Here is a 110,150-nt window from a genome sequence, read left to right on the forward strand (position 1 = left end):
AATCGCAGCTGATTTCCGATAGTCAAGATCGTGCCCGGCTTGTCTGCCAAGCCGCCCGGATCGCCCGCTCTCCAGCACCTGATCCAGGGTCTTTCTACGCCTAATGCCATATTCAGACGAACGCTATTCGCTCACCATCTTCAATACGAGCTTGCCCCGGTTATGGCCGGCCCTCAACCGCTCGATGGCGGATTGAAGGTCGACAAGCTCTACCACTTCAACGGGAGGAATACGGATGCCGCGCTGCGTCAGAATCTCGACCAGTGGCAGTTTTTCAAGCCGGTCGGGCCAGTGAGCGAAGCAGATAACATGACGGAAACCGCGCGCTTCCGACTCACGAATCTGCGCAACTATATCGCTCCTGTCGAGCGTGGTGGTGATGCTGACGAGCGTCCCGCCAAGCTTTAGAGCTTCCAGTGCATCGGGCAAGGTATTCATGCGCACGGCGTCAAACACCACGTCAACCCCCTCGGGAGCCCATTCCCGGACTTGCGCGACGATGCCCTTTTCGGGATTGGTATAGTCGACGGCAAGATCGGCCCCCATCTCGATCATATACTCGCTATTGGCGGCTCTCCCGGTTGCGGCCACCGAAAGCCCAGCGAACTTGGCCAACTGGATAGCAAAGCTGCCGACGCCGCCAGAGCCACCATGCACCAGCACCTTCTGACCCGGTTTTGAATTGCCCAGATCGTCCGCAAACAACGCGATGTAGGAGGTCAGGAAGCAAATCGGAGTCGCGCCGGCCTCTATCAGCGACATATGGTCCGGAACGCGACAAGCCAGTTTGGCAGGGACGGCGATATATTCGGCGAAGGTCCCGGCGTCTCCAATCCGGCGCGTTCGCCCAAACATGACGCGGTCTCCTTCACGAAAACCGTCTACATGGCGCCCAAGGCCCACGATCACGCCCGCGGCCTCGAACCCCATGATGTTGACATTGTCATCGGGAATGAAATCAACCATCATTCCTTGGCTATACTGCCAGTCGGCGGCATTCATTCCAGCGTAATGAATTTTTACAAGCATCTCGTCGTCGGACACCGGCGGCTGCGCGATTTCGGTAACCCGTGGCGATTCGGACGTATTGACAAAATCAGCGGCAACTACCCGCACAGACATCACTCCCTTATAATTTATGGTTGCAAATTAGCCGGAGCGCACATCTACCTGATCAAACGGCCGCACCCGCCAAATGCCCTTCGCGTATTGCCGTTTGCAGGTACCGGGGAGAATTGGCATCGCCCACGAGGTGAAGATATTCGACTTGCCCGGCCAACTCGTCATACACGTCCCGATTGGGTCGATTGTGTGATACGACTACCACCGTATCCGCCGGAATCCTGGAACTGTCGGCCTCGGTGCCGAATAGATAGGCGGGGCCTACAACAACCTCCCCCTCTTCAATGGCGATCGCACGGGTACGGGTCATGTGACGGAACGGCTTGCCTTGCATTCTCTGCAAATAAGGTTCCACCATCAGCGTCAATCTCGCCAAGGGGGCTATCTCCGCACAGGGCGTGACATAGGTAACTTCAAGCCCCTGCCTGATCAGGAACTCCGCCGAGCCAAGGCCCTCGAAATGTCCGACATCGTCGATCACCACCGCGCTACGCCCAAGATCCGTCGGCGTGGCCATAAACAGGTCGGTAGACGAGATTACACCCTTGCGCTCCATATTCCGGATCGGTTCGCCACCGTGCGAGATCTGAATCCCGTTCATCCGCTCCATCGCCCCGGTCGCCATGATGACCGCGTCGGCCCCCACTTCAAGTACGCCGGAAGCATCAAGATATGTGCTCAGCCTGACATCGACACCCAGCCGATACACTTCTTCCTCAAGCCACGTCACGATGTCGATCAGCGTGTGCCGCGTTGGCACCTTCGCCGCCACTCTGATGGAGCCGCCAAGATCGGAACTGGCTTCGGCGAGAATGACCTTGTGCCCGCGTGTCGCGGCCACTCGCGCGGCCTCAAGCCCCGCGGGTCCCCCACCGACGACCAGAACGGTACGCGGTTCGGGCACAGGCTGCAGAAGATGATCCCCCCGCTCGAGTTCATGACCAGCGCCCGGGTTTACGGTACATTCGCTCGGCAGCCCTTCGAGCAGATTGGCCACGCAAGCCTGATTGCACGCAATGCAGGGGCGAACGCGCCCGACGTCGCCGGCGATGCTCTTTGACACAAGCATGGGATCGGCGATCATCGCGCGCACCAGACCGCCCATGTCAGCGTCGCCGGCGCGGATGACCTGATCGATTTCTTCTAACGTTCGAAAGCGCCCCGTGACGAGAGTCGGCAATTTCGTCGCACGGGTGACCGGAATGCTAGTGGGCATTTCATAGCCAGCCGGCTCATTCATCCCGCCGATCATCTTGTCATTACGGTTATAGTTGCCGACCGATACGTTTACATAATCGATCAGCTTCCTTTCTTCCAACATGCTCGTAATTCGTATTGTGTCTTCCAGTCCAATTCCACCTGGCGCAAGATCGGTGCCGACACGCACGCCCACGACGAAATTCGACGAAACCGCGTTGCGGACCGCCGTGAGCACCTCCAGAGTGAAGCGTGCGCGATTTTCGAAACTGCCACCATATTCATCGTCCCGGTCATTGGTAACCGGCGAAAGAAACTGGTGCGGAAGATATCCATGCGCACAATGGACATCCACGCCATCGAGGCCATATTCCTCCATCCGCCGCGCGCAATCGGCATAAGCGCCCACAATTTCATCGATCATGCCCTTGGTCATACTAACAGGAACAACGCGCTTTATGATGTTGGGAATATCTGAAGCGCCCCACGGCACGGAGCCGTCGAAGCCGGCATAATGGCCCCCATGCCAGAGCTGCTGAAAGACCCTCGTTCCGTGGGGTTTGATCCGCTCGACAAACTTGCGCATCGCGCCTTCGATCGCCGGATCATAAATATCCATGAACCCCATAGTAGATGGATGGACTGATCCGATCTCGTTGATGACCAGCCCCACGCCGCCAAGGGCACGCTGTTCATGATAAGCGATCACGGCATCGTTCATCGTTCCAAGACCAAGCCCCATGGCATGCGCCGGCCGGAATGTTCTGTTCTTGACCTCAAGGTTGCCGAGTTTGATCGGCGTAAAGACATGCGTGTAGCCCATAATCTACTCTGACTTTCCCGGTGCCTAATTTAATGATTGGGTTGCTTGTGATTACTGTGAGCAGACCGACGCCTCGAACAACCAGTGTTCAACTGGACACAAACCCGTCCAACAGGCTTGCTTCTTGAGCAACATAGAGTGCGCAAGGTACATTATTCAGACTGGCAGCGAAAATCCGACATTGACGTCCTTGCCCTCGGCAGCCGCACCGCTCTCCAACTAAAATGAACCGCCGTTGATGACGGGAAATCATATAAGGCACGATCATACCAATTGTGACGGTTGTTACAAGTCCTAAAGTCGCGCCAACCTGGAGCGCCGCCAGCCGCCTTACCAGACCCCGTCGATACACTGGTGGGCGGCGTCGCAAAGGCGGTGCGGTCACAGCCAGAGCGCTGGATGCCCCCTATGTGCAGTGTATCCGCTATCGACCACGGAAAGCAGCAGCGAACCGCGCGCCATTCATCCGGTTCTCCCAGACCCATCGGGCAGCCGATTCCGCAGATTTTGCAACGTCACGAGCAGCTTCGAATAGTACGCGCCTCGATCTGTTAACCACGCGCAGCGCGTGGTGCGATCAAAAAAGACGATAGTCGACAATCTGTTCAAGCTGTGAATACGGGCGAAGAGCCATGCCTGAGCAACGCGCAGCCGCTGTGCGGCTCGGATAAACGACCTTCTTGTGGCGATAGTCGCGAAATCGATCTCACGCAAAACTATGCCGAATTTCTTATCAATCCAAGCAAAATCCGTATTAGACTCGGCAGTCAGCGGATCCCAATCTGTCGGCGATTAGAAATGCCTGCAGGCAGACAAAAAATGGAGGGGATCGATGAGAAACGGTTTTGTGCTGGTCAGCGATCTCATTTTGCCACCTTCGCTTCGAAGAGCCTGCATCACCACAATCTCGCCCGCATAGGAAAATCATGACCACATCCATTTCTGAAACCGGTACGCTGTTGCGGCCGGACAAGGTTAACGTCGAGATCGGTGTGCCCGCAACGATGCGCGACGGGACGGTTCTGCGCGCCAATGTCTACACGCCGGAAGGCTCGGGCACCTGGCCCGTGCTTCTCTCCCGTTCGCCATACGGCAAGGATCTGCCTGGGGTCGTGGAGCTCTTGGATCCCGTTCAGACGGCGCGCCAGGGTTTCGTGGTCGTGATTCAGGACACGCGCGGCCGTTTCGTCTCGGAAGGCGAAACCGAGTCGTTCCGGTTCGAACGCGACGACGGCCATGATTCCGTTGAATGGGCGGCGAAACTGCCCGGATCGAACGGACGGGTGGGCATGTTCGGGGGGAGCTATGTCGGCAACACCCAGTGGATGGCCGCGCTTGCTCAACCACCCTCGCTGGGGGCGATTTCGCCCATGATCACCTGGCGCGATCCCATGGATGGCCTCTACGCAAGGGGCGGCGCCGTCGAGCTCGGTCTCGAGTTGGCCTGGACGCTGATGATGGGCCCAGACTATGTGCTGAGATTGCCGATCCCCATGGAGGAGCGTGCCGGCCGCATGGGCGCGATTCTGGCCGACTATGAGGCTCTTGCGACTGGCGGCTATTGGGATCTGCCGGTGCGCCGCGGCGCCATGCTTGAGCGCCACCAGCTGCCGGGCCTCGGCGCGATCCGCGCCCTCGACGATCCCGACAGCATCAACTGGTGCCAGGTGGCCGGAAACCATGAGCGGGTCACTGTCCCAAGCTTCCACACCGCCGGATGGTACGACATCTTCCTGCAAGGGACGCTCGACAACTTCGCCGCGATGACCAGCCTCGGGCGCGACGCGCGGCTGGTGGTCGGGCCGTGGTCGCATATGGAGTTTGGCGACAAGGTCGGCGATCTGAGCTTCGGCCTCGCCTCGCGCCGTCTCGGCGTGATGTCTCACCCTTATGGCGATCTCAATGCGTTCCAGCTCGCCTGGTTTCGGCAGCATCTCGAAACGGATGCCGATATCCAGCTCCCCGAGGCCAAAGTGCGCATCTTTGTGATGGGGCGCAATGCGTGGCGCGACGAAAACGAGTGGCCGCCTGCGCGCGCCAGGGTCCAGCGCCATTTCCTGCGCGCCGACGGTTCGTTGACGCAGGTCGCGCCGCTTTCCGACGAGGGCGCCACAGAGTTCGTCTATGATCCGTCCGATCCGGTGCCGACCATGGGCGGCCATCTCGTCATGGCGGGGGCTTTCCCGCCGGGGCCCAAGGAACAGGGATCGGTCGAGGCGCGGCAGGATGTCTGCGTCTTCACGTCCGCGCCGCTCGAACAGGAGCTCGAAGTCACCGGCCGCGTCCGGGTCGTGCTGAACTGCGTGAGTTCGGCGCCATCGACCGACTGGGTGGCGCGCCTCTGCGACGTGCATCCCAACGGCCAGTCGTTCAACCTGTGCGACGGCATCGTCCGGGTGCGCGAAGGGGCGGACGGTGCCGCTACCCATGAGATCGACCTGTGGTCGACCAGCAACCTGTTCCTGCCCGGGCACCGCATCCGAGTGCATGTCACCAGCAGCTCCTTCCCGCGGTGGGATCGCAACCTCAACACCGGCGATCAGGACAGCCCGCGCTACGAAGTGGCGCAACAGCGCATCCGGCATGACGCCGATCACCCTTCCTTCATCGAACTTCCCGTGATCGACTGAACCAGACCGGTTCCTCGAACTGGTTCGCGCGGGGTGCCAACCAACCGGGATCACCCGAATGACTCGAGAATCAGGATTGCAGCGCGTCGAAGAACTTCTTGCATTCTATGACGCTGAAGATGCGTGCGCTGATGGGCATCTGGCGGCTAGGCGCGGTGCATGTGCCGCTGTGCACCGCCGGCAGCGCGACCGATCTGATGAAGCAACGCGAGGACATATTACTCGCACCGATCAGGACCGAATAGAACCTAGATTTCCGGTCAAATTCACAAATCTATAACCGAACAACCAGGGAGAGGAGTTATCATGAAAAAAGTGGGACCAGTGGCAATCATGCTTGGCGGCCTGCTCGCTTCGGCGAGCTACGCACAGACCCCAGCCAGCGCGCCGCCTGCGACGTCAGCCCCGGAAGACGCCGCCGGCGGGGGCGCCGGCGAGATCGTCGTCACTGCCCAGCGCAGGTCGGAGAAATTGCAGGACATCCCGATTGCGGTGACGGCAGTGACAGCCGCGACCGTGCAGAAACTCGGCCTGGTCAAGGTCTCCGATATTGCGGCAGTGACGCCCGGCGCGAATTTTACCGTCAGCGCCGGCTTCTTTTCGCCCAATATTCGCGGACTTGGCGTGGCCTTCACGGCGGCAGGTCTCGAGTCTCCGGTGGCTATTTATGAAGACGGCGCGTATCTGACCAACACCGTAACCGCGAATGAACTCCTCGATAATTTCGACATCAGCAGTATCCAGATACTGCGCGGCCCGCAGGGTACGCTGTACGGCCGCAATGCGTCAGGCGGGGTGATCATCATCAACAGCGCCGATCCGACCTTCAAACTCGAGGGGCGGGTACGTGGGGAGGTCGGCAACCTCGATCATCAGCAGCTGAACGCAATGATCAACCTGCCGCTGGGCCAGGATCTTGCCCTGCGCGCCACCGGCAGCTTCAAACATAATGGTGGTTACATCCGCAACCTGACCACAGGCGATAAAAACGGCTGGGAAAAAAACCATAACGTAAGGGCGAAGCTGCGCTGGAATCCCGGTGTTGCCGACATCGTGCTTGGCGGCGAATATTACAACCTCCGCAATACCTTGACGCGGACGGCCAATTTAGGGCGCAACGACTTGACTTGCTTAGGCTGCCTCATAGCGCCGCCCGGCCTTATCAGCCCCTCGGTCGGTTTCTATGAGCAAGAAAGTCAATCGCTGGTTCCGGCTGTCCACACCAAATATTACGGTACCAACCTCAAGATGGATTTTGACCTCGGCAGCTTCCTGTTGACCAGCACGACGACATTCCGCCATTCGAAGACAGTCAACAACGGCGCCGATACTGATGCAACTCCACTGCCCCTGTTCGAATTCGTTGGAGCGGATATCGGGGGAGATACATTCTCGCAGGACGTTCAGATCGCTTCAAAGCTTGGCGGCCGGTTTGAATATCTGTTCGGTTTGAGCTATCTGCACGACAAGCGCCATTTCCTGGCGGCCTTTCTAAGCGGGGCGACCCCGACCGTGGCTACCGCGCCGGGCTTCTTCAACGAAGGGACTACAAACTCTTACGCGGCGTTCCTTGAGGGCTATTACAAAGTTACCGACGAACTGAAGATCACAGTTGGTGGACGCTATACCTATGACGAGCGCGGCATGCACACAGACGCGTTCGGGTTCTCCTTCGATGGGCGTACGACGCAGCGCGCATTCACGCCGCGTTTCGTGCTGTCCTGGGATAATGGGCCGACCAATCTCTACTATAGCTTCACCCGCGGCTTCAAGGCAGGCGGCTTCCCAGATGGACAGACTGGACCGCTTACAACGGTCAAGCCCGAAAAGGTCTCCAGTCACGAGGTCGGAATCAAGCAATCTATGCTGGACAACCGACTCCGCCTGAACGCGGCCGCATTCTATTTCAAAAACAAGGGCCTGCAAGCACAGACGATCCGTGACGTCACTCTGGGTGGTGCCATCACCTCTAATGCAGGCTTGGAAAATTACGGTGTTGAGGTTGAGACACAGATTGTTCCGGTGGATGGCCTAAACTTCGGGATTACCGGCGCCTGGCAACATCCACGGTACAAGCCGTTCGATGGCGTTGTAGGGCTCGTATGCTTTGATCCCACTGTGGTTCCGACGCTGGTTGCGTGTGATCCCAACTTGACGAACCTCACCGGCACGCCGCCGCCGCAGGCTCCGACATGGTCAGGATCGTTCAGCGCCAACTACGAATTCGCTGTCGGATCATGGTCCGCATCGCTTTCCGGTCTCGCGACGTACCGCTCCTCGATCAACTACCAACCAGGTGCGGGCGGTAATTTGAGGTACGATCGAAGCAACTCTCTGTTCCTTGCGAATGCATCGGGCTATGTGAGCCCCCCCGGCGAACACCTCCGCGTCGGCTTCTATGTAAACAACCTGTTCGACAAGAAATATGTCACGCGCCGGCAGACCCTCCTGCCTTTTGGTACAACCTATAATGCTGGCATGCCGCGTACATACGGCCTGCGCGTAGAGTATACGTTCTAATTCTAATGAACGCGCCTCGACCATAATCGGTCATAGAACCCTGTGGATGCCTGCCATTTTGGCATCCACAGGGGACGAGAATGAGCGATGATGTCATTCGTGAAGCGCCTGTTCGGCAGTTTCCGTATTGGCAGCGTGGTACGAATCCCTGTGCTGCATGCAGCAATGATCTGCAAATACCGGCGGTTGCAGTGAGAATGCTGAATGCCGATACACCCAGTTCAACGATCTGGAGCCCTAGACTATGCCCATCCGTATCGTCCTCGATCGCATTGGTGCACCCGAGGTGCTCCACGCGATTCCGGCCCTGCGGGAGCAGCCTGGAACAGGACAGGTCTGGCTCGAGCACGAGTCCATTGGCGTCAACTATCTCGATGTGACGCAACGGAACGGCGCGGTGCCGATCGATTTGCCAAGTGCGCTCGGGCTGGAGGCGACGGGCCGCGTCGCGGTGGTGGGAGACGGAGTAAGCGAGGTCGGCCCCGGGTTGACGGCGCATATCAGTGATGTCAGCGATTATCGCGAGCGCACCGCGGACCTGTTCGACGCGATTGCGCGCAGAGTGGTGACGCCATCAATTTGGAGGACTTATCCGCTCGCTGACGTCGCCGCGGCGCACCGTGCACTGGAGGACGGCAGTTCACACGGCGCCATCGTACTCGATCCGCAATGAAGCAATTCATCGACATCCTGCTCGAAGCGGGACGTGGCGCTATCGACGTGGCACTTTACACGCTGCTCCCAATCATGGTCGTCATGATGATCGCGATGCGAATGCTGGAGGCCAGCGGGCTTCTCGATCGACTGACGCGCCTCGCCAGCCCGCTACTGCGACCCTTCGGTCTGGGCGGGTTGGCCCTGCTTGCCATGCTCCAAATCAGTCTGGTGAGCTTCGTTGCGCCTATCGCCACATTGGCGTTGATGCAGGATCGCGGCGAGTCAGATCGGCGCATTGCCGGGACGTTCGCCGCGGTAATGGCGATGGCGCCTGCCAATGCCGTGTTCCCGCTCGCCGCGATGGGACTGAACTCGGAGCACGTCATGCTGCTCTCCGTGATGGGCGGCCTAGCTGCCGGCGCGGTCACCTATTGGGTGCTCGCTCGACATCTCTCAGACGCAGCGGAGGCAGAGACGGCGTTCGAGGAAGCTGCGCTGGACCGCCCCGGCGTTCTCAAAATCATCAACGTGAGCGGACGCGAGGCGATAGATATCGTGATCAACATCATCCCGATGCTGCTGCTGTCGCTCGCGATGGTCGCCACGCTCAGGCACCTGGGCGCCATCACTGCGCTCGCGGGTGTGGTCGGTCCAGATATGGACCAGTTTGGCATCGCCCCTTCGCTGATCCTTCCGGCGGTGACTAAGCTGTTGGCGGGCAGCACCGCGCTGGTCGGGGTTGTCCACCAGATGTACCAGGCAGGCCAGATCGATGCCGCTGCGATCAATTCTGGCGCGAACGCGCTCCTTCATCCGGTGGACCTGCCTGGTGTTGCGATCTATGCATCGGCGAGCACGAGGATGGGACGATGCGCGGTACCCGCTGTACTTGGCGGCGTGATCGGGATCGTCGTGCGATGCCTGGCAGCCGCGTTGCTGGCTTGATCATAGCCGTCACTCCGCAGGAATGTTGCTCAAGCCGTGCCGGGGGAGAACGGCTCGCCCATCCAGTCGGCAGACGCCGACCGCGGAGCGCAAGGGAACTCTGCGTTCAGCGCTGCTCGACTATGATCGTTATCTCAAGCTGGCTGAGCATGGGCGCGCATCCTCGTCTAGAGGCTCCGGCTCCGCGGTTCGGCTTTGAGATGATCAATCGCCATTGGCGGCGCTAGGGAGGCCGCGGGAGAGCGAGGTTACTGCTGAACGATGCGCTTCTTCGAACGCTGCTTCACCGAAGCCCACTTCGCGCTTCAGTTCTACGGGTGCGCTCCGGCGCGTTGTGGAATGAGGACGATCAGCAGCAGGATCGAGACCGCCAGTACCCCGGTCGCAAGTGGGCGACTGAAATCCAGGCCGCCCTTCGCAAGCGGCTTGTCGACAAAATCCCCCACAGTCGCGCCGAGGGGACGTGTAAGGATGAAAGCTGCCCAGAAAAGCACCACGCGTGACGTAGCGGTCCAGAAGTAGAGCGCTGCGAGAAATGCCAACGCGGAGCCGAAGACCAGGGCGCTGCCGGAGTAGCCGAGCGGGCCGTCGGCGATCCAGTCTCCCAAGGCGGTTCCGAGCGTCTGTGAAAAGGTGATCGTCACCCAATAGAAGGTCTCGGCTTTTCGACCGATGACCGTATCGACCGAAATCGTGCCCAAGCTGCGGTGCCATGCCGACAGTGACAGGAGCACGCATGCCAGCAGCAGCAGCGAACCGCCCGGATAACCGATGCCCAGTGAGCGAGTAGTGAAATCCGCCAGCGTCGTCCCTGCGGTGGTCGACGCGACGATCGTTGCCCAATAGAGCCAGGCGTTGAAGGTCCGCGCCCTGATCTGCGCCCAAACCAGGACAGCCAACAGCGCCCCGAATATGGCTGTGCCGATGAGATAGCCACTGACCCAGGACTGCGGCGCATCGGGGCTGGTCTCGCCGAGCCACGTCATGGTTACGCTGTCGCCGCCGGTTTCACCCAGCGTTGTCGCGAGAATCTTGATGATCCAGAATCCAAGGGTGACCGCAGGCACCTTGGTCAGGCTCGCCCTCATCTGGTCAGCAGTCATATTTTGCTCCTTCAAAAATCTACGCCCAGCGCAGCGAACGCATGAAATCCTGCCTTTCCGCCTGTGTCGGCGAACGTCGGCCCGCCCGATGCCAGCACGCGCAGTGGTGCTTTCAACTGGTAGATCGCGCCCAGTCCGATGCTTGTAGAAGCGCTACCGCCCGTTATGTCGGCACCCCGTTGGTCGGCCTCCATACCGATAAGCAGGCGGTCTCCGAAGCTGCGCGTGACGGCCACGCCGCCTGTCCAATAGTCCCGATTGCCGACGCCGGGATTGACCGCATAGCCGCCACCGCCAAATATCGCCCAGCGTCCCATGTTTTTCTGCGCCCAGATCGGCAGCAGGGCGGTTACTTTATGTGCGCTCATGCCATTGCTGCCTGTGGGCAGGGTCATGCCTGGAAAGGCAGCAATGGAGAGGCCATCCGACTCGTCATAAAAGAAGCGATATTTGGCCGACATCTCGACATCGCCGGCACCCCAGCTCCACCGGCCAGCATCATGGGTAAAGGCGGACGACAGACCCAGCGTCAGCTGCAGGTTGTGTGCAGCGCCATAGTTCAACTCGACGCCCGCCGCGCCTTCCAAGCTTGCGCCGCGCCCCTGCGCCTCGAGCAGCGGTGCATAGATTTCCCAATGCCCTGTCGCGGTTGGCTCCGGATCGTCGGTGAGGAAGGGTGGGCCCGCAAAGGCCTGATAAGGGAGCGACATGAACATCAATGACGCAGCGATGCGTGACGCATATGATCTTATATCCACGAATGATATGTATCAGGCCGTCAGCCGCGCCGATAGGCGATAGGGCGATGGCGTTTCACAGGCTGACAGCGCCTCAGAAGCTGGCAGCGAGAGCCAGGCCTCCACCGCCTGCGTCTCCCCAAGGGACGAGCCGCACCGAACCGCTCCTGGCAGAGGTGACCAGGAAACCGCTTCCAGCGCCAATCGCCGCGCCCGCCATGGCATCGTACCAGTGGTGCTTGCGCGCCTCCACCCGCGCCACGCCGACCAGCGTGGCCACCGCCAGCGCGGAAAGCCCCGCTTTCCAGCCATAGCGATTTTCCAGCGTCGCTGCGGCGGCAAAGGCCTCGGCCGTATGAGCCGACGGGAAGCTCTTGTGGTCGCTATGATCGGGCCGCTCTTCGTGAATGAGCTGCTTGAGTCCGTAAGCAACACCTCCACCAAGCAGCATGCTGCCTCCGGCCTGCACGTCGCCCGTCCAGTCACCCTGAACGGCCGGAACTCCCAGCGCCGTCGCCACCATAATATCGCGGCCTATGGTCGACACGTCCGTCCAGCCGCGGTGGCGAGCGGCTGCCGGAGAGGCCGCCAGCGCGGCCGAAATGCCGATCCCGAACAAAAATCCTGCGGAGTGGCGCATCCGCTCTCTCCCTGGCCATGCACGTTGACAACGCCCTGACGCCGCTGACGCTCCGTTCCCGTATTTTATGGCGCTCAGCTCATTTGCTTTCTGGATTCTTAGTGAACGGACGTTCCGCAAGTCTGGACATCATGATGCGGGTTCGACGATGCGGCGGCGTCAGAACCATCATGCGGGTGGGATTTCTCTTCAATCACGATCAGGTCCATCAGGTCGCGCACAGCTTGCCTATCGCGCTTGCGCTCGATGAGACGGGCGTCGATCTCGAGATCGTCATTGCCACCACCAACAAGCGTCTGACGGCGGAAGTCGTTCGCCTGGGTGGAAGTGCGATCGGACGATCCATCCGGCTCGTCGAGCTTGGCCTCAAGAGCCGGGCCGCGATCCGTGTGGCTCACGCTCTCGAAACGGTCGTGCCGGCGAGCAAATTGCTGGTGTACGGCGACAATCTCGACTTCTTCAGGTCGCTGGACGCGCTCGTCGTTGCCGAGAAGACCTCTCTGGTGCTCAAGACCCGCTATGGTCTCGATGGCCTGAAGATCATCCACACCCGCCACGGTGCCGGCGATCGCGCGATCGGGTTCGACAAGGCCAGCGCGCTGTTCGATCATGTGCTCGTCTCGGGCGATAAGATCCGCGAGCGGCTGATAAGCGAGACCGGACTGGCGGAGGATCGCATCACGGTGGTCGGCTATCCGAAGTTCGACCTGGTCGATCCGCGTCCCGCTGTGCATCCAATGTGCAATGATGGACGGCCGGTCGTGCTCTATAACCCCCATGTCTCGCCCCACTTGTCCTCCTGGTATCGCTGGGGCCGGCAGATCCTCGACTGGTTCGTCGAGCATGATGATTATCATCTGATCTTCGCGCCGCATGTGATGCTGTTCGAGCGGCCCTTCGTGCTGACGGTTGACCGGCTACGCATCAGCCGGCCAGGTCACATCGATGAGCGCTATCTGCGGGCGCCCAACATCCACATCGATCTCGGCAGCCGCCTCTCGACGACGATGACCTACACCAATCGCGCCGACATCTACCTGGGCGACGTGAGCAGCCAGGTCTACGAATTCCTCCTGCGTCCCCGCCCATGCCTTTTCCTCGATGCACAGGGGACCGGCCGTGAGGATGACCCCAACTTCACGCACTGGCGCGCAGGGCCGGTCGTAAGGGACCTCGCCCGTTTCGGCGAGACTCTGGAACGGGCGAGGGCGGAACATGCCGGGCGCTACCGGCCGATCCAGCAACAATTGTTCGACCATAGTTTCGATCTTACAGCCGAGCCTTCGTCGCACCGCGCGGCGCGAGCGGTCGCGGCGCTGCTCGGTCATCCGGCAGTGCCCCCCAGGACGACGCCCGACCAGCGCGCCTACGCCTGATGCGGATCGCCTATGTCATCAATTCCATGGAGGGCGGGGGCGCCGCGACGCCGCTGCGGTCCGTCGCGCAGGTACTGCAGTCGCGCGGCGCCGCGCTTCGGGTGATCGCGCTGACGCCGCGCGACCGGCTGGCGCTGCCCGCACTGCTGGAGACGGGGCTGGATGTGGTCGTCCGTCCGGGCGGTGAAGACGATCATCTTGCCGCCTTGCGCTGGCTCGACGCGCAGGTGCGCGACTGGGGCGCGACCCATGTGTGGACGTCGCTGACGAGAGCGACGCTGATGGGACAGATGGTGGGTCTGTGGCGGCACCTGCCGGTGATAAGCTGGCAGCATAATGCGCACCTCAAGCCGGCCAACGAGCGGTTGCTCCGGCTGATGCGGCGGCTGTCATCGCTGTGGATAGGCGACTCCGAGTGCGTGACCGAGCTGACGGCGAGGCGGTTGAAGGTTGCTCCGGACCGGTTGATGTGCTGGCCCATCTTCTCGGCCGATCCCGCCGCGCCACAGGCCCGACCCTGGCAACCCGGGCAGATGATCCGCCTTGGCAGCCTCGGCCGATTGCACCCCAACAAGGGCTATGACGTGCTGATAGCGGCCCTGGCTATTCTGAAGGCCGAGGGCTTCGCAGCACCAATGCCGTTCGAGATCGCCATAGCCGGCGAGGGCGCGCAGCGTGTGGCGCTCGAGGCGGCGATCACCGGTGAAGGGTTAGCGAACATCAGGCTTGCCGGCTTCACGCAGCGCCCCGCGCATTTTCTCGCTGGGCTGCATCTCTATCTCCAGCCATCGCGGGCGGAGGGCTTCTGCATCGCTGCGCACGAAGCGATGCAGGCCGGCGTCGGCGTCATCGCTTCGGCGGTCGGTGAAATGCAGTATAGCGTCGATAATCGCTGCGGCGCGCTGGTCCCGCCGGGCGATCCCGACGCGCTCGCCCGCGCATTGCGCAACATGCTGCTCTATCCCGACATGCTGGGCTCGCTGGGGGAGGCTGCGCGACGGCGGGTGCGCGATCGCTACAGCCGCGAAGCCTTCACTGCGCGGGGGCAGGAGATATTGCAGCGGATGAGCGCCCTTTAGCCTCGCCTGCGGAACATCCCTGTACCATGCGGTCGAACAGCTCGAGATACTGCGCCGACGCGCGGCCCAAGCGGTGACGATCGAGCAGCTGCGCCAGCGCCGCTTCGTCGGGCGGTGGCGTGTCGAGCATGGCGGTGATGGCTTCGGCCATGCTCGCGGGGTCCGCATCGACAATCCGGCCGAACGACGGATGCAGCATGATCTCGTCGATCGCCGGCGAGCAGCGCGTGGTGACGATTGGTCGCCGCGCGGCCAGCGCTTCGATCGCGACCGCCGGATAGCCTTCGAAATCGGAACTGATCAACAGCATGGTGGCGCGGGCGAGCGCCGGGCCGACGTCGGTAACGTGGCCTGCCAGTTCGACCCGGTTCGACAAGCCTGAAAGCTCGATCTCGCGCTGAAGTGCCGCACGCTGGTCGCCTTCGCCGAGGATGAGGAGCCGCGCGTTCCGATGGGGCGCGACGCTCGCGAACGCGCGGATCGCGAGCACGAAGTTCTTCTGCTTGACCAGCCGTCCGATGCACAGGATCAGCGGCCGCCCGTCCTCCGCCTCGGCGATGCCTGATGTGACCGGCGCATCATCCAATATGGGTTCGGCAATCATGTCGATCCAAGCTCCTTCGAGCATGCGCTTGGCCTCAGCATGCAGGCTCTCCGACATTGCGACAAATCCATCGACCGGTGCGGCCAGCCACCGCGCGGCCCGCTGGAACAGCCATTGCCGGAGACGCCCGCGATGGGCGCGCTGCAGCGGATTGCTGAGCTTGCAGATCATCGGCACGCGACCTTCGCCGAGCAGGCGGGCGAGCCGACTGGCGACGGCAAGGTGGAAATTGCCGGGTACGAAGATAAGATCGGCCTGCAGCGTGCGGACCTGCGGCGCAAAAGCGGAGCCCAGCCTCCACCGGGATAGTAGGCCGCGGCGGATCTCCGGCTTGACCGCCACTACGTGGATCGCGCGGTCGACCAGCGCGCGCACCTTGCCCTCGTGCGTGCCGCACAGGATCGTGACCCGCCGCCCCGCCTTTGCCCAGCGGCCGGCCATCCGAATCGCAACCCGTTCGGTTCCCCCCGTCGAGAAGTCATGCAGGATAATCAGGATATGATTGGCGCGGGCCGACGTTCCGATCATGCGGCGACGCGGCTGATACGGCGAAGGCCGGCATAGGCAGAAAATAATCGCTCGAAATGCTGGTCCATTGTGCCGATCCGGCCTGCCGCCAGCGCGGCCGCGCGGCGGAGTTCCGGCTGGTTGCGCGCGGCCAGGCGCAGAATCGCCCGCGCCGCATCGCGCATATCTCCGGGCAGGTAGGTCTCGGAAGTTTCGGGCGTGGCAAGATCTGAGGCACCGCCTTCCGACGGTACGATCAGCGGCAGGCCCGAGCAGGCGGCCTCTGCCGCGACGAGGCCATAGGTCTCGCACTCGCAGCCGTGGACCAAGGCATCGCCGCTGGCCATCACCCGCGCCAGCAGCGGGCGATCACGGATCGGCGCGAGCAGATGGATATGCGGGCTCGCCCCTGCGTGGCGCACCAACCTGTCGCGGTCGCGCCCTTCGCCGATCAGCACGAGCCCGATCTTGCGCTGCACCCCGACGCGCAGGCAGGCGTCGATCACCATCGGCCAGCGCTTCTCCGCGGCATGGCGGCCGATGCCGAGCAGCAGCAGCGCATCCTCGTCGAGATCGCAGCGCGCCAGCAGGTCCCGCCGGATCGCCGGATCGCGCAGCGACGGCGAGAACAGGCCCGGATCGGTTCCCATCGGGATCGTCTCCACCGAGGGAAGCCCTCCCAGCCGGAGCCGGCGCGACAGGCTGTCATTGGCGCTGACCACGATGTCGCACGCCGCAGCGGAGCGGCGCAGATGATTCCAGAACCACTGGAATTGTCGGTCGATGACGGTGCGCCGGGCGATCCCACCGAACCAGCGATAGGGATAGGCCGCCAGGGGATCGGCATGCATGATCAGCGCGCGGGGCGCAGCCCCCTCCCAGCTGGCGACGATGGATGCGGTTCGCCATGGCGACGACGCCTCCACCATGTCGGGCCGCTCGGCGTCGAGCAGCCGATGGACGCGATCGGGATCGGCGAAGTAGCGATAGCGACGGTCGAGCGGTAGTGCAGGCGAAGCAACATAGACGATCCGCCCCCCCCCAGTGCGATGCTCGACGCTGTCCGTGGCGCCGGGGGCGACGATCACGATCTCATGCCCCACCGCCGCTCCGGCACGCAGCTTCTGTTCGACATACGTCCGCACGCCGCCGCCTTCAGGCGTGTAGAAGGCGCAGACATCGACGATCTTCATGGGACCTCCACGGGCCGCATCGACAGGCCGTGCCAGTAGTTGAGGATGATGGTGAGCCGGGTGAGGCCCGGGCCGGCGACGGCGGCGGCGCTCGCCGCCCTCGGCTTCGACCAACCCAGCCGGGGATTGCCGGCGAAGCCGACCCCATCATGCGTCAGATCGAATTTGCGGCCTGCGTTGCGATTATGCAGGAGCATCAGCGCATAGCGTCCTGGATGCGGCGCCCTGATGCACATCTCCACGGCACCGGCCGCCGGAGGCGCGACGATGACGCGGGCGAATGTCTTGCCGGCGGCGAGCAGCTTGTTGTCGTCGGCGAAGAAGTCCGCATCGTTGTCGGGATAAAGCTCCAGGCGCAGTTCGCCGCTGCGATCCTTCAACCCCGCCACCATGACCTCGAAGGCGGGGCCGGGCTCGGGCGAGCGGCAGCGGCCTTCCTCGGTGCCCAGCGACGGAGTCGATGCGATCGCGGCCATCGCCGCCAATGTTGCCGCGATCATGAAGTTTTCGCGGTCTCGAGTAGGTCGGCGCCCGCCAGTGCCGCGCCCACGACCAAGTGGGTAGCGAGGACCAGCGCGGCGATCAGGGCGACCAGCGCGCCGATCCGGCTGTCGCCGCCCACAAGCAGGATCGTCGTGGCTGCAAACACAAGGTCCTTGCTGGGCACAAGTGGCAGCCGGGTGACCAGCAGTTGCAGGGCCCCGAGTACGACCAGGCTCGATATGCCGATGCCTGGCACGCCGAGATGCCACAGCAGGATCGACAACAACGTGGTCATGGCCAGGCGTCCGAGGTGCATCATCATTATGAAGCGCAGATCTCGCCCTGGCAGCGAAAATATCCTGCCCCTGAGCAGACCGATCGCCGCCGTGATCGCGAGTACCGCGGCAATCGAGCCGACAAGCTCGTTGCGGGACATCGGCAGGTTCAGGGTGCCCAAATAGGGCCAGGCGGTGACGATCATGACGAGCGTCGCGACATTGCCAGCGAGCGCCGATGTGACGCTGACATCCTTGATCGCACCGAACGGGGCCGAACTGAGCCCCGATCGCGCCCGGGCCCATCCATAAAAAGCGAGTTCACCGCTATAGCCCAGCAGCACCTCGTTGCTTACGAGCTTCCGAAGCAGGGCGGCGAAACCAGCCGCCGGCAGCTTCCACAGCCGTCTATAGATCAACCACTCGGACGCTGGCAGGGCGAGATAATAGGCGCCCAGAGCGCACCAGAAAGCCGGTGCTTTTGGAAGATCGTTGCGAAGTTGAGTCAGCCCGATCTTGTCGAGCTGGCTAGCTATCGCGGTTAGCAGCGCCAGCGAGATCGCCGCTGACAGCCATTTTTGCCAGCGGCGATCAGGAAGGCGAAGAGGTGGTAGGCGGGATGAAATTGCAACCGCTTCTGCAGACACCGTGAGGGATCTCCCATTCGCCCTGTCCAGCGATGGACGGCACCGGGTCGATGGACCCGCACCGCGGCCCTAGATTATTGTTGTGTCATCGGCGTTGCAGAAGATCGGCATATCGCCCCGCTATGCGGTTGCGCATCAACGCGACTAGCGTCGCGTCTATGCTGGCCAGGAGCGTGGGTATTGCGGCGTCGCCGGGATGGACCGCGACGCGGACGATTTCTGCGCCGGACAGCGCATGCCGCGCGAGTGCCGCGAACAGGCGCGAACTCGCGATGCGGCGCGGGCTGCGGCTGGCCCAGGTGACGACTGGCCCGCGCGCCAGCACCCGGCCGTCGAGCGGAGACCATATCCGCAGATGATCCTCCGCGATTGCGAAGCCCGCCTCGGCCAGCGCGCTGCGGGCACCGGTTCCATAAAGCCAGGCCGGCGCCACGAAGCCGGCCACCGGCGCGCCCAGGATGTCTTCGATCAACGTCTTGCCCGCGGTCATGCGGGCGAGCGCGGCGTCATGGCCGAGGCCGAGGAACTCCCCTTCGCGCGCGGTCATGTGGCGTGCCTTGAAGGCGGCAGCGCCCCGATGCGTGCTGTCGTCTCGGTGGAACCAGCCATGGAGGAAGATCTCGGCGCCATTCGCATGCCAGTCGCGCAGGCGCCGGTGGAAGGCTGTATTCTGCGCGATCGGCGCCTCGCCCCAATGGTCGGGCACGACAAGCAGGGCAAAACGGGGCCCGCCGAGCCTGTCGGAAAGCCGATCGAAGAGGCGATCGACCGCATCGGAAAAACGCGGGCCGACATCGTGGATCGATGCCAGCATGCGACGAGAGGTGGACGGCTCAGAAATGACCATCGATCGCGAACCTTATCGTACGAGGCCGCAGCGGCGTGATCTGGCGGCCCTCCATGACCCCGAACGGATTGCCCAGCGAGAAGCGATTGCCATTGGCATCGAGCAGGTTGGTCGCGTCGAGCGACATCCCAATCCTGTCGCTGCCGATGCGCGCGCCTAGCGACGTATCGGCATAGCCGCCCTGCACGATGTCGAGCCCGTTGCCGATACCCAAGCGCGAATGACCGAAATAGCGGTACGAGGCGTCTAGCGACAGAGCAATATCGCCGCTTAGCCGGGCCGTGTAGCTTAGCGCGGTGCGAGCGCCGAGCCGTGCGACATCCGGCAGCTCGGCATGTCGAGAGTCCGAGAAACCGGGGGCCGGAGTGGTCAGGTCACTGTCGTTGACGAAGAGACCGGCTTCGACGTTCAGCCCCTCCGCCAGCCGCCATCCCAGCTTGGCTTCGAAGCCGATCGTCCGGCCGTGGCCGACGTTCGCTGTATAAGGCAGGCCGCGTGAATCGACCAGGTCGGCCTGGATATTCTCCCAATGCGCGTAGATCAGGCCCAGCGCACCGCTGAACCGGTCGCTAGCGGGATCCCCCAGTCGCAAGCCAGCCTCGAAAGTGGCGATGCTGTCGCCCCTGAAACGCTGTGAGACTATCCCGGCTCCCGCTGCCGCGACCGAAAGGCCGCCGCCGCGATAGCCCTCCTGATAACGGGCATAGGCGGTCAGCCGGTTGCCCGGCCGCCAGGCAACCGAGAGCAGCGGCAGAATGCTCGTTTCGTCGCGATTGCGTTCGTCGCCGCTATTCCTGGGCAGATCGAGCAGTTCGCCGGCGAGGTGGCTGAAGGCGAAGCGTCCGCCGACGGTGATCTGGACGCGCGGCACAATGCCGAAGGTGGTTTCGCCATAGAGCGCGCCGCCAGTCAGGCTGTTATGGACGCCAGCGATCCGCATCGGCGCGCCGACCGGCCCGAGCGTGCGACTGAGCTTCTCTCCGTTGCTGATGAAGCTGGTGCCCAGCAGCCACCCCGTGCCATCGTCTGCGCGGTGGGACAGGCGGGTTTCGTTGGAGATGAGGGTGATCTTGTTCCTCTGGTCGAACGCGCTGGGCACCGACACCGGAAAACCGGTGGCATCGAACCGCTCCCGCACGTCATGACTGACGATGCCGGTAGCGGAGACGAACTGCAGCCCCGCCCCACGCCGCGACAGCGTCACATAGCCGAGCCGATAGTCGTTATCGAACGGTTGGGCGATCGCGCTCGAACGTTGGTAGGGCGGCAATCCGCGCTCGGCATATTGACCGTCGGCGCTGTAGATGTCCTGCACGAGCCCGCCGGCATCGACCGTCCAGCTGTCGCCGATCCTTGCGCGGAGAGCGACGCGGCCGCCCTTGGTCTGCGAACGGTTCACATCGCGCAGGCCGCGTCCGACATCGTCGATATAACCGCCTGCGATCGCCCGGTAGCCGACCAGGCGCAAGGCGACACGGTCTCCCAACAGCGGCAGGTTGACCATGCCGGAAAGCTCGCTGCCGGATCGACCATCCTGGGTCGCGAGATAGGCGGCGGTGGCACTGCCGCTCCACTGCCCCAGGTCCGGCGCGTTCGGCACCAGTCTGACGATGCCGCCCAGCGACCCCGCGCCGTAGAGCGTGCCCTGCGGCCCCTCGAGCACCTCGACCCGCGCCATGTCGTAGAGGCTCAGATTTGGATCCGGCGCGTTATAGTTGAGGCGTATGTCGTTGAGATATTGGCCGACGACAGCCTGGCTCGGGCCTGTGAAGCTGCTGTCTGCGATGCCCCGGATGATCAGCTTGTTGCGGCCCGGCCCCAAATTGGTCGACGACAGCGATGCGACGCCGTCGACCAGCGCCTCGGTGCCGCGCGCCGCTGCCCTGGCGAGCATGCCCTTGCCGGGGTCGAGGATCGAGACCGCTCCGGCATAATCGCCGATCCGCGTCTCGCGCTTGCTCGCTGTCACGACAATCTCGCCAGCCGCCAGGGACGGAGCGGGCTGCCTCACAGCATCCCGCTTGGGCTCGGCAGGCTTTACGGGGAGGGCGAAGAGCCGGAATGTGTTTGTATCGACCCGTTCGAAGCCGAGGCCGCTGCCCTGCAGGAGACGGCGCAGCGCGCGTTCGGGAGGCATATCGCCGCGAACCGCGGCGCCGCGCAGGCGATCGACCGGGCCGAGCGCCCCGATCGTCGTCCCCGACTGCGCGGCGAAGGCGACGATCGATTGCTGGAGCGGCCCCGCCGGGATGTCGAAGTGCGACCGCGCGGCTGCGAACGCCGTGGCCGGCGCCGCAACGATCAGGGCCATCGCGGTGAGTTCAGCGCCCCGCACGCTTCCGCAGCGCAAGGTGCCAGGCCTTGCCGTCCTGTGTCGCATCGACATCGAGCAGCGCCCCGATGCGCGCGAACAGACGCGGGTGATCGTCGTCCAACAGGATGACCCCGCTGAAACGCTCGCGCTCAAGCTCGGGCGCGACGGTAACCAGCGCGCCGACATTGCGCGAAAGATCCGCGGCGATCCGGGCCAAGGAAGCATTCTGATAGACCAGTCGATCCTTCCGCCAAGCGCCGACCGTCGACGGATCTACCTCTCCTATGACGGCGGCGCCCGTTGCGGAAACATTTATCATCCTGCCCGCGCCGAGCCGGATCGCATCGCCGTTCGGATCGAACAGCACAGCGCCTTCTGCAACGGCGGCTTCGGTGTCAGACCCGGTGCGTATGACGTTGAACACGGTGCCGACGTCGCGCAGCGTCACGTCTCCGGAATGGACCTCGAACGGCGCCGCCGGATCGTGGACGACCGTGAACGTCGCTTCGCCACGATCGAGCGAGGCGAAGCGGGTATCGCCCCGGCGCAAGCCGAGCCTGGATCCGCCGTTGAGTTCGATTTTGGTACCGTCATCGAGCATGACCAGCCGGCGCCGCCCGGCCCCGGTCTCGACCGCATAGGTCGCACCCACGGGGTTCAGCCTGGGATAGGAAACCAGGCCGCCGACCAGGATCGCGGCAGCGGCGGCCGTACCCGCGAACCAGCGCGGCCGCGCACGGGCAGGCGGCGGGAGGTTGTCGTTGGATGGAAGCTCGGGCGCTCGGTCAACGATCCAGGACTCCAGATCGTCGTCGGCCAGCGCGACCGCTTCATAGGCTGCGTTGTGCGCGGGATCGGCTTCCAGCCATAGGACGAAACCGTCCCAGTCGGCCCGCGCGGGGTCACGCTGGCGCAGGAACCAGCCGGCGGCTTCCTCCCGCATCTCCGCGTCACCCTGCGACATCATCAATCCCTTCGCTCGCATGACGCCGCCCCGGCGGCAAATCCGCACTCTCGCCCTCGCGCATTTGCACCAGCACGCGATAGGCTTTCTGAAGGTGCTTCTCGACCGCGCTCAGGCTGATGCCCATGGTTGCAGCGATATCGCGCTGCGCGACACCGTCGATCCGGTGGCTGCGAAAGATGGCGGCGGTCCGGTCGCCAAGCGCCTCCAGCATCTGGTCGACCAGCCGGAGCCGCTCGCGGGCGAGCAACACCCGCTCTGCCGAAGGCTGGTCCGATATGCCGGGCATTGCGCCGCCGGCTGCATCGCTCCACGCATCGTCGCGTCGAAGGCGGCGCTGCGCCTCACGGCGACGATCCAACATCAGATTGTCGGCCATGCGATAGAGATAAGCGAGGGGACTGGCGATAGGCCCGGACTGCGCAGCCGACGCCTTCAACCAGAGCTCCTGCAGCAGGTCCTCTGCGTCCGCGCCCGCGCCGCGCGCCGCCAGGAAGCGCATCAGAGCCGGCCGGCTGCCCAGAAATACGGCCTTCAGGCCGTTGTCACTCATCTAGCGTTGTCCCAGCTGGTGCTCGGCGGTGGCTTTTATGCGTCAGCGAGAGCCAGAGCAAACGGGATTCTCGCGAAAGATCTATCGTTTGATTCACAAGCGCTAGGCGGGGCTATGTTGCAGCCCGACTGTCTTCCTGCACGATGTCCATCAAGCGCGTTGGCACAGGGCCGCCGGTGGCCCAGTCCAGCAGTTCCACGACATGGACGACCGGCGAAGCGATCCGAGCGGCGATTTGCATCTCGCAGCCGACATTTCCCGTAGCGACGACATCGGGTGCCAGCGCCTGTAACCGGTCCGCTTTTCTTTCCCCCAACTGCCCAGCTAGATCCGGTTGAAGGATGTTGTAGGTTCCAGCCGAGCCGCAGCACAGATGAGCTTCAGCCGGTATGCTGACGTCGAAGCCCGCGCCGCGTAGCAGGCTAAGGGCATGTTCGCCTGCCCGCTGACCGTGTTGGATCGAACAGGCCGCGTGATAAGCGACCTTCAGCGGCTTGACGCCAACCGGTGGCGGCAAACCGGTTGAGCGGAGTATCTCGCTGATGTCCTTCCCCAGCGAGGACACGCGGGCGGCCTTGGCGGCATAGGCAGAATCGCCGCGCAACATGAATCCATAGTCTTTTATCGTCGTCCCGCAGCCGGATGCGGTCACCACGATCGCATCGAGCGGATTTTTCTCCAGTTCGCGGGTCCAGGCGTCAACATTCCGCCGCGCCGCTTCCTGCCCCTCAGCTTCACGCCCCATATGATGGACAAGGGCGCCACAGCATCCCTCTCCCGACGCGAAGACCACGTCGTAACCGGCGCGATTCAACAAGCGGACCGCCGCCGCCCGGATCTCGGGGCGCAGCACCGGCTCTGCACAGCCCTGCATCAAGGCGACGCGCCCGCGCCGGTTCAGCGCGGGAGCCGGAACGGCTGAGGCGGCTCCCGGCAGCCTCGCCGGGGCCATGGCCACCATCGCCGCAAGCGGCTTCAGCCGCGTAAACCGACGCATTGCCGGCAAGAACGGCCTCCCCAATCGTGCCAGCCTGATCGCCAGTCGGAATCGGCGAGGATGCGGAAGCACCGCGGCCAATAAAGCGCGATACAGGCGGTCCAGCAGCGGGCGGCGATATCGTGCCTCGATATAAGCGCGGGCATGATCGACGAGGTGCATGTAATTCACGCCGGAGGGGCATGTCGTCATGCAGGCGAGGCAGGACAGGCAGCGGTCGACATGCTTGACCACCTGCGGCGTCGGCACCGCCTCCGTCTCCAGCATGTTCTGGATCAGGTAAATTCGCCCGCGGGGGCTATCGAGTTCGTCGCCGAGCAGCACATAGGTCGGGCAAGTCGCCGTGCAGAAGCCGCAATGGACACATTTGCGGATCACCGCTTCGGCGACGGCAGTCGCCGGATCGGCAAGCTGTTCGGCGGTGAAGTCAGTGCGCATCGTAGCTGTCCAGAAAGCGGCCGGTCTCGAATATACCCGCCGGATCGAATGCTCGGCGAACCCGGGCTTCGAGCGCGGCAACGCCTGGCGTGCGAGGATGCTGCAGCGGCAGCGCGTTACGCATGGCGTCGGGCGCACGGATCAGCATGGCGTGACCGCCGGCCGCCTCCGCAACCTGCCGCACCAGACCCGGATCGCCGTCGAAGCCCAGCCACACGAGGCCGCCGGCCCAATCGAACAGCCAGTTGGCGCCGAGGGGCGCGAAGTGATCGACCAGTGCGGGACCACTTGATGGCGGTACATTGATCTTCCACAGCAGCGGCGCGTCGCGCAATGGGCGTACCTCGCGGATCGCCGTCCAACACACCGCCGCTTCCTCCTCTGGCAGCGCGAAGAGACGGCCATGATCGCGCAGCACATCCGGAAGCGCAGTGCAGCGCGCTTCAACCGAGGGAGCAAAGCCCTGCACACGGAACAACGTCAGCGCCGTGACGCCCGGGCCAACGGGCAAGTGGGCAGCCGCACCGATTTCGGCGGAGCTACCCATGGCGCAAGCCATTGCCCCCTGTGCGGCGCGATGATCCAGACCGGCGATGGCCATGGTCACGACGACGGGTGGCCGGGGCAGCACCTTCAGGGTTATTTCGGTGAGCGCCGCCAGGCGGCCCCAACTGCCGGCGACGAGCTTGGGGAGATCGTAGCCGGTGACATTCTTGACCACCTTGCCGCCGCCGACGAAGCGCTCGCCGCGCCCCGAAACCGCTGTGAAGCCGAGTAAATGATCGCGCGCTCCGCCGCCGGTCAGCCGCCCGGAACCGCCAACGCCCGCCGCGATGACGCCGCCGATGGTCGCCTGTCCGGATGGTCCGCCAAGCAGCGGGCCATGATCGAAGGGGTCGAAGGCAAGCATCTGGTTCTCGCTTTCCACCAGGCGCTCGACCTCGGCGAGCGGTGTCCCGGCGCCGACGGTCAGGACCAGTTCGGGGGGATCATAATCGACGATGCCGCTGAAACTGCGCATGTCGATGACGTCTGCATCGCGAGCCGCGCCAAGCGAGGACTTGCTACCTCCGCCGCGTAATTCAACCTTGCGCCCGCCCGCGGCCGCTTCGGAAAACAACCCGGCAAGTTCATCGATGGTCGTCGGCCGCAACATCAGAAGCGGGGCAGATCGGGGAAGGGCAGCTTCCCGCCATGGATGTGCATTCGGCCGACCTCGGCGCAGCGGTGAAGGGTGGGGAAGACCTTGCCGGGGTTGAGCAGCAGTTCGGGATCGAACGCACATTTGACGCGCTGCTGATGGTCGAGGTCGGTCTGGCTGAACATGATAGGCATCAGGTCGCGTTTCTCGACGCCCACGCCATGCTCACCCGTCAGCACCCCGCCCACTTCCACGCACAGGCGGAGAATGTCGTTGCCGAAGTTTTCAGCACGCTCCGTGTCGCCCGACTTGTGCGCGTCATAAAGGATCAGCGGGTGGAGATTGCCATCTCCGGCGTGGAAGACATTGGCCACGGCAAGGCCGTGATGCTCGGCCATGCTGGATATGCGGCGTAGCACCTCTGGCAGGTGACGGCGCGGGATGGTGCCGTCCATGCAGTAAAAATCGGGCGCGATGCGGCCGACGGCGGGAAAGGCCGCCTTGCGGCCAGCCCAGAAAGCCAGCCGCTCGTCATCATCGTGCGATACGCGCAGTGAGACCGCGCCATGCGCGGTGGCGATGCGGGCGACCTCATCAATGAGGTAATCGCATTCGGCAACGGGGCCGTCCAATTCGACGATCAGCAGGGCGTCGACGTCGAGGGGATAGCCAACCTGTACAAAGGCCTCGGCGGCATGGATGGCCGGGCGATCCATCATTTCCATGCCCGCCGGGATGATGCCCGCGGCTATGATATCGGCGACGCACTGCCCCGCGCTTTCCACCGTCGCGAACCCCACGAGCAGGGCGCGTGCGGTCTGCGGGCGGGGCAGGATCCGGACGGTCACTTCGGTGACGACGCCGAGCAGCCCTTCGGAACCCACCACGACGCCTAGTAGATCGAGCCCTGCCGGATCGAGATAGCGGCCGCCGAGCCGAAGCACCTCGCCCTCCATGGTGACCATTTCGACGGCGAGGACGTTGTTGGTGGTCAGTCCATATTTGAGGCAGTGCACGCCCCCGGAGTTCTCGGCTACATTGCCGCCGATCGTGCAGGCGATCTGGCTCGATGGATCGGGCGCATAGTAAAAGCCACTTGCCTCGACAGCACGGGTGATTGCCAGATTCGTGACACCCGGCTGGACGATGGCCAGCCGGTCTTCATAGCTGATGTCGATGATGCGGCTGAACTTCGACATGCCGAGCAGCACGGCATCGGCCAGCGGCAGCGCGCCGCCTGACAGCGACGTCCCCGCGCCGCGCGGCACGACCTTGACGCCATGAGCGTGGCACCAGCGCAGGATTGCCGAAACCTGCTCGACCGTCTCGGGAAGGACGACCACCATGGGTGGCTGACGATAGATGGACAGTCCGTCGCTTTCATAGGGACGAAGTTCCGCCGCGTCCTCGATCACGCCTTCGCCGGGCACAATCGCGCGAAGTGCGGCGATGATGTCGTCGCGCCGCGCAAGTGTTTCGGCATCCGGGACTGGCATTACGAGCGACACAGGGTGATATCCCGCGAAGGAGGAGCCACGCGCTAGCTGCGGCAAGGGCTGTCCGCCAGCCGACCAGAAGATTAGATGTTCACCGCGCCAACGTCCAGAACCATCCACGCGCGACAAAGGACCCAAGGCCGCACGCGGATGAAGCTGCGATCACGTCATCTGCGCCGGCGCGTAAAACGACAGCACTGAGCGCCGTTTCAGAATGTACGGCGAACTGGGGCGACTGCTAGCCACCCCAGCCGTCGATCAAGCTTCGGCCTTGCGCGCTCTCGGCTTGCGGGTTTTCGGCGCCGGTGCGGCGGCGGCGGCTGCAGCCGCTTTGCGTGCCGCTGCAGCTTTCGGGGCTGGAGCTGCCTTGGGCGAAGCTACAGGTTCCGGAGCAGGTGCCGCTTTTCGTTTCTGGCCCAGACCGATCTTGAGCGCCAGCTCCTTACGCTGATTTGCGTAATTCGGCGCCACCATCGGGTAATCGGCCGGAAGGTTCCACTTCGCCCGATACTCACCAGGCGTCATTTGATAATGCGTCATCAAATGGCGCTTGAGCATCTTGAGCTTCTTGCCGTCTTCCAGACAGACTATGTAGTCGGGCTTGATGGAAGCACGGATAGACACTGCCGGCTCTTGCTTCACTTCGGGTTCCGGAACCGGTGCACCCAGTCCAGACAAGGCGCCATGCACGCTCTTGATAAGCGTCGGCACATCGTTCGCTGCCACCGTGTTGGATGAAAGGTGGGCAGCCACGATCTCGGCGGTCAGTTCAAGCAGGTTATCGTCAGACATCAAAAAACTCCATTAGGAACGCCGCTCTATAATGCGGTGCAGGGAAAACACCAACTTCGACTTCACCTTTGCATCGAATAAAGCGAGCGCATCGCCTAGCCGATGAATTGCAGGCATTCTACGCGAAATTTCCTACAACAAACAACTATATCTCACCAGCCTTATTCGAATTTGCGCTCGATGCCAACCGGATTGAAATATCAGGTTCCTATCGCTGCATCTGCATCATCTGATCCATTGGCATCATACGATGGTTGAGATGGTCCATGATCCAGATCGACCCGCCAACCACCAGTACGACGATGAATACGCCGAAGGCCAGTGCCAAGCTGTTATTGGTGTGCTCTGGCCCGCTGGTAATGTGGAGGAAGAACACGAGATGGACACCGATCTGCGCCACAGCCAACGCGATAAGCGCCGCTGGGATCGCCGGTTCCCAGACAAGGTCATAAGCGGCCGTGGCGAAACTCGCCCCGGTCAACGCGAGGGCGAGAGCCAGTCCAGCCACATAGATTCCCAGACCATGTGTTTCGCCTGACCCGTCGAGACGCTCATCGCCTGGCGCGGCATCGTCGCGCCTGTCGTCGAAACCGGGCTCGCCGGGCTCTGTCACATGCCTGCTCCCAATAGATAGACGATCGTGAACAGCGCGACCCAGATGATGTCGAGCGCATGCCAGAATAGATTGAAGCACAGCAATCGCCGCATGATATGCGGCCGGAAACCTTTGACCCAGATCTGCGCCATCATCGTCAGCAACCACAGTCCGCCGAGAGTCACGTGCAGGCCGTGACAGCCAACCAGCGCGAAGAAGGCTGAGAGGAAGGCGCTGCGACCGGGGCCGGCCCCCTGCAAAACCATCCCGACAAACTCCATCACCTCGAGAGTGACGAAGGCGAGACCGAGCAACCCGGTAATGAGTAGCCACAATTGGACCTGAAGTTGATTCCGGCGCGTGGCGGCGACATAGCTCAGGCCGCAGGTGAAGCTGCTTGCCAGCAGGCAACCGGTCTGAATCGCCACGCGCTGAAGATCGAACAGATCGCGCCCGCTGGGTCCGCCGGCGGTCGATCCGGCGAGCACCGCATAGGCGGCGAAGAAGGCCGCGAACATGACGATGTCCGACAGCAGGAAGATCCAGAATCCATAGCCGACGATGACACGCTTGGGTGCCGGACCGCCCTCGCCATGACCGCGCGCGCCACGATCGCCATTACTGTGCCGGTCATGCCCGATGCGATATGGATCGCGTTGTGAGCTCGACGGCGGGATATCGGAGGGTGTCGTCGCGGCAGTGCTCATGCCGGCCGCCCCAACATCGCCAACCACTCCGCATTGCGGGCGGCGCGGCGGGCGCGGTCGACGCGCGCGACCTCCTCCACCGGCACCTCATATTCATCATGGTCGCGCCACGCAAAGACGACGAAGGTCGCATAGGCGCCGATGAAACCCAGCGCCACCATCCACCAGATATGCCAGATCAATGCGAAGCCCATGAAGCTGGCGAAGAAGGCGGTGACGAAGCCGGTAGGGCTGTTGCGCGGCATCTTGATCGGCTGATAGTCGGGCTCGTCCGGGAGGCGCTGCTGCGCGATCGCCGCCTGCTTGATGCCCCAATAGGCCTCCTCATTGTGCACATCGTATAGTATCGGGAAGTTGAAGCTCGGCGGCGGCGACGGCGTCGCCCATTCGAGGCTCCGTCCGTCCCAGGGATCGCCAGTGACGTCGCGCAGCCGATCGCGCATCCGGATGCTGACGACGAGTTGGACGATCTGCGACGCCGCACCGAGCGCGATGACGATCGTGCCCAGTCCGGCCATCATCACCCACTTGTCCCATGCGGGATTGTCGATGTGCTGCAGCCGGCGCGTCATCCCCTCGAGGCCTGCGGCATATAGCGGCATGAACGTAGCGAAGAAGCCGGTGATCGTCAGCCAGAACGCCGTCTTGCCCCAACCTTCATGAAGACGGAATCCGAACGCCTTGGGGAACCAATATTCATAGCCGGCAAAGGCGCCGAACAATACACCGCCGATGATGACATTGTGGAAATGAGCGACAAGAAACATCGAGTTGTGCAGCACGAAGTCAGCCGGTGGAACCGCAAGCAACACACCGGTCATCCCGCCGACGATAAAGGTGCCGACAAACCCAAGTGCCCACAGCATCGGCACCTGGAAGTGCACGCGCCCGCCATACATGGTGAACAGCCAGTTGTAGATCTTCACCCCGGTCCCGACCGCGATGATCGAGGTTGCGATCCCGAAGAAGCCGTTGACGTCGGCATCTGCGCCCATGGTGAAGAAATGATGCGCCCAGACGAAGAAGGAGACGATACAGATAAACATCGTCGCCATCACCATCGAGCGGTATCCGAACAGCGGCTTGCGAGAAAAGGTCGAGAATATCTCCGAGAAGATGCCGAATGCCGGCAGGATCAGAATATAGACTTCCGGATGGCCCCAGGCCCAGATCAGGTTCACGAACATCATCGGGTTGCCGCCCGCCTCGTTCGTGAAGAAGTGGAAGCCAGCATAGCGATCGAGCGTCAGCATCGCCAGCGTCGCGGTGAGGATGGGGAAGGCCGCCACGATCAGGAGGCTGGACGCCATGCTGGTCCAGCAGAACATCGGCATGCGCATGTAGGACATGCCGGGCGCACGCATCTTCAGGATGGTGGTAACGAGGTTTATGCCAGTAATGAGCGTGCCTAAGCCCGCTATCTGCAGCGCCCATAGATAATAATCGACTCCGACCCCGGGGGAATAGGCAAGCTCCGACAAGGGTGGATAGGGCAGCCAGCCGGTGCGGGCGAACTCGCCGATTATCAGGCTGACGTTGACCAGCAAGGCGCCGGAAGCGGTCAACCAGAAGCCTACTGAATTGAGCGTCGGGAAGGCAACGTCACGCACGCCCAGCTGGAGCGGCACGACATAGTTCATCAGCCCGATCATGAACGGCATCGCGCCGAAGAAGATCATGATCGTGCCGTGGGCCGAGAATATTTGGTTGTAATGTTCAGGCGGCAGGTAGCCGAGCGCCCCGTTCGTCGCCAGCGACTGTTGCGACCGCATCATGATCGCGTCGGCAAAGCCGCGCACCAGCATCACCAGCGCGAGCAGGATATACATCACCCCAATCCGCTTATGGTCGACGCTGGTGATCCACTCGCGCCACAGATAGGGCCACCATCCCCTTCGCCAGGCGTAGAACAGCACTCCGACAATGCCGCCGCCAATCACCGCGGAGGCCATCAGCGGGATGGGCTGGTCCAGCGGGATCGCCGACCAGTCGAGCTTGCCGAACCAGTTCATCCTACATCCTCGGGCGAGACATCATGGTGCATAGGGGTGCGCCCGATGCGAGGACCTGACGATGGCGGAATCTTCTGCGTGGCAATCGCATCGAACAGCCCCGGCGCGACAGCACGATAGGTAAAGGGCCGGCGCTCCACGCTGTGCCGCGCCAGCCCCTCATAACTGCGCGGGTCGAGCACCGGCCCCGACGATTTCGTGCGTGCTATCCAGTTGGCGAACTGATCGGGGGGTACGGCGCGGGTGACGAAGTGCATGTCCGAGAAGCCGTCGCCGCTATACTGGGTGGACATGCCATAATAGTTACCGGGACGGTCGGCCTGCAGGTGGAGCTGCGAAACCATGCCGTTCATCGTATAGATCATGCTGCCAAGCTGGGGCACGAAGAAAGCGTTCATCACGCCGGCCGAGGTGAGCGAGAAGTGCACCGGCACGCCGGCCGGCACGACAAGCTCGTTGACGCTGGCGACGCCCTGCGCCGGATAGATGAACAGCCATTTCCAATCGAGCGAGACGACCTGCACCTCGACTGGCCTGCCGCCGGCACGCAGCGGGCGATAGGGATCGAGCTGGTGACTGCCGACCCAGATCACGCCCGACAGGAACAGGACCACCAGAATGGGGATCGACCAGACGACGAGTTCGACGCGGCCCGAATAGGCCCAGTCGGGCAAATATCGCGCCTTCTTGTTGCCCGCCCTGAACCACCATGCGAAGCCAAGCGTGGCGATGATCGTCGGAACCACGATCGCCAGCATGATTGCGAGACTATTGAGCAGGATCGTCCGCTCGGCCGCGCCCACCGGCCCCTGCGGATCCATCACGCCGCCGCAGCCTGTAAGCGCGACCGGCGCCAGCATGGCGAGCATCCTCGCCCTGCTGCCGAGCGTCACGAATTGCCCCCTGGCCTCGAACTTGCGCGCCCGCACCTTCGCGCCAGCCAACCAATCGATGCGAAGCCGGTCAAGTGGGCCAGATCAGGATCAGTCAACCGGATGGAGGCTGTAATAGACCTCGGCAGCATATCCGGCTTCCCGTCCGACGGAGGCTGAAGCGAACATCGCCGCTGGCAGCAGGGTCGTTAACGTTGGATTAGCGATTCCGATCCAATCGAATATCTCCCGCAGAGTCGCAGGAGCGGTCGGCGCGCTACTGCTGCCGGCGATCTTCGTTGGAGGGAAGGAAGGCTTCTTACATAGATCGTGCTGGCTTCGCCGGGTGCTGTGATAGAAAATGGCTGAAGAACGAAAGAGGAGAGCTCCCATATGGTCGACACATCGGAAAACCGTCGCGTTCCTACCTGGGGCAAACTGCTTGTGACCGTCGTGACGATCGGATTTTTGGCGCTGCAGATGTGGGGCCTGCTCAATCCCGCCGGCATCATGTCGAGATATACGTTCATGGAAGGCTTCACCGAGTTCAACAAGATGATGTTGGCCGATCCGCTCCTCACCGCCGGACTGTTGGACCTGCTATTCCTCGAACTTGTCTTCCTCGTGATCCTGCTGAACGGCATTCCTCGCGGCCCAGCCTACCCGTTCATCTTCGCTGCATTTGTCCTGGCGATGATCGTCTATCCGGCCCTTGGAGGACTGGCTTTTCTGATCCTGTACTGGCGACGTTTGGGTCAGTTCCGGCCATGACACTCCGGCGGCATCACGACTGGTGTCCGAGCGCAATCACCATGGCGTGGCATCACCTCCAGCGCCCGGACGGGCCGGGCTCCTGATCCTGGCGACGCGCGTGGGTATAGTCGCCCCATTGCACTTCCTGCGTGTCGCCCCAGCCGGTTGCGCCGTCCAGCGTCCATTCGGTCAGGCAGAGCCAGGCGAACATGTTGGGCCATCCGGTCCATGGCAGCGTCGCAGTGATCCTGCCGGTGATGCGATAGTCCCGCCCCCAGCGATCGGTGAATGACACTTCGTGGCTCAACGGCCTCAACGTCACCGGATCGCGTCGGGTGATCTTCGATGCGTTGGTGAGGCGGGACATCTCGTCGCCGATGCACAGCCAGCCATCATGGATCATCTCGTCGCGCGCGGTGTCGAACAGGCCCTTCCAGTCGGGATCGCGATCCGGATCGTCGAATGCGGCCAGGTTCCAGGAAAGCTTCTGCTCGGCGAATATGCCGGTCATCCAGGTGAACGGCGGCCCAGGCACCAGCGCCTCCGTCCGCAGCTGGCCCCAGGATCGATCGCGCATGCCACAGCCGTCGATGGCGTAGCTTTTGCCGCGCAACGTGACCGTGCCCTTGTTGTAGGTGGCCTGATCGAAGTGATTCTCGCTGCCGCGCATCACCGGGGGAGAGAAGGCGGTGACGGTGAGATCGAGCGCGTTGCCGCGGGCTGGATCGTCATAGGTGACGCGGATCTTCTTGAACGGCTCGATGATCTCCACATGCAGGCCGTTGGCGAAGCGCATGTCGCTGCCGTCGCCGAGATTGGCCGCGGACGCGAACGCCGGCACATCGAGCAACTCCGCCGAGACCATCGATGGCTTATGGCCACGCGCCACTCCGATGCCTGCCGTCACCACGCCAAGGTTGGGGTGAACCCAGATGTGGATCTGTGAATAGATGCGCTCTTCGGGGATGTACCAAAGATAGGCCCAGGTCTCGGTAAGGGTGTCGCCCGGAGTCGTGGCTTCGGGATGCAGCAACTCGTCCTTGTCGCTCCAGCGGCCAAAGCGGTTCGCAAGATCGCTGCCGCGATCCCCCGTCCAGAGTTCCTCTTTCTGGCTCATTTGCCATCCTCTTCCTACAGAGAATCGGTAGCTTACGCACGAGTTTTCCGCAATCGCCGATGATCGTGAAATCCCCCATAGGCAATGCCGGGCGCACGGGCTGACTTCCCCTATCGATCCGCCATCCCTATCTTGGCTGGCAATGCCGCCCGATCACGCCTCCGCCAGTGTCGCCAATCCCGAGCACGGCTTTGCCACGCTGCGGCGCTTCCTGCCCTATCTATGGCCAAAGGGAGAACCGGCGCTGCGCGCGCGCGTACTGATCGCGATGGTGCTGGTGCTGGCGTCGAAGGCGGTCGTGCTGCTGATGCCGTTCGCCTACAAGGCGGCGATCGACCGCATGGCGCCAGGGCTCGAGCCGGGTGTCGAAATCGCTGTCGCGCTCGTCGTCGCCTATGCCGGCGCGCGTTTCGGCGGCGTGCTGTTCGACAATCTTCGCAACGCGATCTTCGAGCTGGTCGGCCAGGATGCGGCGCGGCGGCTGTCACTCGAAGTGTTCTGGCAGTTGCACCGCCTGTCGCTGCGCTTTCATCTCGAACGCCGCACTGGTGCCCTCACCAAGATCGTCGAGCGTGGCACCAAGAGCATCGACACGATGCTCTATTTCCTGCTGTTCAACATCGGCCCTACCCTGTTCGAGCTGACCGCCGTCTGCCTGATCTTCTTCGTGAAGTTCGGCGCGGGGCTGGTCAGCGCGACGGTGCTGGCGATTGCCGGCTATATCGTCTTCACCCGCAAGGTCACCGAATGGCGCTCGAAGATGCGCCGCGAGATGGTCGAGCACGACACCCGTGCCGCCGCGCGCGCGGTCGATGCGCTGCTCAACTACGAAACCGTCAAATATTTCAACGCCGAGAAGCGCGAAGCGGACAATTACGGCGTCGCCATCGCAGCCTATGCGAAAGCCGCGACCAAGAACGAAGGCTCGCTGGCAGCCCTCAACATCGGCCAGTCGCTCATCACCAACCTGATGATGGCAGGCGCGATGGGCTACAGCGTCTATGGCTGGAGCCGCGGCTGGTTCTCGCCGGGCGACGTCGTGTTCGTGAACACGATGCTGAGCCAGCTGTTCCGCCCGCTCGACATGCTCGGCATGGTCTATCGCGAGATCCGCCAGGGCCTGATCGACATGGAAGCCATCTTCCGGCTGATCGACACGCCCGCCGAAGTGGTCGACGCGCCCGACGCGGTGCCGCTGAAGATAACGGGCGGCACGGTTCGCTTCGAGGACGTCCACTTCGCCTATGATCCGGAGCGCGAGATCCTGAAGGGCATCGACCTGGCGATCCGTCCCGGCGGCACGCTGGCGGTGGTCGGCCCGTCGGGCGCGGGCAAATCGACGCTCGCGCGGATCCTCTACCGTTTCTACGACATCAGTAGCGGCCGGGTAACGATCGATGGCCAGGACATCGCGAAGGTGACGCAGGCCTCCCTCCGCCATGCGATCGGCATCGTTCCGCAGGACACGGTGCTGTTCAACGACACCATCGGCTACAATATCGGCTATGGCCGCGACGGCGCCAGCCAGGCGGAGATCGAGGAAGCCGCACGCGGCGCCGCGATCCACGACTTCATCCTGTCGCTGCCGCAGGGCTACAATACCCGCGTCGGCGAGCGCGGGCTCAAGCTGTCTGGCGGCGAGAAGCAGCGCGTGGCGATCGCCCGCACCCTGCTGAAGAACCCGCCGCTGCTGATCCTCGATGAGGCGACCAGCGCGCTCGACAGCCGCACCGAAGCCGACATCCAGACCACATTGCGCGGCGTCGAGCAGGGCCGCACCACGATCGTCATCGCGCATCGCCTGTCGACGGTTGCGCATGCCGACGAGATCCTGGTGCTCGAAGCCGGCCGCATCGTCGAACGCGGCGGCCATGCCGAACTTCTGGCGCGTGACGGGCTGTACGCAGAGATGTGGATGCGCCAGGCCAGCGAGGCCGAGGAGCGCGAGGCCGCATAGCCGCGCCGTTTCTGGTGAAGACGGAGATGGACCGTCCTAACCGGCTCAAGCGCTGCATTTGCCGGAATGACATCTGGAAGGGCGATCAATATTGACGACTCCGCCGGCCTGGCGCTCGACACGATCTGATCTTCGGCTAGAAGACCCCACATGCCCACACCCTTGGAAGCCCTTCAGCGAACCTTCGGCTATGCCCAGTTCCGGGGCCGGCAGCAGGACGTGATCGATCGCGTCATGGCCGGGCAGAACTCGCTCGCGGTGATGCCGACCGGAGCGGGTAAGTCGCTGACCTACCAGATCCCGGCGCTGTGCCGCGAAGGCACCGGGCTGGTCGTTTCGCCGCTGATCGCGCTGATGCACGATCAGGTGCGCTCGGCCGAGGCCGCCGGCATACGCGCCGCCGCGCTCACCTCGGCCGACGACAATCGCGACGAGACGATCGACCGGCTGCGCGCCGGCGAACTCGACCTGCTCTATGTCGCCCCCGAACGCGTTTCGAGCGACGGCTTCCGCCGGCTGATCGGCCAGGTCCCGCTCGCCCTGATCGCGATCGACGAAGCCCATTGCGTCTCCGAATGGGGGCATGATTTCCGCCCCGACTACCGCCTGCTGCGCGGCCTGCTCGACATGCGCCCCGATGTCCCGCGCCTCGCGCTGACCGCGACCGCCGACAGCCATACCCGTGACGACATCCTGGCGCAGCTCGGCATCGAGCACGACGGGCTGATCCTGGCCGGTTTCGACCGCGCCAACCTGCGCTACGGCATCACCCCGCGCGATGGCGTGGGCAGGCAGCTCGCCCAGCTGCTCGACGACAATCCCGGGCCCGGGATCATCTATGCCCCTACCCGCGACGCAACCGAGAAGCTCGCCGCTCAGCTCGGCGGCAGCGGCCGGCCGACCCGCGCCTATCATGCCGGGCTCGATGCGCGGATCCGGGCTGCGAACCAGAAGGCGTTCGTCTCGTCGGAAGACATGGTGATGGTCGCCACGGTCGCGTTCGGCATGGGCATCGACAAGCCCGACGTCCGCTTCGTCGCCCATGCCGGCCTGCCCAAGTCGATCGAAGCCTATTATCAGGAGACCGGCCGCGCCGGCCGCGATGGCGATCCGGCGGTGACCCAGCTGTTCTGGGGCGCCGAGGATTTCGCCCGCGCTCGGCGGCGGATCGAGACAGACGTCGAGGAGAACCGTCGTTCGGGCGAGCGCCAGCGCCTCAACGCGATGGCGATGCTGGTCGAGGCGCCAGGCTGCCGCCGCGCGATCCTGCTAAGGCATTTCGGCGAGAACCCGCCGCCCGCCTGCGGCAATTGCGACAATTGCCTCAGTCCGCCGACCGGGGTCGACGCGAGCGTCGTCGCGCAGAAGCTGCTCTCCGCTGCCTTTCGCACCGAGATGCGCTACGGCGTCACCCATCTCGCCGACGTTCTGGCCGGACGCGAGACCGACAAGATACTGGGCCTCGGCCATCACCGCCTGTCGGTATTCGGCATCGCCGACGAGGCCGAGCAGAAGCTGATCAAGCCGGTGGCGCGCGCCCTGCTCGCCCGCGACGCGCTGCGCGCCGACGACTATGGCGGGTTGTCCTTCGGCCCGGCGGCAAAGTCGATCCTCAAGGGCGACGAGCCGCTGCAGCTGGTCCTTCCGCCCGAGCGGCAGCGCCGCCGCAAGGCCCGCGACGGCAAGCCGGATTATCCGCACGATCCGCTGTTCGAGGTGCTGAGGAGCTTGCGCCGCGATCTCGCCAAGGCCCAGGGCGTGCCGCCCTATGTCGTCTTCACCGACGTCACCCTGCGCGAGATGGCGGCGGCGAAGCCCGATTCGCTGGCTGGCCTCGCCCGGGTTTCGGGCGTAGGGGCGAAGAAACTGGAAACCTATGGCGATGCGTTCCTTGCCGCCATTCGGGACTATCGAGGCTGAGGAGAGAACCCATGTTCCGCAAGATCGACGACAGCATATCGGTAGCGGCCCAGATCGGCCCCGACGATGTCGCCGAGGCTGCCGCGCAGGGCTTCACCATGATCATCAACAACCGGCCTGAGCAGGAAGAGCCGGGCCAGCCGAGCGGCGACAACATCCGTGAGGCCGCGCGCACGGCCGGGCTCGCCTATGTCGCCATCCCGATCACGCCGGGCGGCTTCGCACCGAGCCAGATCGCGGCGATGCGCGAAGCGCTCGCCAAGGCCGAGGGCCCGGTGCTCGCCTTCTGCCGCTCGGGCACGCGCTCCACCTTCTGCTGGGCGCTGGCCCGGGGCGCCGAGGGCGAGGATGCGGACAGGCTGGCGTCGAAGGCGGCCGAAGCCGGCTATGACATCTCCCCGATCAAGCCGCTGCTCGGCCGCCAGGCATGACGATCCCGTCGCCGGCGGTGGCTGACAGCCTTGAAAGTCGGCGGCGGTAGCGGCTACCCCGTCCCCATGAGCGATCACCCCGAACAGCAATATCTCGATGCCATGGCGCGCGCCTGGTATGGCGGCGACGAGCGCACCGACCGCACCGGCGTCGGCACCCGCGCACTGTTCGGCGTGACGATGCGGTTCGACCTGTCTGACGGCACCGTGCCGCTGATCACCACCAAGCGGATATTCTGGAAGAGCGCGATCAAGGAGCTGATCTGGTTCCTGTCGGGCGATACCAACATCCGCCCGCTGGTCGGCCAGAACGTCCATATCTGGACCGACTGGCCGCTCGACAAATATCGCCGCGAAACCGGCGAGGCGATCGACCGCGACGCCTTCGAGCGACGCATCATCGAGGAACCGGAGTTCGCGGCGCGATGGGGCGATCTCGGCCCGGTCTACGGCAAGCAATGGGTCGACTGGCCGCGCTACACGCCGGCCGGCGGCGGCCTGTTCAGGCGCGACGACAAGGGCGTCAACCAGATCGCCGAGCTGGTCGAAATGATCCGCACCAACCCCGCCTCGCGCCGGCTGATCTTCACCGGCTGGAACGTCCCCGAGCTGGCCGAAATGGCGCTGCCGCCCTGCCACATGACCTATCAATATCATGTCGCCAACGGCCGGCTGTCGGGCATCCTGTACCAGCGCTCGTGCGACCTTGGGCTCGGCTTCCCGTTCAACATCTTCGAAGCGGCGGTGCTGATCCGGATGCTGGCGCAGCAGACCGATCTAGAGCCGGGCGAGCTGGTGTGGATGGGCGCCGACACCCATGTCTATTCCAATCACGCCCATCTGGTCGAGGAACAACTCTCGCGCCAGCCGCGCACCTTCCCGAAGCTGCGCTTCACGCGCAAGCCGTCGAGCATGTTCGCCTACGCCCCCGAGGATTTCGAGATCGAGGGCTATGATCCGCACCCGCACATCAAGGCCGAGGTGGCGGTGTGACGTCTCCGAAGAAACCGGAGATCGTCTTCGTCCTGGCCCGCGCTCGCAATGGCGTGATCGGGCGCGAGGGCAGCCTACCCTGGCGCCTGCCCGCCGATCTCAGGCACTTCAAGGCGCTGACCGAGGGCGCGCCGATGCTGATGGGCCGCAAGACCTTCGAAAGCCTGCCCGGCCTGCTGCCCGGCCGCCGCCACATAGTCCTGACGCGCGATACCGAATGGCAAGCCGAAGGTGCGGAGGTCTTCCATGACGTGGCGGGAGCGATAGCGGCAGCAGGCAGCGATCGGCTGTCGGTCGTCGGCGGCGCCGAAATCTATGCGCTGCTGCTGCCCCATGCCGACCGGATCGAACTGACCGAGATCGACGCCGCGCCCGATGGCGACACCGTCGTGCCGGCATTCGATCCGGCCGCCTGGCGGGAGACCGCGCGCGAGGATCACCCCGCCGCCGATGGTCGCCCCGGCTATAGTTTCATCACTTTGCGCCGCCGCTGATTGCGCCGTCCCGCGCGACTACCTATAGGCGCGGCATGGAGCGGCTGACATGCGACCGCCCGGTTCCCGAGCATCTGCGTGGGGGCGTGGTGGCGCTGGGGAATTTCGACGGCTTCCACAGGGGGCATCAGGCGGTTGTCGGCGCGGCAATCGCCAACGGCCGTGCGACCGGCCGACCGGTGCTCGTCGCCAGCTTCGATCCACACCCCGTCCGCTATTTCCGGCCCGATACGCCGCCCTTCCGCCTGACCACGCTGGAGCAGCGCGCGGAGTTGTTCGCGAAGGCCGGCGCGGACGCGATGCTGGTGTTCACCTTCAACGCCGAGCTTGCCGGTGTTTCGGCCGCCGATTTCATCTCCGAGTGGCTGATCGGCCGCGCGGGCGCTGCCCATGTCGTGACCGGGCAGGACTTCACCTTCGGCAAGGCACGCTCCGGCGATGTCGCGCTGCTCGCCGAGCTTGGCCCGCCGCAGGGGCTTACGGCCGAGGCGATCGGCCCGGTTACGGATGAGCACGGACCGATCTCATCGAGCCGCATCCGCCAGGCGCTGGTGGAAGGCGATCCAGTCGAAGCGGCGCGGCTGCTCACCCGCCCCTATCGCATCCAGGGCCTCGTCCAGCATGGCGACAAGCTCGGCCGGACGATCGGCTATCCCACCGCCAACATCGCACTCGATCGTTACCTGCGTCCCAGATATGGCATTTACGCCGTGCGCGGCCTCCTGCCCGACGGGCGGGTGGTGAACGGGGCCGCCAATATCGGCATCCGCCCCACCTTCGATCCGCCAAAGGAGCTGCTCGAGGTCCACTTCTTCGATTTCGCCGAGAGCCTGTACGACCAGTGCATCGAGATCGAGCTGATCGCCTATCTCCGCCCCGAGGCGAAGTTCGACGGGTTGGAACCGCTGATGGCGCAGATGGACAAGGATTGCGTCGAGGCGAAGCGGATACTTGCCGCATACAGCCCGGTCGCGTAGGGCCTGCCCCCAAACTCCGTTCGTGTCGAGCGAAGTCGAGACACCCGTCCGAGCGACAGCGAGGAGCCTTCGCTTCGCTCAGGCGGCTCCCTCGACTTCGCTCGGGATAAGCGGCTCCGGTGGAACCAGATTTCAGAAATGACCGACGCAACCGACTACCGCGCCACCGTCTTCCTGCCGAAGACCGACTTTCCGATGAAGGCCGGCCTCGCCCAGAAGGAACCGGCGATCCTCGCGAAATGGGCGGCCGACGATCTGTACGGCAAGCTCCGCGCCGATCGCGCCGGCAAGCCGCGCTTCATCCTCCATGACGGCCCGCCCTACGCCAATGGCGACATCCATATGGGCCATGCGATGAACAAGGTGCTCAAGGACATCATCGTCCGCAGCCAGTCGCTGACCGGCAAGGATGCGCCCTATGTTCCGGGTTGGGACTGCCACGGCCTGCCGATCGAGTGGAAGGTCGAGGAAGCCTATCGCGCCAAGAAGCTCAACAAGGACGAGGTCGATCCCGTCCAGTTCCGCGCCGAATGCCGCGCCTATGCCACCAAATGGGTCGACGTCCAGCGCGAGCAGTTCAAGCGCCTCGGCGTCCAGGCCGACTGGGACGATCCCTATCTGACGATGAACTATGCGTCGGAAGCAGCGATCGTCGGCGAGCTGCTGAAGTTCGCCGAGAGCGGCCAGCTTTATCGCGGCGCCAAGCCGGTGATGTGGTCTCCGGTGGAGAAGACCGCACTGGCCGAGGCCGAAGTCGAATATGAGGACATCACCTCGACGCAGATCGACGTGGCATTCGAGATAGTCGAGAGCGCGATCCCCGAGCTGGTCGGCGCCTATGCGGTGATCTGGACGACGACGCCCTGGACGATCCCGGTGAACCAGGCTTTGGCTTACGGGCCAGAGGTTGAATATGTGCTGGTCGACGCACACCCTATCCGCATCCTGATTGCGAAGGAGCTAGCCCACACTGTACACGCGCGGCTGGCTAAATTTGGTGCCGTCGCACTGGATCAGATGGATCCATCCTTTCGGGCCGATGACCTGATCTGGTCAGGCAAAGGCTCCGACCTCGCCGGCACAATCGCCCGCCACCCGATGCACCATCTCGGCGGCTTCTTCGCCAAGCCGCGCCCGTTCCTCGCCGGTGACTTCGTCACCACCGACGCCGGCACCGGCCTCGTCCATATGGCGCCCGACCATGGCGAGGACGACTTCTTCCTGTGCAAGGCGCATGGCATCGACCCGGTGTTCGCGGTCGAGGGCGACGGCAAGTACCGCGCCGACTGGGCATGGATGGGCGGCCAGGGCTCGGTGATCGCACCGAAGCTCAACGCGCCCGAGGGGCCGATCTGCACCGACCTGCGCGAGGCCGGCGGCCTGCTCGCCGCCAGCGCCGACTTCAAGCACAGCTATCCGCACAGCTGGCGCTCCAAGGCCAAGGTGATCTTCCGCTGCACCCCGCAATGGTTCATCCCGATGGACCGCCCGATCGAGGACGACATCGCCCCGCGCTGCGCCGAGGAGGAGGCGATCCTCAAGGCGCAGGGCAATGGCGCGACGCTGCGCGGCGTCGCCCTCGACGCGATCGAGCACACCCGCTGGGTCCCCGAGAAAGCGCGCAACCGCATCCACGCGATGGTCGCCGGCCGTCCCGACTGGGTGATCAGCCGCCAGCGCGCCTGGGGCGTGCCGATCGCGCTCTATGTCGACGCGAAGACCGGCGATTATCTGCGCGATCCCGCCGTCAACGCCCGCATCGTCGCGGCGTTCGAGGCCGGCGGCGCCGACGCCTGGTTCACCGCCGATCACCAGACGCTGCTCGGCCCCGACTACAGCGCCGCCGACTATGAGCCGGTCAACGACATCCTCGATGTCTGGTTCGACTCCGGCTCGACCCACGCCTTTACCGTCGAGGCGCGCTACGGCGTCGGCACGCGCGCCGATCTCTATCTCGAAGGCTCGGATCAGCATCGCGGCTGGTTCCAGTCGTCGCTGCTCGAAAGCTGCGGCACCCGTGGCCGCGCGCCCTATGACGCGGTGCTGACCCACGGCTTCGCGCTCGACGGTCAGGGCCGCAAGATGTCGAAGAGCCAGGGCAATGTCGTCGACCCGCTCAAGATCATCAACGAGAGCGGCGCCGACATTCTCCGCCTGTGGGTCGCCTCGACCGACTATTTCGAGGATGTCCGCATCGGCAAGGAGATCCTCGCCGGCACCTCCGACGCCTATCGCAAGCTGCGCAACAGCTTCCGCTACCTGCTCGGCGCGCTCGATGGCTTCAGCGATGCCGAGAAGCTCCCGGTCGGCGAAATGCCCGAGCTGGAGCTCTATGTGCTCCACCTGCTCGCGAGCCTCGATGCCGAACTCAGGGACGCGACGGCCGCGTTCGAGCTGAACCGCTATGCCCGCGCGCTGGTCGATTTCGCGAACAACGACCTGTCCGCCTTCTTCTTCGATATCCGCAAGGACTCGCTCTATTGCGACGCCGCGGACGATATCAAGCGCCGCGCCTATCGCACCGTGCTCGACATCCTGTTCCACGCGCTGGTCCGCTATGCAGCGCCAATCCTCTGCTTCACCGCCGAGGAGGTGTGGACGACGCGATTCCCGGACGACGGATCGGTCCACCTGCTCACCTGGCCGGAGGTCGACGTCGGCTGGGCGAATGACGACCTGAGGATGCGCTGGGAATTGCTGCGCCGCTACCGGACGAAGCTGACCGGGCAGATCGAGCCGCTTCGCCGCGAGAAGATCATCGGGTCGAGCCTCGAGGTCGATGTGACCGCGATCAGCTACGCACCGGCAGAAGCCGCGCTGCTGCGCGCAGCCGACATCGCCGAGATCGGCATCGTCGCCAAGGTGGAAATCTGCGACGGGGATGCCGCCGCCGCCGACCTGGCGAACGGCGCTGATCCGATCGCCTTCGAAGTGCAGAAGACCGAATATGAGAAATGCGGCCGCTGCTGGCGGCACCTGCCCGAGGTAAAGAGCGAAGGCACGCTGTGCGGTCGCTGCGAGACGGTGGTGCATGGCTGAGTTCGCTCGCATCACCCACCGGCCCCTGGGCTTCGGCATAGCCGCTACGATCTTCATCGTCGATCAGTTGTCCAAATGGCTGATCATGGCGCCGCTCGCGCTGCCTGAGCGCGGGCTGGTGACGCTCACCAGCTTCTTCGATCTGCGCTGGGTGGAGAATTACGGCGTCTCGATGGGCTTCCTGATCGCCGCGTCGGACAAGGAGCGCTGGATCCTGGTGGCGATGACCGCGGCGATCGCGGCTGCCATCTGCCTGTGGATCTGGCGCGAAAAGGGGCGGCCCGACGTCGCGGCGCTCGGCCTTGTCCTCGGCGGCGCGGCGGGAAATATCACCGATCGGGCGCGGCTCGGCTATGTCGCCGACTTCCTCGATCTGCATATCGGGACCTGGCATCCCTTTTTGGTCTTCAATGTCGCGGACGCCGCGATTACCATTGGTGTATTGCTTCTGGTCGCGCGCGCCCTTCTGGTGCGCGAAACCAAGGCTCCTGCGGAGAATGTCGATGCGGTCTAAGTTGCTTCTCGGTTCGGCGCTCGTCGCCATGGCGCTGCTCGCCGGGTGCAGCAGCCGGGGCGATCGCCCGGGCGTAATGGCCGGCCGCACCAGCCTGGACGCCTTCGCCGTGTCCAAGCGCGCGCCGCTCACCATCCCGCCCGATTTCGTCCTGGTGCCGCCCAAGCCCGGCGCGCCGCGCCCGCAGGAAGCCGATTCGAGCCAGCAGGCCCTGTCGGCGATGTTCTCCGGCACGCAGCCGGCCAAGAGCCAGACCGAGAAGGATATCATCGGCCTGACCAGGACGGTGCCCGAGCCGGGTATCCGCTCCTCGGTCGGCGACACTCGCGACAACATGGTCGACAAGGGCCCCGCCACTCGCACCATCCTCGCTGCCGCCGCGACCAACGGCGCGAACGCCAGCGTCTCCCTCGGCAACTGAGGCAGGCGCACCCAAGATATTTGCGTCATCCCGGACTTGATCCGGGATCCCCCTTTTTCTTTTGTGGGCAGTTCACGTGCCGGACAAAGGCAGAGGGATCCCGGATAAAGTCCGGGATGACGATGTTCCGGGGTAAAGCGCTCTCTCCGGAGGGGCTAGCGTCATGCTTGACCTGATCCGCCGCCGCCTGCTCACCGCGCTTCCGACGCTGGCGGCGGTCGTGATCCTCTCCTTCCTGCTCATGCGCGTCGCACCCGGCGGGCCGTTCGACAGCGAGCGGCCGCTCGATCCGGAAACACGCGCCGCGCTGATTGCCAGCTACGGGCTCGACCGGCCGCTGCCGGAGCAGATCGGCCGCTATCTCTGGCGGCTGCTGCACGGCGATTTTGGCCCTTCGCTGGTCTATCGTGACTTCACCGTAACCGACCTCATCGCCCGCGGCCTGCCGATCTCGCTCACCCTGGGCGGCCTGGCGCTGCTGCTGGCGCTGCTGCTCGGGCTCGGCGCGGGCTTGAGCGCGGCGGCGAAAACAGGCGGCCATGTCGACCGGAGCCTGATGCTCGCGGCGACCCTGCTCACCGCCCTGCCGAGCTTCGTCACAGGGCCGCTGCTGGCGCTGCTGTTCGGGCTTTGGGCCGGCTGGCTTCCCGTCTCCGGCTGGGGCGACGGCGACGCGGCGCACCTGGTCCTGCCGGTGATCGCCCTTGCCCTGCCCGCTGCCGGCGCCATCGCGAAGCTGGCCCGCGCCGGGCTCGCCGAGGTGCTTGGCCAGGAGCATATCCGCATGGCGCGGGCACGCGGCCTGGGCCGAAAGCGCATCCTGATCGTCCATGCGTTGCGACCGGCGCTGGTCCCCGTCGCCTCCTATCTGGGGCCTGCCGCCGCGGGACTGCTGACCGGCGCTGTGGTGATCGAGACGGTCTTTGCGCTGCCGGGGCTCGGCCGCTATTTCGTACAGGGGGCGCTCAACCGCGACTATCCGCTCGTGCTGGGCGTCGTCACGCTCTACGCGGCGCTGATCATCCTGTTCAACCTGCTCGCAGACCTCGCTTATGGCTGGCTCGACCCGCGAGCGCGGCATTGAGGGTCGCGCTCGTCCTGATCGCGACGATTGCCATCGCCGCGGCGCTCGGCCCGCTGGCGCTAGATTGGCGATATGACATGATCGACTGGAATGCGGTGCGCGCCGCGCCGCTGGCCGCCGGCCACCCGATGGGCACCGACAGCGTGGGCCGCGACCTGCTCGCGCGCACCCTGGTCGGCACCCGCGTGACCCTTGGCGTGGCGGCGGCGGCGGCGCTGGTCTCGCTGCTGGTCGGGGTCGCCTGGGGTGCCATCGCAGGCTGGTGCGGCGGCAAGATCGACGAGGCGATGATGCGCGTGGTCGACGCGCTCTACGCGCTGCCGTTCATGTTCGTGGTGATCCTGCTGATGGTGGTGTTTGGCCGATCCATCCTGCTGGTGTTCCTCGGCATCGGCGCGGTCGAGTGGCTGACCATGGCGCGGGTGGTGCGGGGGCAGATGCTCGCGCTCAAGCAGCGCCCGTTCATCGCCGCGGCCGAGGCGGCCGGCGTGCCGCCCGCCGCGATCGTGCTCCACCACATGCTGCCTAACATCGCCGGGGTCGCCATCGCCTATCTGCTGCTGACCATACCGCAGGTGGTGATGATCGAGAGCTTCCTCAGCTTCCTCGGCCTGGGCGTGCAGGAGCCGATGACCTCCCTCGGCATCCTGATCAAGGACGGGGCGGACGACATGGACATCGCCCCTCACGCACTGCTGCTGCCCGGCATCGTCCTCGTCACGATCCTGCTGTGCCTGACCCGCATTGGCGAGAAACTGCGCGACCGGTTCACGCTATGAGCCTGCTCGTCGTCGAAGGCCTGCGCATCGCCATCGCCGGCCGGCCGATCGTGCACGATATCGCCTTCCGCATCGAAGCGGGCCGGTCGCTCGCGCTGGTCGGCGCATCGGGATCGGGCAAGAGCCAGACCTGCCTGGCGCCTTTCGGCCTCTCGCCCGCGCTGGTCGAGGGCTCGTTCCAGCTCGCGGGCGAGGAGATTGTCGGCGCCCGCGAGGAGCGGCTGCGGGCGATCCGCGGGCGTGATGTCGGCTTCGTGTTCCAGCAGCCGCTGACAGCGCTGACGCCGCACCTGACGATCGGTGCCCAGCTGCGCGAGGCATGGACCCAGGCGGGCGCACCCCGCCCTTCGCGCGCCGAGATGGCGGCGGCACTCGAACAGGTCGGCCTCGATCGGGCGGCCGAGCGGCTCGATCAATATCCGCACCGCCTGTCGGGCGGCCAGCGGCAGCGCGCGCTGATCGCGATGGCGATCGCCCATCGGCCGAAGCTGCTCGTCGCCGACGAGCCGACGACCGCGCTGGACGCGATGCTGCGGGCCGAGATCATGGCGCTGCTCGGGCGGCTATGTTCGGAACAGGGCATGGCATTGCTGCTGGTCAGCCATGATCTCGCTGCCGTCGCCGATCATGCCGATCAGGTGGCGGTGCTGCACGACGGGCGGATCGTCGAGACCGGCCCGGCGCCGATGCTGCTGCGGAACCCCACCAGCGACTATGCCCGTGCATTGATCGCGGCGAGCCCGCGGCTCGACGGCCCGGCGCCGCCGCTCGGGCCGACCGGCGCGCCGCTGGTCGAGGCGCGCGGCGTGACGGTGTCGTTCGCGCGGCCGGGCTGGCGACGGGGCCGGTTCCAGGCGGTGGCGGGCGCTGACCTGGCCATAGCAGAAGGCGAAGCGCTGGCGATCGTCGGCGGATCGGGATCGGGCAAGTCGACCCTGGCGCGGGCCATCGCTCGGCTTGGGCCGATCGACCGCGGCGACATCGCCTGGCGCGGCCAGCCGCTGCCGCCGCGCCGTGCGATGCGTTCCACCGATCGCGCCGGGCTCCAGCCGGTTTTCCAGGATCCGGTCGCCAGCCTCGATCCGCTATGGCGCGTCGCCGAGATCGTCGCCGAGCCGCTCCGCCGGCTTCGGCCGGAGCTGGACAAGGCTGCGGTGGCCGAGCGGGTCGCGGCCGTGCTTGGCGAGGTCGGCCTCGATCCCGCGCTGGCGGATCGCCGGCCCGGCGGCCTGTCCGGCGGCCAGGCGCAGCGCGTGGCGATTGCCCGCGCGCTGGGCCCCGATCCCGCCCTGCTGCTGCTCGACGAAGCCACTTCCGCGCTCGACGTGCTGGTGGCCGGCACGATCCTCGACCTGCTCGGCGAGCTTCAGCGCAGCCGCGGCCTGGCTATTCTGATGATCACACACGACTTGGCGGTCGCGCGGCGGCTGTGTCACCGGATCATTGTGATGGACGCGGGCAGGATCGCTGAAGAGGGTCCGACGCCGGACCTTATCGCGCGCCCGAGCCATCCCGTCACGCGCGAACTGATTGCGGCAAGCCGCTGAGTCCGCCTGATGGACGACCGAGCGCACCACATACGAAAAAGGGGCCGCGGAACCTCCGCGACCCCCTGATCTGCCGATCCCCAGGGATCAGAAAGCGTAGGTGGCCGCCCCTACGACGCCGCCCTTGACCTGGTTCCGGTTGTGCGAGCCATAGACGCCGAACCGGCTCTTGATGTCGGTGTCGACATAGGACACGGTGAACGTTGCGTTACGCCACGTGTAGCTGGCACCGACGTTCCAATCCATATAGTCCTTGAGGCCAAGCGTCAGATAGCTGCGGCCCTTGCTGTAGCCGACATGGCCGAGGAGGCTGAATCCCGTGTCCGGGATCGACCCGCTCACTTCGCCGTAGAGATACAGGTTGTCGTCCTTGGTGTGGCCCGCAGGATTGATCGGCGACAGGGTCGCCTTCTGCTTGAACGCATAAGCGAAGCCGCCCTTGGCGGTGACAGGACCGACGGTGGTCTTGATCGAGCCATAGGGCTCGAAGAAGTCGCTGTTCACGTGCGCGTCGGCATTGGCGTAGACATAATAGAGAACGCCGCCGTCCAGCGTGAAGCCCGAGATGGTCTTCGAGTAGCCGGCGATCAGATCGAGCTCCGCGTTGGCGCCCGGATAGACCGTGTCGGACGCGATCGACGACGACCAGAAGCTGGCGTAGAGGCCCGATTCATGGGTGATCGTGGCGCTCGCCTGCGCTGCCAAGCGCCGGTCGCTCTGCGAAATACCACGGAAACGATAGTCGCTGACGAGGGCAGCACTGCCGGTCAGCGTGAACTCTTTGACGTCGTCCTGCGCCAGGGCAGGTGCGGCGGAAGCGACCAAGGCAAGGGCCGAGAGACCGATCATGGATGCGCGCATAGGTATTCCCCTTAAATAAAACTTCGATCCGTTCCCCTGCTCGTCCGCGCCAGACTTCTTTGAACCCTGAAATGGGCCGAGCCGACTGCTGTACGAAGCGTAACGTTTGTGCAGCAGCATCTCGCATCGCACAACGCTTATCCGGCCAAAGGTGCCATCTTGGTCAATAGTGTTGCCATATCGCAACACCGGCATTTCCAATTTATGACGGCGCGTGACCGCAGATCCGGCGGGCTGGGGTTGACCGAATATTAAGCATTATCTGCTAGTCATTGCTGCCTATTTGGGCTTGTCGCTAGGTGGCCTCATATGTTCGAACGCCGTATCCCCACTGAGAACCCCGCCTCCGCGGCCGCCGAAGATATTCTCGCCCCCATTCATTCCGCGCTCGCGGTCCTCAATGGCTTCGCGGCTGCAAGGCGGCCTGATGATGCACCGCAATACGAGAATAGCGCTGGCTGTGCGACGACGCTCGCCGCACGTTACGCTGCCGCGAACACCATCACGCGCCGGCGGTTCGATGCTATCCTGCGCGAAGCGGAAACCACCAGCATGGCCGGTCTGGGGCTGATCCTAGGCCGTGCCGCGCATGCCGACGCAGCAACCGCCGCGGCCGCTCGTTTTTTAGGCAATTCGCTCGGATCAGCGGTTCGCCGGCTCGAAAAGCTGGTTTCCACACCGGCAAATTGACTCGCGGCCGGACGGTGCGTCGCGGACTCACCGGAAAAAACAACAGCCGGTCCGCTTCGTTCAGAAGCGCTTCATCCTCGCGCAGCGTCGAATCGCGCCAGCCCAAGCGCGAGGTCCGCGATAAGATCCGCGGGGTCCTCGAGGCCGATATGGAACCGCACGACCGGGCCTTCGGCTTCCCAACGGGTGGCGGTCCGCAGTCCGGCGGGATCGACCGGCAGCGCAAGGCTTTCATAGCCGCCCCAGGAGAACCCGATCCCGAACAACGCCAAGCCGTCGATCATCGCCGCCCGCGCCGCATCGTCCCCGCCGTCGAGCACGATGCTGAACAGCCCGGTAGCGCCGGAAAAGTCGCGCTGCCACAGATCATGGCCGGGACAGCCCGGCAAGGCGGGGTGCAGCACCCGCGCGACCTGCGGCTGCTGTCCCAGCCAGCAAGCAACCGCGAGTGCCCCATCCTGGTGCTGGCGCAGCCGGACGCCCAGCGTGCGAAGGCCCCGCCCAGCCAGATAAGCATCGTCGGGGCTGACGCACTGGCCCAGCGAAAGGCTGGCGCGGCGAAGCGCCTCGAAATGGTCCCGACCGGCGGTGGCCGATCCCATCATCACGTCCGAATGGCCGACGATATATTTGGTGCAGGCCAGGATGCTGATGTCGATGCCGTGCGCAATCGCCGGGAAGAACAGCGGCGTCGCCCATGTATTGTCGAGCACGGTCGTAACGCCGCGGGCGCGAGCAGCGGCGGTAATGGCCGGCACGTCCTGCACTTCGAAGGTGAGGCTACCCGGGCTTTCGAGGAAGATCGCCCGGGTCCGGTCGCCGATGAGGGCGGATATCCCGGCACCGATCATCGGATCATAATATCGCGTGGTTACGCCCATCCGCCTGAGCAGGCCGTTGCAGATCGCGCGGGTCGGCTCATAGGCGCTGTCCACCATCAGCAGATCGTCGCCCGGCGATAGCAGCGACAGCAGCACCGAAGTGACCGCAGCGACCCCGGACGGATAGAGCATCGTCCCTTCCGCACCGGGTTCCAGTTCGGTCAGTGCATCGGCCAGCGCCCACTGCGTCGGGGTACCGCGCCGGCCATAATAAAGGCCCTCGTTCGGCCTGCGAACCGCGGCGCGCAGATCGGCTACGCTGTCGAACAGGATCGTCGAGGCACGCCAGACCGGGGGATTGACGATCCCCCGGCCGGCGGATGACGCGTGGCGCCCGGCTGTCACCAGCCGGGTACCGGGCTTCAGGCTGCTGCGCTCGTCGTCTTGCACGCGGCACCGATCTCCTTTTCGGTATCCGGGCGCAAGCCCCACTCGCTCCACGACCCATCATAGAGCGCGATGTCCTCACGCCCGAGCAGCGCAGCGCCGAACAGCAGCACCGAGGCGGTGATGCCCGAACCGCACGTGGTCACCAGCGGCTTTGCAGGGTCCACGCCGGCGGCCTCGAAGGCGGCGCGAATCTCGTCCTTGCTCTTGAAGGTGCCGTCGGCATTGAGGAGTTGGTCGAAAGGGAGATTGCGCGATCCGGGGATATGGCCCGAAGCGAGACCGCGCGGGTCGGCTTCCTCACCGGTGAAGCGCGCCGCCGAACGGGCGTCGACAACCTCCTCGGCGCCGCTCGCGACATTGGCCTTCATCTGGTCGAGATCGCGCACCGCGGCCGGATCGCGCCACACCGTGAAGTGGCGATGGCGCAGCTTGACCTTGCCCTGTTCCAGCGGACGGCCCTCAGCGACCCATTTATGCAGGCCGCCATCGAGGATCGCCACCTGGTTCGCGCCGAACATGCGGAACATATACCAGGCACGCGCCGCCGTACGGTGCGGGCTGTTGTCGTAAAGGACGATGCGGCTGCCGTCGCCGAGCCCGAGCGACTGCATCCGGCTCGCGAACTTCTCTGCAGGGGGCAGCATGCCGGGCAAGGCCGAATTGTCGTCCTTGAGATTGCCGAGATCGAGGAAGATCGCGCCGGGGATGTGGCCAGCCTCATATTCTGCCAGCGGATCGCGCGCGGGATCGAGCGCGAAATAGGTCGCATCGACGACGCGCAGATCGTTGGCGCCGAGTTCGCCCTCGAGCCACTCCGTCGAAACCAGCATTTCCATCATTACCTCCTGTAAAGGGCACATTGCATCATCCTGCCACAGCGGCAGCGAATCAATACCTGGGGAGGTGAGATTTAGTTATACCGCCTACGGATATTGGGCAAGTATATTCCATATCGTGTGGTAGTATTGTAATTTTCATACACGTTGGCGCAACGCGCGCATGTCGTCTAAGAGCGCATCATGTCCACCATCCACCTCGGCAAGACCAGCAGCCTGCCCGCCTCTCCGGAACTGGCGGTGCTCGACTATGTTCCCAACCCGCGCGCCGCCGCGCTGTACCTGATACGCTTCGCCGCGCCCGAGTTCACATCGCTGTGTCCAGTGACGGGCCAGCCGGATTTTGCGCATCTCGTGATCGACTATGCGCCGGGCGAGACCATCGTCGAATCGAAATCGCTCAAGCTGTTCCTCGGCGCCTTTCGCAACCATGCCGCTTTCCATGAGGATTGCACGGTGGGTATCGGCGAGCGGCTGTTCGCGGAGATGCAGCCCAAGTGGCTCCGCATCGGCGGCTATTGGTATCCACGCGGCGGCATCCCGATCGACGTCTTCTGGCAATCGGGCGCACCGCCCGAGGGGCTATGGGTGCCCGATCAGGGCGTGCCTGGCTATCGCGGCCGAGGCTAGGTGACCGCGGGCGCTACCGGCTCGCCCGGACACGGCATCGGCTTTGGCGAGGCGCTGCGCGTCTGGGCCCGGATCGCGCTCCTCAGCTTCGGCGGCCCGGCCGGCCAGATCGCGGTGATGCACCGCATCCTCGTCGACGAGAAGAAGTGGATCGGCGAGGGGCGTTTCCTCCACGCCCTCAACTTCTGCATGATGCTGCCGGGCCCGGAGGCGCAGCAGCTCGCCATCTATATAGGCTGGCTGCTCCACCGCATCAAAGGCGGCCTGGCGGCGGGCATATTGTTCGTGCTGCCCGGCATGGTCGCGATCATGGCGCTGTCCTGGCTCTATGTGCTCGCGGTCGCCGCGCCGCCGGTCGCGGCGCTGTTGTTCGGGATCAAGGCCGCGGTGGTCGCGATCGTCTTCCAGGCGGTGGCGCGGATCGGCCGGCGGTCGCTCGGCAGCCGCGCCGCCATAGCGATGGCGCTGTTCGCCTTTCTCGCCCTTTTCCTGTTCCACCTGCCCTTCCCGCTGGTGATCCTTGCGGCCGGGCTGGCCGGCTGGGTGTCGGGATGGCAGCACCTGACCCTCTTCGCCGGTGGGCCAGGCCATTCCGGCGCGGCCGGGTCGCTCAGCGATGCCGACAGCGCACTGGGCACGGAAATGCCCGATCATGCCCGCCAGAGCTTCGGCCGGCTGGCAGGGGTTGCGGCGATCCTCCTTGGCGCTTGGCTGGTGCCGGTTGCGCTGCTGCTGCTCTATGCGCCCGCGGACAGCGCCCTCGCGCCGATCGCGACCTTCTTCTCCAGGATGGCGATGCTCACCTTCGGCGGTGCCTATGCCGTGCTCGCCTGGGTGGGTCAGGCGGCGGTCGAGCAGTATCGCTGGATAACGCCGGGCGAGATGCTGGACGGGTTGGGACTTGCGGAAAGCACGCCCGGCCCGCTGATCATCGTCACCCAATATGTAGGCTTTCTCGCCGCCTATCGCCATCCCGGCGGGCTCGATCCGCTACTGGCGGGCACGCTCGGTGGCCTGCTCACCACCTGGGTGACGTTCGTGCCTTGCTTCCTGTGGATATTCCTCGGCGCGCCCTTCGTAGAGCGGCTCCGCGGCAACCGCGCGCTTGCATCGGCGCTCGCGGCGATCGGCGCGGCGGTTGTTGGCGTGATCCTCAATCTCGCCTGCTGGTTCGCGCTGCATTATTGGTTCGGGACTGTCGGGGAGCTGCGCGTCGGCCCGTTGCATCTGGCGCGGCCCGAGCTTGCGACGGTCGATTGGGCAGCAATGGCGCTGTCGGGTGCGGCGCTCGTCGCGATGCTGCGGCTTCGGGCGGGCGTGTTCGGACTACTCGGCGGCTCCGCGCTGGCCGGGCTGGCGATGCGGTATGCGCTCTGATCCCTCCGGCTGGCAGGGGCACTGGCGATCACCGCACCCCGATGAACGCGCGCGCACGTCGGCGCGAGCTTGTGCAAATCCTCCGGCAGCACATACCGGAGCGCTCTGCCGAACTCACATCAGCTTGATCTCGCGCAGGCGCTGCAGCAGGAACTCGTTCGCCGTGATCGGGTCCGGAAACTGGTCCGGCCGGTCCGGCGTGATCGTCTGCGGCAACGTCTCGATCAGGTAATCTGGCCGGAAATGCAGGAAGAACGGCATCGAATAGCGTGCGACGCCGCGGCGTTCGGGCGGTGGGTTCATCACCCGATGGCGGGTCGAGGGTAGTCGCCCGTTGGTCAGCCGCTGGAGCATGTCGCCGATATTCACCACCAGCTCCCCCGGCGCGATGTTCACCGCCAGCCAGCGGCCATCCCTGTCGAGCAGCTGCAGCCCGCCCTCCTCTGCGCCGAGCAACAGCGTAATCGCATTGATGTCCTCATGCGCGCCCGCGCGGATGCTTGGGGAGTCAGCCCCGATCGGCGGATAGTGGAGCAGGCGCAGCACCGAATTACCGTCCTTGACCTTGTCGTCGAAGAAGTCGGGCACGAGGCCGAGGTACCGCGCGATCGCGGAGAGTATCCGCAGGCCCGTCTGATCGAACGCCCCGAACAGCTCGAGATAGGCATCCCGGAACGCCTCCAGCTCATTCGGCCATATATTGGCCGGCATGTCTTCCTCGAAGCGATGGCCGGGCGGCAACTCGCGGCCGATATGCCAGAACTCCTTCAGATCGGGATGGGTGGCGTCCTTGGCCGTCTCCACCTTGAACGGCGTATAACCCCGCGCGCCGCCCTGCCCTGGAATATGGTAGCTGCGCTTCACTTCCTCCGGCAGCGCGAAGAACAACCTGCCGGTCTCCTCGGCACGGGCGATCAGATCGGCGGGGATGCCGTGATCGGCGACGACGGCGAAACCGAACCGCTCGAAAGAACTGCCGATCGCCTGGGCGAAAGCAGCGGGATCGGTGTCCAAGGTCGTCAGGGATAGGCCGGGGATAGCGGTCGGTTCTGCTGCATCGGTCATCGCTGGGTTATAATTGCCCTGGCAAGCCAGCGGAAGCGACCTTCTTTGGCCGGAACGACGAACGAGTTTGCTGCGAGTCATCCACAGTTTTCTCGGCCAGCCCCTTGAACCGTGCCGCCGATCCGCCAAGACGGCAGCGTGACCGCACGAATCGACATCGGCACCAGCAGCCCCGGACAATCGGTATTTTTCGACGTCGAGGAGCTGCTCGCCACCCGCTTGCTCGTCCAAGGCAATTCCGGGTCGGGAAAGTCGCATCTTCTGCGCCGGCTGCTCGAGGAATCGGCCGATGTCGTCCAGCAGGTGGTTATCGACCCGGAGGGCGACTTCGTGACCCTCGCGGATCGTTTCGGCCATGTTGCGATCCAGGCCGGGGACCATAGCGAGGCGGAGATCGCCCGCCTCGCCGCCCGCATCCGCGAGCACCGCGTGTCGGTGGTGCTGGCGCTCGATGAACTGGAGATCGAAGCGCAGATGCGCTGCGCCGCGATCTTCCTGGCGGCGCTGTTCGATGCGCCGCGCGACCATTGGTATCCCGCGCTGGTGGTGGTCGACGAGGCGCAGCTGTTTGCGCCGGCCGTCGCTGGCGAAGTGTCGGACGAAGCTCGCCGCGCCTCGCTGGGAGCGATGACGAACCTGATGTGCCGAGGACGCAAGCGGGGGCTTGCCGGGGTGATAGCCACCCAAAGGCTTGCAAAGCTCGCCAAGAACGTCGCCGCCGAAGCGTCCAACTTCATGATGGGACGGACCTTCCTGGACATCGACATGGCCCGCGCCGCGGACCTGCTGGGCATGGAGCGCCGCCAGGCCGAGCAGATCCGCGATCTGCCGCGCGGGCAGTTCCTGGCCCTTGGCCCGGCCGTGTCGCGCCGCCCCGTTGCGGTGACAGTGGGCGCGGTCGCCACTTCGGCGCGCAGCGGCAGTCCCAAGCTGGTGCCGCTCCCGACCACCGCCGGCGACCGCCAGGAGTTGCAAGGCCTGCTGTTCGCGCCGGGCGAGGATCGGCCCACCGCGCCGCCCGCACCCCGGGCACCCCCGCCAACCAGCGACGATCTGCTCCGCGCGATCAGCCGCGCCGGGCCGACGCTGACACCGACCGCGGCGCCAGTGAACACTCCAGCCCTGGCCGACGAAGAACGCGACGCGGTAATCGACCTGGTGCTGCGCGAGATCGTCGATGATCCGGACGCGACCTACCGCGCGCCCGTCATCCTGTTCCAGGACTTCGGCGTGCGCTGCCGAATGCATAGGCTCGCCGACAGCGGGCTCGATCTTGCCGGCTTCCGCCGTCGGCTGGCGATGGCGCGCGCGGGCCTGTTCGGTGAACTGGATGAGGGCTGGCTCGACGCCATGGCGCTCGGCGCGTCATTGCCGGACGATATGCTCGCGCCCTTCCTGCTGGTCGCCCGCGCTGCCCGCGACGCGCTCGAAGCGCCAGGCGACGCGGCGCTCGCGCAGGTCTATGGCACCCATTCTCAAGGACGGGTCCGCCGGCTGATCGCCTATATGGAAGAGCAGGGCATCTTCGTGCTGCGCACCGACCTGTCGGGTAAGCGCTCGATCACGATCCCTCGACTGGCCTGGACGACGGCAGCGGCACTGCCCGAGGCGGCGGAATAGGTTTCTCGCCGCGCGTCAGCTGCCGGCGGACGCCACCTCGGCCTGCCTCGCGCCGGCCGACCCGGTGAAGGATCGGTCGATCACCATGGTCCGGTGCTCGCCATGTCGAACGGATCGGGCCGCGGTTACCCGCGTCTGGCTGGCGTGGCCCATGCTCACCTCCAGCTGTGCGCCGGAAGCCCCTGTCGCGGCTTCGTCCGCCTGCGGGTCGAAATCGATCGGCAGACCCTGAGCGTAGGCGCTCGTTGGTGCCGCCAGCATGCTGGCCAGTATCAGGAGCCTCTTCATCTTCGCCGTCCCTGTCGCGTACCCTTTCGTCGGGTGCGTAACGAACAATGCGTGTCCAGCTGTTGCCCGGATTCTAACGAAGTGGGTTAATCGGTACGGTAAGGATAACTGCGCTGTAGGCATCAATCCGCCGAATAGGTGACGACCTCGATCTTGTTTCCATCGGGATCGCGCAGGAACGCCCCATAATAATGCGCGTCATATTGGGAACGCGGGCCCGGAGCACCTGCATCGCTGCCGCCATGGGCCAACCGACCGTGTGGAAGCGATCGACCATGGCGCGATCGTCGGCTGCAAAGGCGATATGGATGCCGTTGCCGGGAGCGGAGGCCTGACCATCGGTCGGCGTTTCGACGCTGAGCAGGATCGCACCGACGCCGTAATCGAGGCTGGACCCACAATCGGCGAGCAGGCGAAGGCCGATCACCGGCAGCACCGGATCATAGAAGATTCGTGCCGGCGAATGTCGTTCGAACCAACCGAGACATGGTGGATCAAGGGATGTTTCCGCGGCGGCTCATCGACGGCCTCCTGCATCCTCCGGCGGCGTCACCGTGGCCCCGGACTTCGTCGCTGCATCGTCCGGTCGGCCGGGAACGGCGCTGTCGCCCGGCCTCGAGGCCTTGTCCGGGCTGACGCGAACTTCCCCCGGCGCGGGCGGCGTCGGGACGAACCCGCCGGCCCACTCGATCTCACCGCTATCGGGCGCGTTGCTGCGGTCGGCTCCATCTCCCGGCGTCGCTGGCGGCTTCCGATCCTTCATGGGACTCTCCTCTGCCACAGGACGAATCACCGCCGCGACGGTTCCTGTGCTTCGTCGCTTTTGAGGAACCGGCGCGGCGGCCGCCGGTTCGAACCGTGGGAGACAGTCGATGGAAGATCAGCCCCCAAACCTCGGCGACCACCCGGAAGCCGACAGGCTCCAGAACCAGAGTGCGCGCCCCGGCGCGCAGGCGAAGGGAGGCATCGCATCGCAGCCCGGTGATCCGACCAATCCCCGCGCAGCGGCGCAGCGTGCAAAAGGGCGCAATTTTCGCGCGAAGGCCGCTGGCTCCGGCAACGACAAGGGCACCGACATGGGCCGGGACGGCAACGGTTGATCGAGGCAGCGGTGGCGCCGACCAGGAAGGAGTGATGGTCGCTCGAAAGCGGTACTACCAAATCGCCCGGCCCCTTGAGCCGGCCCGCGGAATTGTACCGGGGTGGCAAGCGAAGCAGACTATATGGCGGGGCGGGGTGAGCACCGACGAACTGGCGAACGCCAGTGGGACATGCATGTGTCCGAACGCCGCGACCGCGGCGATCACCTCCGACGCGAAGTCCGGTGCTGCGAGGCCGGCCAGCAAGACAAAGTCGTTTACTGGGACCTGACTGGCCCCGCCGACGCGCTTCCCTCACCGCTCGAGAGGCATGACCTCGGCGTAATCGCCTGCCTGTTCCAGGCAATGCGAGAGGCGGCGGACATCCACGTCCATGGGCCGGTCTCGGCAGACCTGCTCGATCGCGTCGTCGAGTTCATCCAAATATGGAGCCTTTGGCGGCCGGACCTGTACGCGCCGATCCGGGTCACCTCCGCGGAAGAGGTCAGCGGTCCGCGGGGAGCGCCGAACCGGCGGAACTCGGCGGTCTGTGCCTTCTCCGGCGGGGTCGATGCAACGTACACGGTCTGGAACCATCATTCCGGACTGGCGGGGCGCACAGCGCGCCGGATCCGGACGGCGGTGCTGATCCAGGGGTTCGACATCCCGCTGACCCATGATGAAGCTTTCGGCATCGTGTCGCGCGCCTCGGAGCAGGTCCTGGCTGACATCAACGTTCCGCTCACCCTGCTACGGACCAATTGGCGCCAGGCCACCCAGGCCGACTGGGAGATGGAGTTCGGCCTGGGGCTGGTAAGCTGCCTTGCCCAATGGGATGGCGATGTCGACAATCTCCTGGTCGGTTCGTGCGAGGATTATGGCCGACTGGTTGTCCCCTGGGGCTCCCACCCGCTGCCGACCCGCCTGCTCGCCGGGGAGGACAGCCGGATCGGCTATGATGGCGGCCATCTCACCAGGACCGGCAAGATCAAGGCCATCTCCGACTGGGAGGTGGGTTTCAACAGTCTCCGCGTGTGCTGGCAGGGCGACATCACCGGCAAGAATTGCGGGGTTTGCGAGAAGTGCGTGCGTACGAAGATGAACGCGATCGCAGCCGCGGTACCGGTACCGGCCTCGCTAGGACGCAAACCGACCTTCATGGAGGTCGCCTCGAAGGGGCCGTTCAACGACGTCCAGCGCAGTTTCATGATCGAGATTCTCGACGAGGCCGCTCGAAACGAGGTCGATGATCCGCTGTTGAAGGCGGTACGTGTCGCAATCCGCCGCAGCGATGTCGCCAACCTGGCCAAGAGAGCCCTGGGCGAGCGTGGAAGGACTTTGGTGAAGGGCCTGCTGAAATCAAAGCGAGCCGTCGCCTGACGCGCGACCACCGGCACTGACCGACGGCCTGCACGCATCTCGCGTGATCCCGATTTCCCTAAGGAAACTGGAGCGGGCGAAGGGATTCGAACCCTCGACCCCAACCTTGGCAAGGTTGTGCTCTACCCCTGAGCTACGCCCGCTCTGGCGCCGTCCGCAGGGCCTGCCTGCGGTCGAGGCGCGGCTATTAGCGTGGGGGTGTTTCCTCTGCAAGCCTGATTCGCATAAAATATCGAGGACTTGGCATCGGGCGCCAGCCTCCCACATAAGGGGCATACCAAAGGCCTGCAGGAGAATCATTGGTGGCGACGTTGGGGATGAGCGCGGCGGAACGGGAAGCGATCGAAGCGTTCAAGCGGGACGTGGTCGAACCGTCGATGACGTCGCTGGTAATCCTCGATTTCTGGGCCGAATGGTGCGGGCCGTGCAAGGCGCTGAGCCCCATGCTCGACAAGGTGGCGCAGGACTATGCCGACAAGGGCGTGATCCTCGTCAAGGTCAATGTCGACGAGCAGAAGATGATCGCGGCGCAATTTCGCGTCCAGTCGATTCCAACCGTCTATGCGCTGTTCCAGGGGCAGCTGGTCGCCGACCTGACGCCTGCGCGCAGCGAAAGCCAGCTCACCCAGATGCTCGACCAGATCCTGCGCCAGCTGCCGGTGCAGGGCGCCGCGGGCAAGCTCCACGAGGACATCGCCCCGCTGATCGCGATGGGCGAGGAGGTACTCGAGGCCGGCGACATCGAACGGGCGCTATCGGTCTTCGGCCAGCTGATCGAAATGGCGCCCGAGGATTCCGACGTGATCTCGGGCCTGGCTCGCACGATGGTCAAGGCCGGCGAACTCGACGAGGCCGATGCGCTGCTCGCGACGGTGCCGGCCGACAAGGCAAAGGACGCGCCGATCGCCCGCGCCCAGGCGGCAGTCGCGCTGGCTCGCGAGGCACAGCCGGTCGATGACCTTGAACCGCTCCGCGCGCGAGTTGCCGCCAATCCCGATGACCACGAGGCTCGGTTCGAACTGGCGGGCGGACTGATGGCGGCAAACGACCGCGACGGGGCCGCCGATCACCTCCTGGAGATTATCGCCCGCGATCGCGACTGGAACGAGGGTGCCGCACGCGCCCGACTGCTCAAACTGCTGGAGGTGGTTGGCCTCGAGGATGGATGGGTGCGCGATCAGCGCCGCCGCCTCTCGGCTATCCTGTTTACCTGATCATGGCGCATGCGGTAGGGCAGCGCCTGTCGATCTTTCCGCTCGCCGGCGCCTTGCTGTTTCCACGCAGCCAGCTGCCGCTGCATATCTTCGAGCCGCGCTATCGTGCGCTGGTGTCGGATGCGCTGGCACGGGACCGGCGCATCTCGATGATCCAGCCGCGCGGCCCCGGTGAGCCCTCACCCTTGTTCGATGTCGGCTGCATCGGTCATATCCGCGAGGTCGAACGTCTCGACGATGGCCGGTTCAACATCGTGCTCGATGGGATAGGCCGCTTTCGCGTGCTGCGCGAACTCGATGTCTCGACGCCGTTTCGGCAAGTGGAGGCCGACCTTTCGGGTTTCGCCGATGCCGAGGCCCCCGATGCGCTGCCCAGCATCGTCCGCGCCGAGATCGAGCGAGAGGCGCGGCGTTTCGCCGACAGCCGCGGGGTCGCGGTCGACTGGACCGCTGTCAGCCGGCTCGACGACGAGACGCTGGTGAACGCCATCGCCGCCATCGCGCCCTTCGACGCGGCGGCCAAGCAGGCGCTGCTCGAATCGCCAACCCTCGCGGACCGTGCCGACCTGCTCGCCCAGTTCCTCGGCTTCTTCCGCCGCGGCGACGACGAACCCGCGACGCTGCAATGACCCTCGACCCGGAGCTGCTGGCCGTACTGGTGTGTCCCGTGACCCGCACGCGGTTGCGCTACGACGAGATGGCGGGTGAGCTGGTGTCCGAAGCCGCGGGACTGGCCTTCCCGATACGCGACGGCGTGCCGGTGATGTTGGTCGAAGAGGCGCGGCAGCTTCAGTCGTCATCCCGGACGTGATCCGGGATCCCGCTGTCTTTCGCGTGGCGGGTAAATGGCTGAACGAAGTAAGAGAAAAGCGAGATCCCGGATCAAGTCCGGGATGACGAACCTATTCAAATCGCCAGTCCCTGCAGCAACCTCGGCAACGCGCCGGTCTCGCCGCGCGCTTCGGACATGAACCGTCCCTTCAATGGCCCCAGGCGCTGCACCGCGCCCAGGCCGATCCGCCGCACCGTCCTTGCGGTGCGTCCGGGGATGCCGAACAGACGGGTCAGGCCATCGGTCGAGGCTGCGACCATGAAACTGTCGAGGCTGCGCCAGCGCTGGTAGCGTGCGAGCAGTTGTGCGTCGCCCGGATCTAGGCCGAGGCGCATACCCTCCACCAGCACCTCGGTGAGGGCCGCGACATCGCGATAGCCGAGATTGACCCCCTGGCCGGCGATCGGGTGGATTCCGTGCGCGGCGTCTCCGACGAGCGCGAGGCGGGTGTCGGTGATACGCGCGGCATGGTGGAAGCCTAGCGGATAGGAACTGCGCGGCGAGATCATCCGCACCTGGCCCAATATGCCGCCCATATGCTTCTCGGCCTCGGCCTGGTAGGCGCGGTCGGGCAGGCCTAGCATCGCTGGCGCCTTTTTCTTATCGACCGTCCACACCAGCGCGGAGCGATGCTCGCCCTCCTGCCCGTCGATCAGTGGCAGGATCGCGAACGGCCCGGCTGGGTAGAATATCTCATGCGCCACGCCACCATGCGGTTTTTCGTGGGCGATCGAAGCGATCATCGCGACATGCTCGTAGCTCCAGCGCGCGACGCTGATCCCGGCCGCTTCCCTGCTGGGCGACTGGCGGCCCTCCGCACCTATCAGCAGCGAGCCGCTGAGCATCCGCCCATCCGCGAGCGTCACGCGCACCCCGTCGAGATCGCGCTGGACGTCGACCGGCCGCGACGGCCGCAACAATGTCAGGCCCTCAGCCGCCCGCGCAGCGCTGTCGAGCGCGCGCCGCAGGTCGCGATTCTCGAACATATGGCCCAGCGCGCCGTCATCAGCCGATGGCTCGAACATCAGCGCTTCGGGGCTCAGCCCGTCCTGCACCTTGATCGCCTGGATCGGGCAGCCCTTGCCCTCCAGCAATGCGCCCACGCCGATCGCCTGAAGCATCCGCCACGGCGCGCTGGCCACGGCCGAGGCGCGGCCGTCGAACCCGGCGTCCAGCATCCGGTCGGGGTCGGCTGGGTCGATGACCGCCGCGCTGATCTGGTGGCGAGCAAGCGCGATACCGAGCGTCAGCCCGACCAGCCCGCCGCCGAGGATGATGATGTCATGACGTTGCATGGGGCGATCTTAGGGCGTCCACCGGGGCGGCGCCACTGTCCTCGTCAGCCGAGGACGGGACGAGCCGATGTCCCGCTCGCTTGACCGCGACTCCGCGCTATGGGATTCTGCGGCTCAGCGGAGTTTCCACGGGCGCGTCGCCCGAACAGCCGGGCAGACACGGACATGGCAAGTCGTAGCATCACCATTGCCGGCGAGGGCGGCGAACCGGGCGGCTGGCGCGAATCGCTGGCCGGCCTGGGCAGGCGGGCCGGCGCGATTCTTGCCGCGATCGCGCTGCTCGGCACGACGATCGCGCTCGGCTTCGTGCTGGCCAGCTATCATGTCACCGATCCGGCGTGGAACACCGCTGCCGGTGGCCCAGCCCAGAATATCTTCGGTGCGCCGGGCGCCTGGGTCGCCGATGTCGCGCTCAGCATCTTCGGCCCCGGGGTGGTGATCGTCCTGCCGCTCGGGCTGGTCTGGGGATTGCGGTTGTGGCGCGGTCATCCGGTCGGCCGTTGGGGACGCTCGCTGACGATCGCGCTGTTCGCGGTGCTGTTGTTCGGGATCGGCCTGGCCCTGTTTCGCGGCGGCTCTGTCGCCGGCCTGCCCGCCGGCTTCGGCGGCAGCCTCGGGCTCGGCGGCGCGGCGCTGATCACGATGGGACTGGACCAGCTTGCGGATCCGATGCTCGCCAATGGCATCCGGCTCGGCTCGGCGGCGCTGTTCGCCATCCTGGGGCTGTCGCTCTGGGCGTGGGGTCTCGGCCTGCTCAGCGACGAACGCGACTGGCTGTTCCGGCGCGGCGCCTATGCGCGCCGCCCCGCCGAACCTTTCGACATGGCCGACGACGAGGACGAGAGCGATTTCGAGACGATCGACCGCGTGCCCGTCCCGGCGCGCCCGCCCCGTTACGCCCCGGTCGACGAGAGCGCCGACGCCGCGCCGCCGCCGGTGATCGCCGACCGCAAGAAGGCGGCGGCGCCGTCGGCCAAGGCGGTCGCGCGCGAACGGCAGAACAGCCTGCCGCTCGGCGACACCTATAAGCTGCCCAGCCTCGGCCTGCTCGCAGCCCCAGCGCCCTCGGGCAACAAGGTGATCGACAAGGCCGCGCTCGAGCGCAATGCGCGGCTGCTGGAAACGGTGCTCGACGATTTCAACGTGAAGGGCCGGATCGTCGAGATCCGCCCCGGCCCGGTCGTCACCATGTACGAGCTCGAGCCGGCCGCCGGCATCAAGGCAAGCCGAGTGATCGCCCTCGCGGACGATATCGCGCGCAACATGTCGGCGATGTCGGCGCGCATCGCGGTGATCCCGGGCCGTACCGTGATCGGCATCGAACTGCCCAACGCTAAGCGCGAATCGGTTTCGCTGTCCGAGCTCATCGCCAGCGACGCGTTCGAGGACATCACCGGGCTCGGCCTCGTCCTCGGCAAGAATATTGGCGGCGATCCGGTCATCGCCGATCTCGCGCCGATGCCCCACCTTCTGGTCGCCGGCACCACCGGCTCGGGCAAATCGGTGGGCTTGAACTCGATGATCCTGTCGCTGCTCTACCGGATGACGCCCGACCAGTGCCGGATGATCATGATCGATCCCAAGATGCTCGAACTCAGCATCTACGACGATATCCCCCACCTGCTCTCGCCGGTCGTCACCGATCCGCCCAAGGCCGTCCGCGCGCTCAAATGGGCGGTCGAGCAGATGGAGGACCGTTACCGGATGATGTCCTCGATCGGCGTGCGCGGCCTTGCCAGCTTCAACGAAAAGGTGCGCGCCGCCAAGACCAAGGGCCAGCCGCTCGGACGGCGCGTCCAGACCGGCTATGACGCCGACACGGGCCAACCGATCTATGAGGAGGAAAAGCTCGAATTCGAGCCCCTGCCGCAGATCGTGGTGATCGTCGACGAGCTTGCCGACCTGATGATGACCGCCGGCAAGGAGGTCGAGTTCCTGATCCAGCGGCTCGCGCAGAAGGCTCGCGCGGCCGGCATCCACCTGATCATGGCGACTCAGCGGCCGTCGGTCGACGTCATCACCGGCGTCATCAAGGCGAACCTGCCCACCCGGATCAGCTTCCAGGTGACCAGCAAGATCGACAGCCGCACCATCCTCGGCGAGCAGGGCGCCGAACAGCTGCTCGGCAAGGGCGACATGCTCTACATGCCAGGCGGCAAGCAGATCATCCGTGTCCATGGCCCCTTCGTCTCCGACGACGAGGTCCGCGCGGTCGCCGATCACTGGCGCAGCCAAGGCACGCCCGATTATATCAATGCGGTTACCGAGGAGCCCGAGGACGGGGGCTTCGCGATGGAGGGCGGGCCTTCTGGCCCAGATGATCCCGAGACCCAGACTTATCGCCGCGCCATCCAGCTGGTAGTCGAGAACCGCAAGGCGTCGACGAGCTGGCTGCAACGCCAACTGCGCGTGGGCTATAATTCGGCAGCGCGGCTGATCGAGCGGCTCGAAAAGGACGGCATCGTATCGACGCCCGATCATGTCGGCCGCCGCGAGGTCATGATCGAGGTCGCCGACCTCGGGCGCTTCCTGAGTTAGCTAAACAGGGTTCGGCGGCCCTGCGCGCGGGGCTCGCTTCGCAGTTCCGGCTTGGCATGTTATCTACCTGTAGGCGGCGGCGACTACCTCGACCCGTTGGCACGTGACAGGAGAGACACCATGCACGCAAAGTTCCTGACCCTTTCGTTGCCCGTCGCCTTGGCATTGGCGGCGGCGGCCGGACCGGCGATTGCCAAAGCGGATAAGGAGCACCAACGCGGGGTGAAGCTTTCCGCAACGCTGAGCGGCGCCAACGAGGTCAATGCGCAAGGCGCGCCCAACCAGGGCGATCCCGACGGTACCGGCAGCTTCTCTGGCCGGCTCGTGCCTGGACAAGGCCAGCTCTGTTATACGCTGACGTGGTCCGGCATCGATGCGCCGACCATGGCGCATATCCATAGCGGAGCAGCTGGAGCAAACGGCCCCGTATTCATCGGTTTTACTGAGCTTGCCACAGGTGAGCACTGCATCGCCGTGGATGAGCAAAAGGCGACCGCGCTGGTCGCGAAGTCGCAAGACTTCTACGTCAACATCCACAACCCAGCGTTTCCGGGCGGGGCCGTGCGGGGGCAATTGGTGAAGAATTGACGCGGCCTCGGCAGACCTGATTCACCCGGGCTAGACCTTGATGGTTTCAGGCTGATTCAGCCTGAAAGCTGGATCAAGGTCGTAACTATTTGAATAGAGCCTGATTCACATCATCGGCGGAAGCGCATAGCGCTTCCACCTCAGATGATCAGGCTCTAACCACTGCCTTATTTCCGCTCGGGCGCGTCGAGAGGATCGTGCCGATCGACGCGACGACAACGAGAGTGACCGCAAGCCACTGCAGCCCGGTCAGCCGCTCGCCCAGCAGGACTGCGCCCGTGATCGCGCCGACCGCCGGCTCCACGCTGAGCAGCACCCCGAAGCTGTTCGACGGAATCTGCTTCAGCGCAACCATCTCGAGCGAATAGGGTATCGCGCTCGATAGAATGGCGGTGACGAGGCCGAGCAAAATTAGGCCCGGCGCTAGCAGCGCGCTTCCCGCCTGGTAGACGCCGACTGGCACCACCAGCAGCGCGGCTGTCGCCATGCCGAGGGCGACCGACTGGCCACCGTGGAGGTGGCCGGTCTGTTTGCCGAAGACGATATAGAGCCCCCAGAACACTCCTGCCGCCAACGCGAAGAGGATGCCCACAGGATCGAGCGCATCGTCCGCCGCGCGGATCGGGAGGAGGAGCAGCAGCCCCGCCATCGCCAGCCCGACCATCGCGAAATGGGCAGGCCGGCGGGAGGTCAGCAGCGCTACCGTCAGCGGCCCGAGAAACTCGATGGCGATTGCCAGGCCAAGCGGGATCGTTCGCAAGGCCATGTAGAAACACAGGTTCATGCTGCCCATCGCCGCGCCGTATCTTACAGTGGCCATCAGGTCGGCGCGGGTCAGCCCCGCCTGCCAGGGCCGCCAGATCAGCAACAGAACCAGCGCCGAGAATCCGACCCGATAGGCACTCGTCGCCTCTGCACCGATCAGCGGGAAGAGCTGCTTGGCGAAGGACGTGCCGATGCAGAAGGCCAAGATCGACCCCAGCAGCGACAGATAGGGTAGCGCGGGATAGAGGCCCGCGAGTCTGGGCGAGGTGATGCTGGACATGAAGAGTGGATAGCCGAAACGCCCTGACGGAGTTCGCCTATTCCTGCTACTACGTGCTGGAAACAGGCAAACGGGCCATCTCTATGACTGAATCCGTCGACCTCGACTCCTTCGACCGGCGAATCCTCGACATCGTCAGGCGAAACACCCTGGAACCTGCGCGCGTGATCGCCGGGCAGGTCGGGCTGTCGGAGAGTGCGGTGCTGCGCCGCTTGCGCAGGCTGCGCTCTACGGGGGTTATCATTGCCGACGTGGCGCTGGTCGACAGGACCCGACTGACGCCGGCCATTACCATCCATGTACTCGTCGAGTTGATCCACAGCGGGTTGAAGGCGGAGCGCGTATTCGCTGCGACTCTCGAGCAGCGGCCCGAGGTCATCGGCGCGTGGAATGTCACCGGCCGAACCGATTTCCTGCTGATCGTGTCGGTCCCGTCGATCGAAGCCTATCAACGCTTCGCCGACGACGTGCTTGCCTCCGACGATAACGTCCGCGCGTTCGAGACGCTGGTCAGCCTGCGCGAGATCGTCCGCTTCGATCCCCTTCGCGCCGGCGAAGCTGCCTGAAGCGCTCGAACCGACTACACGATCACCGCGTTGCCGGGTCGCGCGGTTCCACGGTGCTGTTGTCGGGCGCTGCACCCGGCGTCGAACTGATCGGCGTCCGGTCGATCGGCTCGACGCTGCTGGCGTTGTCAGCGCGCTTGGACTCGCTGCTGTTCGGCCCGGCCATGTCCTGGCGCATGTTGCACCCCGCCAGCGCCAATGCCAACAGCATCAGGCCCGCCGTCCGGCTCCCAATCACGAATCCGCCTCGGTGTCTTCATCCGCAGCCAGTGCATCCTCCTCATCGCTGTCGAGCTGGCGGTCGATCTCTTCGGCGATCAGGTCCATCTGGTCATAGCTCGCGACGATCTCGACGGTGTTGCCGTCGTCGGTGTTGAGATGGATCAGATAATCCTCGTCGCGCCTGGTGATTTCAAAGCCGGTGAGCTGTGCCATGTCGTTTTCCTTTCAGTCCTGAAGCATGGTGAGGGCAGGTTCACGATGCAGCGCTTCGCGGATCTCCCGGGCGCCGGGCGTGCCCTGATCGAGTGCCGCCTGCAGGTTGCGTGCATATTTCTCGATGCGCTTGGGCGGCAGCAGCGGTTCGTTAGGATCGACCACCGCCTCGATCAGCGCGGCGCCCGGATGGGCTAGCGCGGCTTCGACCACCGCGGGCACATCGCCGGCCGCCTCGACGTGCCAGCCCTTGATGCCGCACGCCTCCGCGACCCCAACGAAATCTATCGGCGTGAGATCGCATTCATATTCCTGGTTGCCGAGGAACATCATCTGTTCCCATTTGATCTGGCCGAGCGTGCCGTTCTTGATAACCACGATCTTGATCGGCAGCCGGTAACGCGTGATCGTCGCAAGTTCGCCCATCAGCATCGACAGCCCGCCGTCGCCGATGAACGCCACCACCTGCCGCCCAGGGAAGGCCAGCGCCGCGGCGATCGCATAGGGTAGCCCGCACGCCATCGATGCTGATAGTCCTGAACCGCCGAACAGCTGCCTGTCCTTTGCGACGACATAGCGTGCCATCAGCCCGGTATTGTGCCCCGAATCCCAGACGATCGCAGCATCGTCGTCGAGCCGGTCGCCCACTTCGCGAACGATGCGCCCCGGCGGCATCGGCGTGGCGTCGCGGCCCGCAGTCGAGCGCAGCAGATCGCGCCATGCTGCGGCGCCCTGCTGCGCCTGTTCCAGGAAGCTTCGATCATCCTTGCGGGTCAGACGCGCGTTGAGGGCAGCAAGGCTTTTCCGCGCGTCGCCGACCAGGCCTACCTCGGCGGGAAAGCGCAACCCGATACGCGTCGGATCATGATCGATCTGCACGCCGCGCGCCTGACCGGGCTTCGGATAATATTCGATATAGGGAAAGGTCGATCCGACGATCAGCAGCGCATCGCACTGCTCGATCGCCTCCTGGCTGGGACGCGTGCCGAGCAGGCCGATGCCGCCGGTAGTCAGCGGATGATCGTCGGGCAGCAGCCCCTTGCCGAGCAGCGCCTTGACGATCGGCGCGCCGAGCCGATCGGCCGCCTCAATCAGTTCCGGCACGGCGCCGAGCGCGCCTTGTCCAGCGAGGATGACGACGCGCTGCGCCCCGTTGAGCAGCTCGGCGGCGCGATCGAGTTCGGCTTCGGGGGCGATGACCATGCCGGCCGCCGGATTCTGCGAAACATGATGCGCAACATTGCGATCGGACGGCTCGTCGGCCTGCTCTTCCTCCTCCTGCACGTCGATCGGAACGCTCAGATGCGCGACGCCGCGACGCCCGAGAGCGTGGCGGCAGGCCAGGCTGACCGCATTTTCGACATGGCGCGCGCCCATTAGCCGTGCCGAATAGGCGGCAACATCCATGAAGACCTTGCTATGATCGATATCCTGCTGGGTGAAGCTGTCGGTCAGATCATGATAAGGGGCGCCGGTGATGGCGATGACCGGGGCCCGATCGAGCTTCGCATCGTAGAGCCCGTTGAGAAGATGCACGCCGCCGGGGCCGGTCGTGGCGAGGCAGCAGCCAAGCCGGCCGGTGAATTTGGCATGGGCCGCAGCGGCGAATGCGGCCGATTCCTCGTGGCGAACCTGAATGAACCGGATCTGTCCGGCACGGGTGCGGATCGCTTCCATGATGCCGTTGATGCCATCGCCGGGCATGCCGAAGATGGTATCGACGCCAAAGCTCGCCAGGCTGTCGATCAGGATTTCCGCACCGTTGCGTGCCATCGGGCTTCCTCTCCTTGCGGGGCCCTCGTTAACGGCCGAGGTGCTGCAGGGTTCACCCGCAGAGGCGAAACAATCCCGAAAAAGGTCAAAGGCTTAAACTGGATTAGCAGCAGCACGGCGAATGCTGCCGCTGTGTCGCCGAACCGATCCCGCGTGCGGAGCCCGCAATGCATGCCGATCGTTATTTGCGCTCAAAGGCCATCTGGAGCGACCATGGGACAAACCATCATCGGACGGTTCGAGACGCGGCGCGGCGCCGAACTGGCGATCGAGCATCTCGTCCAGGATCTCGGCGTGGAACGCACCGACATCTTCATCGAAGCGCCGGGCAGCGAGAATAGCGCAGGCACTGCCCCGGCCGGCGCCGATGTCGAGAGCGGCCATCCCAGCCATGAAAAGAGGGGCGAGCCCGCGCTGGGCGGAGAAATCGTCGTTTCGGTCGAGCTCGAAGATGAGCTGGCCGCCAAAGCCCGCGCTTATCTGGACGATGCCGGCGCGACATCGGTCGAGACGCGATAACGTCAGCGCAAAGCCGGCTTCAATCCGTGCCGGCGCGTTCGATGCGTGTTCGCGTCATGCGCCCCACCCACCGCCCATTGCTCGGTAAAGAGTAACGCTGGCGACGAGCCGATCGGTTTCGTTCTGGACCAGCGCCAGTTCGGCGGCGAGCAGTCCGCGCTGGGCATCGAGTTCGGTCAGATAATCGGCATAGCCGGCGCGATAGCGGTTTCTCGCATGGCGCAACACCTCCGCCAGGGCATCGCGCTGCGCCCGCACGTGCAGTTGTTCCGCGTTCAGACGGTCGAGCGTCGACAGCGCGTTCTCGACTTCCTGAAACGCCGTCAGTGCAGCGCCGCGATAAGCGAACGCCGCCTGATCGCGCTGCGCGGTTGCGGCATCGGCGGCGGCGCGGGCGCGGCCTGCATCGAAGAGCGGGGCGAGCACCGATCCCCCCAGCGTGAAGAGCTCGGCCGGATTGGCCAGCGCGCTCGCGACGAGCAGGCTGCCCGAACCGCTCAGCTGGACATTGGGCAGATAGGCCTTGCGCTGCGACGCCAGGTTACGATCGCTCGCAGCAAGCAGAAATTCCGCCTGGGCGATGTCAGGCCGCCGGCGCAGCAGATCGGAGGGGAGTCCGGCCGGTACGGCAGGGACTGCAAGGCGCGCCAGATCGACGCCGCGCTCGATCGCGCGCGGATTGTCGCCGAGCAACACGCTCAGCGCATTCTCCTGCGCCGCGATGGCGCGCTGGACCTGCGGTACGATCTGGGCGGTGGCTTCATATTCCGACTGCGCCTGGGTCAGCTCGAGATCCGAAGTATAGCCGGCTTGGGCTCGCGAGCGGGCGAGGCGGAGCGCTTCCGCACGCGCAGCGAGCGTATCGCGCGCCACCTGGAGCCGGGCGTCGAGACCGCGCAGCGTGATATAGCCGCTGGCAGTGGCCGCGGCGACCGACAGCGTGACGGCATCGCGTGCCGCCATGCTCGCCAGATATCGCTCGCGCGCCGCACCGCGCAAATCGGAAAGCCGCCCGAACAGATCGAGCTGCCAGGCGGCCTGCACCTCCGGCTCGATCGACGAGCCGGTGGAGGAAGTACCGAAGGCCGAAAGGCTCCGGCTGACACCGCCCGTTGCGCCCGCACTTATCGTCGGGAACAGGAGTGCCCGCGCCTGGCGCTCGGTGGCTGCGGCCTCACGCACCCGGGCCGCGGCGATCGCGACATCGTTGTTGCTGGCCAGCGCGCGCTCGATCAGCCGCGTCATCACCGGATCGCCATAGCCGCGCCACCATTCCGCACCGATCGGCTCGGTCGTCGAAACCGGCGTGCGCCAGCCCGACACCGGCTGGACCGCAGCCTGCGGGGGTACCGGCGGCTCCGCGATCATGCAGCCCGTCAGCGCGCAAAAGACTGCTCCGGCGACAAGAACCCTCATCTGTCGCTCGTATCGATCCGCGTTTCGACCGACATGCCCGGCCGCAACCGAGCCGCGAGCGACTGGTCCGGGTCGACGGCGATGCGGACGGAGATGCGCTGCGCGACCTTTACGAAGTTGCCAGTGGTATTGTCGGGCTTGAGCACCGCGAATTCCGAACCGGTCGCAGGGGCCAGGCTCTCGACATGGCCCGTCAGCTTTTTGCCGCCGAGTGCGTCGACGGTGAAGCTGGCGGGTTGGCCCGGCCGCATGTCGGCGGTCTGCGCTTCCTTGTAATTGGCGGTGATCCACAGCTGCCGCGGCACCACGAACAGCAACTGCGTGCCGGCCGTGACATATTGGCCGAGTCGGACGCCGACCTCTCCGACCTGGCCGTCCGCCGGCGCCCGGATGATAGTGTTGGCGAGATCGATCCGCACGAGCCGCAGCGCCGCCTGCGCGCCTTCGACAGCAGCCTGAAGCGCGCCGCGGTTCACGCGAACCGATACCACGTCCTCGCGCGCGATAACGTTCGAGGCCTGGGCCTGGCGGACCGCGGCCTGTGCGGCGAGCAGCGCGGCACGGGTCTGGTCGCGCTCGCGCAGCGAAATCGAGCCCTGTCCCACGAGTTCGTCGACCCGGCGCATATCGGCCTCGGCGCGCGCCAACTGGGCGCGGGCGCTCTCGACCGCAGCGGATTGCGAACCCACCGCGGCTTCGCGCGCGCGGCGCGTCTGTGTGGAGTTGGCGAGGGCGGCGAGCTGGCTGCTGAGATTGGCCTGCGCCTGATCGACCCGCTGGCGATAAATCCGATCGTCTATGCGGACGAGGACCTGCCCGGCCTTGACGTGCTGGAAGTCTTGCACCGGCACGGCAACCACATAGCCGCTGACCTGCGGACTGATCAGCGTCGTGCGCCCGCGGACATAGGCATTGTCAGTCGACTGGATGGCCGACGAGAAAGGCGGCAGACCCCAGGCATAGAGGATAGTCGCCACGCCCAGCAGGACGATCACGGCGATGATGATCGTGGCGCGACGGCTGTTGGGTGGCGGCGCCCAGCCGGTCGGAGCCTGTGGAGGCGGGGCGGTGGTCGGCTCGTCCGGTGTCTCGATCGGATCCTCGATCCGCTCACCGTCACGCGCGCGACTGGCGTCATCCATCATCATTGCCCCCGCATCTTTGCCAGCGCCTGAAGCGGTTCGGCCATCGGATTGACCCCGCTGATATACATCTTCAGCTGCCGCGTCCCGATCCAGAGCAGGGCGAGCAAGGCGAGGCAGCCGACCATCATGAAGATATCATTGAATGCCAGGATATTAGCCTCCCGCGTTACCTGCTGCGACAGCAGCGCCGCCCCTTCGGCCGACCTCAGCGACGGGTCGCCGAGCACCTTGCCATAGGCGCCGCCTAGCGTCTGGATCCGCGCGGCGACCTGCGGATCGGTCAGTGTGAGCGATTGGACGATCGCATGCGAATGGAATTTCTCCCGCATCGTCTGGAAGGTACCCAGAAAGGCGCCACCCGCCAGCCCGCCAAGCGATTGGGTGATGCTGAACAGCGCCGAAAAGCTGACGATATGGTTCGGCCCCTTCGACAAGGCGCGCAACATCCCGATCAGCAGTGTCGGCCCCATGAAAAATACGGCGGCGAAGGCGATCAGCGCCTGGCTCACATACATATCGGCAGGCCTGGTCAGATTGCTTGCATCGGCATCCATGAACGCGCCGACGGCGATCAGCGCCACCGACCAGAATAATGGCCGGCCCAGATTTTGCGGGTTGATCGTCATCGCACTCAGGATCACGCCGGCGACCGTCGCGACCGACATGACCACCGAAAGTCCGATCAGTTGATCGTTGTTGAGACCGACGGCGGTCAGCAATCCCAATGCGCCATAGCTCTGTTCGGCAAGCAGAACCCGCACCGATATGGCAACGATGGCGAAGCGGAGGATATCACGGCTCGCCATCCAGCGCGTGTTCAGGAGCGGATTGGCGCGGTTATGTTCGATGACCACCGCCGCCGCCAGCAACAGCAGCGCACCGCAGGTCGCATATCCAAGCCACGGCGCCTCGGTCCACCACAGGATGCGGCCCTGCCCCAGCACGGCGCAGAGCAGCGCAACGCCCGGCGCGTACAGGGCGAAGGTCACGAAATCGAGCTTCTCGAATGCCTTCATCTTTTCGCTGGGTGGGAGCCGCAGCAGGAAGATCAGGCCGAGGCTGATCAGCGCCATGCCCAGTTCGAACACGTAAAGCATGGTCCATTGGCCACGCTCGAGCAGATCGGAGGAGAAGAGCCTCGCGAGCGGCGTCGCCAGCTGCGGAATACCTATGCCCAGCGCGATACCCTTGAGCCGCCATGGCGCCGGCATTGCCTGCATCACGTAAAGCAGCGCGAGCGTCGACAGCGCCGAGGCGGCGATACCGCTCATTGCGCGAACCGCCAGCGCGGTTTCGTAGCGATGGACGAACAGATGCGCAGCGGTCAGCAGTACATAGGCCGGCAAGAAGAGGCGGGCGAAAGTGACGAGCCCGAACTGCTGCCGGAACTTCACCAGCAACAGGCTCATCGAAACGTTGGTCATGAGATAGGCCGTCGTCAACCAGGCCGCCTGATCGCTATACAGACCGAGCGAGCCCTGAATGTTGGCGATATTGGCACTTACCAGCGCATTGCCGAAGCCGCCGGTCAGGCCAACGACCACGCCAATGCCGAAATAGGCCAGGCGCCGCCCGAACGGATGGTCCGGCGTCGCCGGCGATCCCGGCAACATCGGCCGTTCATGCGGCTGGAAAACATAGGCGGTCGCGGATTGGAGTGTCATATGAACATTCGCTGCATCTGGCCCAGAACCGCGCGCGAGCGGTTTCGATCCTTGCCAGTCCGTAACAGATTTTCGTGGAGGTGGGTCCGCTTCTTCACTGGGAGCATGCGCCTAGGGAAGAGTGATGCTGAAAGGAAGTCGGGATGGCATCCGAACAGATCTCGACAATATAGGTTAATAATACACTTAAGTATTTTCGAGATAATTAAGCATTTCTGAAACTAAAGTTGCCGCATGGCGTTTCGCCCCCTCAGTAAAACGGAGGCCGGCCATGCGTTATCATATAGCTGCGACCATGGTGCTTGGCCTAGCAACCATGAGCCCCGCGCAGACTCCGACGACAGCTGCGTCGGGCTATATTGCCGCCGCTGGCGCCAGCGACCTTTACGAGAAGATGTCTAGCCAGCTGGTGCTGCAGGATACCTCCAGCGAGGATGTGCGCAAGTTCGCGAACATGATGATCACCGATCATTCAACCACCACGCAGCAACTGACCAGCGCGGCCCAGTCGGCGGGGATGGCTGTGCCGCCCCCCGAACTCATGCCGAAACAGCAGGCGATGATCGACGCGTTGGAGAAGGCATCCGGCGGCGCGCGCGAGAAGCTCTATGTGAAGCAGCAGTTGAAGGCGCATCAGGAAGCACTGGCGCTGCACAGCACATATGCGAAGTCCGGCGACACGCCGGCCCTCAAGACGGCCGCCGCGGGCACCGTGCCGATTATCGAACAGCATCTTACGATGGTTAAAAACCTCAAGTTGGAGAAATAGCATGGCGAAGCTTCACACGACGGCGGCGATCGTCGCCCTGCTCGCACTCGGCGCCTGCAATAGAGGAGATCAGGCCACCAGCAACACGCAAGGCAGCGATACGACCAGCGACAACATGATGGTGCCGCCGGCCGACGATGCCACCGTGATGTCGAACGATACGACGGCAATGCCCGGCGACGAGGGCGGCAACATGTCAGGTGGGAACATGACGGGCGGCAACATGTCGGGCGGCAACATGTCCGGAAGCAACACGTCCACGGGCACGACGCCATCGGGCGGCTGATATGCGAAGTGCACCTCTCCTCGGACTGCTCGTGCTCGCCGCCTGCGGCAACGACGCCAACGACAATGTAGCGGCTCGGCTCGATAACGCGGCGGCGCAGAGCGATCCCGCCGCCGCGGCCGTGTTGAGCAACGCGGCGGACGACCTACGTGCGAACGACTCTGCCGACCCTGCGGCCGAAGCGCAGAACGCACTCCAGGCCGCGGGAAATGCGCAGGCCCGTCCGCCCTCGCAATAGCTGTGCACGAGTCGGCGTTCTGCCTTATCCCGTCCCGCAACCGGGCGGATCGCTGGCAGGAAAGGATTCGTCCGAGGCTTGGTCGACATGGTCCCAGTCCTTCGGCTTGTCGCGCATCGCGTCAGGGCCGGCCGAGCGGACGTCATCCGGCTTCCCGTTGCATTCGCCATCTGCAAAGGCGACGCCAGAGGCGGGACCACTATTGGGGCGCCCCCTGGATTCGACGCGCGCCCGCTCGAGTTCCGCGCCCGGGTCCGAGCCGCGGTTTGAATCGGGATCGGCCGGAGGCAAGCCCGGCCGCATATCCTGGTCGACTCCATCGATATCCGAATTCGGTGTTCCTTCGCCGGGCTTTGCCATGGCCATCTCCTCTGGCCGCTATTCTAGGCCGGCGCCTCTTCGCCGCCTTTACCTATGTCGACCGGGCTCGACCGCCCGTGAGGCGGCGGCGATAAAGCGAACGCAGTTCTATGACAGGTGAATGCCTGCACCATCACGTTGATCAAGTTGGACTTTCGGTAGGACGGAGACGGTCATGGCGAAGAAAAGCTCGGTGAACAAGAATGAGCGGCGGAAGAAGATGGTTGCGAAGTTCGCAGGCAAATATGCACGGCTCAAGGCAATCGCCGACGACGAGAGCCTCGAAGAAACCGAGCGGCTGATCGCGCGCCTCAAGATGGCCGAGATACCGCGCAACGCCAACCCGACCAGGGTCCGCAACCGTTGTGCGCTGACCGGCCGGCCCCGCGCCTATTACCGCAAGTTCGGCCTCGCACGGGTGATGCTGCGCGACCTGGCAGTGCGCGGTCAGCTGCCGGGCGTCACCAAGTCGAGTTGGTAGCGGCCCCATGGCGGTGCGGATCTATCGCAAGGTCGAGAATCCGATGCAATGGGGCCGGCGTAACGGCAAGGGCTGGCTGCTCGAGTATGACGTGCCTTATGCCTGCCGGGCCGATCCCCTCACCGGCTGGCAGGGATCGGGCGATACGCGCGGCCAGATCCAGCTGAGCTTCCCGACGCTCGAGGCAGCGATCGCCTATGCCGAACGCGAGGGCCTCGACTATCATGTCGTCCACAGCGGCAATCGCAAGCTCAAGATCCAGAGCTACGCCGACAATTTCACGATGCCGCGGCAGCACTAGGCCAAGTCATGCGGCCGATCTTGCCGCCTGGGAGACGGGCGCCGCGTCGGCGTAGATCCGGTCCATCAGTCGGGCAACGTCGGCAAGCCGGTCGGCCTCGGCATCATAGCGTGGCAGGGCAAGCTTGCGCAGCCAGTGGAAAGCTGCCCGCCCGCCCCAGTCGTCGGGCGGACTGCTCAATCGCTCGGCGGACGTGCCGCGGAAGCGCTCCGCGGTAAAATCGAGAAACGAGCCCCCGACGTTGCGCATGGCCGCCCCGCCGGCGGTGCCGAAGAACTCCGCGCCGATCACCGCGTCCCGCCCGGCGGGCAGGTGCCACGAACAGGCGATACGAATAACCGCCCCTTGCTCCAGCACGATCTCGGCCAGAGCATAGTCCTCGACCACGCGCGTGCGGTCCGCGATCGGCATGCCTGCGTGCATGAGGTGGCCCGACACGCTGCGCACTGGCGGATAGCGCAAGGTCCACAGCGCAAGATCGATGAGGTGGACGCCAAGATCCATCAGGCAGCCCCCGCCCGACAGCACCGGAGCGTAGAACCATGGCTTGTCCGGTCCATAGGCGTTGTGGAAGGTCAGATCGGCCGCGAAGACCTGGCCGAGTTCGCCCGCGTCGATCAGCCGGCGGATCGCCTGCATGCCCTCGGTGAAGCGATAGGAAAGATCGACACCGAGGCAGCGATCGGCCCGTCGCGCGGCGGCGAGCACCGCTTCGACCTCGCGCGCATCGCGACCGAGCGGCTTCTGGCAGAACACGGACAGGCCGCGATCGAGCGCCTGGATCGCCTGCTCGGCATGGAGCGCGCTGGGCGTGGCGATGACGAGGCCGTCGATCCGCTCGTCGAGCAGCGCGTCGAGATCGGCCACCGGCCGGGCATCGGGGGCGAGACGCAGCGCCTCCGCCATGTTCTCGGCCGACGGATCGGCGAGCGCGACCGCTTGGGCGCCAGCCTTCAGCAGAGCCGCCATGCGGTGCCGGCCTATCCAGCCGACACCGAGGAAGCCCAGGCGCGGAGCGCGGCTCATGCGAAGGTCACCAGCGCCTTGAGGAAGCCGTCCGGGCGATCGCGCGTGGCATCTAGTGCGTGATCGAGTTCGCTCAGCGAATAGCTGTGGGTGAACAGCGGACGCGGGTCGAGCCGTCCGCTCGCAACCGCCTCCACGGCCTCGCGGATGCCCTGCACGTAAATCGCCGGATCGCGCTCATGGGCATTGATCACATCGATGCCGCGCCAGTTCCACAGCCACATATTGACCTGCCGCGGCCCGTCCTGATGATAGCCCGCGACGATCAGCTTGCCGCGCTCGCCGGTGAGTTCGGCAGCCAGATCGAGCGGCGCCTGCTTGCCGACCGCCTCGATCACCCGTTCGCACAGCCGTTCGCCGGTCAGCGCCTTGACCCGTTCAATCACGGCGCCATGATCGCCCAGCGGGATGAGCTCGTCCGCGCCGTGCCGGCGGGCGACATCGAGTGAATAGTCGCGGCGCGATATGGCGATGACGCGCGCGCCGACGTTGCGGCTGAGGCGGGTCAGGATCGCGCCCAGGAAGCCGATGCCGACGATGGCGACGGTCTGTCCCGCCTGGATGTCGGCGCGCCTGAAGATATTCATTGCACAGCCGAGCGGCTCGCCCGGAAAGGGCAGATCGCGCAGGCTGTCGGGCAGGCGCACGCAGGCCGACGCTTCTGCGATGTCATATTCGGCGTAGCTCGCGTAGGAGAGCGCCGCCACGCGATCGCCTTCCCGCAGGTCCGCCACCCCCGCCCCCACCGCATCGACGACGCCCCAGCCTTCATGCCCCATCGCACCGGGCTCCATCGGGAAGTTCAGCCATTCGGGTCCCGACCAGGGGCCGAGGTTCGAAGCGCAGACGCCACAACCCTCGAGCCGAACCCGGACCTGGCCCGCGCCGGGCACGGGGATCGGCACCCGATCGACGCGGATCTTTCCGGGCGCGGTCACGACAGCTGCCGACATCATGTTTCCGTTCATCCTAACCTCGCGCACTTGATGGACCCGCACGCCGCGAAGGAGCGTTTGAGCGGCTGCCTGAAATTGGGAGAATGATTATGCCAGCGACCAAGAAGAGCGGCGCAAAGGCCGATGGCCTTCACCGGCCGGTACAGCCGTCCGACGAACTGGCCGAGATTGTAGGTTCCAAGCCAATGACGCGTGCCGACGTCGTCAGCAAGGTGTGGGAATATATCAAGAAAAACGACCTTCAGGACGCGAAGGACCGGCGCAACATCAAGGCCGACGACAAGCTGGCCAAGGTGTTCGGCAAGAAGGAAGCGTCGATGTTCGAGATGAACAAGCATCTGGCCGCCCATCTCAAGCCTGCGGCCGGTTCGTAGGTCCGTCGCGGACGAAGCGCTCGAGTGCGGCATGGGCCGCGTCATCGCTCATCTGCCGTGGCGGATGCTTGCAGAAATAGGCGGCAGCCGGATCGATCGGCCCGGCGAGCCCGCGATCGCGCGCCAGCTTCGCGCAACGGATCATGTCGATCGCCACGCCGGCCGAATTGGGGCTGTCCTCGACCGATAGCCGCAGTTCGAGGTTCATCGGCACGCCGCCGAACAGCTGCCCCTCCATGCGCAGGAAGCATACCTTGTTGTCGTTCTGCCACGCCACATAGTCCGACGGACCGATATGGATATTCTCGTCGGCGAGCCGCTGCTCGGCCACGGCCTGCACCGCTTCGGTCTTGGATATCTTCTTGGAGGCAAGGCGTGACCGGTTCGACATGTTGAGGAAGTCGGTATTGCCGCCGGTGTTGAGCTGATAGGTACGATCGAGCTTGACGCCGCGCTTGGCGAACAGGTCGGTCAGCACGCGGTGCACGATGGTGGCGCCGAGCTGCGCCTTGATGTCGTCGCCAATCACCGGAACGCCTGCCGTCTCGAACCGAGCGGCCCAAGCCGGGTCGCTCGCTATGAAGACCGGGATGGCATTTACGAAGGCGACACCCGCCTCGATCGCGCATTCCGCATAGAATTCCGTCGCCCGCTGCGAGCCAACCGGCAGATAGTTGATCATCACGTCGACCTGTTCGGCGCGCAGCCGATCGACGACCGACGCGTGGCCGGCCTCGATAGTGTCGGCTGGCAGGAAGGTGCGGTCGGCGGCGCTGTCCGCCATATGCTCCGCCATGCCGTCGAGCACCGGCCCCATCTCGACGAGCGTGCCGGTCGGCGGCACCTCGGCGCAAAACAGCGCGGTGCAATTCGGCTTGGCCAGAATCGCGTCGGCGACATCCCGACCGACCTTGCGCCGGTCAATGTCCCACGCGGCAACGACGCGAATATCTGTGGGTCTGTAGCCGCCGATCTCCCATTGCCGCAGCCCGGTGAGGTCGTTGCGGCCATCAGCATAAAAGGCGAGCCCCTGCACCAGCGAACTCGCGCAGTTCCCGACACCGACGATCGCCAGATTGATGGGCCGGGCAGGTGCAAGCATGGTTCCTCTCCTTCAGGAGCCGACCGCAATCGGCAGCGTCGTCTGCGCAGGCGCGTAGCGGTCGACCATCTCCGCGCAGAAGTCGGCAAAGCCCTGGGGATCGACCGGCGCGCTGGTATGATGCGGGGCGATGCCGAGATGCTCGGGGGTAAAGCAGAAGGTGACGGTCACGTCGAAATCGGCGAGCGCCTCCATCTGCCGGTCGAACCAGCCGAGCGCGTCGGGGCGGAAATAGTCCGCCCAGGACAAGCCAGTGCGCAGATGACGCACGCCCAGTCGCTTCATCCAGGCTACCGCCTCGTCGAGCCGGTGGTCTTGATAATGGAACCACTGCATCAGCCCCATATCGGCGGCATGGGCAGCGTAGCGTTCCAGCGCCGGCTTGGGGGTCCCGTCCTCGCGGATCAACCCCATGTAGAAATGCCGATAATAGCTCGACCCCTCGGCCTCGCGGTGCCGCGTCGTCGCACCCCAGCTTTGCGGAAGATCGTAAAGGCTGTACCAGAAGACGCGCGGCACCCGGCCCACCAGCAGCTGGGCAGTCCGGTCGATGCCGAACAATTGGACCTCCTCGGCCCCAAACGAGCCGACGCCAACCTCGGTCACCCACACAGGCTTATCGGTCACAGCCTCGATCTCGGCGATCTTGTCGGGCCAGGCGTGGATCGGCCACAGGTTCCAGTCGAGCGGAAAGCCGTGGACCGCGACCACGTCCACGGAATCCAGCGCGCCATGCGCCTCCATCTTCTGGAGCCAGAAGGGATCAATCGGCGACATGCCCCCCAACACCCGCGTCAGGCCGGGATTCATCGCAGCGATAGCAGCGCCGGCATGGCGCACGCAGTCGGCGTAGCGCGACCAGTCGGGGTCGACCTCCAGGTCCCAGTGCGACTTGTTGTTCGGCTCGTTCCAGATCATCGCCGCTTCGATCATTCGTCACCTTTTTGCGCTGGATAGACAGCCCCCACGCTCGGCCCCCAGCCCGTGAACGGGACCGGGGCGACGCGGCAGAGATAGACTTCGTCCGTCGGACCGGCCTCGATCGTGAAGCCGGCGCTGCGCAGCATCGCCTCGCTCGCGGCACGATTGGGCACCCACCAGTTGGTCCAGTCCTGAGCAAACTGATGCTCGATGAAATGGAGCTTCGGGTAGCCGGGCTTGTTGAAATCGTCAGGCTCGTTGAAGTCGTAGTCGGGCTTCACCGCTGCGACGCGGGAGGCCCCTCGGGTGAGCGACTGGAAGATCAGCATGTCGCCGGCGACGTGCTCGCGGATCAGATCAAGCGCGAGCAGCGGATGGCGCAGGTGATAGAACACGCCCATGAAGATCACGACATCGAAGCGCCGCCCGAGCCGTGCCACATCATAGACAGACATCATCCGGAACTCGACGTCAGTGAAGCCGAGGGCATCCGCGACGAAGCGCGCCTGGGCGAGGTAATGATCGTCGGAATCGATGCCGAGCACATAGTCGGCGCCGCGATGCTTCATCTCGATCGAGTAGAAGCCTGCATTGCATCCGATGTCGAGCACCGACTTGCCGCTGAGGTCGTCCGGCAGGCCTTCCGCGAAACGACGGAATTTGGCGCCTGGATAGTCGCCCAGGAAATGGTCGGGCGCGGTCCAGATGCCGCGGACGTTGATATTGTGGAACCACGGCCCGAGCGCGGCGATGTTGGCGCGAAGCGCTTCCTTCGACAGGGGGCGGTTCATTGCGGCACCTCGTTGAGCCGCAACAGCCGCCCTCCCGAGGCGTCAATCGCAAGGCTGCTCAGTGACGCCGGATCGATGTCGAAGCGCAGGACATGGTCTAGGTTAAGGCCGAGATAGCGCGCAATCCCGCCCCGGATGGGGTCGCAATGGCTGACGCACAGCACATGGCTGCGCCCCTCGGCCGCCAGCCGATCGAGATGCTCGACTATCCGCGCCGCCGCCGCGCCCATCGTTTCCCCGCCCGGAGGGCAGGCAGCGGAGCGCCGCTCGTTCCAGTGCCGCCACTCAGGGTCACCGTCGAGATCGGCAAAGCGACGGCCGGTCCAGCTGCCGAAATCGATCTCGTCGAGCGCCGCCGCGGTTTCGACGCCCAGGCCGAGTTGCGCGGCAATCTCTTCCGCCGTTTCTCGAGCGCGGGGTCTGGGACTCGTCTGGATCTCGCGGACGCCATAAAAGGCGCACTTTAGCGCCAGCGAAGCAGCCTGCGCGCGCCCCGCTGGCGACAGGCCGATCTGCGACCGGCCCGACAATATATGACCAACTTCGGCGTGGGAGCCGTGCCGCGCGAGGAAGAGAATCGCGCTCACGGCTTTTGGTACGGCAGCATCAACATAGAAGCTGAAAAAGCGCAATCCCCCTTAGAGTTGCAATAAAAACCACATCTGTCGATGAACTGGGCATTAACGACGGCAAACTGTTCCGATGGATAGGAACAAGATGATGAAGAAGCTCGTCTATATAACCTGTATTTATCGAGAAGTATTAACGGCTCCAATCACATTGGTTATCTTTCGCAAGTAACATCAGTTACGAAGGACGTATTAACATAGATTTATAGGTATATTTACTAGGCAAGGGAGGCAGTGTGGAGAAAATCCTGATCACAGGCGGCGCCGGCTTCATAGGTCGGGCGGTCAGTGCCGAGTTGCTGGCCAGAGGACATGAGGTGCGTGTGCTCGACAGCCTGATTGAGCAGGTTCACGGCATCGGCTCGGAACCGCCCGTGGGAGATGTCGAGTTCATCCGGGCCGACATTCGCGATGGCGACGCAGTGGCCGCGTCCTTGCGCGGCGTCGACAGCGTCATCCACCTCGCCGCCGAGGTTGGCGTCGGCCAGTCGATGTACGAAGTGGAGCGCTACACATCAGCCAATGACGTCGGAACGGCGGTGCTGTTCGAACGGCTGATCGATCACCCCGTCCGTCGCGTCGTCACGGCGTCCTCGATGAGCATCTACGGTGAGGGCCTCTATCGCGATGCCGACGGCAGGCTGATTGAAGATGCCGAGCGCAAGGCGTTGCGCGACGGTCAGCAGAATTGGGAGCCGCTCGACACGCAGGGCCGGCCATTGGCGCCGGTCGCTACCCCGGAATGGAAACGCCCGAACCTGGCCTCGATCTATGCGCTCAACAAATATGTCCAGGAACGCACCACCCACATCATGACCCGACCCTATGGCATGGAGGGCGTCTGCCTGCGGCTGTTCAACGTCTACGGTCCGGGCCAGGCGCTCTCCAATCCCTACACCGGCGTGCTCGCAATCTTCGCGTCGCGACTGCTCAACGGCCAGCAGCCGATGATCTTCGAGGATGGCGAGCAGCGCCGCGACTTCGTGCATGTCGCGGATGTCGCGCGAGCCTTTGCCGACGCGCTGGTGCTGCCGCAGGCGGCGGGCGGCACCTTCAACATCGGATCCGGCCAGGACCGCTCGGTTACCGAGGTGGCGCGCGCACTCGCTCACGCGATGGGCAAGAACGATATCGCCCCCGAAATCGTCGGGAAGGCACGGACCGGCGACATCCGTCACTGCTTCTGCGACACCAGCCTCGCCGCTCAAATGCTCGACTTCCACGCCCGGCAGGATTTCACCGCCGGGCTGGCCGAACTGGCGGAATGGGTCGCCGAGCAGGAAGCGGTCGATCGGGTCGCCGAAGCGCGAGCTGAGCTAGAGGCACGGGGGCTGGTCGCATGACCGACGCCCGCCCCGTTCTGATCACCGGCGGCGCCGGCTTCATCGGATCGAACATCGCCGACCGCCTCGCCGGGGAAGGGCATGACGTGGTCATCTACGACGCCCTCTCGCGGGCCGGAGTCGAAACCAACCTGGCATGGCTCCAGCGCCGGCATCCGGGACGGATCGCGACCGTCATCGCCGACATCCGTGATGCGGAGCGGCTGACCCTCGCGGTCGCCGACGCCAAGGCGGTGTTCCATATGGCTGCCCAAGTGGCGGTCACCACCAGCCTGGATGATCCGCGCGACGATTTCGAGATCAACGTGCTTGGCACAGTCAACCTGCTCGAAGCGATCCGCACCCAGGCAGCGGAGACTCCGCTGGTCTTTGCGTCGACCAACAAGGTCTATGGCGGTCTGGACGACCTGCAGCTGTCGCTCGGTCCGAAAGGCCATCGTCCGGTCGACGACGTTATCCGCCGCAACGGGGTCGCCGAGGACCGGCCTCTCGATTTCCACACGCCTTATGGCTGCTCGAAGGGCGCGGCCGATCAATATGTGCTGGATTATGCACGCAGTTTCGGCCTGCGCACGGCGGTCTTCCGGATGAGCTGCATCTATGGCCGGCGCCAGATGGGCACGGAAGACCAGGGGTGGGTCGCCCATTTCCTGATCCGCGCGCTCGAAGGCGCGCCGATCACCATCTACGGCGATGGCCACCAGGTTCGCGACATTCTCGACGTGTCCGACGCCGTCTCAGCCTATATCGCCGCCTGGCAGCGCATCGACGCGATCCGCGGCCGTGCGTTCAACCTCGGCGGCGGGCAGCAGAACGCCGTAAGCTTGCGGCAACTGCTGGCCCATATCGAAACCCTTCTCGGCCACGAGCTCGACATCGCCTTCGCCGACTGGCGCGCCGGCGACCAGCGCTACTTCGTCGCCGACACGCAGCGCGCGGAGAACGCGCTCGGGCTGGGGCCGAAACGGCCATGGCGCGAGGGGGTCGAGGGGCTCGCACGCTGGCTGGCGCAGGAGCGCCGGCTTCCCTGGGGGCAGGCGATGGCGGCCGCATCATGAGCGCGAAGCTGCGCGTCTTCATGACCACCGATGCGGTGGGTGGCGTCTGGCAATATTCAATCGATCTTTGCCGCAGCCTTTGCGCACAGGATGTCGAGGTCGGCCTTGCCATACTCGGCCCTCCGCCAGGGCCGACGCAGCTTCTTGCTGCCGAGGCGATTGCCGGCCTGACGCTGATCGAGACTGGCGAAGATCTCGACTGGATCGCGGCGGACGGCGCTCAGGTCGAGGCGTCCGCCGAGCATATCGCCGAGCTTGCAGCCTCTTATGAGGCGCAGATCGTCCATCTTAACAGCCCTGCCCTGGCGGCGGCCGTCGATTTCCACGCGCCGACGCTCGCCGTCTCGCACAGCTGCGTCGGCACATGGTGGCGTGCGACCCGCGCTGGCCCGCTTCCCAACGACCTGGCCTGGCGCGACCGGCTGCACCGCCTGGGCCTTCAGCGGGCCGACATGGTGCTCACGCCGTCCCACAGCTTTGCTGCCGCGACACATGCCCATCATGGGCTTCGGCATTCGCCGCGTGTCGTCCACAATGGCCGTGTCGAACTGCCACTGGCCAAGGCTGCGATGCACGACTTCGCTTTCACAGCCGGCCGGCTGTGGGACAGCGGCAAGAATGTCGCGGTGCTGGATCGCGCCGCGGGACGGTTGACCATTCCGTTCAAGGCCGCCGGCGCGTGTATCGCGCCGCATGGCGAAGCGATCAGCTTTGACCATCTCCACAGGCTCGGCCAGCTCGACGAGGCGACGCTCGGCCGATACCTCGCCGCGCGTCCGGTCTTCGTCTCGGCGGCGCGCTACGAGCCGTTCGGTCTTGCGGTGCTGGAGGCGGCATCCGCTGGCTGCGCGCTGGTGCTGTCGGACATTCCCACCTTCCGCGAACTGTGGGACGGCGTCGCGCACTTCGTCGATCCCGACGACGAGGCCGGCTTCGCCGAGGCGATCGAGACGCTGATCGGCGATGCGGCGCTCCGCCTGTCGCGCGGCGAAGAGGCGCGACGCCACGCGCGGCGCTATTCGGCAGCCGCCACGGGCGAGGCCACGATGTCGGCGTACCGGACACTGCTCCAGACCCGTTCCGCCAACCGGTTGGCGAGGGCGTGCGGATGAGGGTCGTCTATTTCACTCACTCGCTGCTGTCCTGCTGGAACCACGGCAATGCACATTTCCTGCGCGGCGTGCTCGGCGAACTGCAGGCGCGCGGCCATCAGGTGATCGCCCTCGAACCTAGCGACAATTGGAGCCTGAGCAACCTGATCGCCGATCATGGCCGCGCCGGACTCGCCGCGTTCGCCCGTGCCTATCCCGACCTCAAGACCCGCAGCTACGGCCCCCAGCCCCATGTCGAGGACCTGATCGGCGATGCCGAGCTGGTGATCGTCCACGAGTGGAACGAACCGGCACTCGTCGCTGCCGTCGGCGACCTGCGCCGGCGGGGCGGCCGCTTCACCTTGTTGTTCCACGATACCCACCACCGCGCCGTCAGCGATCCGCAGGCGATCCGCGCCTTCGACCTCTCCGGCTATGACGGCGTACTGGCGTTCGGCGAAGCGCTATCCGAGGTCTATCGCCGCTGGGGCTGGGGCGATCGCGTCTGGACCTGGCACGAGGCAGCCGACACGAGGCTGTTCCACCCTCCCCATCCCCAGACAGAACGTGCCGGCCTGGTCTGGATCGGCAACTGGGGCGATGGAGAGCGCAGTGCCGAGCTGGAGCGCTTCCTGTTCCGGCCCGCGCAGGAAGCGCCGCTGCCGCTCGATCTCTACGGCGTCCGCTACCCGCCCGAGGCGCTCGCGACGCTGAAGCGCTATGGCGTACGCTATCATGGTTGGGCGCCTAATGCGCAGGTGCCAGCGATCTTTGCCCGGGCACTCGCGACCGTGCATGTCCCGCGCCGCTATTATGCCACCCTGTTGCCCGGCATCCCGACGATCCGCATGTTCGAGGCGCTCGCCTGCGGCATCCCGCTGGTTTCTGCGCCATGGCAGGACAGTGAAAGCCTGTTCCGGCCGGGCAACGACTATCTCGTCGCCGAGGACGGCGCCAGGATGACCCGCCATCTCCGGGCGATCGCCGCCGACGGCGAGCTGCGTTCGTCGCTGGTAGCCAGAGGACTCGAGACGATCCTCGCCCGACACACCTGCCGCCATCGCGTCGATGAGCTGCTGGAGATCGTGCGCAGCATCGAAACCCCTGCCCCTGCCCGGAGTGTCGCATGAAGATCGCCTTCTACGGATCGAGCCTGTTATCCTCCTACTGGAATGGCGCCGCGACCTATTACCGCGGACTGCTCAGCGAGCTCGCCAGCCGCGGCTACCAGATCAGCTTCTACGAGCCCGACGCATTCGATCGCCAGCAGCACCGCGACATCGAGCCGCCCGCCTGGGCGCGCTCGGTGGTGTATCCAGCCACCGCCGAGGGACTGCGCTCGGTGCTGGCCGAGGCGGGCGCCGCGGACATCGTGGTCAAGGCGAGCGGCGTCGGGGTGTTCGATGCCGAACTGCTCGAAGGCATCTCGACGCACAGTCGTCCGGGTGCGCTGCGTATCTTTTGGGATGTGGACGCCGCGGCCACGCTGGACGAGATGCGCGGCGATCCGCACCACCCGGTCCGGAAAGCGGCGCCGCGGCTGGATGCCGTGCTGACCTATGGCGGCGGCCCCCCGGTCGTCGAAGCCTATGAGGGATTTGGCGCGCTGCGTTGCGTGCCGATCTATAACGCGCTCGATCCGACCACGCATTTCCCGGTGCCGCCGGACCCGCGCTTCGCCGCCGATCTGGCATTCCTGGGCAATCGCCTGCCCGACCGCGAGGCGCGGGTGGCGGAGTTCTTCTTCGGAGCGGCCGGGCTGCTGCCGGATCGCACCTTCCTGATCGGTGGCAATGGCTGGGAGAGCGCCGCGCTCCCGGCCAATGTGTCGGCGCGCGGGCATGTCTACACGGCCGAGCACAACGCCTTCAACTCGACACCGCTCGCCCTGCTCAACGTCGCCCGCGACAGCATGGCCGCCGTCGGCTTTTCGCCGGCGACGCGCGTTTTCGAGGCGGCCGGCGCGGGCGCCTGCCTGATCACCGACGCCTGGGAAGGGATAGAGATGTTCCTGACGCCGGGCGAGGAAGTCCTTGTCGCGCGCGACGGGCAGGATGTCGCCGACCTGCTGGCGCAACTGACGCCGGACCGGGCTCGCCGGATCGGCGACGCGGCGCTGCGCCGGGTGCGGGCCGAGCACAGCTATCGGCTTCGTGCGGAACTGGTCGATCGCCTGTTCCGCGAGTTGCGCGCGCGCCAGCGGGTTGCGGCATGAGGATCGTGGTCATCGGGCTCAGCCTGTCCTCGTCCTGGGGCAACGGCCATGCGACCACCTATCGCGCACTGCTGTCGGCTTTCGCGCGGCGCGGCCATGACATCCTGTTCCTGGAGCGCGACGTGCCATGGTATGCCAGCCGTCGCGACCTGACAGATCCCGGCTATTGCGATCTCGCCTTCTACGCGGACCTGGCGGAGCTGCGCCGCTGGAGCGGCACGATCGCCGCGGCAGACGCTGTGATCGTCGGATCCTATGTGCCCGAAGGCGTCGCTGTCGGGCGCTTCGTGCAGGATGTCGCGGAAGGCGTGATCGCTTTCTACGATATCGACACGCCGGTAACCCTGGCCAAGCTGGCGCGCGACGATCATGAATATCTCACGCCCGACCTGATCGCCGGCTATGATCTCTATCTGTCATTCACCGGCGGCCCGACGCTCGACCTGCTGGAACAGCACTACGGATCACCGGCGGCGCGGGCCCTGTATTGCTCGGTCGATCCGCTCGCCTATCCATCACTCCCCGTGCCGAAGCGCTGGGACCTGTCCTATCTCGGTACCTACAGCCCCGATCGCCAGCCGCGGCTGGAGCGGCTGCTGATTGAGCCGGCGCGCGCGCTGCCGCACATGCGCTTCGTGGTCGCCGGGCCGCAATATCCGGACTCGATCATATGGCCGGCCAATGTCGAGCGTATCGACCATCTGCCCCCAACCGAGCATGCGGCCTTCTACAGCGCCTCTCGCTTTACGCTGAACGTAACCCGCGACGACATGATTGCCGCCGGCTGGTCGCCATCGGTGCGGCTGTTCGAAGCAGCCGCAACAGGCACTCCGATCATCTCCGACATCTGGGACGGCATAGACTCGCTGCTCGAGCCCGATCGCGAGATCCTCCTTGCTGACAGCAGCGAGCGGGTCGCGCAGATATTGTGGCGCGACCATTACGCGATCGGTCGCGCAGCTCGTGCCAGGATCCTGGCATCCCATAGCGCAACGCATCGCGCCGCGGAACTCGAACGCTTTCTGGTCGAGGCGGCAGGTCCGGTTCGCGCCGTCCCACACGTGCGTGCGCCCGAGATCGACATTGGAATTGCTGAAGTAACGAGGAGCTTGTCATGATCAACCGCCCAGACCAGATCACGCTCGTGGCGGGGGGCGCAGGCTTCATCGGATCTCACCTGTGCCGGGCGCTGCTCGATCGCGGTGAAACCGTGCTCTGCCTCGACAATCTCCAAACCTCGCGGCCGGTCAATCTGCGCTCGCTCGAAACCAGTCCGCGCTTCAAGTTCATCGAAGCTGACATCGTCAATCCACTACCGCTGGACATATTGGAGTGTACACGCCGCATATCGCGCATATACAATCTTGCCTGCGCGGCCTCGCCCCCGCAATATCAGGCGGACCCGGAGCATACCATGCTCACCAATGTAGTCGGCACCGATCACCTGCTGAGACTTGCAGAGCGTGCCGGCGCGCGTTTCCTGCTGAGCTCGACCAGCGAGGTCTATGGCGATCCCGAAACGCATCCGCAGCATGAGGATTATCGCGGATGGGTAAGCTGCACCGGCCCCCGGGCCTGTTACGACGAAGGCAAGCGCGCGGCCGAAACGATGACCTTCGACTTCGCGAGAATGAGCCGTGCGGAGGTTCGCGTCGCCAGGATCTTCAATACCTATGGGCCGCAGATGCATCCCGACGATGGCCGCGTCGTTTCCAACCTGATCTGCCAAGCGCTGTCGGGGAATGATATCACCATTTATGGAGACGGTACGCAGAGTCGGAGCTTCTGCTATGTGTCAGACCTGGTTGATGGCCTGATCCGCCTGATGGAGAGCGATCTCGACCGCGACGAACCGATCAACCTGGGTAATCCCGATGAGGTGACGATCAACGACCTCCTTGCCCTGATCGTGGAGATGACCGGCACCACCGCCAATGTCGTCTTCCGGCCGTTGCCCGTCGACGATCCGCGCCGCCGCAAGCCCGACATCAGCCGGGCGCAGGCGACATTGGGCTGGCAACCGGTGGTCGGCCTCCGCACCGGGCTGGAGGCGACATGCGCCTGGTTCGCGCAGGAAATCGGCAGTCAGTGGAACCATGACAGACTGCAGGATGCCGCAGCCTGAGCCCGCCTCCGCGGCGCACCGCGCACAGCCGGCCCTACAGCAGTTTTTTTGCTCGCTTCACCGCGGCGGTCCGGTTCGCCGACAGTCGCTTAACCTATGTCAGTCCTCGACATTTTTGAATGGCCTAGGGTTGGTTGCACATGACTAACGAAGATGTACTAGCCACCAGGCTCAGCAATTATACCAAGCTATCCGACGAAGAGTGCGATGCGCTGCGCACCCTCACACGCGATCGGATCCGGCGAGTCGGTGCGCGGGTGGATCTGGTCCGCGAGGGTGAGCGGCCGCGCAGTGTGTTCCTGATCCTGTCGGGATGGGCCTATCGCTACAAGACGATGGAGGACGGGCGCCGCCAGATCGTCAGCTTCCTGCTCCCCGGCGACTTGTGCGATCTCAATAATTTCGTGCTGGCGGAGATGGACCATACGATCAGCGCCCTGACCGCACTGCAGTTCGTCGAGATCCCGCACGAGCGCGTTGGCCAGATCTGCGAGGAATTCCCCAAGATCGGACGTGCGCTGTGGTGGCAAATGCTGTCATCGATATCGATGCAGCGGCAGTGGACCGTCAGCCTTTCGCGCAGTGCGCTGGAGCGCATCGGCACTTGTTCTGCGAACTGTTCCTGCGGCTCCGGACTGTCGGGCTCACGCGCGGCAACATGTGCGATCTGCCGCCCACCCAGACGGAACTGGCCGAGGCGACCGGATTGACTCCAGTGCACGTCAACCGGACTCTTCAGGAAATGCGCGCCGAGGGATTGATCGTGCTGAAGGACCGGATATTGGAGATTCCCGACTTGGCGAGACTGCAGCACGCGGTGCTGTTCACGCCCAACTATCTCCACCTTGGGCAGGCGGAGGCCGGGACGAGCATCGAAAAGGATGTCGCACCGGCGGTGGAGATCTGATGAACCAACAGGAGATCGAGATCGCCGCCCTCCGAAGCGCCCTCAAGCAGGCGCAGGTGCGGCATGAGGAGGATGCCTCCAGGACCGCCGAGCTGGAAGCTCAGGCGGACGCCTCGCGCGCCGAGTTGCAGCATTACGTGCGCAACACGCTGGCAGTAGTCCGATCGATCGCGCGCCGCACCGCCGCCAACTCCGAAAGCGTCGAGGACTATCAGAATAATCTCGACGGCCGGATCTCGGCGTTCGCCCGCGTCCAGTCGGTATTGATGCGCAATCCTGGCGGGGGCATCGATCTCGGATCGCTGATCGCCGACGAACTGATCGCGTTCGGCGTCGGACTTGGCAAGGAGGCGCGGCTGGACGGCGGCCCGCTCCGTATCAAGCCCAAGCCCGCGGGACTGCTGGGTCTTGCCATCCACGAACTGGCAGTGAATTCGATCAAGGTCGGCGCGCTGGCAGCCGGCGGCAGCATCGCCATTGCGTGGTCGATCGAGGCACATGGCGCGGAAGCGGGCCTGCGGATCAACTGGGCCGAAGCCGGAAAAATCCCGGGTGCGGACTTGAATGACAAGAAGCAGGGCTTCGGCCCGGAGGTGCTGAAGGAAGCCATCGCCTACGAATTATCGGGATCGGCCATCATCGATGTCTCCTCCACCGGCCTGATGTGCCGCATCCGCCTGCCGCTCGAGTGCGTGCTGAGCTGAGCTGAAAAATAGGGCACGGCGGGCTCCGCAACGGGTGGCCCCGTCCTGAAGCAGTCCTGTCGCGGACGCCGGAACCATCACGCCGGCCGCGCGATTCCCGGAAAAGCATCAGGAGCCCGCACATGTCCTTCCTCGACAGGATCGTCGCCGCCGTAACACCGGCCGAGAGCGAGCAGGACCGCATGGCGGCCCGCCACAATGCCCGTCAGGCGGCAAGCCCCGGCGACTGGCTCAGCATGGTGCTCGACCATCATGAACAGATCGAGACAGCCTTCGGCAAGGTACGAAAAGCCACGGACTCCCATGCGCGTACCGCTGCCCAAAAGGACCTTGCGGTGCTGTTGACCAGCCATTCCAACGCGGAAGAATCAGTGCTTTATCCGGCTATGGCCGAGAGTGGCGAAAAGGGCGCCGCCAGCCTTGCCTATGAGGAGCAGGCCACGGCCAAGGTCCAGATGGCCGTACTCGAGAAGATGGACCCCGCCTCGCAGAATTATATCGATAAGCTGGAGCATATTCGCGGCGCGGTGGTCCATCATATGTATCAGGAGGAGAGCCACTGGCTCGTCGAGCTGAAGCTGCATGGGCCGGCCGGAGACCAGGACATGCTGACGGCGCGCTATGCCGAGGAGATTGCGCGCTATTCGGGTGCGGAACTGGCATGATGGCAAGCCCGGCGATACTATCCAGCCTGCTCGGGACGATCCCGAGCATAGCCCCTCTGGCGCTGCGACCGATCAGGCGCACGCGGCCGCGGGGGACGGGACCCTGCAAGGCGCCATCCCGGCGGGCCTGACGCCCGAGGAATTGCTGAAGATCGCGAGGGCCGAGCCCACCGACGACGGGGGTACCGGCTGAGCGAGCCGGCTGAACGAGGAGGAGATGATGAGGGATCGCGGCAAGACGACCGGTCCACCCGAACTGAAGAGCGGCTATACGGGCGACCAGGAACCGAGCCGGCCGCAGCCCGGTCCGCCGATCCGCACTGCGGGCCTACCGGCAGAACAGAACCGTGGTCGACGAGCGCCCCAGGAAGGCAGCGGCGTGGCCGTCGGCAGCGGAGCTGCGGCGGGTGGCGGCGGCGGTGCGGAAGATCATGACTCGGACCCGCAGGCGGGAGACGGAGCGTTGCGCATCAAGCATAGGGAGCGGCGACCCGCCAAGGGCGGGGACGCGCCTGTAGGTGGCAGCCGGTAGCCGTGGCGGCCAGCCGCGAACTCAGGCAAGCATGGTATGCACCAGCTCGGCGATGCGGTACGCCTTCAGCGGCTTTTCCAGCCGCGTGATGTCAGCAAAGCGTTCGGGAACCACCCATTCGTCATAGCCGGTCGCGAAGATAAACGGAATGCCGCGCTCTTTCAGTAGATCCGCTATCGGAAAGATCATCTTGCCCCGCAGGTTGATGTCCAGCACCGCCACGTCGATCTTCGTCTGCGCCCGGATCAGGGTCGCGGCTTCGTCTACCGATGGTACCGGACCGAGGATATCTGCGCCCAGCTGGCTCAGCTCGTCGCGCAGATCGTCGGCCAGAAGATACTCGTCCTCGGCGATAAGGATCTGACATCCTTTGAGTTTCTGATCAGCCATTGCTTGTCTCCAACCGTATGTCTTCGCAGGGAACGCCGACCTCTATCGTACAATGCACGCCATCGAGTTCGAACGCATAGCTCGTCCGCGCAGCCAACGAATAGGGCAGCGCGCGCTCGATCAATTCCCTGCCATAACCACTTCCGCGCGGCCGTTCGTCGTCGGCCATCGTGCCGACGCCACGCTCCCGCCACTCGATACACAGGGGACGTTCATCCCCTTCTGCGGCTCCGACACGCCAATACACTTCGAGAACCCCATCTGCGTTTGAAAATGCTCCGTATTTCACAGCATTTGTCGTAAGCTCATGCAAGGCCAGAGCAAGCGTCTGAACTGCGGCGGAACGGAGGGATACTCCTTTTGGGCCATTCAGCGATATGCGCTCCGCCCATTCGGCGCGGTTTAACGGCACTTGCGCGGAAAGCTCCGATAGCAGCAGCGCATCGAAGGTAACTCTCATGCCGTCGCGTTGCGAAAGCAGGCCCTGCACACGCGACAGGGCCTGGAGCCGGTCGTCGATGCACTTCTCGAACTCTTCGAGGGTATCGCTGTCCTTCAGCGTCCGGGCGGTTACCGATTGCACCACCGACATCAGATTGCGCGTCCGGTGCTGGAGCTCGGCCACCAGCACCGCCTGCTCCTGCTGCAGTTGAAGGATGTCGTCGACGTCGGTCGAGGTGCCGAGCCATTCCACCGGAGCGCCATCGTCGCCACCGACCGGCAATGCGCGCGTACGGAAATGGCGATAGCGGCCTTCGTCCAGGTGTAGGATACGCGCTTCGAACTCGAGCACTCCTCTTTCCTCGGCATCGCGCCAGGCCGCCCGCGCGTCGGCGCGATCGTCGGGGTGAAATGCTTCCAGCCAGCCCATCCCGCGGCAATCGTCTTCGCCCTGTCCGGTATAGCTTGTCCATTGCGGGCTGGACCATGTCCACTGGCCTCCGTCCAGCGCGCGCCACACGAGTTGCGGCATGCCCTCGACCAGCGTGCGGAAGCGCAACTCGCTCTGCCTGAAGGCATCGAGCATGTTGCGCTGGTCGTGGATATCGGTGCCGGCCGCGAACCACGCGACGATCTTGCCCCGATCGTCCCGCAGCGGCTCCGCCCTGATCAGGAACCAGCGATAGCCGCCCTTTCTATCGCCGACCCGCAATTCGGCCTGATAGGCCCAGCCCTCGGATATCGTGACGGCCCAGTTGGCGCTTGCCGCGTCGCGGTCCAACGGATGAACCACGTCGATCCAGCCGCGGCCCTGGGCCTCCGCTTCATTTTGCCCGGTGTAGGAGAACCAGCGCCGGTTGAACCAGTTGGCGTCACCGGCGGCGTCGGTACGCCACAGCAGATCGGGCACGAGATCGGCTATGGCGCGGAGCGACGCTTCGGTTTGCACCAGCGTGCGATTGATATCCTGCACCTCGCGGGTTCGTTCCTCGACCCGTCGATCCAGATGCTGGTTGGCCTCGTGGAGGGTGCTGTTGGCCGCTTCGAGCTCCTCGGTGAGCACCTGCATTTCCTCGAAGGCTACGCGCAGTTCCTCCTCGCTCTGGTTCAGCCGTACTGCGGCGTCATCCGTCGGTTCCTCGTTCAGACGAAGCGTGGCGAACTGCCTGTGCATCGCCTGCAACTCGTGCGACAGGCCAGCCACCCGCCGGAGCAGGCGATCGCGGTCGTCGACGAGGCGGTCATTTTCTTCGAGCGCGGACTCGAGCGCGGTTTTCAACTGCTCGACCTCGTCCAGCAACCTCAGATCGCCACGCGCTTCGTCATAGTTGGCCATCATTTTCGAACCCCGTCATACGCAGGATAACGCAATAGTATGCTAAAAGACGCCAACTTATTTCGAGCCCTGCACCCTCCGCGTCATTTGCATCGTTATCGACTCGAAGGAGCAGGCCTTGTCTACCAAGGACATCATCGTAGTTGGCTCGTCGGCCGGCGGCGTGGAGGCTTTGCAACGCCTCTGTGCCGGCCTGCCCGGCGACCTTCCGGCGGCTGTCTTCGTCGCCCAGCACCTGTCCCCGTCCGCCCGTAGCGTCTTGCCGCAACTTCTCGACAAGGCTGGTCCGCTTCGCGCTATATCGCCAGTCGACGGGCAGGAGATCGAGCCAGGCCATGTCTATGTGGCGGCGCCCGATTATCACATGCTGCTCAGGCCGGGAAGGATATTGATGCGCCGCGGCCCATATGAGAACCGCACCCGTCCGGCGGTGAACCCGCTATTTCGTTCCGCCGCCATCCACTACGGATCGCGTACCATCGGGATGATTCTGACCGGCCTGCTCGACGACGGCACCGATGGCCTGATCGCGATCAAGGCTGCGGGCGGCACGTCGATCATCCAGCACCCCGACGATGCCGAGTGGCCTTCCATGCCGCGCAACGCTCTCAGGCGCGATCACGTCGATCACGCGGTGGCGCTGGCGGAACTGCCGGCGCTGCTATCCCGCCTCGCCGGCGAAGCCTCCGGACCGAGCGTCCCGATACCGGACGAATATCAGATCGAGGACCAGATCGCTGCACAGGATTTTGCCGTCATGGAGCCCGATATCATTACCCCTGGTCGGCCGAGCCACATCTCCTGCCCCGATTGCGGCGGCGTGCTCAACCAGATCCAGGCCGAGGAGGAACTGCGCTTTCGCTGCCAGGTCGGCCATGCCTTCACTTCGCTGGGGCTGGCGACCGCGCAGAATGACGAGTTGGAACGTGCGCTCGGCATCGCGGTCCGCACCCACCGGGATCGCCTGCGGTTGTTCCAGCAGATGGGGGAGAGCGCCGATGCGCAGGGACTGGAATTCGCCAAACATCGCTGGGATATGGCCCGCGCCGAATCCGAGCATCTGATCGACGTGCTGGAGGAAGCGATGGAAAGCCTGCGAAAGCCGGTGGCGGACGAAGAAACCTAGCGACAGTGCCGCACGAACATGTCGCCAGCCCCGCGCCCTGACTTTATTCGCCGGGCTGCAATTGCGTTCTGTCGCTGATGTCATGGACGATGGCCACGAAGATCGGCGGCTGCTCCTCGCCGAAATACTGGGTACAGATCTCGGCGGGATAGGTGCTGCCATCCGCGCAGCGGATCGCCGTTGCGAATACAACCTCGTCCTTCGCGCCGCTCCGTAACGGCACCAGCAACGCCCGTACGTCGGCAGCCGCAACGCCAACCAGGACATCGGGTAGCGACATCTGGGCCAGCTGTGCCGCAGTGTAGCCCAGCTTGCGTTGGGCCCCATGGTTGGTGAGCGTGAAGCGCAGGCTTGCCGGATCCAGGAAATAGATCTCGTTGAGCGCACGGCCCATGATCCGCCCCAGATAGCGGCCATATTCCTCCTGCGCCCGCTCTTCGGTGACATCCTGGAAGACCATCACCAGACCGTGCATGACGTCGTCGTCTTCCTGAAGACCCGAAATCCGGATGCGGCACAGGATGCGGCGCCCTCGACGATCGAGCCCCTCGAGCAGCTTCTCCTCCTGCTCCACGCGCCCAGATTGCACGGCTGCGAGGGCGTCGCGCAACTGGTGGATCGGCAGGCCGATGTCGAGCGCATCGAAGCTGGTATTGATAACCTCCTCCGCGCGCAGGCCCCAGCAATTCTCGCTCCAGCGGTTCCAGCTCTGGATGAGCCGCTTGTCGTCGAGCACGATGATGCCGCCGTTCATCGCGCGCAGCACCGATTCCAGGTGCAGCCTATAGCTGGCCGCCTGCTCGGCCTGGATGCGGAGTTCCTCGTTGACCGACTCCATCTCCTCGTTCGAAGAGCGCGCCTCCTCGTTGAGGGTCTCGAGCTCCTCGTTGGTCGACTGGAGCTCCTCGTTGGTGGTCTCCAGTTCCTCGTTGGTGGACTGGAGTTCCTCGTTGGTGGTCTCCAGCTCCTCGTTCGCCGACTGGAGCTCCTCGATCGACTGCTCGAGATTTTCCTGTGCCGCCTCGAGCTCGCGCTGGAGCCCGTGGACCCTGGTCTGGTCGTAGAAGGCAAACAACACCGCATGCACGCTGCCATCTGGCCGGAGCAACGGGCGCAGGTCGACGCTCAGCCGCATCACCTCGCTCTGGTTCAACCGATATTCCTGGTCCTCGAGCCGAACGCCACGCCGCTGGCGAAACACCTCGTCCATCGGCCCCCTGAGCTCGATCGGCCGATAGGAGATCGGCAGGTCCTGGAAGGGCCGCCCGACATCGGATTCGCCTATGCCGAGCAGCAGGCGCGCCTGCGGGTTCGCCAACACCACCGCTCCGCCGTCGTCTACGACGATCAAGGCGTGGCCGATGTCCTTGACCACCGCCTCGAGCAGTTCGGCGGTAGCAAGCGGCACATCCGGACGACCCAGGCTTCGCGTCGGAAAGCCCCGGCTGATCGGCCGGCGATATTCCTGCGGCACCTTCATGAAGATGCGATGCTTCATCTCGATCGGCCGGAACAGCGATGAACGCGCCAGCTGCGTCTCGGCCTTGCCCAGGAAGAGATAGCCTTCTCGGCTCAGCGCATAGTGAAGGCGTGGCAGCACCACGGCCTGGGTTTCTGCCTCAAGATAGATCAGCAGGTTGCGGCAGATCAGCAGATCGATCCGCGAGATCGGGGCATCATGGACGACGTTGTGGCGGCCGAAGATCACGCATTTGCGCAGCTCGCGTTCGAACACATAATGATTGTTTGTACGCTCGAAATATTTTGCGAGCAGCTCCGGCGGCACATTTTCCACATCCCGCGGCGCATAATTGGCGAGCCGTGCGACCTTCAGTGCCTCCTCGTCCAGGTCCGTCGCATAGATCTTCACCCGGCGACTGAACTCCACCATGCCCAGCGCCTCTGCCAGCAGCATCGCGATCGAGTAAGCCTCCTCGCCGCTTGCGCAGCCGATGCTCCAGACGCGGATGTTGCGTTCATCCTCCCTTGCGGCAAGCTGGGGAATCACCTCGGACTTCAGCACCTCCCACGCATCCGCATCGCGGAAGAACGATGTGACATTGATCAGGACCGTGTTGAGCAAATCCTCGAACTCGCTCGGCTGCGCCTCAAGATAGCTGCGGTACGCCGAGAAATCATCGGCGCCCACTGCCTCCATACGCAGGGCGATCCGCCGACGCAGGCTGGTGCGCTTATAGCCGCGGAAATCAAGACTGCGGCTTTCCTGTATATGGCGCAGCAGGGATTCGAAGTCGGGATCGGGGGCAGGTCTGTCGGCCATGGTTCCGCTCGGTTCCGCCGATAGCCGGCGGTAAGGTTAGTGCTATGCTCAGTTATCGTGCGCGTCCAATACTTCCGCATAGGCGTGAGACAAGTGGCTCGGGCAGATCGAAACGACCCGTTCCGTGATCTGGGCGAGGGTGTCACGGGGCGCCCGGACTGCCCTCCAGCGAGAACATGACTGTCGTTCGACGACAAGCCGCCGCAGATTTGCGACCGGCCGTGCGGGCGATTAATCCTGCTTAGGGTCACGCCTCGTCGCCTGCCTATTCTCCGGATGTCGAGTGGGGGAGAGAACAGCATGATCGACCGCGTCATCTTGGAGCATCGCAGCCGTGACAGTACGAAGCCGGTGCTTTGCGGCCTGGCCGGTACCGAACCAATCCTCGTCGAGCTGGACACCAGCGCCACGATGAAGCTGTGCCCGCTCGGCAGCAGCGCCGATACGCAGAAAGTGATAGACCAAGGCTACGACCAGATCGTCCGCGCTGTCCAGCGGCTGCTCGACGCGCGCTGCTCCGAGGGCCGGCGCGTGGACCACAGGACCCACATCATAGTCTCAGCACTGGATCTTGACCTGGAATAACCTGATTTAGCGCCTCCGCTGGAAAGTCGTCGTCGACGCCGCAACGATAGGAACGACCTGCGCGCTCGTGCAGTTGAGCCGTTTCACCAAGCGGAGGACAGCATGGACGACACGCAGGTCCGCACTGCGCGGGACGACGCGCCACTATCGACATCGAAACGCAGCGACGCAGTGGAGGAAGCCGCCGCCAGCCTGGTGGAGGCCAAGGGCTCGTCCCTGATCGGCCGCACCGTTACCATCAACCGGCCACGCGCCGAACTCTATGCCTATTGGCGGGACTTCGCCAACCTCGCCTCCTTCATGGACAATGTGGTGCGCGTCGATGTGCTCGACGGGCGCCGCTCGCACTGGGTGGTGCGCGCGCCGGCCGGCAAGACCGTCGAATGGGATTCGGTAATCACCGAGGAACGCGAGGGCGAGTTGATCGCCTGGGCCTCGGTTGAAGGCGCAGACGTGCCCAATAGCGGCCGGATCGACTTCCACGACGCCAGCGGCGGGCGCGGCACAACCGTGACCGCCACGATCGTCTATGATCCGCCCGCCGGCGTGGTCGGCAAGGTGATCGCCAAGATCTTCCAGCGCGAGCCCGCAATCCAGGCGCGGCGCGACCTGCGCCGCTTCAAGCAGCTGATGGAAACGGGTGAAATCGCCACATCGTCGCGCACCCGGGCCGAGTTCGAAAAAGAGAAGGACTGAGCCATGCGCGCCCTCACCTGGCACGGCAAGCACGACGTCCGCGTCGAAACGGTCGACGACCCTGAGATTCTCAACCCGCGTGATGCGATCATCAGGATCACCTCCACCGCCATCTGCGGTTCGGATCTCCATCTCTACGACGGCTATATCCCGACGATGCAGAAAGGCGACATCCTCGGCCACGAGTTCATGGGCGAGGTGGTCGAAACCGGCCCAAAATCGACGTTGCGCACGGGCCAGCGCGTGGTGGTGCCTTTCACCATCTCGTGCGGAAGCTGCTTCCACTGCGGCAAGCATCAATATTCCGCCTGCGACAACGGCAACCCCGCCGATAACCAGGACATCGCGATGGAGCTGTACGGCCAGCCGATGTCGGGCCTGTTCGGCTATAGCCACATGACCGGCGGCTATGCTGGCGGACAGGCCGAATATGTCCGCGTGCCCTTCTCCGATGTCGGGCCCATCGTCGTCCCGGAAGGCATGGACGACGACAAGGTGCTGTTCCTGTCGGACATCCTGCCGACCGGCTGGATGGCGGCGGAAAATGCAGACATCGAGCCGGGCGACACCGTCGCGGTGTGGGGCTGCGGGCCGGTCGGGCTGTTCGCGGTGCAATCCGCCTTTTTGATGGGTGCCGAGCGGGTGATCGCGATCGACCACTTCCCGCATCGGCTCGAACTGGCGCGCCGCTTCGGCGCCGAGACGCTCAACTTCGAGGAGAGCAAGACCTATGAGGCGCTGATGGAGATGACCGGCGGCATCGGCCCCGACGCGGTGATCGACGCAGTGGGGCTGGAGGCGCACGGCTTCTTCGTCGACAATGTCATCGACCAGATCAAGGCGTCGACCTTCCTCGGCACCGACCGCATCCACTCGATCCGCCAGGCGATCGTCGCCTGCCGCAAGGGCGGACGCGTATCTATGCCGGCGGTCTATGGCGGCATCGTCGACAAATTCCCGCTCGGCGCCTTGATGGAGAAGGGGCTGACCCTCAAGACCGGCCAGACCCACGTTCAGCATTATATGCCCGGCCTGCTCAATGCGATCGTCGAGGGCAAGGTCGATACCACCTTCCTGATCAGCCACCGACTGCCGCTCGAACAGGCGGCCGAGGGCTACAAGATGTTCCACGACAAACAGAACGAAGTGACCAAGATCGTGCTGAAACCCGGCATGGCCTTGGCCGCGTGACGTTCGAGGAGAAGCGACATGGCCAACAAATTCGCAATCGTGACGGGCGCCTCCACCGGCATCGGCTTCGAATTGGCGAGCATCGCCGCCGAGCACGGACATGACCTGCTGGTGGCGGCGGACGAGCCGCTGATCGACGCAGCCGCCGCCGACTTCCGCCGCCACGGCGTGGAGGTGCGATCGGTCGAGGCCGACCTCTCGACGACGGAGGGCGTCGACGAGCTGCTGCGCGCCGCCGCCGGGCGGCAGATCGACGTGCTGTGCGCCAACGCCGGCCGCGGCCTGGGACGCGCGTTCATCGAACAGGAGGTCGAGGATTGGCGCCGAGTGGTCGATACCAACGTCACCGGCACGGTCTACCTGCTCCAGAAGGTGCTGCAGCAGATGGTGGCGCGCAACGCCGGCAGCATCCTCGTGACGGGCTCGATCGCCGGCTACATGCCGGGCAGCTTCAACGCGGTCTATAACGGCACCAAGGCGTTCATCGACAATTTCACCGACGCGCTGCGCAACGAGATCAAAGACTATGAGGGCGTCACCCTCACAACCCTGATGCCGGGACCGACAGAAACCGAATTCTTCGACCGCGCCGACATGATGGACACCAAGGTCGGGCAGCAGGAGAAGGACGACGCCGGCAAGGTCGCGCGCGATGGCTGGGACGCGATGATGAAGGGCGACAGTCACATCGTTTCTGGCTGGAAGAACAAGCTGCAGGTGACTGCGGCCAATGTCACGCCCGCCGGCACGCTCGCCCAGGCCCATCGCAAGCTGGCCGAGCCGGGTACCGCGGACAAGGCGTGACGACGGACGCGGCCGATCCGGTCGGCGCCGACCCGCCGATCCAGCCGATGGAGGCGCGTCTCGCCGACGCGCTTCCGGAGGGGCCGGGCTGGCAATATGAGCCCAAATGGGACGGTTTCCGCGCAATTGCCGTGCGACGCGGCGGCGCTGTTTCGCTGACCTCGAAATCCGGCAAGCCGCTCGGCAGATATTTCCCCGACATCGTCGCCACGCTCGAGGCCGTGCCGGAGCGGGCGTTCGCCTTGGATGGCGAACTGGTGATTCCGGTGGGCGACCATCTCTCCTTCGGAGCACTGCAGGCGCGTCTCCATCCGGCGGCCAGCCGCGTGGCCCGCCTGGTTCGTGAAGCGGCCGCCCAGTTCATCCTGTTCGATTGCCTGTCGTGGCGCGGCGAACGGCTCGACAATGCCCCCTTGCGGCAACGGCGCGCGGCGCTGCTCGCGCTGTTCGAGGATCTCGACAGGCCCGATCTGCTGCTGTCTCCGGCGACGACCGACGTCGGCGTCGCGCAGCGCTGGCTCGACGACAGCGGCGGCGCGCTCGATGGCGTCGTCGCCAAGCCGCTCGACGAACCTTATCGCGCCGGTGAACGCGCGATGGTCAAGGTCAAGCAGCTCCGCACCGCCGACTGCGTGGTCGGCGGCTATCGCGAAACCGGCAAGGGCGAGGTCGCGTCGCTGCTTCTCGGTCTTTACGCCGAAACCGGCAAGCTCGACCATGTCGGCTTTACCTCGGCCTTTGCCGCGGAGGACCGCCGGCAGTTAGGCGCGATCGTCGAGCGGCATCGCGGCGGGCCCGGCTTCACCGGCGACCGGCCCGGTGGCCCGAGCCGCTGGAATGCCGGCAAGGAGAAGCCATGGATTCCGCTGCAGCCGGACCTGGTGGCGGAAGTGATCTACGATCAGATTACCGACGGCCGTTTCCGCCACGGCACCCGCTTCCTCCGCTGGCGGCCCGACAAGATCCCGCGCAGTGCGACCGCAGCCAGCTGGTCCGCGAACTCCGCCCCAGTGAACTCGCCGACGTCATCGCGCCTCTTCCGGCCTGAACCAGCGATAAAGCGGAGCTGCAATTTCCAGCCTTTGGAACCACTTGACGACTCGAAGGCGATTGCCAAAATATCGACTCGGCGGTTTCGCCATTTTGGAAGGAGTGACAGGAAGAAAGGAGGCAGATCCATGTCCCTCTCCCATTTTCGCCATCCCCTCGATGTCGCCGAACATCCGAGCCTCGAACCCGAGGTCAAGCGCGCCATCCTCGCATCCTGGGCTTCTGATGCCTCAGCCATATCCGGGAAACCGGCACTTCGCCGCCCCGCCGAGCTGGACCGACCGGTACCGGTGGACGATGTCCTCAACGCGCTGAAGTCACTCGATAGCTGAGCAGGAGGAAGGCATGTCGAACAAGTTCCTCGCCTATCTTGAACGCGAACATGCGCGGCTGGAACAGCTCGTCGCAGATGAAGCGCGCAAGCTCAGGCCCAACGAAACCGAGCTGGCCCGCCTCAAGAAGATGAAGCTGGCCGTGAAGGACCAGATCGTCGCGTGGCAGCACGACGTCGAGGCGCTTGCCAGCGCCTGACGGGCCGGGGCGGATTGATCCGCCCCGGTACATCCGTCATTCGCGACCAGGATCGTTATGGACCCACGCTGCGAGCTTGTCTTGCTGCCCTTCCGATGGCGGCGGGACATCGCCCTCCTCGTCGGGCCCGAACCAGCCCTGCTCCTCGTTGTCGCCACCGCGGGGCGTGGGTGGTGTGCCGAGGCGCGCCCTGACGATGGGCAGATGGTCTCGAATTGCATGCTCGCTACGCCCGAGACGACGGGCGATCTCCGCCACCGATGCGCCAGCCACGTCGAGCCGCTGCACCAGCTCCAGATCAGCTTCGGTCCACTCGGGATCCCGGTCATCAGCCATGATCATCTCTCCGGGGGCCGCCATCGCGCGGGCGATACGCCTTCTAAACTTAGCATGACCCCGTGCGTTCCACACGGAGGCGAAGGCTGAGAGGCGGTGGAAACCGGTGATGGCGGCAAAGAAGCTCAAGGTCTTCAAAACGACGGTTGGCTTCCACGACGCCTATGTCGCGGCGCCCAGCCAGAAGGCGGCGCTCGAAGCCTGGGGCAGCGACCATAATCTGTTCGCGACCGGCGCGGCCGAGCAGATCACCGACGAGGCTGCGATGGCGGAACCGCTCGCCAAGCCAGGTGAGGTGATAAAGAAAGTACGCGGCTCGGTCGGTGAACATCTCGCCGCGCTCACGAAGAGCGACCGGCCGCGCGGCAGGGCCAGCCGCGCCCCTGCCATGCCAGCCGCCCTGCCGCGCCCGAGCCGCAAAGAACTGGATCGGGCCGAACAGGCGCTGGAACAGGCCAACGCCGCTCGTGACGAGGCCGTGGAACAACTTGCGCGAGAGGAAGCGGATCTGGTGCGCCGCCGCCGGGATCTCGAACGCAGGTATGAGCGCGAGGCCGAACGGCTTTCGCGCATCCGCGACCAAAAGCGCAGCGAGTATGAAGAGGCAATAGCACGATGGCGCAAGGAATGAGCGGCCGATCGGCGGCCGCCCCAACTGCCAGTCGCCAGGCCGCTACGGGGGGAGGAGCGACCTGGCGACATTCATGGGCATACCAGATAACTGGGGGGGTAACTGGCATCCCCGAAGATAGATGGTCGCGCCGATGCAGCGCTAATCTATGATGGCGCGTTGATACGTCTCGGCGTGTGTACGCGGCTGCTTGGCGCTACGCGGCAGGAATAGTCGGTTGATATCGGCGCCAGCTATTGGTCGCGAGGAGAGAAGCATGAAGAAGATTGGCCTTTTTATCCTGCCGGCCGTGCTGACGTTGGGCGCCGCGCAACCCGCTGCACCGATCGACGGCAACGAAGCGAAGTCCGCGGAAGGCGATCGGATGAGGTCGGTTCGGGACAGCGCTGGGCGGATCGCGTCGCAGCCCGTGAAGGATGTCGGCGTGGCACGCACCAAATTTCCGCCGGTCCTGCTCGCGGCACGCGAGGATCCCTACAGCCTGGAGGGAGCCACGACGTGCCGCCAAATCGCCGCCTCCTTCGCCGAGCTCAGCGAAGCGCTCGGTCCGGATTTCAGAGCGGGGCCGGCCAAGAAGGAAAATCGCGCCGGCAAACTCGCCGAAGCGGGCGGGCAGACCGTCGTCAACTCGCTGATTCCGTTCCGCGGCCTGGTGCGCGAAATCACCGGCGCCGCCCCAGCGCAGCGTCGGCTGAACGTGGCCATCGACGCGGGCTATGCCAGGCGGGGATTCCTGCGCGGGCTGCACACCGCCCGCCGATGCCGGACACCGCTCGGCTGAGCTGATGATCCATCGGCGTTGATTATTTGCTGGCCGCGGCTGGCCAGCGCGCTATCGTCGCCGTTCAGCAGAGGGAGAGGAAGCCAATGCTCGTCATGTTCGTGGGTGCCGACAGGGTCGAAACGGCGGTCAATGCGTCGCAGATCACCTTCATATCCTCGGTGACCGACGGAACCCGCATACGCTTCGGCGAAGGCCGCAGCGTCACCGTCACCGAACCGATGGCCGAGGTCGTCGAAAAGCTCAACGAGATGCTGCGGCCGCACGAATAGGCGCACCAATAGCGCTCTGCGCGCTGTTCAGCGATCGTCGCTCCCTATCACCGTGAATGGCGCCCAGGCCGCAGGATGCGCCCAGCGCGGCTGCCAGCCGGGCAGCGAGGAGCCGTCGGCACGACGGCCGGTGCGGACCGTGCGCATCGCCAGTTGCAGTGCCGCGGCGCGGCTCAGCCCGGCATTGCGGGCGATCAGCGTTTCCACTGTCAGCGCTGCCGTTGAATCGTCGCTTACTCGCCACCGGCTCGCGAGCAGCGACCCCGCGCCAGCATAGAGAAAGGCGCGGCCCAGGCTCGACAGGCTGTCCGCTCCCGGCGTGCCGTCGGCGGAGGCGGTGTTGCAGGCCGACAGGATCACCCAGTCCGCCGTCAGCCGCATGCCGGCTACTTCCGACGCAGCGAGCAGGCCGTCATCCTCGCGCGAGCTGCTCTCCGGCGGCGTGAAGGCGAGGCCTGGTTCGCGCAGGCCGCCAATCTCACCCGGCAGGATGCCATGCGTGGCAAAAGCGAGGATCCGGGCGTCGCGGACGGCCGGATCGGTGCGAACCGACGCCTCCGTCGCAGCGGCGCCGAGATGGAGCAGATCCGGCCGCGCGCGCAGCGATGCCGCCATCGCCTTCAGCTCGATCTCGGTGCCCGGCAGCGGGCTCAGCTCGCGTAACGCCGTCGGGTCGGCCAGCCCTTGGCCGGCGCGATCCACCGGCTGCGGGATCTTGAGGAAATCGTCGAGCATGCGGTCGCCGCTCGGCGGACCGAGAAAGGTTGGCGCACCATAGCCGACGAACTGAACCACGGCCCCGGTTGCGCGGTTGACGCTTGGCTTCGCTGCCGTCGCCCGCAGCACGGAGACGGCGGGAAGCGTGATGATCGCATAGCGGTCGCCGAACCAGCCGGCCGAAGCATCGTCCCTGTCGTCTGTCGACAGCAGGCTGAGCGGCAATTCGGCGAGCGCACCGCCCGTCACCACGAACAGCGCCTTGGCGCCGGCGAGCACCGGCTCCACCGGACGGACCAGGTCGCGATAAAGCGCGAAAGCCGCCTGCCGGTCGAAGCTCGGCCAGACGTCCGATCGATCGCCGCAGCGCTTCGAGTCGACCTCGCAGCGCAGCGCCTGCACACGAGCCGCCAGCGGGACCGCACCCCCGGCCAAACGCGACCACATCATCGCCTGTGGACCTATTGCGAAACTGTAGAGATCCGCGCCGGCAGGAACGATCATCAACAGCCTGGCGCCGCGATCGAGCCGCGCCTGCGTCGCATCGAGCGGCAGGCTTTCGGACCCGATCAGCCTTGCATAATCCGGAAACGCCTCGCGGAGCTGGCGGTCGGCCTCGGCCAACAGCGTAGCGGTCGCGTCGAGCTGCGCACGGATGTCGGCGATCCGCACGGCATCGCCGCGCACCAATTGCCGGAGCAGGCCGGCATCGAGTTCCGCGGCGCGGTCGGACAAGCTCTGCTGGCGGCGCACGAGATCGCCCAGCGGCCCCTCGCCGGCAGCGGTGCGCGCGGCGGTGCGCGCCATGCTGCGCGCTGCAACGGAAACGGAAAGATCCTGTGCGGCGAGGAAGGCTTCGGCGCGGAGGGCGGCGGCCTGTTGCGGCGCCACCGCTGCGCGCTCCCAGGCGGCGCGGATCAGGATCGCGAAGGCGCCAGCCAGCGGATCGAAGCGGCTGGCGTCGATAGCTTCGGCACGGCCGACCGCCTGCTGCGCGCCATCGCCATCGCGCGCATCGCCGATGCGGCCGAGCCGGCGGCGGCGGACGATGTCGGCCGCCTCGCGCGCCGCCGCCACCGCATCGGCGGTGCGTCCGACCGCCATAAACAGTTCAGCCTGGTCGATCAGCGCCTCGGCCAGCGCGGGGTGATCCGGGCCGAACGTCGCGCGCCGCGCCGCCACCGCCTGCTCATACAGCGGCAGCGCCCGATCGAACTTGCCTTGCGCGGCGAGCGCATGACCGAGCCGCAGTTGCGCAGTGGCAATGTCGGGATGACCTTCACGTAGCGCGGCAACCCGGATGGCCAGCGCCTGCTCGAACAGAGGCTCGGCCTCCGCCGCCTTGCCCTGCCGTTCGAGATTGACGGCAACATTGGAAAGACCGATCGCCGTGGTCGGATGCCGCGGACCATAAACCGCCCGCCAGATCGCGAGCGCCTTGCCATAGAGCGGCGCGGCTTCCGCATAATCCCCCTGCCGGTTCAGATTATGCGCGGCGTTGTTGTAGCTGGTTGCGGCGGCAAGCCCCCCGGGATCTATCCGGCTGCGGATCCGCAGCGCGCGGGCATAGGCCGGCGCAGCATCGGCATAGCGGCCCTGCCCATCGAGATTGAAGCCGAGATTATTATAGCTCGTCGCCACCGCCGCATCGTCCGGACCAAGCTCGGCGATGCGTACCGCCAGCGCCTGGCGATACAGTGGCTCGGCCTCGAGCGGACGGCCCAGCGCATCGAGATTGGCGGCGACATTGCTCTCGATCAGTGCGAGGTCGAGATCCTCGGGCTCCCAGCCGCGGGCGATCGCCAGGGCCTTGGCGTACAGGTCTCTAGCCTCGGTGAAGCGACCCTGGCGCCCGAGCGCGAAACCGAGGTTATTATAGGCGAGCCCGGCGGCGCGGCTCGTCGCGCCCTTGGCCAGCGCACCGGCCAGCGCGCCTCGATAGAGCTGCTCGGCCTCGTCATATTGCCCCAGCGACTGCAGATTGGCCGCGAGGTTCGACGCGGCCTGCTCGGTGAGCCTATGGCCGGAACCCAGCCTGCGCTCGAATATGCCCAACGCGCGGCGATAGAGCGGCGTCGCCTCGGCCGGTTTGCCCTGCTCGACGAGCCAGCCGGCAATCAGCGACAGCGTGCCCCCGACTTCGGGATGATCCGCACCCTTGATTCGCTCCTCGATGGCCAATGCCTGTCGGCCAAGCGCGACCGCATCGATCCAACGCCGCTCGGCCGTGGCGGATTGCAGCCTGTCCTCGATCCGGGACAGCTCCGCCTGCGGACCTGGCGCGGCCAGCGCGGGCGCGGCTGCGAGCGCGGCTGCGAACAGCCAGCCCCTCGTCATGTGCGGTCGCAAGGATCCGCCCTCAACCGCCGAAGGGCAATTTGAACCCCAGCGGATTGGCTTGCTGCTGCGCCTCGGGCATCGCCGCCTTGCAGCGCTCGGTGATATAGTCGCGCCCCTTTACGCCCATGCACGCGGTATAGACCGACTGGGCGGCGGCGGTATCGCCGGCGGCAAGGTCGCGGCGGATCTCGATGCTCTTGAAGTGATCGGGATCCTTGAAACGCGTCTTGCCTTCCGCAATCAGCGCATCGCTGTCCTTCACGTCGCCGGCATTGAGTTCCATCTCGGTATAGGTCTCGTAGAGCTGCAGGTTCGGCACACCGCCGCCACGGCCCGCGTCGAAGAAGCTTGCCGCCGCCGGGATATTGCCTTGGTCACGGGCGGCCAGCGCCGCGACATAGTTGACGAAGGTCGGCGCCGAGCGGCTGCCCGCGCCAAGACCGCGCAGCTGCGCCGTGGCCCCCGCATAATCCTGCGCGAAATAGCTGCCGCGCGCCTTGAGATAGGCGTTCCGGGTCGAGATCGCGCGGGCATAATCGGGCTTCGCCTTGATCCGGCCGATCAGCGCGCCACTGTCGATCGGCGGATCGGCCGTCGGATAGCCGGCCTGGAAATAGGCGGCGAGGCCGTTGCGCCGCTCCTCAGGGGGCAAATGGGTGTCGCCGCCGAGCGACTTGGTGATGTTGCCCATATTGTTCAGAAGCGCGCCGCCCGCGCTCTTGAGCAGGCCCGAGCCGAAGCCCCGCATGCCGGCGCCGCCGCCCAGCAGGCTAGTGGTGGTGACGCTGCCGGTCGCGAAACTCTTCATCGCCTCGCCCATGCTCGCCTGCACCGCATCGGCCGCCATCTTGCGCTTGTCGCGCGACGCCTTCTCGGTTTCGAACGCCTTCTGCAGCCGCGCGAAGACATTGGCATAGCTGTCGATCGTCATGTTGCCGCGAACCAGCAGGTCGACCGCCAGCGCATCCGCCTGGTTCTCCTGATCGCGGTTCCAGGACGGCGCGAAGATGTCATCGACCGCAAAGCGCAGCGCCTCGGCAATCGGCGCGGCGCGGCGGGCGCCCGCCGCCATGCCGCTCTGCGCGCTGGCGAGCATGTTGCTGCCGTTGCTGTGCTTCAGCGCGTTGACGGTGCTGCCCGCCTGCCAGGCGATAGATACGGCCTGGGTAGCGCCCTTGGCGCCAGCGATAGTCTCGGCCTTGGTGAAGTGACCGAGCAGGAGGTGCGAATATTCATGCGCGAGCACGAACAGCACTTCGGAGTCGGACTGCGCCGCCTCGAGCAACCCCATCGATACGATGATCGTATTATCCGGCAGCGCCTGCGCCTGATAGGCTTCGTCGGCGCGA

General features: G+C 64.9%; 113 protein-coding genes and 1 tRNA gene (1 of these 114 running past the window's edge). 62 read left to right on the forward strand and 52 right to left on the reverse strand.

The window, feature by feature from the left end; genetic code table 11:
* Positions 1-123 precede the first annotated feature (123 nt).
* The 3 genes from AAC645_RS12280 to AAC645_RS20465 all read right to left on the reverse strand — a co-directional run bounded on the left by AAC645_RS12280 (position 124) and on the right by AAC645_RS20465 (position 3,856).
* Positions 124-1,122, reverse strand: coding sequence for an NADP-dependent oxidoreductase (locus tag AAC645_RS12280; protein ID WP_340316391.1), 999 nt, complete (start codon positions 1,120-1,122; stop codon positions 124-126).
* A 52-nt stretch (positions 1,123-1,174) separates the two neighbouring features.
* Positions 1,175-3,142, reverse strand: a complete 1,968-nt coding sequence (locus AAC645_RS12285; RefSeq protein WP_340316392.1) for an oxidoreductase — start codon at positions 3,140-3,142, stop codon at positions 1,175-1,177.
* Between the two features lie 462 nt (positions 3,143-3,604).
* Positions 3,605-3,856, reverse strand: a complete 252-nt coding sequence (locus AAC645_RS20465) for a helix-turn-helix domain-containing protein (protein ID WP_422785830.1) — start codon at positions 3,854-3,856, stop codon at positions 3,605-3,607.
* Between the two features lie 212 nt (positions 3,857-4,068).
* On the opposite strand from AAC645_RS20465, the gene AAC645_RS12290 reads away from it, so the two are divergent.
* The 5 genes from AAC645_RS12290 to AAC645_RS12310 all read left to right on the forward strand — a co-directional run bounded on the left by AAC645_RS12290 (position 4,069) and on the right by AAC645_RS12310 (position 9,894).
* Entirely contained in the window at positions 4,069-5,772 is a 1,704-nt protein-coding gene (locus AAC645_RS12290; RefSeq protein ID WP_340316394.1) for a CocE/NonD family hydrolase, read from the forward strand.
* Between the two features lie 107 nt (positions 5,773-5,879).
* Positions 5,880-6,017, forward strand: coding sequence for a hypothetical protein (locus tag AAC645_RS12295; protein ID WP_340316396.1), 138 nt, complete (start codon positions 5,880-5,882; stop codon positions 6,015-6,017).
* Between the two features lie 61 nt (positions 6,018-6,078).
* Positions 6,079-8,292: a TonB-dependent receptor gene (locus AAC645_RS12300; protein WP_340316398.1), complete on the forward strand. Its 2,214-nt coding sequence runs from the start codon at positions 6,079-6,081 to the stop codon at positions 8,290-8,292.
* Positions 8,293-8,536: 244 nt separating this feature from the next.
* On the forward strand, positions 8,537-8,965 hold the full coding sequence (locus AAC645_RS12305; protein WP_340316400.1) for a zinc-binding dehydrogenase: 429 nt from the start codon (positions 8,537-8,539) through the stop codon (positions 8,963-8,965).
* Entirely contained in the window at positions 8,962-9,894 is a 933-nt protein-coding gene (locus AAC645_RS12310; protein ID WP_340316402.1) for a nucleoside recognition domain-containing protein, read from the forward strand. The genes AAC645_RS12305 and AAC645_RS12310 overlap by 4 nt, the downstream gene beginning before the upstream one ends.
* Before the next feature lie 311 nt (positions 9,895-10,205).
* On the opposite strand, the gene AAC645_RS12315 is transcribed toward AAC645_RS12310, so the two are convergent.
* The 3 genes from AAC645_RS12315 to AAC645_RS12325 form a co-directional block, all read right to left on the reverse strand.
* A complete protein-coding gene (locus AAC645_RS12315; protein ID WP_340316404.1) occupies positions 10,206-10,997 on the reverse strand; it encodes a COG4705 family protein in 792 nt (263 codons plus the stop codon).
* Positions 10,998-11,008: 11 nt separating this feature from the next.
* The gene (locus AAC645_RS12320) at positions 11,009-11,713 is read right to left on the reverse strand and encodes a hypothetical protein (protein ID WP_340316406.1); all 705 of its coding nucleotides are present in this window, start codon (positions 11,711-11,713) and stop codon (positions 11,009-11,011) included.
* Between the two features lie 115 nt (positions 11,714-11,828).
* The gene (locus tag AAC645_RS12325; protein WP_340316408.1) at positions 11,829-12,374 is read right to left on the reverse strand and encodes a phosphatase PAP2 family protein; all 546 of its coding nucleotides are present in this window, start codon (positions 12,372-12,374) and stop codon (positions 11,829-11,831) included.
* A 170-nt stretch (positions 12,375-12,544) separates the two neighbouring features.
* On the opposite strand from AAC645_RS12325, the gene AAC645_RS12330 reads away from it, so the two are divergent.
* The gene (locus AAC645_RS12330) at positions 12,545-13,750 is read left to right on the forward strand and encodes a hypothetical protein (RefSeq protein WP_340316410.1); all 1,206 of its coding nucleotides are present in this window, start codon (positions 12,545-12,547) and stop codon (positions 13,748-13,750) included.
* The gene (locus AAC645_RS12335; RefSeq protein ID WP_340316411.1) at positions 13,750-14,829 is read left to right on the forward strand and encodes a glycosyltransferase; all 1,080 of its coding nucleotides are present in this window, start codon (positions 13,750-13,752) and stop codon (positions 14,827-14,829) included. Before AAC645_RS12330 ends, AAC645_RS12335 begins: the two co-directional genes overlap by 1 nt.
* Here the strand turns inward: AAC645_RS12335 and AAC645_RS12340 are convergent.
* The 16 genes from AAC645_RS12340 to cyoA all read right to left on the reverse strand — a co-directional run bounded on the left by AAC645_RS12340 (position 14,783) and on the right by cyoA (position 32,338).
* The gene (locus AAC645_RS12340) at positions 14,783-15,961 is read right to left on the reverse strand and encodes a glycosyltransferase (RefSeq protein ID WP_340316413.1); all 1,179 of its coding nucleotides are present in this window, start codon (positions 15,959-15,961) and stop codon (positions 14,783-14,785) included. The genes AAC645_RS12335 and AAC645_RS12340 overlap by 47 nt on opposite strands.
* Positions 15,958-17,133 carry a glycosyltransferase gene (locus AAC645_RS12345; protein WP_340316414.1) on the reverse strand — a complete coding sequence of 392 codons (1,176 nt, stop codon included), beginning with the start codon at positions 17,131-17,133 and terminating at the stop codon, positions 15,958-15,960. Before AAC645_RS12345 ends, AAC645_RS12340 begins: the two co-directional genes overlap by 4 nt.
* The gene (locus AAC645_RS12350; protein ID WP_340316416.1) at positions 17,130-17,633 is read right to left on the reverse strand and encodes a DUF2141 domain-containing protein; all 504 of its coding nucleotides are present in this window, start codon (positions 17,631-17,633) and stop codon (positions 17,130-17,132) included. The genes AAC645_RS12345 and AAC645_RS12350 overlap by 4 nt, the downstream gene beginning before the upstream one ends.
* Positions 17,630-18,538 carry a hypothetical protein gene (locus AAC645_RS12355; protein ID WP_340316417.1) on the reverse strand — a complete coding sequence of 303 codons (909 nt, stop codon included), beginning with the start codon at positions 18,536-18,538 and terminating at the stop codon, positions 17,630-17,632. Before AAC645_RS12355 ends, AAC645_RS12350 begins: the two co-directional genes overlap by 4 nt.
* 85 nt (positions 18,539-18,623) lie before the next feature.
* On the reverse strand, positions 18,624-19,385 hold the full coding sequence (locus AAC645_RS12360; protein WP_340316419.1) for a polysaccharide deacetylase family protein: 762 nt from the start codon (positions 19,383-19,385) through the stop codon (positions 18,624-18,626).
* Complete coding sequence (locus tag AAC645_RS12365; RefSeq protein ID WP_340316421.1) at positions 19,372-21,696, reverse strand: TonB-dependent receptor; 2,325 nt, start codon at positions 21,694-21,696, stop codon at positions 19,372-19,374. The genes AAC645_RS12360 and AAC645_RS12365 overlap by 14 nt, the downstream gene beginning before the upstream one ends.
* 10 nt (positions 21,697-21,706) lie before the next feature.
* Positions 21,707-22,666 carry a FecR family protein gene (locus tag AAC645_RS12370; protein WP_340316423.1) on the reverse strand — a complete coding sequence of 320 codons (960 nt, stop codon included), beginning with the start codon at positions 22,664-22,666 and terminating at the stop codon, positions 21,707-21,709.
* Complete coding sequence (locus AAC645_RS12375) at positions 22,650-23,216, reverse strand: RNA polymerase sigma factor (protein ID WP_340316425.1); 567 nt, start codon at positions 23,214-23,216, stop codon at positions 22,650-22,652. Before AAC645_RS12375 ends, AAC645_RS12370 begins: the two co-directional genes overlap by 17 nt.
* 112 nt (positions 23,217-23,328) lie before the next feature.
* A complete protein-coding gene (gene glcF / locus AAC645_RS12380; RefSeq protein WP_340316426.1) occupies positions 23,329-24,651 on the reverse strand; it encodes a glycolate oxidase subunit GlcF in 1,323 nt (440 codons plus the stop codon).
* Complete coding sequence (locus AAC645_RS12385) at positions 24,641-25,807, reverse strand: FAD-binding protein (RefSeq protein ID WP_340316427.1); 1,167 nt, start codon at positions 25,805-25,807, stop codon at positions 24,641-24,643. The genes glcF and AAC645_RS12385 overlap by 11 nt, the downstream gene beginning before the upstream one ends.
* Positions 25,807-27,300 carry an FAD-linked oxidase C-terminal domain-containing protein gene (locus tag AAC645_RS12390; protein ID WP_340316428.1) on the reverse strand — a complete coding sequence of 498 codons (1,494 nt, stop codon included), beginning with the start codon at positions 27,298-27,300 and terminating at the stop codon, positions 25,807-25,809. The genes AAC645_RS12385 and AAC645_RS12390 overlap by 1 nt, the downstream gene beginning before the upstream one ends.
* Positions 27,301-27,546: 246 nt before the next feature.
* Entirely contained in the window at positions 27,547-28,080 is a 534-nt protein-coding gene (locus AAC645_RS12395; protein ID WP_340316429.1) for a Ros/MucR family transcriptional regulator, read from the reverse strand.
* Positions 28,081-28,288: 208 nt separating this feature from the next.
* Positions 28,289-28,693: a cytochrome o ubiquinol oxidase subunit IV gene (cyoD, locus tag AAC645_RS12400; protein ID WP_340316431.1), complete on the reverse strand. Its 405-nt coding sequence runs from the start codon at positions 28,691-28,693 to the stop codon at positions 28,289-28,291.
* Complete coding sequence (gene cyoC, locus AAC645_RS12405; RefSeq protein WP_340316433.1) at positions 28,690-29,382, reverse strand: cytochrome o ubiquinol oxidase subunit III; 693 nt, start codon at positions 29,380-29,382, stop codon at positions 28,690-28,692. Before cyoC ends, cyoD begins: the two co-directional genes overlap by 4 nt.
* Positions 29,379-31,394 carry a cytochrome o ubiquinol oxidase subunit I gene (cyoB, locus tag AAC645_RS12410; protein ID WP_340316434.1) on the reverse strand — a complete coding sequence of 672 codons (2,016 nt, stop codon included), beginning with the start codon at positions 31,392-31,394 and terminating at the stop codon, positions 29,379-29,381. Before cyoB ends, cyoC begins: the two co-directional genes overlap by 4 nt.
* The gene (cyoA, locus tag AAC645_RS12415; RefSeq protein ID WP_340316435.1) at positions 31,391-32,338 is read right to left on the reverse strand and encodes a ubiquinol oxidase subunit II; all 948 of its coding nucleotides are present in this window, start codon (positions 32,336-32,338) and stop codon (positions 31,391-31,393) included. Before cyoA ends, cyoB begins: the two co-directional genes overlap by 4 nt.
* Positions 32,339-32,659: 321 nt before the next feature.
* On the opposite strand from cyoA, the gene AAC645_RS12420 reads away from it, so the two are divergent.
* Positions 32,660-33,037, forward strand: coding sequence for a hypothetical protein (locus AAC645_RS12420; RefSeq protein ID WP_340316436.1), 378 nt, complete (start codon positions 32,660-32,662; stop codon positions 33,035-33,037).
* Positions 33,038-33,089: 52 nt separating this feature from the next.
* Here the strand turns inward: AAC645_RS12420 and AAC645_RS12425 are convergent, their stop codons facing one another.
* Complete coding sequence (locus AAC645_RS12425; protein ID WP_340316437.1) at positions 33,090-34,136, reverse strand: DUF7065 domain-containing protein; 1,047 nt, start codon at positions 34,134-34,136, stop codon at positions 33,090-33,092.
* Positions 34,137-34,278: 142 nt separating this feature from the next.
* On the opposite strand from AAC645_RS12425, the gene AAC645_RS12430 reads away from it, so the two are divergent.
* The 12 genes from AAC645_RS12430 (at position 34,279) to nikE (ending at position 48,292) form a co-directional block, all read left to right on the forward strand.
* Positions 34,279-36,093, forward strand: coding sequence for an ABCB family ABC transporter ATP-binding protein/permease (locus tag AAC645_RS12430; protein WP_340316439.1), 1,815 nt, complete (start codon positions 34,279-34,281; stop codon positions 36,091-36,093).
* A gap of 150 nt (positions 36,094-36,243) precedes the next feature.
* Positions 36,244-38,013, forward strand: a complete 1,770-nt coding sequence (recQ, locus tag AAC645_RS12435) for a DNA helicase RecQ (RefSeq protein WP_340316440.1) — start codon at positions 36,244-36,246, stop codon at positions 38,011-38,013.
* 11 nt (positions 38,014-38,024) lie between these two features.
* Positions 38,025-38,444, forward strand: a complete 420-nt coding sequence (locus AAC645_RS12440) for a protein tyrosine phosphatase family protein (RefSeq protein WP_340316441.1) — start codon at positions 38,025-38,027, stop codon at positions 38,442-38,444.
* Between the two features lie 66 nt (positions 38,445-38,510).
* A complete protein-coding gene (thyA, locus tag AAC645_RS12445) occupies positions 38,511-39,437 on the forward strand; it encodes a thymidylate synthase (protein ID WP_340316443.1) in 927 nt (308 codons plus the stop codon).
* Positions 39,434-39,931 carry a dihydrofolate reductase gene (locus AAC645_RS12450; protein ID WP_340316444.1) on the forward strand — a complete coding sequence of 166 codons (498 nt, stop codon included), beginning with the start codon at positions 39,434-39,436 and terminating at the stop codon, positions 39,929-39,931. Before thyA ends, AAC645_RS12450 begins: the two co-directional genes overlap by 4 nt.
* Positions 39,932-39,966: 35 nt before the next feature.
* The gene (locus tag AAC645_RS12455) at positions 39,967-40,908 is read left to right on the forward strand and encodes a bifunctional riboflavin kinase/FAD synthetase (protein WP_340316445.1); all 942 of its coding nucleotides are present in this window, start codon (positions 39,967-39,969) and stop codon (positions 40,906-40,908) included.
* 138 nt (positions 40,909-41,046) lie between these two features.
* Positions 41,047-43,947, forward strand: a complete 2,901-nt coding sequence (gene ileS / locus AAC645_RS12460) for an isoleucine--tRNA ligase (protein ID WP_340316446.1) — start codon at positions 41,047-41,049, stop codon at positions 43,945-43,947.
* Positions 43,940-44,461, forward strand: a complete 522-nt coding sequence (lspA, locus tag AAC645_RS12465; RefSeq protein ID WP_340316447.1) for a signal peptidase II — start codon at positions 43,940-43,942, stop codon at positions 44,459-44,461. The genes ileS and lspA overlap by 8 nt, the downstream gene beginning before the upstream one ends.
* Positions 44,451-44,882 (forward strand): DUF3035 domain-containing protein, encoded by a 432-nt coding sequence (locus AAC645_RS12470; protein ID WP_340316448.1) that lies wholly within the window; start codon positions 44,451-44,453, stop codon positions 44,880-44,882. The genes lspA and AAC645_RS12470 overlap by 11 nt, the downstream gene beginning before the upstream one ends.
* 163 nt (positions 44,883-45,045) lie before the next feature.
* Positions 45,046-45,966, forward strand: coding sequence for an ABC transporter permease (locus AAC645_RS12475; RefSeq protein ID WP_340316449.1), 921 nt, complete (start codon positions 45,046-45,048; stop codon positions 45,964-45,966).
* The gene (locus AAC645_RS12480) at positions 45,963-46,745 is read left to right on the forward strand and encodes an ABC transporter permease (protein WP_340316450.1); all 783 of its coding nucleotides are present in this window, start codon (positions 45,963-45,965) and stop codon (positions 46,743-46,745) included. The genes AAC645_RS12475 and AAC645_RS12480 overlap by 4 nt, the downstream gene beginning before the upstream one ends.
* A complete protein-coding gene (gene nikE, locus AAC645_RS12485; protein ID WP_340316451.1) occupies positions 46,742-48,292 on the forward strand; it encodes an ABC transporter ATP-binding protein in 1,551 nt (516 codons plus the stop codon). The genes AAC645_RS12480 and nikE overlap by 4 nt, the downstream gene beginning before the upstream one ends.
* Positions 48,293-48,379: 87 nt before the next feature.
* Here nikE and AAC645_RS12490 read toward each other — a convergent pair whose 3' ends face one another.
* Positions 48,380-49,153, reverse strand: coding sequence for a TorF family putative porin (locus AAC645_RS12490; protein ID WP_340316452.1), 774 nt, complete (start codon positions 49,151-49,153; stop codon positions 48,380-48,382).
* A 309-nt stretch (positions 49,154-49,462) separates the two neighbouring features.
* Here AAC645_RS12490 and AAC645_RS12495 point away from each other — a divergent pair, with 309 nt between their 5' ends.
* Entirely contained in the window at positions 49,463-49,843 is a 381-nt protein-coding gene (locus AAC645_RS12495) for a hypothetical protein (RefSeq protein ID WP_340316454.1), read from the forward strand.
* 71 nt (positions 49,844-49,914) lie between these two features.
* Here AAC645_RS12495 and metC read toward each other — a convergent pair whose 3' ends face one another.
* Positions 49,915-51,114 carry a cystathionine beta-lyase gene (metC, locus tag AAC645_RS12500; RefSeq protein WP_340316455.1) on the reverse strand — a complete coding sequence of 400 codons (1,200 nt, stop codon included), beginning with the start codon at positions 51,112-51,114 and terminating at the stop codon, positions 49,915-49,917.
* Positions 51,087-51,950: a 3-mercaptopyruvate sulfurtransferase gene (gene sseA, locus AAC645_RS12505; protein ID WP_340316456.1), complete on the reverse strand. Its 864-nt coding sequence runs from the start codon at positions 51,948-51,950 to the stop codon at positions 51,087-51,089. Before sseA ends, metC begins: the two co-directional genes overlap by 28 nt.
* 183 nt (positions 51,951-52,133) lie before the next feature.
* Here sseA and queF point away from each other — a divergent pair, with 183 nt between their 5' ends.
* The gene (queF, locus tag AAC645_RS12510) at positions 52,134-52,580 is read left to right on the forward strand and encodes a preQ(1) synthase (protein ID WP_340316458.1); all 447 of its coding nucleotides are present in this window, start codon (positions 52,134-52,136) and stop codon (positions 52,578-52,580) included.
* A complete protein-coding gene (chrA, locus tag AAC645_RS12515) occupies positions 52,581-53,957 on the forward strand; it encodes a chromate efflux transporter (RefSeq protein WP_340316459.1) in 1,377 nt (458 codons plus the stop codon).
* Between the two features lie 114 nt (positions 53,958-54,071).
* On the opposite strand, the gene AAC645_RS12520 is transcribed toward chrA, so the two are convergent.
* Positions 54,072-55,022, reverse strand: a complete 951-nt coding sequence (locus AAC645_RS12520) for an isopenicillin N synthase family dioxygenase (RefSeq protein ID WP_340316460.1) — start codon at positions 55,020-55,022, stop codon at positions 54,072-54,074.
* A gap of 138 nt (positions 55,023-55,160) precedes the next feature.
* Here AAC645_RS12520 and AAC645_RS12525 point away from each other — a divergent pair, with 138 nt between their 5' ends.
* Complete coding sequence (locus AAC645_RS12525; RefSeq protein ID WP_340316462.1) at positions 55,161-56,642, forward strand: ATP-binding protein; 1,482 nt, start codon at positions 55,161-55,163, stop codon at positions 56,640-56,642.
* A gap of 15 nt (positions 56,643-56,657) precedes the next feature.
* On the opposite strand, the gene AAC645_RS12530 is transcribed toward AAC645_RS12525, so the two are convergent.
* The 3 genes from AAC645_RS12530 to AAC645_RS12540 all read right to left on the reverse strand — a co-directional run bounded on the left by AAC645_RS12530 (position 56,658) and on the right by AAC645_RS12540 (position 57,693).
* Positions 56,658-56,930, reverse strand: coding sequence for a hypothetical protein (locus AAC645_RS12530; RefSeq protein WP_340316463.1), 273 nt, complete (start codon positions 56,928-56,930; stop codon positions 56,658-56,660).
* A gap of 73 nt (positions 56,931-57,003) precedes the next feature.
* A complete protein-coding gene (locus tag AAC645_RS12535) occupies positions 57,004-57,366 on the reverse strand; it encodes a VOC family protein (protein ID WP_340316464.1) in 363 nt (120 codons plus the stop codon).
* Positions 57,367-57,447: 81 nt separating this feature from the next.
* Positions 57,448-57,693 carry a hypothetical protein gene (locus tag AAC645_RS12540; RefSeq protein ID WP_340316465.1) on the reverse strand — a complete coding sequence of 82 codons (246 nt, stop codon included), beginning with the start codon at positions 57,691-57,693 and terminating at the stop codon, positions 57,448-57,450.
* Between the two features lie 109 nt (positions 57,694-57,802).
* Here AAC645_RS12540 and AAC645_RS12545 point away from each other — a divergent pair, with 109 nt between their 5' ends.
* Positions 57,803-58,030, forward strand: a complete 228-nt coding sequence (locus AAC645_RS12545) for a hypothetical protein (RefSeq protein WP_340316467.1) — start codon at positions 57,803-57,805, stop codon at positions 58,028-58,030.
* Between the two features lie 102 nt (positions 58,031-58,132).
* A complete protein-coding gene (locus AAC645_RS12550; RefSeq protein ID WP_340316468.1) occupies positions 58,133-59,389 on the forward strand; it encodes a hypothetical protein in 1,257 nt (418 codons plus the stop codon).
* 68 nt (positions 59,390-59,457) lie between these two features.
* Here AAC645_RS12550 and AAC645_RS12555 read toward each other — a convergent pair.
* Positions 59,458-59,532: transfer RNA gene (locus AAC645_RS12555), tRNA-Gly, on the reverse strand.
* A gap of 174 nt (positions 59,533-59,706) precedes the next feature.
* On the opposite strand from AAC645_RS12555, the gene AAC645_RS12560 reads away from it, so the two are divergent.
* From AAC645_RS12560 to AAC645_RS12570, 3 genes are read left to right on the forward strand one after another with little or no spacing between them, the layout of a single operon-like run.
* A complete protein-coding gene (locus tag AAC645_RS12560) occupies positions 59,707-60,603 on the forward strand; it encodes a tetratricopeptide repeat protein (protein ID WP_340316548.1) in 897 nt (298 codons plus the stop codon).
* A 2-nt stretch (positions 60,604-60,605) separates the two neighbouring features.
* Positions 60,606-61,232 carry an LON peptidase substrate-binding domain-containing protein gene (locus tag AAC645_RS12565; protein WP_340316469.1) on the forward strand — a complete coding sequence of 209 codons (627 nt, stop codon included), beginning with the start codon at positions 60,606-60,608 and terminating at the stop codon, positions 61,230-61,232.
* Positions 61,229-61,414 (forward strand): Trm112 family protein, encoded by a 186-nt coding sequence (locus tag AAC645_RS12570; protein ID WP_340316470.1) that lies wholly within the window; start codon positions 61,229-61,231, stop codon positions 61,412-61,414. Before AAC645_RS12565 ends, AAC645_RS12570 begins: the two co-directional genes overlap by 4 nt.
* A gap of 95 nt (positions 61,415-61,509) precedes the next feature.
* Here the strand turns inward: AAC645_RS12570 and AAC645_RS12575 are convergent, their stop codons facing one another.
* Complete coding sequence (locus AAC645_RS12575) at positions 61,510-62,730, reverse strand: FAD-dependent monooxygenase (RefSeq protein ID WP_340316471.1); 1,221 nt, start codon at positions 62,728-62,730, stop codon at positions 61,510-61,512.
* 165 nt (positions 62,731-62,895) lie between these two features.
* On the opposite strand from AAC645_RS12575, the gene AAC645_RS12580 reads away from it, so the two are divergent.
* Together AAC645_RS12580 and AAC645_RS12585 are read left to right on the forward strand one after the other, a co-directional pair.
* The gene (locus tag AAC645_RS12580) at positions 62,896-65,268 is read left to right on the forward strand and encodes an FtsK/SpoIIIE family DNA translocase (protein WP_340316472.1); all 2,373 of its coding nucleotides are present in this window, start codon (positions 62,896-62,898) and stop codon (positions 65,266-65,268) included.
* Between the two features lie 120 nt (positions 65,269-65,388).
* Complete coding sequence (locus AAC645_RS12585; RefSeq protein WP_340316473.1) at positions 65,389-65,856, forward strand: CHRD domain-containing protein; 468 nt, start codon at positions 65,389-65,391, stop codon at positions 65,854-65,856.
* A 148-nt stretch (positions 65,857-66,004) separates the two neighbouring features.
* Here AAC645_RS12585 and AAC645_RS12590 read toward each other — a convergent pair whose 3' ends face one another.
* Positions 66,005-66,901 carry an EamA family transporter gene (locus AAC645_RS12590; protein WP_340316474.1) on the reverse strand — a complete coding sequence of 299 codons (897 nt, stop codon included), beginning with the start codon at positions 66,899-66,901 and terminating at the stop codon, positions 66,005-66,007.
* Between the two features lie 83 nt (positions 66,902-66,984).
* On the opposite strand from AAC645_RS12590, the gene AAC645_RS12595 reads away from it, so the two are divergent.
* Positions 66,985-67,467 carry an Lrp/AsnC family transcriptional regulator gene (locus AAC645_RS12595; RefSeq protein WP_340316475.1) on the forward strand — a complete coding sequence of 161 codons (483 nt, stop codon included), beginning with the start codon at positions 66,985-66,987 and terminating at the stop codon, positions 67,465-67,467.
* Positions 67,468-67,489: 22 nt separating this feature from the next.
* On the opposite strand, the gene AAC645_RS12600 is transcribed toward AAC645_RS12595, so the two are convergent.
* Genes AAC645_RS12600 through AAC645_RS12610 form a run of 3 tightly spaced genes read right to left on the reverse strand, consistent with a single transcriptional unit; the run spans position 67,490 to position 69,675 of the window.
* Entirely contained in the window at positions 67,490-67,678 is a 189-nt protein-coding gene (locus AAC645_RS12600; protein ID WP_340316476.1) for a hypothetical protein, read from the reverse strand.
* Between the two features lie 23 nt (positions 67,679-67,701).
* A complete protein-coding gene (locus tag AAC645_RS12605) occupies positions 67,702-67,902 on the reverse strand; it encodes a hypothetical protein (protein WP_340316477.1) in 201 nt (66 codons plus the stop codon).
* A gap of 12 nt (positions 67,903-67,914) precedes the next feature.
* A complete protein-coding gene (locus AAC645_RS12610) occupies positions 67,915-69,675 on the reverse strand; it encodes a thiamine pyrophosphate-binding protein (RefSeq protein WP_340316478.1) in 1,761 nt (586 codons plus the stop codon).
* 213 nt (positions 69,676-69,888) lie between these two features.
* Here AAC645_RS12610 and AAC645_RS12615 point away from each other — a divergent pair, with 213 nt between their 5' ends.
* Positions 69,889-70,194 carry a hypothetical protein gene (locus tag AAC645_RS12615; RefSeq protein ID WP_340316479.1) on the forward strand — a complete coding sequence of 102 codons (306 nt, stop codon included), beginning with the start codon at positions 69,889-69,891 and terminating at the stop codon, positions 70,192-70,194.
* Positions 70,195-70,248: 54 nt separating this feature from the next.
* On the opposite strand, the gene AAC645_RS12620 is transcribed toward AAC645_RS12615, so the two are convergent.
* From AAC645_RS12620 to AAC645_RS12630, 3 genes are read right to left on the reverse strand one after another with little or no spacing between them, the layout of a single operon-like run.
* Positions 70,249-71,610 carry an efflux transporter outer membrane subunit gene (locus AAC645_RS12620; RefSeq protein WP_340316480.1) on the reverse strand — a complete coding sequence of 454 codons (1,362 nt, stop codon included), beginning with the start codon at positions 71,608-71,610 and terminating at the stop codon, positions 70,249-70,251.
* Positions 71,607-72,755 (reverse strand): HlyD family secretion protein, encoded by a 1,149-nt coding sequence (locus AAC645_RS12625; protein ID WP_422785832.1) that lies wholly within the window; start codon positions 72,753-72,755, stop codon positions 71,607-71,609. The genes AAC645_RS12620 and AAC645_RS12625 overlap by 4 nt, the downstream gene beginning before the upstream one ends.
* Positions 72,755-74,419, reverse strand: a complete 1,665-nt coding sequence (locus AAC645_RS12630) for an MFS transporter (RefSeq protein ID WP_340316482.1) — start codon at positions 74,417-74,419, stop codon at positions 72,755-72,757. The genes AAC645_RS12625 and AAC645_RS12630 overlap by 1 nt, the downstream gene beginning before the upstream one ends.
* Before the next feature lie 316 nt (positions 74,420-74,735).
* Here AAC645_RS12630 and AAC645_RS12635 point away from each other — a divergent pair, with 316 nt between their 5' ends.
* Genes AAC645_RS12635 through AAC645_RS12645 form a run of 3 tightly spaced genes read left to right on the forward strand, consistent with a single transcriptional unit; the run spans position 74,736 to position 75,712 of the window.
* Entirely contained in the window at positions 74,736-75,188 is a 453-nt protein-coding gene (locus tag AAC645_RS12635; RefSeq protein ID WP_340316483.1) for a DUF4142 domain-containing protein, read from the forward strand.
* A gap of 1 nt (position 75,189) precedes the next feature.
* On the forward strand, positions 75,190-75,474 hold the full coding sequence (locus tag AAC645_RS12640) for a hypothetical protein (protein WP_340316485.1): 285 nt from the start codon (positions 75,190-75,192) through the stop codon (positions 75,472-75,474).
* A 1-nt stretch (position 75,475) separates the two neighbouring features.
* The gene (locus AAC645_RS12645; protein ID WP_340316486.1) at positions 75,476-75,712 is read left to right on the forward strand and encodes a hypothetical protein; all 237 of its coding nucleotides are present in this window, start codon (positions 75,476-75,478) and stop codon (positions 75,710-75,712) included.
* Between the two features lie 24 nt (positions 75,713-75,736).
* Here the strand turns inward: AAC645_RS12645 and AAC645_RS12650 are convergent, their stop codons facing one another.
* Entirely contained in the window at positions 75,737-76,072 is a 336-nt protein-coding gene (locus tag AAC645_RS12650) for a hypothetical protein (RefSeq protein ID WP_340316487.1), read from the reverse strand.
* Between the two features lie 175 nt (positions 76,073-76,247).
* Between AAC645_RS12650 and rpsN the strand changes: the two genes are divergently transcribed.
* Both rpsN and AAC645_RS12660 read left to right on the forward strand, forming a co-directional pair.
* On the forward strand, positions 76,248-76,553 hold the full coding sequence (gene rpsN, locus AAC645_RS12655) for a 30S ribosomal protein S14 (protein WP_340316488.1): 306 nt from the start codon (positions 76,248-76,250) through the stop codon (positions 76,551-76,553).
* A 7-nt stretch (positions 76,554-76,560) separates the two neighbouring features.
* Positions 76,561-76,854, forward strand: coding sequence for an NADH dehydrogenase ubiquinone Fe-S protein 4 (locus tag AAC645_RS12660; protein WP_340316489.1), 294 nt, complete (start codon positions 76,561-76,563; stop codon positions 76,852-76,854).
* A gap of 6 nt (positions 76,855-76,860) precedes the next feature.
* Here the strand turns inward: AAC645_RS12660 and AAC645_RS12665 are convergent, their stop codons facing one another.
* Both AAC645_RS12665 and AAC645_RS12670 read right to left on the reverse strand, forming a co-directional pair.
* Positions 76,861-77,880: a Gfo/Idh/MocA family protein gene (locus AAC645_RS12665; protein WP_340316490.1), complete on the reverse strand. Its 1,020-nt coding sequence runs from the start codon at positions 77,878-77,880 to the stop codon at positions 76,861-76,863.
* On the reverse strand, positions 77,877-78,836 hold the full coding sequence (locus tag AAC645_RS12670; RefSeq protein ID WP_340316491.1) for an MDR/zinc-dependent alcohol dehydrogenase-like family protein: 960 nt from the start codon (positions 78,834-78,836) through the stop codon (positions 77,877-77,879). The genes AAC645_RS12665 and AAC645_RS12670 overlap by 4 nt, the downstream gene beginning before the upstream one ends.
* An 89-nt stretch (positions 78,837-78,925) precedes the next feature.
* Between AAC645_RS12670 and AAC645_RS12675 the strand changes: the two genes are divergently transcribed.
* The gene (locus AAC645_RS12675) at positions 78,926-79,210 is read left to right on the forward strand and encodes an SWIB/MDM2 domain-containing protein (RefSeq protein ID WP_340316492.1); all 285 of its coding nucleotides are present in this window, start codon (positions 78,926-78,928) and stop codon (positions 79,208-79,210) included.
* Here the strand turns inward: AAC645_RS12675 and AAC645_RS12680 are convergent.
* Genes AAC645_RS12680 through AAC645_RS12695 form a run of 4 tightly spaced genes read right to left on the reverse strand, consistent with a single transcriptional unit; the run spans position 79,188 to position 82,611 of the window.
* Positions 79,188-80,312 carry an inositol-3-phosphate synthase gene (locus AAC645_RS12680; RefSeq protein ID WP_340316494.1) on the reverse strand — a complete coding sequence of 375 codons (1,125 nt, stop codon included), beginning with the start codon at positions 80,310-80,312 and terminating at the stop codon, positions 79,188-79,190. The genes AAC645_RS12675 and AAC645_RS12680 overlap by 23 nt on opposite strands.
* Before the next feature lie 12 nt (positions 80,313-80,324).
* Positions 80,325-81,245 (reverse strand): glycosyl hydrolase, encoded by a 921-nt coding sequence (locus AAC645_RS12685; RefSeq protein ID WP_340316496.1) that lies wholly within the window; start codon positions 81,243-81,245, stop codon positions 80,325-80,327.
* On the reverse strand, positions 81,242-82,024 hold the full coding sequence (locus tag AAC645_RS12690) for a TIGR04290 family methyltransferase (protein WP_340316498.1): 783 nt from the start codon (positions 82,022-82,024) through the stop codon (positions 81,242-81,244). The genes AAC645_RS12685 and AAC645_RS12690 overlap by 4 nt, the downstream gene beginning before the upstream one ends.
* Positions 82,021-82,611, reverse strand: a complete 591-nt coding sequence (locus AAC645_RS12695) for a histidine phosphatase family protein (RefSeq protein WP_340316499.1) — start codon at positions 82,609-82,611, stop codon at positions 82,021-82,023. Before AAC645_RS12695 ends, AAC645_RS12690 begins: the two co-directional genes overlap by 4 nt.
* Before the next feature lie 278 nt (positions 82,612-82,889).
* Between AAC645_RS12695 and AAC645_RS12700 the strand changes: the two genes are divergently transcribed.
* The 13 genes from AAC645_RS12700 (at position 82,890) to AAC645_RS12760 (ending at position 93,293) form a co-directional block, all read left to right on the forward strand.
* Positions 82,890-83,996 (forward strand): NAD-dependent epimerase/dehydratase family protein, encoded by a 1,107-nt coding sequence (locus tag AAC645_RS12700; protein ID WP_340316501.1) that lies wholly within the window; start codon positions 82,890-82,892, stop codon positions 83,994-83,996.
* Positions 83,993-85,054, forward strand: coding sequence for an SDR family NAD(P)-dependent oxidoreductase (locus tag AAC645_RS12705; protein WP_340316502.1), 1,062 nt, complete (start codon positions 83,993-83,995; stop codon positions 85,052-85,054). Before AAC645_RS12700 ends, AAC645_RS12705 begins: the two co-directional genes overlap by 4 nt.
* Positions 85,051-86,166: a glycosyltransferase family 4 protein gene (locus AAC645_RS12710; protein ID WP_340316503.1), complete on the forward strand. Its 1,116-nt coding sequence runs from the start codon at positions 85,051-85,053 to the stop codon at positions 86,164-86,166. The genes AAC645_RS12705 and AAC645_RS12710 overlap by 4 nt, the downstream gene beginning before the upstream one ends.
* Positions 86,163-87,275 carry a CgeB family protein gene (locus AAC645_RS12715; RefSeq protein ID WP_340316504.1) on the forward strand — a complete coding sequence of 371 codons (1,113 nt, stop codon included), beginning with the start codon at positions 86,163-86,165 and terminating at the stop codon, positions 87,273-87,275. The genes AAC645_RS12710 and AAC645_RS12715 overlap by 4 nt, the downstream gene beginning before the upstream one ends.
* Positions 87,272-88,360, forward strand: a complete 1,089-nt coding sequence (locus tag AAC645_RS12720) for a CgeB family protein (RefSeq protein WP_340316506.1) — start codon at positions 87,272-87,274, stop codon at positions 88,358-88,360. Before AAC645_RS12715 ends, AAC645_RS12720 begins: the two co-directional genes overlap by 4 nt.
* Positions 88,357-89,478 (forward strand): CgeB family protein, encoded by a 1,122-nt coding sequence (locus tag AAC645_RS12725; protein ID WP_340316507.1) that lies wholly within the window; start codon positions 88,357-88,359, stop codon positions 89,476-89,478. Before AAC645_RS12720 ends, AAC645_RS12725 begins: the two co-directional genes overlap by 4 nt.
* Positions 89,475-90,485 carry a UDP-glucuronic acid decarboxylase family protein gene (locus tag AAC645_RS12730; protein ID WP_340316509.1) on the forward strand — a complete coding sequence of 337 codons (1,011 nt, stop codon included), beginning with the start codon at positions 89,475-89,477 and terminating at the stop codon, positions 90,483-90,485. Before AAC645_RS12725 ends, AAC645_RS12730 begins: the two co-directional genes overlap by 4 nt.
* A 140-nt stretch (positions 90,486-90,625) precedes the next feature.
* Positions 90,626-91,195 carry a Crp/Fnr family transcriptional regulator gene (locus tag AAC645_RS12735; protein WP_340316510.1) on the forward strand — a complete coding sequence of 190 codons (570 nt, stop codon included), beginning with the start codon at positions 90,626-90,628 and terminating at the stop codon, positions 91,193-91,195.
* The gene (locus AAC645_RS12740) at positions 91,144-91,392 is read left to right on the forward strand and encodes a Crp/Fnr family transcriptional regulator (protein WP_340316511.1); all 249 of its coding nucleotides are present in this window, start codon (positions 91,144-91,146) and stop codon (positions 91,390-91,392) included. Before AAC645_RS12735 ends, AAC645_RS12740 begins: the two co-directional genes overlap by 52 nt.
* Entirely contained in the window at positions 91,392-92,096 is a 705-nt protein-coding gene (locus tag AAC645_RS12745; protein WP_340316513.1) for a sensor histidine kinase, read from the forward strand. The genes AAC645_RS12740 and AAC645_RS12745 overlap by 1 nt, the downstream gene beginning before the upstream one ends.
* Positions 92,097-92,218: 122 nt before the next feature.
* A complete protein-coding gene (locus AAC645_RS12750; protein WP_340316514.1) occupies positions 92,219-92,761 on the forward strand; it encodes a hemerythrin domain-containing protein in 543 nt (180 codons plus the stop codon).
* Positions 92,745-92,954, forward strand: a complete 210-nt coding sequence (locus AAC645_RS12755; RefSeq protein WP_340316515.1) for a hypothetical protein — start codon at positions 92,745-92,747, stop codon at positions 92,952-92,954. The genes AAC645_RS12750 and AAC645_RS12755 overlap by 17 nt, the downstream gene beginning before the upstream one ends.
* Positions 92,955-92,978: 24 nt before the next feature.
* On the forward strand, positions 92,979-93,293 hold the full coding sequence (locus tag AAC645_RS12760) for a hypothetical protein (RefSeq protein WP_340316517.1): 315 nt from the start codon (positions 92,979-92,981) through the stop codon (positions 93,291-93,293).
* Between the two features lie 21 nt (positions 93,294-93,314).
* Here AAC645_RS12760 and AAC645_RS12765 read toward each other — a convergent pair whose 3' ends face one another.
* Together AAC645_RS12765 and AAC645_RS12770 are read right to left on the reverse strand one after the other, a co-directional pair.
* Positions 93,315-93,683, reverse strand: coding sequence for a response regulator (locus tag AAC645_RS12765; protein WP_340316519.1), 369 nt, complete (start codon positions 93,681-93,683; stop codon positions 93,315-93,317).
* Positions 93,676-95,463, reverse strand: a complete 1,788-nt coding sequence (locus tag AAC645_RS12770) for a PAS domain-containing protein (protein ID WP_340316521.1) — start codon at positions 95,461-95,463, stop codon at positions 93,676-93,678. The genes AAC645_RS12765 and AAC645_RS12770 overlap by 8 nt, the downstream gene beginning before the upstream one ends.
* A gap of 115 nt (positions 95,464-95,578) precedes the next feature.
* Between AAC645_RS12770 and AAC645_RS12775 the strand changes: the two genes are divergently transcribed.
* On the forward strand, positions 95,579-96,586 hold the full coding sequence (locus AAC645_RS12775; protein WP_340316523.1) for a chemotaxis protein CheB: 1,008 nt from the start codon (positions 95,579-95,581) through the stop codon (positions 96,584-96,586).
* A 43-nt stretch (positions 96,587-96,629) separates the two neighbouring features.
* Here the strand turns inward: AAC645_RS12775 and AAC645_RS12780 are convergent, their stop codons facing one another.
* Positions 96,630-98,867: a CheR family methyltransferase gene (locus AAC645_RS12780; RefSeq protein ID WP_340316525.1), complete on the reverse strand. Its 2,238-nt coding sequence runs from the start codon at positions 98,865-98,867 to the stop codon at positions 96,630-96,632.
* Positions 98,868-99,167: 300 nt separating this feature from the next.
* Between AAC645_RS12780 and AAC645_RS12785 the strand changes: the two genes are divergently transcribed.
* The 6 genes from AAC645_RS12785 to AAC645_RS12815 all read left to right on the forward strand — a co-directional run bounded on the left by AAC645_RS12785 (position 99,168) and on the right by AAC645_RS12815 (position 103,724).
* On the forward strand, positions 99,168-99,452 hold the full coding sequence (locus AAC645_RS12785) for a hypothetical protein (RefSeq protein WP_340316526.1): 285 nt from the start codon (positions 99,168-99,170) through the stop codon (positions 99,450-99,452).
* 102 nt (positions 99,453-99,554) lie between these two features.
* Positions 99,555-100,148 (forward strand): SRPBCC family protein, encoded by a 594-nt coding sequence (locus AAC645_RS12790; RefSeq protein WP_340316527.1) that lies wholly within the window; start codon positions 99,555-99,557, stop codon positions 100,146-100,148.
* A gap of 3 nt (positions 100,149-100,151) precedes the next feature.
* Positions 100,152-101,339 carry a zinc-dependent alcohol dehydrogenase gene (locus AAC645_RS12795; RefSeq protein ID WP_340316529.1) on the forward strand — a complete coding sequence of 396 codons (1,188 nt, stop codon included), beginning with the start codon at positions 100,152-100,154 and terminating at the stop codon, positions 101,337-101,339.
* Positions 101,340-101,357: 18 nt separating this feature from the next.
* On the forward strand, positions 101,358-102,143 hold the full coding sequence (locus AAC645_RS12800; protein WP_340316530.1) for an SDR family NAD(P)-dependent oxidoreductase: 786 nt from the start codon (positions 101,358-101,360) through the stop codon (positions 102,141-102,143).
* Positions 102,140-103,525, forward strand: a complete 1,386-nt coding sequence (locus tag AAC645_RS20470) for an ATP-dependent DNA ligase (RefSeq protein ID WP_422785831.1) — start codon at positions 102,140-102,142, stop codon at positions 103,523-103,525. The genes AAC645_RS12800 and AAC645_RS20470 overlap by 4 nt, the downstream gene beginning before the upstream one ends.
* Before the next feature lie 13 nt (positions 103,526-103,538).
* On the forward strand, positions 103,539-103,724 hold the full coding sequence (locus tag AAC645_RS12815) for a YdcH family protein (RefSeq protein ID WP_340316531.1): 186 nt from the start codon (positions 103,539-103,541) through the stop codon (positions 103,722-103,724).
* A 36-nt stretch (positions 103,725-103,760) separates the two neighbouring features.
* Here the strand turns inward: AAC645_RS12815 and AAC645_RS12820 are convergent, their stop codons facing one another.
* Positions 103,761-104,060, reverse strand: coding sequence for a helix-turn-helix transcriptional regulator (locus tag AAC645_RS12820; RefSeq protein WP_340316532.1), 300 nt, complete (start codon positions 104,058-104,060; stop codon positions 103,761-103,763).
* Between the two features lie 109 nt (positions 104,061-104,169).
* Here AAC645_RS12820 and AAC645_RS12825 point away from each other — a divergent pair, with 109 nt between their 5' ends.
* The 3 genes from AAC645_RS12825 to AAC645_RS12835 all read left to right on the forward strand — a co-directional run bounded on the left by AAC645_RS12825 (position 104,170) and on the right by AAC645_RS12835 (position 105,744).
* A complete protein-coding gene (locus tag AAC645_RS12825) occupies positions 104,170-104,691 on the forward strand; it encodes a hypothetical protein (RefSeq protein WP_340316533.1) in 522 nt (173 codons plus the stop codon).
* A 256-nt stretch (positions 104,692-104,947) separates the two neighbouring features.
* Complete coding sequence (locus AAC645_RS12830; RefSeq protein ID WP_340316535.1) at positions 104,948-105,472, forward strand: hypothetical protein; 525 nt, start codon at positions 104,948-104,950, stop codon at positions 105,470-105,472.
* Positions 105,473-105,558: 86 nt separating this feature from the next.
* A complete protein-coding gene (locus AAC645_RS12835; protein ID WP_340316537.1) occupies positions 105,559-105,744 on the forward strand; it encodes a flagellar FlbD family protein in 186 nt (61 codons plus the stop codon).
* 27 nt (positions 105,745-105,771) lie between these two features.
* On the opposite strand, the gene AAC645_RS12840 is transcribed toward AAC645_RS12835, so the two are convergent.
* A complete protein-coding gene (locus AAC645_RS12840) occupies positions 105,772-108,798 on the reverse strand; it encodes a CHAT domain-containing tetratricopeptide repeat protein (protein ID WP_340316539.1) in 3,027 nt (1,008 codons plus the stop codon).
* Positions 108,799-108,820: 22 nt separating this feature from the next.
* On the reverse strand, positions 108,821-110,150 hold the 3' portion of the coding sequence (locus tag AAC645_RS12845; protein WP_340316541.1) for a M48 family metalloprotease. 488 nt of this gene lie beyond the right edge of the window; the window shows 1,330 of its 1,818 coding nt (coding positions 489-1,818); its start codon lies off the right edge, out of view; the stop codon is at positions 108,821-108,823.

The sequence above is a fragment of the Rhizorhabdus argentea genome, assembly GCF_037861105.1.
GTDB lineage: Bacteria > Pseudomonadota > Alphaproteobacteria > Sphingomonadales > Sphingomonadaceae > Rhizorhabdus > Rhizorhabdus argentea.

What these genes read in the sequence shown, in the direction of transcription:
- AAC645_RS12280 (WP_340316391.1), bottom strand. Translation starts at nt 1,122, where the DNA reads ATGTCTGTGCGGGTAGTTGCCGCTGATTTTGTCAATACGTCCGAATCG.
- AAC645_RS12285 (WP_340316392.1), bottom strand. Translation starts at nt 3,142, where the DNA reads ATGGGCTACACGCATGTCTTTACGCCGATCAAACTCGGCAACCTTGAG.
- AAC645_RS12290 (WP_340316394.1), top strand. Translation starts at nt 4,069, where the DNA reads ATGACCACATCCATTTCTGAAACCGGTACGCTGTTGCGGCCGGACAAG.
- AAC645_RS12295 (WP_340316396.1), top strand. Translation starts at nt 5,880, where the DNA reads ATGACGCTGAAGATGCGTGCGCTGATGGGCATCTGGCGGCTAGGCGCG.
- AAC645_RS12300 (WP_340316398.1), top strand. Translation starts at nt 6,079, where the DNA reads ATGAAAAAAGTGGGACCAGTGGCAATCATGCTTGGCGGCCTGCTCGCT.
- AAC645_RS12305 (WP_340316400.1), top strand. Translation starts at nt 8,537, where the DNA reads ATGCCCATCCGTATCGTCCTCGATCGCATTGGTGCACCCGAGGTGCTC.
- AAC645_RS12310 (WP_340316402.1), top strand. Translation starts at nt 8,962, where the DNA reads ATGAAGCAATTCATCGACATCCTGCTCGAAGCGGGACGTGGCGCTATC.
- AAC645_RS12315 (WP_340316404.1), bottom strand. Translation starts at nt 10,997, where the DNA reads ATGACTGCTGACCAGATGAGGGCGAGCCTGACCAAGGTGCCTGCGGTC.
- AAC645_RS12320 (WP_340316406.1), bottom strand. Translation starts at nt 11,713, where the DNA reads ATGTTCATGTCGCTCCCTTATCAGGCCTTTGCGGGCCCACCCTTCCTC.
- AAC645_RS12325 (WP_340316408.1), bottom strand. Translation starts at nt 12,374, where the DNA reads ATGCGCCACTCCGCAGGATTTTTGTTCGGGATCGGCATTTCGGCCGCG.
- AAC645_RS12330 (WP_340316410.1), top strand. Translation starts at nt 12,545, where the DNA reads ATGCGGGTGGGATTTCTCTTCAATCACGATCAGGTCCATCAGGTCGCG.
- AAC645_RS12335 (WP_340316411.1), top strand. Translation starts at nt 13,750, where the DNA reads ATGCGGATCGCCTATGTCATCAATTCCATGGAGGGCGGGGGCGCCGCG.
- AAC645_RS12340 (WP_340316413.1), bottom strand. Translation starts at nt 15,961, where the DNA reads ATGATCGGAACGTCGGCCCGCGCCAATCATATCCTGATTATCCTGCAT.
- AAC645_RS12345 (WP_340316414.1), bottom strand. Translation starts at nt 17,133, where the DNA reads ATGAAGATCGTCGATGTCTGCGCCTTCTACACGCCTGAAGGCGGCGGC.
- AAC645_RS12350 (WP_340316416.1), bottom strand. Translation starts at nt 17,633, where the DNA reads ATGATCGCGGCAACATTGGCGGCGATGGCCGCGATCGCATCGACTCCG.
- AAC645_RS12360 (WP_340316419.1), bottom strand. Translation starts at nt 19,385, where the DNA reads ATGGTCATTTCTGAGCCGTCCACCTCTCGTCGCATGCTGGCATCGATC.
- AAC645_RS12365 (WP_340316421.1), bottom strand. Translation starts at nt 21,696, where the DNA reads ATGGCCCTGATCGTTGCGGCGCCGGCCACGGCGTTCGCAGCCGCGCGG.
- AAC645_RS12370 (WP_340316423.1), bottom strand. Translation starts at nt 22,666, where the DNA reads ATGATGTCGCAGGGTGACGCGGAGATGCGGGAGGAAGCCGCCGGCTGG.
- AAC645_RS12375 (WP_340316425.1), bottom strand. Translation starts at nt 23,216, where the DNA reads ATGAGTGACAACGGCCTGAAGGCCGTATTTCTGGGCAGCCGGCCGGCT.
- glcF (WP_340316426.1), bottom strand. Translation starts at nt 24,651, where the DNA reads ATGCGCACTGACTTCACCGCCGAACAGCTTGCCGATCCGGCGACTGCC.
- AAC645_RS12385 (WP_340316427.1), bottom strand. Translation starts at nt 25,807, where the DNA reads ATGTTGCGGCCGACGACCATCGATGAACTTGCCGGGTTGTTTTCCGAA.
- AAC645_RS12395 (WP_340316429.1), bottom strand. Translation starts at nt 28,080, where the DNA reads ATGTCTGACGATAACCTGCTTGAACTGACCGCCGAGATCGTGGCTGCC.
- cyoC (WP_340316433.1), bottom strand. Translation starts at nt 29,382, where the DNA reads ATGAGCACTGCCGCGACGACACCCTCCGATATCCCGCCGTCGAGCTCA.
- cyoB (WP_340316434.1), bottom strand. Translation starts at nt 31,394, where the DNA reads ATGAACTGGTTCGGCAAGCTCGACTGGTCGGCGATCCCGCTGGACCAG.
- AAC645_RS12420 (WP_340316436.1), top strand. Translation starts at nt 32,660, where the DNA reads ATGGTCGACACATCGGAAAACCGTCGCGTTCCTACCTGGGGCAAACTG.
- AAC645_RS12425 (WP_340316437.1), bottom strand. Translation starts at nt 34,136, where the DNA reads ATGAGCCAGAAAGAGGAACTCTGGACGGGGGATCGCGGCAGCGATCTT.
- AAC645_RS12430 (WP_340316439.1), top strand. Translation starts at nt 34,279, where the DNA reads ATGCCGCCCGATCACGCCTCCGCCAGTGTCGCCAATCCCGAGCACGGC.
- recQ (WP_340316440.1), top strand. Translation starts at nt 36,244, where the DNA reads ATGCCCACACCCTTGGAAGCCCTTCAGCGAACCTTCGGCTATGCCCAG.
- AAC645_RS12440 (WP_340316441.1), top strand. Translation starts at nt 38,025, where the DNA reads ATGTTCCGCAAGATCGACGACAGCATATCGGTAGCGGCCCAGATCGGC.
- thyA (WP_340316443.1), top strand. Translation starts at nt 38,511, where the DNA reads ATGAGCGATCACCCCGAACAGCAATATCTCGATGCCATGGCGCGCGCC.
- AAC645_RS12455 (WP_340316445.1), top strand. Translation starts at nt 39,967, where the DNA reads ATGGAGCGGCTGACATGCGACCGCCCGGTTCCCGAGCATCTGCGTGGG.
- ileS (WP_340316446.1), top strand. Translation starts at nt 41,047, where the DNA reads ATGACCGACGCAACCGACTACCGCGCCACCGTCTTCCTGCCGAAGACC.
- lspA (WP_340316447.1), top strand. Translation starts at nt 43,940, where the DNA reads ATGGCTGAGTTCGCTCGCATCACCCACCGGCCCCTGGGCTTCGGCATA.
- AAC645_RS12470 (WP_340316448.1), top strand. Translation starts at nt 44,451, where the DNA reads ATGCGGTCTAAGTTGCTTCTCGGTTCGGCGCTCGTCGCCATGGCGCTG.
- AAC645_RS12475 (WP_340316449.1), top strand. Translation starts at nt 45,046, where the DNA reads ATGCTTGACCTGATCCGCCGCCGCCTGCTCACCGCGCTTCCGACGCTG.
- nikE (WP_340316451.1), top strand. Translation starts at nt 46,742, where the DNA reads ATGAGCCTGCTCGTCGTCGAAGGCCTGCGCATCGCCATCGCCGGCCGG.
- AAC645_RS12490 (WP_340316452.1), bottom strand. Translation starts at nt 49,153, where the DNA reads ATGCGCGCATCCATGATCGGTCTCTCGGCCCTTGCCTTGGTCGCTTCC.
- AAC645_RS12495 (WP_340316454.1), top strand. Translation starts at nt 49,463, where the DNA reads ATGTTCGAACGCCGTATCCCCACTGAGAACCCCGCCTCCGCGGCCGCC.
- sseA (WP_340316456.1), bottom strand. Translation starts at nt 51,950, where the DNA reads ATGGAAATGCTGGTTTCGACGGAGTGGCTCGAGGGCGAACTCGGCGCC.
- queF (WP_340316458.1), top strand. Translation starts at nt 52,134, where the DNA reads ATGTCCACCATCCACCTCGGCAAGACCAGCAGCCTGCCCGCCTCTCCG.
- AAC645_RS12520 (WP_340316460.1), bottom strand. Translation starts at nt 55,022, where the DNA reads ATGACCGATGCAGCAGAACCGACCGCTATCCCCGGCCTATCCCTGACG.
- AAC645_RS12530 (WP_340316463.1), bottom strand. Translation starts at nt 56,930, where the DNA reads ATGAAGAGGCTCCTGATACTGGCCAGCATGCTGGCGGCACCAACGAGC.
- AAC645_RS12540 (WP_340316465.1), bottom strand. Translation starts at nt 57,693, where the DNA reads ATGAAGGATCGGAAGCCGCCAGCGACGCCGGGAGATGGAGCCGACCGC.
- AAC645_RS12545 (WP_340316467.1), top strand. Translation starts at nt 57,803, where the DNA reads ATGGAAGATCAGCCCCCAAACCTCGGCGACCACCCGGAAGCCGACAGG.
- AAC645_RS12560 (WP_340316548.1), top strand. Translation starts at nt 59,707, where the DNA reads ATGAGCGCGGCGGAACGGGAAGCGATCGAAGCGTTCAAGCGGGACGTG.
- AAC645_RS12565 (WP_340316469.1), top strand. Translation starts at nt 60,606, where the DNA reads ATGGCGCATGCGGTAGGGCAGCGCCTGTCGATCTTTCCGCTCGCCGGC.
- AAC645_RS12570 (WP_340316470.1), top strand. Translation starts at nt 61,229, where the DNA reads ATGACCCTCGACCCGGAGCTGCTGGCCGTACTGGTGTGTCCCGTGACC.
- AAC645_RS12575 (WP_340316471.1), bottom strand. Translation starts at nt 62,730, where the DNA reads ATGCAACGTCATGACATCATCATCCTCGGCGGCGGGCTGGTCGGGCTG.
- AAC645_RS12580 (WP_340316472.1), top strand. Translation starts at nt 62,896, where the DNA reads ATGGCAAGTCGTAGCATCACCATTGCCGGCGAGGGCGGCGAACCGGGC.
- AAC645_RS12585 (WP_340316473.1), top strand. Translation starts at nt 65,389, where the DNA reads ATGCACGCAAAGTTCCTGACCCTTTCGTTGCCCGTCGCCTTGGCATTG.
- AAC645_RS12590 (WP_340316474.1), bottom strand. Translation starts at nt 66,901, where the DNA reads ATGTCCAGCATCACCTCGCCCAGACTCGCGGGCCTCTATCCCGCGCTA.
- AAC645_RS12595 (WP_340316475.1), top strand. Translation starts at nt 66,985, where the DNA reads ATGACTGAATCCGTCGACCTCGACTCCTTCGACCGGCGAATCCTCGAC.
- AAC645_RS12600 (WP_340316476.1), bottom strand. Translation starts at nt 67,678, where the DNA reads ATGCTGTTGGCATTGGCGCTGGCGGGGTGCAACATGCGCCAGGACATG.
- AAC645_RS12605 (WP_340316477.1), bottom strand. Translation starts at nt 67,902, where the DNA reads ATGGCACAGCTCACCGGCTTTGAAATCACCAGGCGCGACGAGGATTAT.
- AAC645_RS12610 (WP_340316478.1), bottom strand. Translation starts at nt 69,675, where the DNA reads ATGGCACGCAACGGTGCGGAAATCCTGATCGACAGCCTGGCGAGCTTT.
- AAC645_RS12615 (WP_340316479.1), top strand. Translation starts at nt 69,889, where the DNA reads ATGGGACAAACCATCATCGGACGGTTCGAGACGCGGCGCGGCGCCGAA.
- AAC645_RS12620 (WP_340316480.1), bottom strand. Translation starts at nt 71,610, where the DNA reads ATGAGGGTTCTTGTCGCCGGAGCAGTCTTTTGCGCGCTGACGGGCTGC.
- AAC645_RS12625 (WP_422785832.1), bottom strand. Translation starts at nt 72,755, where the DNA reads ATGATGGATGACGCCAGTCGCGCGCGTGACGGTGAGCGGATCGAGGAT.
- AAC645_RS12630 (WP_340316482.1), bottom strand. Translation starts at nt 74,419, where the DNA reads ATGACACTCCAATCCGCGACCGCCTATGTTTTCCAGCCGCATGAACGG.
- AAC645_RS12635 (WP_340316483.1), top strand. Translation starts at nt 74,736, where the DNA reads ATGAGCCCCGCGCAGACTCCGACGACAGCTGCGTCGGGCTATATTGCC.
- AAC645_RS12640 (WP_340316485.1), top strand. Translation starts at nt 75,190, where the DNA reads ATGGCGAAGCTTCACACGACGGCGGCGATCGTCGCCCTGCTCGCACTC.
- AAC645_RS12645 (WP_340316486.1), top strand. Translation starts at nt 75,476, where the DNA reads ATGCGAAGTGCACCTCTCCTCGGACTGCTCGTGCTCGCCGCCTGCGGC.
- AAC645_RS12650 (WP_340316487.1), bottom strand. Translation starts at nt 76,072, where the DNA reads ATGGCAAAGCCCGGCGAAGGAACACCGAATTCGGATATCGATGGAGTC.
- rpsN (WP_340316488.1), top strand. Translation starts at nt 76,248, where the DNA reads ATGGCGAAGAAAAGCTCGGTGAACAAGAATGAGCGGCGGAAGAAGATG.
- AAC645_RS12660 (WP_340316489.1), top strand. Translation starts at nt 76,561, where the DNA reads ATGGCGGTGCGGATCTATCGCAAGGTCGAGAATCCGATGCAATGGGGC.
- AAC645_RS12665 (WP_340316490.1), bottom strand. Translation starts at nt 77,880, where the DNA reads ATGAGCCGCGCTCCGCGCCTGGGCTTCCTCGGTGTCGGCTGGATAGGC.
- AAC645_RS12670 (WP_340316491.1), bottom strand. Translation starts at nt 78,836, where the DNA reads ATGATGTCGGCAGCTGTCGTGACCGCGCCCGGAAAGATCCGCGTCGAT.
- AAC645_RS12675 (WP_340316492.1), top strand. Translation starts at nt 78,926, where the DNA reads ATGCCAGCGACCAAGAAGAGCGGCGCAAAGGCCGATGGCCTTCACCGG.
- AAC645_RS12680 (WP_340316494.1), bottom strand. Translation starts at nt 80,312, where the DNA reads ATGCTTGCACCTGCCCGGCCCATCAATCTGGCGATCGTCGGTGTCGGG.
- AAC645_RS12685 (WP_340316496.1), bottom strand. Translation starts at nt 81,245, where the DNA reads ATGATCGAAGCGGCGATGATCTGGAACGAGCCGAACAACAAGTCGCAC.
- AAC645_RS12690 (WP_340316498.1), bottom strand. Translation starts at nt 82,024, where the DNA reads ATGAACCGCCCCCTGTCGAAGGAAGCGCTTCGCGCCAACATCGCCGCG.
- AAC645_RS12705 (WP_340316502.1), top strand. Translation starts at nt 83,993, where the DNA reads ATGACCGACGCCCGCCCCGTTCTGATCACCGGCGGCGCCGGCTTCATC.
- AAC645_RS12710 (WP_340316503.1), top strand. Translation starts at nt 85,051, where the DNA reads ATGAGCGCGAAGCTGCGCGTCTTCATGACCACCGATGCGGTGGGTGGC.
- AAC645_RS12715 (WP_340316504.1), top strand. Translation starts at nt 86,163, where the DNA reads ATGAGGGTCGTCTATTTCACTCACTCGCTGCTGTCCTGCTGGAACCAC.
- AAC645_RS12720 (WP_340316506.1), top strand. Translation starts at nt 87,272, where the DNA reads ATGAAGATCGCCTTCTACGGATCGAGCCTGTTATCCTCCTACTGGAAT.
- AAC645_RS12725 (WP_340316507.1), top strand. Translation starts at nt 88,357, where the DNA reads ATGAGGATCGTGGTCATCGGGCTCAGCCTGTCCTCGTCCTGGGGCAAC.
- AAC645_RS12730 (WP_340316509.1), top strand. Translation starts at nt 89,475, where the DNA reads ATGATCAACCGCCCAGACCAGATCACGCTCGTGGCGGGGGGCGCAGGC.
- AAC645_RS12735 (WP_340316510.1), top strand. Translation starts at nt 90,626, where the DNA reads ATGACTAACGAAGATGTACTAGCCACCAGGCTCAGCAATTATACCAAG.
- AAC645_RS12740 (WP_340316511.1), top strand. Translation starts at nt 91,144, where the DNA reads ATGTGCGATCTGCCGCCCACCCAGACGGAACTGGCCGAGGCGACCGGA.
- AAC645_RS12745 (WP_340316513.1), top strand. Translation starts at nt 91,392, where the DNA reads ATGAACCAACAGGAGATCGAGATCGCCGCCCTCCGAAGCGCCCTCAAG.
- AAC645_RS12750 (WP_340316514.1), top strand. Translation starts at nt 92,219, where the DNA reads ATGTCCTTCCTCGACAGGATCGTCGCCGCCGTAACACCGGCCGAGAGC.
- AAC645_RS12760 (WP_340316517.1), top strand. Translation starts at nt 92,979, where the DNA reads ATGATGAGGGATCGCGGCAAGACGACCGGTCCACCCGAACTGAAGAGC.
- AAC645_RS12765 (WP_340316519.1), bottom strand. Translation starts at nt 93,683, where the DNA reads ATGGCTGATCAGAAACTCAAAGGATGTCAGATCCTTATCGCCGAGGAC.
- AAC645_RS12770 (WP_340316521.1), bottom strand. Translation starts at nt 95,463, where the DNA reads ATGATGGCCAACTATGACGAAGCGCGTGGCGATCTGAGGTTGCTGGAC.
- AAC645_RS12780 (WP_340316525.1), bottom strand. Translation starts at nt 98,867, where the DNA reads ATGGCCGACAGACCTGCCCCCGATCCCGACTTCGAATCCCTGCTGCGC.
- AAC645_RS12785 (WP_340316526.1), top strand. Translation starts at nt 99,168, where the DNA reads ATGATCGACCGCGTCATCTTGGAGCATCGCAGCCGTGACAGTACGAAG.
- AAC645_RS12790 (WP_340316527.1), top strand. Translation starts at nt 99,555, where the DNA reads ATGGACGACACGCAGGTCCGCACTGCGCGGGACGACGCGCCACTATCG.
- AAC645_RS12795 (WP_340316529.1), top strand. Translation starts at nt 100,152, where the DNA reads ATGCGCGCCCTCACCTGGCACGGCAAGCACGACGTCCGCGTCGAAACG.
- AAC645_RS12800 (WP_340316530.1), top strand. Translation starts at nt 101,358, where the DNA reads ATGGCCAACAAATTCGCAATCGTGACGGGCGCCTCCACCGGCATCGGC.
- AAC645_RS12815 (WP_340316531.1), top strand. Translation starts at nt 103,539, where the DNA reads ATGTCGAACAAGTTCCTCGCCTATCTTGAACGCGAACATGCGCGGCTG.
- AAC645_RS12820 (WP_340316532.1), bottom strand. Translation starts at nt 104,060, where the DNA reads ATGGCTGATGACCGGGATCCCGAGTGGACCGAAGCTGATCTGGAGCTG.
- AAC645_RS12825 (WP_340316533.1), top strand. Translation starts at nt 104,170, where the DNA reads ATGGCGGCAAAGAAGCTCAAGGTCTTCAAAACGACGGTTGGCTTCCAC.
- AAC645_RS12830 (WP_340316535.1), top strand. Translation starts at nt 104,948, where the DNA reads ATGAAGAAGATTGGCCTTTTTATCCTGCCGGCCGTGCTGACGTTGGGC.
- AAC645_RS12835 (WP_340316537.1), top strand. Translation starts at nt 105,559, where the DNA reads ATGCTCGTCATGTTCGTGGGTGCCGACAGGGTCGAAACGGCGGTCAAT.
- AAC645_RS12840 (WP_340316539.1), bottom strand. Translation starts at nt 108,798, where the DNA reads ATGACGAGGGGCTGGCTGTTCGCAGCCGCGCTCGCAGCCGCGCCCGCG.